Source organism: Legionella anisa (assembly GCF_001467525.1).
Taxonomy (GTDB): domain Bacteria; phylum Pseudomonadota; class Gammaproteobacteria; order Legionellales; family Legionellaceae; genus Legionella; species Legionella anisa.
Genome location: NZ_LNXS01000021.1, coordinates 1 through 104,990 on the forward strand (window position 1 = coordinate 1; position 104,990 = coordinate 104,990).

The following is a 104,990-nucleotide window of genomic DNA, read 5'->3' on the forward strand; positions in this document are numbered from 1 at the left end:
TCGAACTCAGAAGTGAAACGAACCCGCGCCAATGATAGTGTGAGGTTTCCTCATGTGAAAGTAGGTCATCGCCAGGGTTTTATTCTTAGAAAGCGGCTTAATGCCGCTTTTTTTTTTCTACACTAAAAACTATAAATGACGCACAGCATTCAGAGTGTTTTGTCTATGAGCATTATGAATTGTGATAAATTCTTTTCTGTTTTTTTAATTTAGTTTCCTGTAGTTACTGTATTTCTTATAAAGTCTAATGATTGATTTTTATCTAACTTTAGTTTAAGTTAATTTATTTAAGGATAGGTTGTAGTTTATGTTAGTCCAACGAATTTTGGATTTTATTCAAACTCTAGAAAAGGAAAGTCAACTCATTCCATGTGATGTAAAGTTACATGAATGTCTTTCTGATCGTTTTTCTAAACGAGCACCAAGCAGCGATTTAACCAGCACAGATTTTCACTACCTTCTTGTTTGCTATAAAACCCGTTGGGAAGCAATTGCAGATCGCGATGATGACTATACACGTAATCCCTCTGTTATTAATCAACACTGGATCGATTTGGCTAGAGAACTTGCTCCATTCGTGAAGGTTAATTATTTAAAAATTCTGATACCGTCTTTGATCAATGAAAAAGATTTAAATGATTTTTCATCACTTGATGAAACAGTAAATCTCTTTAATTTTTATCTTGGTTATGGCGGAAAAACTTTATATAGAAAATTGAGCTTTTGTAGGCACCTAGAAAGTTGGAAATTTGAATTATCGACCTACAGAGCAGATAGAAAATTAGGTGTTGTTACGGTAGATGAATTGGCTCGTCTAAAATTATGCAAACAAACTACACGAGAAGTAACTGTAGACTCTGAACGATTCAAAAATTTTTGGGATCTTATGCGTAAAAAGGTTTTTGTTAATTTAAGAAACCATGGCCGCATGCCTATAGCTTTTTTGCCCCACTTACTGGAATTAATTGAACAATACTATCATATGAAAGCAAGTAGGTTAGAGTTCACACAGTTTAAAAAAGAGATTAGTAATCTTTTCCGCCGCTTATATGATTATAATTTAGGTGATGTGAATTTCTTGTACGGCACGAAAATTAAGTATAAAGAAGATGAAGACTACTTGTTAGATTTATTTATCGCACTTCATGCTGCAAACAGTTATGATGAGATAAACAATGAAGTGCAAATGCTTGGCAAATGGCTGTTTGAATTCAATCCTGATTTGAAAGCCGCAAGTAAAGAATTACAACCTATTTATCAAACTTCGGCCAAAGAAAACGACAAGGAACAATTTATTAAAACAGATGCTTTTGTGAATTGTTGCAAGCTACTTGTATCTCTATTTACGACTCAATTTGAACTTTCTATTTTCTTTACCCGGCAAACTCACAGTTTATGGGATAAATCAAATAACGTGTTTCCAGAAGCATATGGAATTTTTACTGTTTTGCTACCACTTATTGCAGCGAATAAGCCTAAAGCTTTGGAAACAGCTTATGAGGAAATTATCCAAGATATTGTTATTCCTGCAAGTAGAGACAATGGTTGGTGTGCATGGTTTACTCGTGATCAAGCAACGGCTAAATGGTTGGAGCTTGTGAAAAATTGTAAGTTAAACGAACTTGGTGTTCATTGGTTTGAGCCAGAACTGTTATTTAACGCATTACAGCTTTTTGATACAAAAAATCCGTCAGTCCAAATTCGGATTAATCATTTATTAGATGACATAATTCAAACTTATGCTCAAAACCAGAATGATCTCATGAAGCAGTTTCGTGTAAATATCTTATTTACTGAATTCCTCAATGGATTAAACAAAGAGCACTCTAACAGGTTATTGCGTTTAATTAAATTGTGTGATTTAGAAAGGGCAAAGTCTCAGTTCCTCAATAATTGCAGCAAACATATCAATGCGCAAGCAGCTCAATTGGGTCAAAGTGCTGACAGTTCTTCGTTATGCTTTTTCACTCGTACCCGTAATAAGTCAGACAGAGTCGAATTATTCAAGTTGCCTGAAAAAGCAAAGGATGTTGAATCAATGATTGTTGGGTATAAAACCCAATTATCTGAGCTCGCTGTTGAACCCAGAAAAGCAGACAATATAAGCGCCTACTTATTGAAAATAGGCAAACCTATTTTAACCTTAACGCAAAAGGAAAAGGCTAGGAATAGTGGCAGACCTATCCTTGATTACATTTGTCAATATACTTAGTAATTCTACCGTCCTTAAAAACTGAGAATAGTGAGCAATTGATTAACTTGCAAGTTACAGTTTTGCTTTAGATCCAAAAAATAAATTTTATTTAGTATATTGTGCACAAAGCTTGACGAAATTTTCATATCTTTTTTCTGAAATCAAGCCGTCATTTTTGGCTTTAATAATGGCGCAATGCGGGGTGTCTTTATGACTGCAATTACGAAATTTGCACTGTGACAAATAGGGTCTAAACTCAGGGTAACCTCGTACAATTTCAGCAGTATCTATATGCCATAAGCTAAATTCTCTTACTCCAGGGGAGTCAATTAAAGCCCCGCCACTGGGTAAATGATAGTAGCGAGAATTGCTCGTAGTATGCCGACCTAATTCTGATATTTCGGAAATTTCATTGATCGAGATGTTTTGTTCGTGAGGGAGAATGCTCGAAATAAGCGATGATTTCCCTACTCCAGATTGACCTACAAAAACATTGATTTGATGATTTAATCTATGTTGGAGTTGCTCTAAGCCCTCAGAAGAATTTTTATTAGTCAGTAAAATAGGATAATTAAGATTTCCATAGTCCAGAAGTAATTGTTCTTTAAGAGATTCACAGGGTAGGTCGGTTTTATTTAATAAAATTACAGCATGCATGTGCAATGTTTCAGCCATAACCAAATAGCTATCAAGCAATGGCCAAGATATTTCTGGTTTTGCTGCGATGACAATAATGAGTTGCGTAATATTAGCAGCAACAGGTTTTATCTGCCCTGAACTGGTTGGTTTTGCCAAGACACTGCTTCGTGGATAGAGGCTGACTACTACACCTTGATTAACTCCCTCTACTTGCCAAATTACCCTATCCCCTGCTACCACTGTTTCTAGATTTGGCCTGATGGAACAATGTATCTGTTTCCCCTGATTGTCTTCGACTACAACGTGCTTGCCAAAGCGAGTAATGACTAAGCCATCAACCAGATCATCATGACTTTTTTTATTATCATGATAATTTTGTTGGATTTTTTCAATACGGGCAGATTGTTGTTTACTAATACGTCTTTTACTCATCGTTCTGATCTATATTATAATTATTAAAAATACCCTTAGCTCAGAGAAAGTCAGAGCTAAATAATCATACAGTATGAAGGTAAATTAAATTTAATGAAAGTCTACTTGGTTGGTGGTGCTGTTCGTGATCAATTATTAAATCTTCCAGTAAAGGAGCGCGACTGGGTTATTGTTGGTTCTAGTCCGGATGAATTACTAAAGAAAGGATTTAGAAAAGTTGGTCGTGACTTTCCTGTTTTTTTGCATCCTAAGACCAGTGAGGAATATGCTTTAGCACGCACAGAAAGAAAATCGGCGCCTGGATATTATGGTTTTTCCTGTGATTTCAATAAAACTGTAACTTTAGAAGAGGATTTAGTACGCCGAGATTTAACCATTAATGCAATGGCTCGAGATGAACAAGGACAACTCATTGATCCCTATAATGGATTAAAGGATTTAGAGGCTAAATTACTCCGCCATGTATCTCCAGCTTTTGTAGAAGATCCTGTACGTGTGTTGCGTGTTGCTCGTTTTGCTGCACGCTTTCATCATTTTGGTTTTAAATTAGCTGATGAAACACGTTCATTGATGTATACCATGGTTCAACGAGGTGAATTGGCTCATTTGGTGGCTGAACGTGTCTGGCTGGAATGGCAAAAAAGTCTGGGGGAAAGAAATCCAGAACAATTTATTGCTACCTTACGTTCCTGTGATGCATTGCGTGTCATTTTGCCTGAACTTGATGCACTGTTTGGTATTCCAAATCCTTATCGCTATCATCATGAGGTAGATACAGGGGTTCATACTTTGCTGGTTTTACACGCTGCAGTGACTTTAACTTCAGATCCGGTGATACGTTTTGCTGCATTAGTTCATGATTTAGGTAAGGCGTTATCGCCAATACACAATTGGCCAAGCCATCATGGTCATGAAGAACGTGGGGTTGCTATCATTGATGCTTTGTGTTCGCGTTTACGGATTCCTAATGATTATCGTACTCTCGCAACTATGACTTCACGATTTCATTTGCATATTCATCGCTTATTTGAGTTGCAAGCAAGTACTATTGTAAAACTTTTGGAACAATGCGATGCATTTCGTCGACCACAACTCTTCTATAATATGTTAATTGCTTGTGAATCTGACGCAAAAGGTTGTGGTCGAGATATTAATTACCGACAGAGTAAACTATGGAGTTACGTGCTCGCTGAGTGTGCTAAAGTAAGTAGCCAAACAATTATTGCTGAAGGTTATAAGGATGATGCAATTAAACATGCCTTGCATCAAAGACGAGTGGCTTGTGTAGAACTGATACTAAACTCCTGGAAGAAAAATGAAAAATAATCAAAATTTAATTTGGATAGATTTGGAAATGACAGGACTTGAGCCTGAAAAAGACAGGATCATTGAGCTTGCTACGGTGGTGACTGATCCTCATTTAAATATAATTGCGGAAGGCCCGGTTTTTGCTATTTCTCAACCTAAAATATTGCTGGACGGGATGGACTCCTGGAATACCAGACAACACGGACAATCGGGTTTAGTCAATCGGGTTTTGCAAAGTCACGTCAGCGAAGCAAAAGCAGAGCAATTAACCATCGAATTTCTAAAGCAATATTTGGATAAGGGAAAATCACCAATGTGCGGTAACAGTGTGTGCCAGGACAGGCGATTTTTGTATAAATACATGCCAGATCTCGCGGCGTTTTTTCATTACCGAAATTTGGATGTGAGTACATTAAAAGAGTTGGCCATACGCTGGAGACCTGAATTATTAAACGGGCTGGTTAAAGAATCAAAACACCTTGCATTAGACGATATTAAAGATTCCATTGCAGAATTAGTATATTATCGTCACCATTTTATAAATTTGCCGGATGTAACAAAATGACAGAAAGAGAGCGATTAGAACTACCTAACAGTGCAGATAAATTGTTATTGCATTCATGTTGTGCACCCTGTTCTGGCGAGGTTATGGAAGCGCTTATCAGTTCAGAAATTAATTTCACTATCTTTTTTTATAATCCGAACATTCATCCTGTTCAAGAATATGAGATTAGAAAAGATGAAAACATCAGTTTTGCACAAAAACACAATATCCCATTTATTGACGCGGATTATGACAAGGATAATTGGTTTACTCGAGCTAAAGGTTTGGAATGGGAGCCTGAGCGCGGTAAACGATGCACCATGTGCTTTGATATGCGTTTTGAACGCACGGCCTTATATGCTCACGAACATGGTTTTCCTGTGATCAGCAGTTCTTTGGGAATTTCACGCTGGAAAGATATGAATCAAATTAATGATTGTGGCATTCGAGCTGCGAGCAAATATCCCAATTTGGAATACTGGACCTATAATTGGCGAAAAAATGGGGGTTCAGAACGTATGTATGAAATTGCCAAGCGCGAAGGATTTTATAAACAAGAGTATTGCGGATGTGTGTATTCTTTACGTGATACAAATGCTTGGCGTAAACAAAAAGAGCGTAATCGAATAAAAATCGGTATTAATTATTATTCTGAAGATCAAAAAGATGAGGGCGCGTTATGAGTACGCACTCACATGGTGGTGGTTCCCATCATCATCACCACCATCACGGGACAAATGCAACAGCCGCTTACAATAAAGCGTTTATCATTTCCATAATCGCCAATGGTCTTTTTGTGGTCATACAAATTGTTTTCGCCTATTTAGCTAATTCGACCAGTTTATTGGCCGATGCGTTTCACAATTTAGGTGATGTGTTAGGTTTGGTTTTAGCCTGGATTGCTACAGTACTTATGAAACGCGCACCTACGATGAAAGCGACTTATGGTTTAAAAAAAATATCCATTCTCTCAGCGCTGGCAAATGGGATTTTGTTAGTCTTTACTTGTGGCATTATTGCCACCGATGCGGTTTATAAATTATTTTCACCATCAGAAGTCCAGGCTTTATCCGTAATGATCGTCGCAGGTATCGGTATAGTAGTTAATTCAACCACTGCATTATTGTTTGCCCATGGTTCTGATGACTTAAATATTAGAGGCGCCTATTTGCATTTATTTTATGATGCTTTAATTTCGGTTGGCGTAGTTTTGTCAGCGGCATTATTGTATTGGACAGGTTGGCTTTGGATAGATCCTGTAGTCGGTTTATTGATTGCATTAATTATGCTCAAGGGGACCTGGAGTTTATTTGCAGCGAGTTTCAGATTAATTATAGATGGAGTGCCAGATAATATTTCCTGGACGGCTGTGAGCGATTTTCTATTAAGCAAACCGGGTGTAAAAGGATTTCATGATTTACATATTTGGGCACTTAGTACCCAGGAAAATGCGATGTCAGTCCATTTACACATGCCCGATGAAGAGCTTTCTGATGCGTTAAGGGCTGAATGGGTTGAACAGTTGCGCCATGAATTTAATATTCAACATGTAACAATTCAAGTGGAAAAAACTAAGACAGATTGCAATGATGCATGTCACCATCCCAAATTTTTATAGATAAAAATTAGATTGTTTGAGTAAGAATTGGAAAAGCAAAGTATTGCCAATGATGCGGATCGCTTTTACTCACATGTATTTTTGTCAGTAATGAATCTCAGATTTCTTTTGTTATGAGTTCTAAGCCCCTCTTATAGCTTTTGCACGCAAGTGACTCTTCGCCAAGCTGTTCATGCAATTGTCCTTGAATTTCGTAGCCTAAAGCTGTCGGTTCGATCTCATTTGCTTTTTCAAGATAATATTTGGCTTTGCCCCAGAGCTGTTGTTTCATGCAAATTTGCCCTAAACATAAATAAAGTGCTGCTGAATGCGCATTTTTTTTGAGTAACCCTTCAGCAAAAGTCAATTGTTTCTCATTAGATGGTAATACGCTATAAAGCCCAATCAATTGGGGGCTAAGATCTTTACGCAGTGCGCGTTGCAGTAGATTATTTGCAGTACTATAGTCCGCTTTTTTTAATAAGAAACGTACATATTCTGCGATAATATTTGGCTCACTAGCTAAGGGTTTAGGGATAGAGTGAAAAAAGGCATCAACAACTTCGGGTTGATTTTGCTTCACCAGGTCAATAAGTCTTTGCAAATAAGCATTGTACTGTAATAACTCAAATTCTTGTTGATTAACAACCCGATGCTTTTTTAAATCAGGCAAAATAGTAATGAGTTGCGGCCAGTCTTTTACTTCTTGATACAGTTGCATAATGAGTTTTAAAACGTAAGGATGGCGTGGTGCTATATCCTGTAAATGTTTTAAGGTCGCCAGGGCTTGTTCCCATTGATGATTTGCTAGTTGCAATTCTGCCTGAGTTAATTCAACAGCAATTTTAGCTTCTGGCATAGAGTGCTGTGCTTCACGCAAATAATCATCACGTAATTGATTGTCTCCCATTTTTTGAGCTGCCCGGGCTGCGGTTAAATAATTTAGTAACGGTGTATCGGCATTAGGCAAGGCTTGAATCAAATGATTTTTTGCTTTTAGCCAATATCCCTCACTGTATTCAATTAATCCTTTTCGAGTAATTGCTTGTGCTTTTTGAGCAAGTCGTTTTGAATGCCATCGAGTTAATGAGCTTGGGGTATGCGAAATTTTCTGGCATAAGCGAAGAATAAGATACAAGACAATGAATAAAATAATAATACCAAAGACAGCTACCCAGACCGTAGTTTCAATGGTCCAATAGTTAATTGCAATTAATACATAGCCTGGATCTTTATTAAGTTGAACTCCTAAAACTACAGCGGCCAATAAAACCAAAAAAGCAAAGAGAAGACGCATCATTATTGATTTCCTCCTAGTTCGCTATCTATGGATTGATTTACTGAGGTTTTTTTAGTGTCAATCAATTCATTGAGCATAGGGAGTGCAGAACCCATACTGGGTCTTTTTCGAGTTATATTTGTTTGTTGCAATTCAGTAAGTTTCTTGATTAAAGCCGCTGTGTTTGGCGTATTTGCATTAAAATTCATTTTAAGACTATCAATTGCCTGTTTTAGAACCCGTTGATAAACAAAGGGCTCATTATTTAGAATTGCCCATTGTGCTTCTTGCAGATTAAGCCGGAGTTTTTCTTTAAGTATGGCTTCAAATGCGGGGGATATAAGTGGTTTAATCTCCTGATCATGGCGTCGGATTACAACAAGTTTTTCCAGTACATTCATACTGTTTTGCAGGCGATCGCGCCAAGTAGGTGAGTTATTCGCTGGCGTTGTTGTGTTTTCTGTTGAGGTGAGATGCTCATTTACCGGTAATGGAATACTCAAATCATTAATGCTGCTCTGTGCCGCATCCAATTGGCTAAGCAATCCAGCAATATCCACAGAGGGCAGAGCTTGGGTTTGAGCTATATCCTTAGCGATGGCCTGCCGTATATCCAAAATTTTAGGGTCGTTTAATTGTTTTAAAAGCTGATCTGCTTGTTTTAACAATGCTATTGTAGAGTCAACTCCATTGCTCCAATGTGCATTGATTTGCGCTAATTCAAGGTAGTAACGTGCTTTAAGAAGAAGCCAGTCCTGATTTTGATAGAACTTTTGGTTCATGGCATTTTGTAACTGTTTGCTTAAACTTTCGAATTCAGTTTGTAATTGTTTCTGTATTTCTTCAGCATTATTTGTTTTTGCATTGATCTGCGCTTGAGTTTGATCGTGTTTTTCCTCTAGTTGTTGTAGGTGTGTGGAAAAATTATTTTGCGTTTCACTTAATTGATCGTGCAATTGTTTGTTTAGAAAAAGGGTATATGCAGCAACGCCAAGCGCCACAAATGCAAGAATAAAGCTTAATACAAATATTAGATATTTATTTTTACAAACAGGGGAATTACTTTTTGATTTCGTCTTTTCATTAGGTGTTGTATTGACTGCCTTTTTTGCTTTTTGTATTTGTTCTTCTTTGCCGCTTGCCATAAGTTAATCCTTGTTTATGTAGTCAAACAATGTATTCATTATCCGATTAGGATTGCATACCCTAATATTTCTTATTTTCATTGAAGAGGCAACTTGAGCCAGGCGCTCACTAATTATTAGCCATTTTTTATTGCGAAGCCAATCATGGGCTTCTTTGTCAAACAGTTTAAAAAGGTGATGCAAAGACTGTTCGCTTGTTAACAGTATAATGTCGACTAAATCATCGCGCCATATCGATTGAATAAATTGACGGTTTATCTGAGGAATAACCCTTTGATATACTTTGAGAATAATCAGGTTAGCTCCTCTTTGTATCAATTGTTCCTCAATGAGAGGCCTGCCTCCTTCGCCCTTAAATAGTAGCACATTTTGTTTTTCGGGTTGTTGTAATGTTTTTAATGCCAATAAATGTTCACTGTCGGGCACATCAGGAATTGCACTCACGGGGATGCCAAATTTTTGCAGCGCTGCAGCACTACCTTGACCAATTGCAATGACTTGAATCGAAGATGGCCATTTAATATGTCGTTGGTTTAATTGAGTAAAACAATAATGAACAGCATTTGCACTAATGAATATGGCTTGATCTACTTTTTCTAAATTAGGTAATGAATTGATCCAATTGCTGTTTGCTGCTTCAATTTCTAAAGTTGGAAGTTCAATTGCTATGCCTCCCGCCTCACGAATACTTTGGCTCAACTGATGTGCTTGGTCTCGTGGGCGAGTATTTAAGATGCATAAGCCGTGAAGTGAACTGCTCATCGTGGAACTGATGCAAGAAGGTTTACTGCACCTTGTGCCAGCAATGATTGAGCGCAACGCTCGGCCAAACTGGTTGCCAGCTCTACTGGGCCGGTTTGCGTACTTGTGATGATTTGTGATCCATCAAGGCTTAAAATTTTTGCTTGTAAAGAAAGGTGTTTGTTCTTTATGGGAGCGCAAAAAACTGCTAAAGGGACATGACAATTACCGCCAAGTAGGGCATTAACCTTTCGCTCTGCGTGGACACAAATAGAAGATATGGGATCATTGAGTTCGCCAAGGAGCGTTTGGAGTTTGTGATCATCACTTCTACATTCGATTGCTAAGGCACCCTGACCGCATGCAGGAAGCATAATTTGTGCTGATAATTGTTCGGTGATGAGATTGGTAAACCCCATACGCTCAAGGCCTGCAGCAGCAAGAATAATTGCGTGATATTCCCCTGATTTGAGTTTTTCAAGTCGAGTATTGATATTGCCTCGTAAGGATTTAACACTTAAATCCGATCGGTACGCTAATAATTGCGATTGCCGTCTAAGACTAGAAGTTCCAACAATAGATTGAGCTGGCAATGTGTGCAAATCGTTGTGTTGGTAACTGACAAAAACATCGAAAGGATTATCTCGTTTACAGATTGCAATTAAATCGAGGCCTTCAGGAAATTCTGCGGGCATATCTTTTGAAGAATGGACAGCAAAATCTGCTCGTTTATCTAACAATGCTTCTTCTAATTCTTTTACGAATAAACCCTTGCCGCCAATAGCCTGAAGTTTATCCTTGAGGAATTTATCTCCAGAGGTACTCATGGGTAATAATTCGATCTGCAAATTCGGCCATTTATTTAATAACAAATCGCGAACATGATTGGCTTGCCATAAAGCGAGAGGGCTTTGACGCGTTGCTATGCGAAGTGTTCTTGAGTCCATAGGATACCGCACTTTGGAAAGAATGCAGTATCATACTATGTTCATTATAAGGATGCACGCATAGATAGGGCGATAAAAATATAAGTCCAGCCATTAACAATCATATCAATAGCAATGAACATCCCTATAACCCATAAGCCACTAATTGGCCATTGCATGATAATCAATAATCCAAGAATAATGGCAATAATTCCTGCAAATACGAGCCAACCACATCCCCTGGAGCCTTTTAAAGATACGGCGAGAATTATTCGTGTGATACCAATAACAATCAGAACTCCGGCAAGAAGCGCTGTAATTAAACTAGATGCTAAAAAGGGATCATACAATACAACTCCAGCACCAATCAGGTATAAAATTGCGATTATTGTTTGCCAGAATATACCTTTCCAGTCTCTATGTTTGAAAATATCAAGGAAATGAGATATTGACGAGATAAGTAACAAGGCAGCAAAAAAATACATGCTGATCAAGGTTAGGCCAATGACCATGCTCAAGCCGATACAACCTAGAAAAACAAGTACTATTCCCAATCCCAACAGCCATCCCCAATTTCGCTTTAAAGCGTCGGGAGTGTATATTTCATTTATGTTTGCCATACCATTTCCTTATTGTGATACATCCATAATGAATAACCCCAATTGAACTATAACCTAACGTTCAAAGAGTTGTCGAATGGAGCGTGTATAACGAGTATCTTTTTATCGCTCATCTTGGCAATACTTTGAAGAAAAATTATTTGCAGCTGTCATAAAGGGCATAAGGTTTTTGTTTATAATAAGCCCAGTAACGATCTCCATATGACCAATGCCAATATTCATTGCGATAATTAACGAAACCAACAGCTTCTAAGACATGACTCATGATTTTGCGATTTTGCTTTGCCTCCTCGGTAATAATTTCTGAGGCAGTTAGTGAGAGAGAACCATCTATGTCTTCCATCCAATCTTTAGGATGAATTCCCATTTCAATGGCCTCTCCTTGCTCATTGATTAAATATACATCAATTGCTGCGCCCGTTGAGTGCGGCGGGATATTGGGTGATCCATCTTGGTTAATTACTGGGGAAACCATTCGGGTTGTTTCAGTGAAGATCTGTTCGGGGGACCATTCAGGATATTTGTTCTTCACTTTCTCGTAACGTGTATCAAAAAGCGATTTTTGTAATGTAAGACTCCGATAACTTTCATACAAACAAAAACGCAATCCTTTAGGTAATAAGGATTGGGCTTGTTTTAATTTTTCATAAACCGTTTTTCGCATTTTTGTGTAATCAGTATTGTTGGGAATTTCCGGAGATGGACCATAGCTAATTTCTCCAAGATCCACTAAATCAATCATAGGTTCGTGATTATCAATCACCGGGATAGCGACTATTTTAGGATCTGCAATGAGCAAAGTAAGATCCAGCGCAATATAATCTGACATTTCAAGTCCTTCTAACATAACTTATTTTTTTGCCATGGATGCGAAGAAATCCGCTGCATTTTTTCTGATTTCCTCATCAGTGAGATCTTGAGTATGCGTGGCAATCATCCAAGAATAGCCAAAAGGATCTTGAATATGTCCGGCACGATCTCCCCAGAACATGTCCGATACAGGCATGGTTATTTGACCACCGGCAGCTACCGCTTGTTGGAAGACAGAGTCTACATCAGCAACATATATATAAAATCCGACTGGCGATTTGCCAAGGGTCTCAGCGCTTTTGGAACAGTTTTCTCCTTCCATTTCATCACCCATCATCATAATGGAGTTACCAATCTGAAGGTGGGCATGCATAATGCCTTTTCCATCCAAAGATGGGAAAACACTCAAAGCCTTGGCATTAAATGCTTTTTTATAAAACTCAATCGCTCTCGCGCAATCTTTAAAAGTAAAGGTTGGAGTTACAGTATGAAAGCCTTCAGGAATTGCTTGGACCATGTTTTTATCTCCATATGTTTGGGCTAGAAGAGTCATTATAGTTTGAAGATTGTCTTATGGGAACAAAGATAACCAGACCCTTAGTGATCATGCTGGAAAAAAAAGTCACTTCTAGGTATCATGTCAAATTATTATCATGCAGGGTAAACGCAGCTAATTGTTGAACATAGAGCAGCACTTTTTTGCCTATTTGTTGTTCTTTATGCGCGTCATCTAGTCGATTGAGTATCTATTAAATGCGCTCACCCTGTATTATCATGAGGTGTCTGGGCATGAGGTTGCAGTTTTTGATGTCATTGTTTTGTTTTTCATTTGCGCTGTATGCAAGTGATGAATTGCAGCAACGAGAAATTCAATTAAGAATTCAACCTGTAGGAAATGTTACTGTACAGGGTCAGGCTCAAATAGATAATAAAACAATGAGTACCGAGACAAAAACAGATCCTGGAGAAGAAACATACCAGCAGTATTGTATTGTGTGTCATCGAGATGGTCTCGCGGGGGCGCCAAAATTCAGAAATGAACAGGATTGGAAACCGCGTTTATCAGGGAGAGAATTAAATGATTTACTTGCTTCTTCAATTAAAGGTTTGAATGCTATGCCCTCAAAAGGAACATGTATTAAATGCAGTGATGATGATCTTAAAGCGGCTATATCCTATATGTTGCCAAAATCATGAAAAAACTTACTTATAGAAAAATTCAAACTTTTAATGCAACGTTGACTGTATTTGTATTGTTTGCTTCTTTTTATTTTCAATATATGGTTGGCCTCGCTCCATGTCCTTTATGCATCATGCAGCGCCTCTGCGTTTTTTTATTGTTGGCAGTTATGGGATTAAGCTTTCAAACTTTAAAGAGGGCACATATTATCAGTTTGCTGCAAGTCATCATTGCCTGCGCAGGGTTATATTTTTCTTTACGTCAATTATGGTTACAGTCTTTACCAGCAGGTGAAGCACCCGCGTGTATGCCAAGCCTGGATATTTTAATTCGTTATTTACCTTGGCAAGACGTAGCGAAAGCTTTATTTTGGGGAACTGGAGATTGTGCTGAAGTCAGTTGGCATATGTTAGGAATCTCGATGCCGGGATGGGTTGCTATATACTTTTTATTCATGGCACTTATGGGATGTTTTTTGTTTTGGAACACCCGCTCAAGTGTACTTGCACCATAATGATAATGTAATCGTTCATGGGTTGAGCTTATCGGTACACGAACAGACAAATATGGCTGTTCCTTCAATGGGGCTGAACATTTACATGATAGTTATAGTCGCTCCGTGCTTTATAACCTAGCTTCATTTCGCTTTGTTCATATCACAGGTATTTAAATTGTTGTTGAGGTATTGAATTGCAGATTTCGTCCAGCAATGCCTTCATGTTCTTGTGCTGTTTGGGATAAATTAGGTAGGGAGTGATTCTTTTCCGGATGAGCGAAACGAAGCATCTGATTTTTAAAATGAGCGATGCGAGCAGCTGATTCCGGTGATTGAGGTAATGTGACTTTTTGCACAAGTTCCAGTAATACATGACGCGGTTGATGACAGACAATTAACATATCACAACCTGCTTTAAGTGCTTCCTCTGTGCGGGTCATTAAATTGCCTATATCAGCACCCGTCATACTCAAGCAATCGCTTAAAACCAAACCTTTAAATTGCAATTCATGGCGTAAAATCTCTTGCAACCAAATTGTTGAAAAACCAGCAGGCTTATTTGCATCAATTGTTTTATACGTTACATGAGCAGGCATGACCGCGCTAAGCAGCCCTTTCTTGATCAGTTCGCTAAAAGGTTTTAAATCTTTAATTTTCAATTCATCCATCGAGGCGAGAGAAATGGGCATAGCAGTATGTGAATCAGCACAAACTGAACCATGGCCTGGAAAATGTTTGGCAACCGCAGGCATTCCTGCTGCATTCATGCCTTCAATAAAAGCACTTGCCAACGCAATAATGACATCGGGATTATGGTGAAAAGCACGATCCAAATGTGCAATGACAAGGCTTCTGTCGTGGAGATCAAGGACCGGAGCAAGACTTAAATCAATACCAAATGCGCATAGATCTTTGGCCATAATTTCGCCATATTGTCTCGCAAGGCGGATACCTACTTCCGGATTTAGATCATACACATCGCCATAGACGCGAGAAGCGGGTAGGGAGCGAAATCCTTGGCGCAAAAAACGTTGCACAAAACCACCTTCATGATCGGTTGCTATAAAAATACTGGGATTGATTTCGCGGATTTCATGAATTAGGTGTTCCAACTGCTGTGGATTTGTAAAGTTGCGTGTGAAAAGAATCACGGAGCCGACATTAGGATGTTTTACGATTTCCCGTTCAAGGTCTGAAAGTTCAGTATTTTCTATATCAATCATGAATAAATGAGAATTTGAACTGGGCATATACGTTTATCCTTTTTAGAATTTGGATGAATGAGACCATGCTTCCATCGGTTGTGCGGATGATATCATAGATTAGACTTCTTTCGAAACGTTACTGTAGCGACAAATTGCTTCGTCGATGCAGGTGGATTCTCATGTGAGATGAATCTTCGATACATTGCTGAAAAACCTCCAGGTCGATTGCGGCGTCTCGCGGGGAGCAGACATCAAGAGACTGCTTTCATGTGACGGGTATACTCCAATTTTTCTCCTCGCATTTTGCTACTGCAGCGAGTTGCGGTTGAGAAAGAAGTCTATTGAGTCATGATTAATCATGACTAATGCTGGTAATCTGAGTTTGACTTAGCTATCATCGGCATTTTTGAATTATTTTTAGCAGATGAAAACCTTTTCTTGTGACGTGTTGTATAAGCACTCAGCTACCCAGGCACGGGTGACACGTGTCACTACGGCTCATGGTGAATTTATTACCCCAGTTTTTATGCCGGTTGGCACACGTGCCGGTGTAAATAATATGACCCCTGTAGAGTTGCATGATGCACACAGTCAAATCATTTTAGGGGGTAATACCTACCATATGCTATGTGCTCCAGGTATGGACGTTATCGAGAAGGCAGGAGGCATGCATTCTTTTATGGGATGGCATAGACCTATGTTAACGGATAGTGGGGGCTTTCAGGTTTTCAGTTTATCCAAGAATAAAGAAATCTGTACTATTGATGAGGAAGGAGCGCATTTTAGATTACCAAACAGTGGGCGATTAATTCATATGACCCCGGAAATGTCTTTAGAAACCCAAAAGATCATTGGTGCAGATATTATCATGGCTTTTGATCAATGCACACCAGACAGTTGTACTAAAGATGAAGTAAATCATATCATGACGCGTACACATCGTTGGTTAAAACAATCCATGCAATACCATCAACAATACCCCAACTCACGATATGGTTATGAGCAAGCACTTTTCGGCATTATTCAAGGGGGTACTTTTAAAGATTTACGCCGTGAAAGCGCGGATTTTGTATCTTCCATGAATACTGAAGGTATTGCGATTGGTGGTGAAACCATAGGTTTTGATATGAAAACCACTGTTGAAGTGATTCGGTGGGTACGTGACTATCTGCCAGAAAATAAACCGCGGTATACTATGGGCGTTGGCATGTCACCCCAAGATCTTTTAGATGTAGTTGCCGAAGGAGTGGATATGTTCGATTGTGTTGCCCCCACACGTAACGCGCGACATGGGGCCTTATACTGTGGCCAGCTGATTCAGGACGGCAATTGGTTACGTTTTGTCAGTGAGTACGAAAATGAACGAATTCAAATAAAAAAATCATGTTTTGCTGATGATATGTCGCCAATTATGGCACAATGTTCTTGTTATACGTGTCTTAATTATTCACGTTCATATTTGCATCAGTTAGCAAAACAAAAAACAAATTTATTTACCGCGTTAGCAAGCATTCATAATGTTCATGTAATGCATGATGTTTGTGATAAAATGCGTGAGTTGATAATGAGTGACAGTTTGAACTAAAAGGCAGCTCATGTCATTTACGTCGCATAACGAATATTATCCTGTAAAAAGCAAAGTCTTTTTATATTAGGATTCATCAATTAATTTAAAAAAATGACAGGAGATACAATGGTTGTAATTAGCACATCTAAAGGTGATATTCATCTACAGTTAGATACAGAAAATACTCCGGCTACAGCAGAAAATTTTCTTAATTATGTGCGCAGTGGTTTCTATAATAATACAATTTTCCATCGTGTTATTGCCGGTTTTATGATTCAAGGCGGTGGGTTTGATTCAGAAATGAAACAAAAATCGACTCGCGAAACTATTAAGAACGAAGCAAAGAATGCGAAGCCAAATAAACGAGGTACTATTGCAATGGCACGAACTATGGATCCGCATTCTGCAACAGCACAATTTTTTATTAATGTTGCTGATAATGCATTTTTAAATTACAGCGGCGAGCACATGCAAGGGTACGGATATTGTGTATTTGGCGAAGTAGTTCAAGGAATGGATGTTGTAGATGCTATTGCCAAAGTAAAAACGGGGCAAAGTATGGGGCATGCTGATGTACCTGTCGAAGAAGTGAGTATTCTTGAAGTTAAAGAAATTGAAGCGTGATTCGTAGTTTGTAGCCTGGGTGCAGCGCAGCCCGGGTTCCGCTGCGCTGCACCCAGGCTACACTATACGGAACGTATCTTTTTCACCAAGAGTACAATCCCACCTTTCTAAATTTTCCTTTTGCGTTTTTTGATACTTTCCGAATAATCAAATATCGGTATTTCAATGTGGAAAAAAATGGCCAATAGACGTGCAGTAAAAATACTGATTAGGGTGATGATTACATTAATATTTTCTGAAATATGAAAATAGTCGAGCGCGATAAACAGTACTGCGCCAGCCAAAGCAATGACTGCATAGAGCTCTTTTCTTAATACCAATGGAATGTCGTTGCATAAAATATCTCGTAACATTCCCCCACAAATACCGGTGATCATCCCGCTAATGACGGCAATACTTGGTGATAAACCATGGTTTAGTGCTTTTTGAGTGCCAATGATCACAAAAGTTGATAGTCCCAGTGCATCCAGGATTAAAAATATTTTCATGATTCGAATCAATGAATGTGCAATAAATATGGTGAGGAATGCGAATAATGATGTGTAAAGTAAGTATTCAGGATGAATAACCCAGGTTAGAGGATAAGTATTAAATAGAGCATCCCGTACAGTACCGCCGCCTAATGCTGCAATGCAGGCAATCAGCATGACACCAAAAAAATCCATTTTTTTGCGACCGGCAGCTAATGCACCAGTGATCGCTTCAACACAAATACCGATGATGAAAAGACAATGGAGTAACATATAAACTCAGTGTGTTTTTAAAATGCAATAATACCACTATTAGGTCAATGGTGAAATATATTGTTAGGTGCTTATTTTTACGCGAAAGAGCTATCCACAGGAAGCTGGTATTATATTCCGTGCGAGTGACTAAAATGTTTTACTGTAGATAAAGCCAAATCAATGATTTTTTTAGACTGTTCTTCATCTGCATTAATTAGGCTGACATCATTGATTAATTCCATTAGAAAATTAGGTATCTCCTGTTCCATTAGCGCGCTGTTATAAAGGCATGATGCTCTGGTGAAAATATAGTGAAGCAAATTTTTATTGATTGATATTTTTTTTTGAGTGGTTTCCTGGTCATTACAGGAGTCGCCGAATAATAACCATCCTGGTGAAACATGAATTTTTACTGCGATTTCTCTTAATTTAACGGGATCGGGAATGGCTTCACCGCGGAGATACTTACGACAAATTTGTACTGAATAACCTGTAATTTCTGACAACGTATGGATGCAGACTCCTGAAGTAGAGCGTTGCGAATTAAATCCAGCCGCGATCATTGCATCACGCAAGCGGTTAGCGAACTGTTTTGCTAGGTTAACTTTTTCCATGATGATGCAAGCCAGGTTTTAAGGATATGAAGTATAACAAATCGATATGATTTATGCAAAAATAAGTAATTTTAGAAACTTATAGTTTCTAATGGAAATTTAATGTTGACATTAGAAACTAAAAAAGTATAATTTCACCGAAACCTAAAGGAAACGGGTTTCTACTTGCCTCAAATAAGGGCAGCACGTGATATAAGATGGAACACGTATCACATAGTACAGTCCAAATAAGAGAAAAAAGTGGCATAACTCATAGCGGTTACCTCGCAATATCATGGCTTGAATGGTTCCCCTCTATTCGAGCCTTTCTATCATCCGAGGCTGATATTTAATTCTTGGATGCCATGAAAAGTTATTGATGACTCGGTTCCTCGTCATATTTATATTTTAAATTATGTAAATTTTCTTTATTATTTCTGTAATTAGGTTTTAGAAAGACGGTTTAATTGCTGCATTTCCGTTTTTTATGCTCCGCAAAATGGATATTTTTTTCTATTGAGAGTGAAGTTGGGGGTGTTTAATTTTCGCTTTGGATAGCGTTCAAACGCAACAAGGGATTTGATTATGATGGACATTTTAATATTTAGGAATTTAATCAGGCATCGAAAGTGCTGGTTTACGCGATCGCTATCATGTGTCCTCACTGCTATTTTATTGGGTTTTTCTATATCACTCTACGCCGTGTCATTAGCTATCCCTCAAATTCCACTGGTTATAGCTAGCCCAACACATCCTCAGGTATTGATCCTGATAGGAAACTCTCAATCGATGGATGGTAACTTTAGCGGTGCGATTATGACGGGTTCGGGCTCACTGTCAAGCAGTCTAACGTCCCTTTACAATGCAAGTTCGCCTGTTAATTATGAAGTCCCAGCGGGTTTTACTCCACCAGTACAAGGCCCGGACGCAAATGGATTCGCGCCGTATACCGTTATTCAGAGTGGAATGAAAGTTGATAATAGTCCTAGTCGATTAAATATAGCCAAAGCATCTGTCCAAGCCATCCTTGAAAATTATATCCCTTCAACCGATTTTGCCTTGGGAACCTACAGTACCAGCAGCATCAGCGTTTATAGTACGTGGGTTTATTACATGTCGCCTGAAGGCAGTAATTTTGTTTTTACAAATACTCCAATCGACGGTAATCGATATGTTACTAATCCTTGCTATAACTATGGCTCAGCATCGTCTACCATTGCGAGCAATTGCACATCCCTTGCTACGCTTTATGGAACGAGTGTGTTGTCTTCAAGCCAGTATATGCAAATTGGGAACTCCAGTGACGATCCAGTAATTAATGATGTGCTTTATAGTTCAGGAGGTCTTCCTGGGGTATTTGTGAGTTATAACGGTCCAACACCGTCTAATCCGTATCCTCCTAATTATACCCTATCCAATTATAATCAAGGGAATATTAGAATGACCTATGCCAATACACGACCTTCTATTGGCAATTTTGTTACAGCGCCTACAAATGCTGGATTTGTACCTTTTTCACCGCAGGTTATGTATGTACAACGCGGTTTTGCATATTACAGTAATAATTCTTTTAATACGGGTAATATGCGGATAAACATGACTACTGCTGGAGTCAATCCAACTCCTACAAGTGTTACCAATGCACTGAACGCTTTTCTGCCCTCTTTAAAACCGGAAACTAACTCGACATCTACCACTGAAATAAAAGCATCTGCTACCCAATCCCCCCTTGGAGGGATGCTAACCAGGGCTGGCAGTTTTATGAAGACCGTTGGTACAACGAGTGGTAATTGCCCACAAAAAAAATACATTATTCTGATTTCAGATGGTTTGCCGACTCAGGATCTCCAGGGAAGATATTGGCCCCCGTTAGGGAGTGCCGCGGCAGTAGGATATGGCGTCACCGCAACATTCAATGCAGATGGAACGCTCAATAGTACCAATGATCAAGCTTTATCTGATGCGATTAATGAAGTAATTAAGCTAAAAAATGATAAGGTTACTACTTTTGTTATAGGTCTAGGGGCGGGCGTTGATCCTACTGTGAATCCACAAGCTGCCGCAACGCTAAAAGCCATTGCAGTAACCGGTGGCACGCTAGATTATTATCCTGCCACGAATCCAGAGCAACTGGTCAATAGTTTTAATGCAATTCTGGCAAATATTCAAAATGGATCGTTTGCAACTTCCGCATCGGCAGTCAGTTCAACGCGTATCGATACGGACACTGTAGAGTACCAAGCTAATTTTACCACCAGAGACACACCTTACGAAGATTGGACCGGAAATTTGTTAGCGATAAAACTTGATCCAGATACTGGTGCGCCAACAAGTACCGTCCTATGGTCAGCCCAATCCCTACTTGACTCTTTAGTGGCAGGATCTGGGTGGTCAGCAAACCGAAAAATAGCTACCTGGGATCCATTGGCCCAAGCCGGCGTTCCCTTTAGATGGGACAACATTAATACAACCCAACAAGCTCAGTTACAACCTATAGATGCATTAGGAGCACAGCGATTAGAGTACATACGAGGCAATACCGCATTGGAAAAAAGAAATGGGGGAACATTCCGTAATCGTTCGCATGTTCTAGGGGATATAGTGGACAGCCAAGTCATATACGTTGGCGCACCACAAGGTCCTTATTTAACAACCAGTTATATCGATTTTGCGAAAACAAACGCTAATCGACAACCCACACTCTATGTGGGGGCCAACGATGGGATGCTCCATGCGTTTAATGCAAGTACGGGTCAAGAGCTCTTCGCCTTCATTCCCAATGATGTATTTAATAATCTCTCTCAGCTTACCTCTACTCTCTATAATCAGAACCATTTATTCTATGTCAATGGCTCACCAGAAAGTGCCGATGTGCAATTCCCCGATGGTTCCTGGCACACGATACTCGTGGGTGGAGAAAATGCAGGTGGTCAAAGTATCTATGCGCTTGATATAACTACCCCCACAGGCCTAGGTACTGAAACGGCATTGGCGAGCGCTGTCCTGTGGGAATTTACGGATGCTGATTTAGGACTTACTTTCAGTATCCCCAAAGTGGGTCAAATAGCAAAAACAAGTCCGTCCTCCTTAAATTTTGCTGTCTTTTTTGGTAATGGATATAACAGCACAAATAATAAGTCGGTACTTTATGCGGTCAATCCTCAAACAGGGGCATTAATTCGAAAAATAGATCTGTGTGCTGCTGTGCCTTCAGCCTGTAATGTTAATTTACCCCAAGGGCTATCGACAGTTGCATTAGCTCAAAGAGATGGATTGCAAGGGGAGCCTATTACAGCAGTTTATGCAGGCGACTTACAAGGTAACCTATGGGCCGTTGATGTTTCATCTAATGATCCTGCCAATTGGAGTCCTCGACTCCTGTTTCAAGCAAGAGATTCCACCGGTGTCGCTCAGCCCATAACGACAGCACCTATAGCGACTCTAAATCCGAATTATCCACGCTATCAGGGGCCGTTTGTCCTCTTTGGTACAGGACAACTTCTAACAACGTCTGACTTGGCCAATGCCCAAAATCAAACAATTTATGGGATATGGGATAAACCGCTTTCTTCAGCAACGTTTACACGTACTAATCTGCAGCAGCAAACTTTAACATTGGTTAACGCAGCTACTTCTGGTTTAGCAACTGATCTTATTACCGCAACGGCTAACACCATAAACTGGACTAACAAAGTAGGGTGGTTTGCCGATTTACCTATTGCAGGCCAAAGAGTAATCACCAGTTCGGAACTGATTAGTGGAGCATTTATTTCGACACTCAATACACCACCCCTTGATTCATGCGGATTTGGATTCTCATCCATGCTTTTAGAGTTGAATTTCTTAAATGGAGGTGCTTTCCAATATGCCCGATTTGATCTAAATGGTGACAGTGCTTTTAATGATTCTGATAAATACAGTGGGGCATATGCTGTAGGTATTGGTCTATCAAATAGTTATGCGAATTCACCAACGATTTTAGGACCTGATAAAAATAACAATCTGGTGATTTTAATCACACAATCAGATAGAACACAAAAAACAATTATTGCACCTAATCTTGTGCGAAGAAAATCGGGTTGGTGGCAAATTAAATAGAGGATATGACTGGAATGTAACGAATCCGCGAGCAAAGTAAGCTTAACTGGGCTTTTTTCAGCCCAGCTACATGCTGACTTTCCAACAAGATTCAAACATACCGTGAGCAATCACCATTTTCTTGTTAGTCCGGGTCTCGTAGACAAGATGAAGGATTGTTGGTATGGATAAAAAATAAGCTTTGATTTTTTTTTAAATGTCGTTGAGTAGATTAACCAATAAGTTAATGGAGTTAGCTAGAATTATTTGTTCCTTTTCATCCAAAGAACGAAGATTTTCATTAAGCCGATTATGCAGAAGGTAGGGGGCGGCACGAACGAAATCTTTTCCTTTTTCAGTTATATCGATATAAATAATGCGACGGTCTTTACGGTCCCTTGTGCGAAGAACAAATTCTTTTTCTTCCAAGCGATCAATTACACCCACTAAGGTGCTCATGGATAAATACACCTTTTTAGATAAGCTAGAGATGGTCATGATTCCATTTTCATAAATTTCATACAAACATGCAATTTGCGGTACAGTTAAACCATAACATTTATTTAAACGTCTGGAATGAAAATCCATTTGCTGCATGATTTTACGCAAGGCAAGAATAATGTTTTTAGAACGTAGTTCGGATTGTGTTTGCAGATCAATTTTTTGATCCACTTGATCTTTTTCAATAGTGCTCATGGATGGTCTTATAAAAATTCAAGGTTGAAATTGAGAGCTTTAACCATTAGTATCTGAAATGATTTGTGTACGAATTATTTCATCAGATATGAATGTTTAAGGGTATATTTATTGTACATCACTATTAAATCTAACTATATAGAGCTCCTCAAAAATATCCAAAGGGGGGACTTTTCCATGCTATTTCCAATAATAAAAAGAAGGATTAACTATGCAAAGTCAACTCAACGAATCCTTATCAGCGCAAGACTCAGATACTACTCAGCCATTATTAGCGTCAGAAGATGAAATTCTTTTTAACAGTAATGGAGTATTGACTTTGGGTGTAGAAATAGAACTACAACTTATCGATGCTGAAACCTACAATTTATGTTCTCGAGCAGAAGATGTTTTAAATGCTGTGTCTCATCTTGAGAAGATCAAACCGGAATTCTATTTAAGTACTATCGAAATCAATACGTCCAAATGTAGTTTGGTGCAAGAAGTTGAAGAAGATCTTTATGCAACACTTTTTGAGCTTCAGCATGTTACGAAAAAATTAGGTATTTTACTCGCAACAACGGGCTCTCATCCCTTTTCAAAATATGCCGATTGGGTCATCTCACCAACAGCACGTTATCAAGATTTAATCGATCGCAATCAATGGCTTACACGTCGTATGAGTGTATATGGTCTGCATGTGCATCTCGGTATGTCGAGTGGGGAAGAATGCATACGGTTTAATAATTTTTTCATGTATTTTTTGCCTCATTTATTAGCGCTTTCCTCCAGTTCTCCTTTTTGGCAAGGAATTGACACAGGACTTGCTTCGTGTCGCCCTACTACCTATGAGGCTCTTCCTACAGCAGGTCAGCCTTATCATGTACGTTCATGGCAAGATTTTGAATACTTGTATAAGACGCTTAGATCATGCGGCTCAATAAAATCACTTAAAGATTTATGGTGGGATTTAAGACCAAGTCCGGGTTTTGGAACTTTGGAAATTCGTGTTTGTGATGGTGCCGCAACACTTGCAGAAACATTGGCGCTTGTTGCATTGATTCATGTTCTTGCTCATTGGTTTGCTGATAATGGAAGTTGGCTTGAAACAGTAGCCTATCCTCCTTATTGGCTTTCTCGGGAAAATAAATGGAGAGCCATTCGTTATGGTTTGGATGCTGAATTAGTAATGAATACAGATGGAAAAATCAAATTAATGCGCGACGACTTGCATGAGTGGTTTGAGAAATTAAAACCCTACATCGATCAACTTAATTATCAAACTTATTTTGCAACGCTTCAGGCTATTATGGATTCAGGAACAAGCTCTGAACGACAACGAAAAGTATTTGCCTCTAATAATTGCTTTAAAGAGGTGGTGAAACACAATGTAAGTGAGTTTTTACTGCAAGTACCGCTCTATAGGCGTGAAATGTCAATTTCTTAAAGACGAAATAATTAAAGAGAGCAAAGCAGTTGAGCTCGAATAAGCCGGCTGGATTTTTAAATTTTCTTTACCGTAGAGATGAATACTGTGTTCACAAATAAATTTAAAAATCCGGTAGCTTCAGCACCATGAACGTGCGCTATGCATTCAATAGACCTCTTTCCAAACTCTACTGAGGAGGTGAATTGCTTCGTCGATGCGGTGCTCGAATCCTCATGTACTGGCGTGTACACTCCGGTTCGGTGCTCCGCGTCTCCTCGCACTTCACTCCCCTCAGCGAGTTTGGAAAGAGGTCTAATTGCTTTTTCTAGGTTAAATGATTGCTTTGTAACATCACCTTATTATATACTTCATTCCAATGTATATGCAGGTCGTTTTATAGGCACGTAGCTCAGTGGTAGAGCACCACCTTGACATGGTGGTGGTCGGTGGTTCGATCCCACTCGTGCCTACCATGCAATAAATCGTATTTCCAGTGATACAAGCGTGAACGCTTACGATGCGTGCGATTGACTCCTCTTAATTAAGGTTCAAGCCCTGCCATGCAGGGTTTTTTTTTGAAAAGAAGTGCTTACGGATAAAATTATGCCAAACATTAAATTGCCTGATGGAAGTATAAAACATTTTGAAGCGCCTTTAACTGTTTATGATGTTGCCCACAGTATAAGTCCAGGATTGGCTAAAGCTGCCATAGCAGGTCGTGTCAATGATCACCTGGTTGATACTTCTTTTCTTATCGAAAATGATTGTGCATTAGTTATCCTTACTGAAAAACAAGAAGAAAGTCTTGAGGTTATTCGTCATTCCACAGCGCACTTACTCGCGCAAGCAGTTAAGAGTCTTTTTCCAACAGCACAAGTGACCATTGGTCCTGTAATTGAAGATGGCTTTTATTATGATTTCGCATTCCAAAGACCATTTACCCCCGAAGATCTCGAGTCAATCGAAGCAAAAATGGCGGAATTGGCCAAGGCAAATTATCCTGTAACGCGCAGAGAACTGCCACGCGATGAAGCAATCAAGTATTTCAAAAGTCTCGGTGAAGAATACAAAGCAAGGATTATTGCTGATATTCCTGCAGACGAAGTATTGTCTTTATATAAACAAGGAGATTTTGAAGATCTTTGTCGTGGTCCACATGTTCCTTCCACTGGATTTTTGAAGGCATTTAAACTGACTAAATTAGCTGGCGCATACTGGCGTGGCGATTCCAATAACGAAATGTTGCAACGTATCTATGGTACTGCTTGGGCTGATAAAAAATCTTTGACTGATTATTTATTTCGTCTTGAAGAAGCCGAAAAACGTGATCATCGCAAATTGGGCAAGAGTTTAGAGTTATTCCACTTTCAGGACATTGCTCCTGGAATGGTGTTTTGGCATCCTAAAGGTTGGACAATTTATCAAGAACTTGAACGTTATATGCGTAGTCGACTGACTGATTTTGGCTACCAAGAAATTAGAACACCACAATTAGTTGATCGGGTACTTTGGGAAAAATCCGGTCATTGGGCTAATTTTAGAGATGAGATGTTTGTCACCGAGACAGAGAATCGTCACTATGCAGTGAAGCCAATGAACTGCCCCTGTCATGTGCAAGTATTTAATCAAGGTTTAAAAAGCTATAGAGATTTACCATTAAGATTTTCCGAGTTTGGTAATTGCCATCGCTGCGAACCTTCAGGTGCATTACATGGCTTGATGCGTGTTCGTAATATGGTTCAAGATGATGCCCATATCTTCTGTACCGAAGATCAAATTCAATCAGAAGTGGCAATGATGCTTGAACTAGTCCAGTCTGTATATACCGATTTCGGTTTTAATGAGATTAAATATCGTTTGGCATTACGTCCTGAAAAGCGAGTTGGAAGTGATGATGTTTGGGATAAAGCCGAGGCTGCTTTAAAACAAGCAATGAAAGATAGAAATATAGAATGGGTTGATGCGCCAGGTGAGGGAGCTTTTTATGGACCTAAAATTGAATGTTCCTTAGCAGATTGTTTAGGTAGAATTTGGCAATGTGGAACCATTCAAGTAGATTTTTCGATGCCAGGTCGTTTGGATGCTGCGTATGTCGCAGAAGACGGTAGCAAACAGATTCCGGTCATGTTGCATCGTGCAATTTTAGGTTCTTTTGAGCGTTTTATGGGGATTTTAATAGAACACTATGCAGGAAAATTACCTTTATGGTTATCTCCAGTACAAGCAATCGTTCTGACAATTAGTGAAAAGCAGAATGATTATGCAAGTAAAGTAACCCAAATTTTACAAAAAAGAGGTATTCGCGCCAACTATGACTTGAGAAATGAGAAAATTGGCTTTAAAATTCGCGAACATACTTTACAAAAGATACCTTATCTTCTAGTGATAGGTGATAAAGAAGTTGAATCAAACCAAGTTGCTGTGCGCTCACGTGACGGAGCAGACTTGGGTGTGATGACAATAGATACAATTTGTGATACCTTAGCGCAAGAAATTGCTCGGAAAGGGTCATTTATTAATTAACAAGCAGGGGGGATTAAACCATTAGTGCACCAACTAAGCGTGAAAATGATCGCGCACGAATTAATGAACAGATCAATGTACCTGAGGTACGCTTAATTGATGTCGATGGTAATCAGGCAGGAATTGTCTCAACACGTGAAGCCCTGCGTGCAGCGGAAGAAGGTGGATTGGATCTGGTGGAAATATCCCCAACAGCCAAACCGCCCGTATGCCGTATTATGGATTATGGAAAGTTTCTCTTTGAGTTGAGTAAAAAACAGGCTGAGGCGAAGAAAAAGCAGAAGCAAATTCAAGTCAAAGAATTAAAATTCCGTCCTACGACGGAAGATGGAGATTATCAGGTCAAGCTACGCAACCTGATCCGTTTCCTCAATCATGGTGATAAAGTCAAAATTACGCTACGGTTCCGTGGTCGTGAAATGGCTCATCAAGAACTGGGTATGAAGATTCTTGAGCGTTTACAGCAGGATACTGCTGAATTTGCTGTTGTAGAACAACACGCAAAACGTGAAGGAAGACAATTACTGATGGTGTTATCACCCAAAAAAACTAAGTAGCTGAAATAAATGCGGAGTCTATTGTTATGCCGAAGTTAAAGTCACATCGCGGAGCATCTAAACGCTTCCGTAAGACAGCAAGTGGCGCGATTAAACGTCGCGGCGCTTATAGAAATCATATCCTCACCAAAAAGTCTACCAAAGCAAAACGACATTTGCGTGTAGAAGCTGGCACTTTGAAGCCATGCGATGCACGGTTGGCTGAACGTATGTTGCACGGTAGTTAAGGGGAGAATGAAGAATGCCAAGAGTTAAACGTGGTGTGACAGCGAAAGCGCGTCACAAGAAAGTTTTAGACCAAGCCAAAGGTTATTACGGTGCCCGTAGTCGAACCTACCGCATGGCAAAACAAGCAGTAATTAAAGCAGGTCAATATGCTTATCGTGATCGACGCCAGAAAAAACGTCAGTTTCGTGCGTTGTGGATTACGCGTATTAATGCACAAGCTCGTGAGTGCGGATTATCATACAGCCGTTTAATTGATGGATTGAAAAAAGCATCAATTGAACTGGATAGAAAAGTATTGGCTGATCTGGCTGTTCATGACAAAGTAGCTTTTGCTGCCATTGCTGAACAGGCTAAAGCTGCATTAGCAAAATAATCTTTATTAAGGTAGCTTGGGTGAGGTGTGGCGGAGCTCGGGAGCGAGTTCGCACAGTTCACCTAGGCTACAAGTCTAAGAACGCTAGATAAAGATGAAATTTATTTTAAGGAGGCTGAGGCCTCCTTTTTACTTGTGGGTATAATTATGCAGGATATCATCACCATACAAGAACAGGCTTCTGAAGCAATTAAGAATGCACAAGATGTATCTGGATTGGAATCAATCCGTGTTGATTTTTTGGGCAAGAAAGGCAAGCTAACAGAAATTTTAAAAAGCCTTGCACATCTATCCGCCGAAGAAAAACCTAAAGTAGGTCAATTAGTAAATCAGGCAAAACGTGAAATCAGTACATTGATTGAAATGAAAATGCTTGAACTTAAAGAAAAACAATTATTAGAAAAGCTCTCTGCAGAGCGTATCGATGTCTCCCTTCCAGGACGTAAGAAAGAAAGTGGTTCATTGCACCCTGTGACCCAAGTAAAACACCGAATTAATGAGTTTTTTAGTCGAATGGGCTTTGATATTGTCGATGGCCCGGAAATAGAAACTGAATTTTATAATTTCGAGGCATTGAATATCCCAGGGCATCATCCCGCACGTGCTATGCATGATACTTTTTATTTTGGTGACGGCCGATTATTGCGAACCCATACGTCACCAGTGCAAATTCGTACTATGGAGCAACGCAAACCACCTTTCCGCTTAATTGCCCCTGGACGAGTCTATCGTTGTGATTCAGATTTAACCCACACACCCATGTTCCATCAAGTTGAAGGTCTGTTGATTGATAAGCAGGCTACTTTAGCAAGCTTAAAAGGATTATTCGAAGATTTTTTTGCTTATTTTTTTGGTCGCAAATTAGCGTTGCGATTTAGACCATCCTATTTCCCTTTTACAGAACCTTCTGCAGAGGTAGATATTGAATGTACTCAATGCAGTGGTAAAGGATGTCGTTCCTGTAAGTTTACTGGATGGCTTGAGGTTTTAGGTTGTGGCATGGTGCATCCTAATGTACTTAAAGCGGTGAATATTTCTCCAGATGAGTATCAAGGTTGGGCATTTGGTATGGGCATGGATAGACTGGCAATGTTGTATTACGGAATAGATGATTTACGTATGATGTTTGAAAATGATCTTACTTTTTTAAGTCAATTTTAAGAAATGTGGCTGGTTGAGTGTATTCAGTATTGAAGTTCAGTAGAGGTGCGCTGTCTACAGAACAATAAACAGTTTAATAAGGTGGTAAGGACTATAAATGAAATTAAGTAAATTATGGTTACGTGAGTGGGTGAATTTCTCATTAACTGAACAAGAATTAGCGAATCAACTGACTATGGCCGGCCTTGAAGTGGATGCGGTGAGCCCCGTAGCAGGGGAGTTTACTCATGTAATCGTTGCTGAAGTTCTTAGTACCAAACCTCATCCTAACGCAGATAAATTAACCTTATGCGAAGTGAATGCAAACACCGATAAGCCGCTGCAAATTGTTTGTGGGGCTTCTAATGTAAGGCCTGGATTAAAGGTCGCTTTAGCAATGATTGGAGCGCGGTTGCCAGGTGGTTTTAATATTAAAGAGTCTAAATTACGTGGTGAGCTGTCCCAAGGAATGCTTTGTTCTGTTAGTGAGTTGGGAATGGCCGAGCAATCTGAAGGCATCATGGAATTAGAAAGTGATGCACCTGTGGGAATGGATTTACGCACGTATTTGACGCTTGATGATCATATTTTAGACATTGATTTAACCCCAAATCGAGCCGACTGTTTTAGTGTTTTAGGTGTTGCCCGTGAAGTAGCTGTTTTGAATAAACTGCCTTTAGTTGAAAAAAATAGTTCCGAGGTGACTCCTAGCATCGATGATGTATTGACCATTGAGTTGAAACATGCGGAGGCTTGCCCACGTTATTGCGGTCGAGTGATTCGTAATATAAATCCTAAGGCAAATACACCTTTGTGGATGAGTGAGCGCTTGCGTCGAAGTGGTATTCGAACAGTGCATCCTGTTGTGGATATTATGAATTATGTAATGCTCGAATTGGGACAACCTATGCATGCTTTTGATTTAGCAACAATCAAAGGTGACATTAAAGTGCGTTTTAGTAATAACCAAGAACAGTTAGAGTTGCTTGATGGTCAAGAATTAACTTTAAATGAAAAAGTATTGGTTATTGCCGACAAAGAAAAACCCTTGGCGATGGCTGGTATTATGGGGGGAGAAGCGAGCTCAGTACAGGCGCATACACAAGACGTATTTTTGGAAAGTGCATATTTTAATCCAATTGTCATTGCGGGGGTTGCAAGAAAGTTTGGCTTATTCAGCGATTCGTCACAACGCTTTGAGCGAGGAGTGGATCCATGCCTGCAGATAAAAGCACTAGAACGAGCTACGGCGTTAATTTTAGAAATTGCAGGTGGAAAACCTGGACCAGTTATTGAAGCTCAAGACAAAAAATATTTACCCGAAACAGTAAGTTTTTCTTTTGATACAGATAAAGTTAGAAAATTAACCGGACTTAATATTTCCTTGGAGGAAATGAAGAATTTATTGGAAGGACTTGGTATTGTTATTGGAAAAGAACAAAATAATTTCCTTGATGTTACTATTCCTTCTCATCGTTTTGATATTCAGCAGGATGTGGATTTAGTGGAAGAAATCATCCGTCTCTACGGTTATGATAATTTACATGCTCAACCTACTTATACATTTGTGCAGGCAGGAAAAGCGTGCGGGAATGAAGAAATAGCAACAAAGCTTTCGTGTTGGTTTAGCAATAGAGGGTATCACGAAACAATTAGCTACAGTTTTGTTGATCCAGAATTACAACATGAGCTTTATCCTCATAAAGAGTTTATGCAATTGTTAAACCCCATTTCTTCAGAATTATCGCAAATGCGTGCAGGGATGTGGCCAGGATTGATCGCCTCAATGATTTATAATGTTCATCGTCAGCAAAATGCAGTTAAATTCTTTGAAATTGGTGTAGTGTTTGATGTAAACAAGGGACAACTCATTGAACGTCCTTGTGTTGCGGGTTTGTTGATGGGAGAACAAGGAAGTGCTAATTGGAGTGAGCCTACCCGAGTTTTTGATTTTTTTGATCTGAAAGGTGATCTTCAATCTTTGTTTACCTCACTCAAATTAAAGCAGGTTGAATTCACAACAGCGGCACATGATGCGTTACATCCTGGACAATCAGCCCAGATAAAGATTAATGGAGTAGCTGCAGGATGGGTAGGTATGCTCCATCCACGTTTGGCAGACGCATTGGATTTGCAAGAAGATGTTTTGTTATTTGAAATAAATTTAGCGGCATTAATCGGACACGAAGCGCCACGCTATAAAACAATTTCAAAATACCCGCAAATACGTCGTGATTTATCGTTTTTAGTTGATGTTGATATCAGCGTGATGCAAATTGAATCCGTTGTTCGATCAATGATAAAAGAAAACTGGCTAAAATCTTTTGATGTATTTGATGTGTATACCGGTGAAGGGGTTCCACAAGGTAAGAAAAGCCTTGCAGTTGCCATGACTTTGCAAGATGAAAGTCGGACTTTGGTGGATGCTGAGATTAATTCTCTAATTAGTGCTATAATCAATACGTTAGAAAATAAATTTTCAATCATATTGAGGGAATAATCGTGAATGCACTGAGCAAAGCAATAATGGCAGAAACCTTGTGTGATGAATTAAAATTGTCTAAACCCGCATCAAAAGAAATGGTCGAAAATTTTTTTGAGGAATTGCGGCATGCTCTTGAGCATGGACATCATGTAAAATTATCTGGTTTTGGTAATTTTACATTAAGGGACAAGCCACAAAGGCCAGGTAGGAATCCAAAAACAGGAGAGGAAATTCCTGTAGTAGCCAGGAGAGTTGTAACGTTTAAACCTGGTTTGAAGTTAAAGACAAAAATTGAATCTATAGGAAAGTAACCATTGGCCTATTACAATAAACATGTTCTTATATGCACCAATCAAAAGGCTGCAGGCAAACAATGCTGCGCCAATTCCGGCGGTGAAATGTATTTTGATTATCTGAAGTCGCGACTTTTAGAACTGGAAATGCATGGTCCAGGTAAAGTTCGTGTGAGTAAATCAGGTTGTCTTGGACGTTGCAGTTCTGGTCCATGTATTGTGATTTATCCTGAAGGTGTTTGGTACTCCTATTCATCATTTGCAGATATTGATGAAATCATAGAAAGACATTTGGTTTCTGGCAGTGTTGCCGAGCAGTTACTCATTGATCAAGAATAATCAATAGGCTTTAGTGATCGTAGCCTGGGTGAAGCGCAGCGGAACCCGGGGTCAAGACATGAATGAACTCACTAAACCCGGGTTCCGCTGCGCTTCACCCAGGCTACGATCACGCAAAAATTATTATGATTTTTGTTTGAAATTTGATATATTTACGCGGATTTAATTAATTGTTTATAAATTTTTATCCTTTTTACTTGTAGGATGTTTCTGTTTTGGTTAAAATCGCCCGTCCATGATAGAAGATTACCAATTTAGGCGGTTCGGAGTTCGTTTAATGAAGACATTTAGTGCCAAAAGCCACGAAGTCAAACGTGACTGGTTAGTAGTTGATGCCAGCGATAAAGTTTTGGGACGCTTAGCAACTGAAATTGCCCGTCGTTTACGCGGCAAGCATAAAGCTGAGTATACCCCCCATGTTGATACAGGCGACTACATCATTGTTACAAATGCGGAAAAAGTTATTGTAACTGGTCGTAAGTTTACCAACAAGATGTACTATCGTCACACCGGATACCCTGGTGGAATAAAATCAGATAGTTTTGAAAAATTACAGGCCAGAAATCCTGTTAGAATTATCGAACTTGCTGTTAAAGGCATGTTACCAAAGAATCCTTTAGGTAGAGAGATGTATCGTAAGCTAAAAGTATATGTCGGCAACGAACATCCACATACTGCACAGCAACCCAAGCAACTTGATATTGAGGAATAAGTATTATGGCTGAAGTGAAGCAATACTACGGCACGGGTCGTAGAAAAAGTTCAACAGCTCGTGTGTTTTTACGTCCGGGTAAAGGCGAGATCAAGGTAAATGGCCGTACTTTACAGGAATATTTTTGCCGTGAAACTTCGTGTATGGTTGTTATGCAGCCATTAGAAACCGTTGATCTTGTTAATAAATTTGATGTTTATGTTACGGTTTCTGGTGGAGGAATTTCTGGCCAGGCTGGCGCTGTACGTTTGGGTATCGCAAGAGCATTAGTTGCTTATGATGAAAAAGGATTAGCAGAAGATGCTGAGCCTAATCCAAATTCTGTTCGTAGAAGACTTCGTGCACGTGGCTTACTGACTCGTGATTCACGTCGTGTTGAAAGAAAGAAAGTGGGCTTGCACAAAGCACGTCGTGCAACTCAATACTCAAAACGTTAATCGTTTATTGGTTAAGAAACCCCGCCGATGCGGGGTTTTTTTGTTTTACGTAGCCTGGGTGCAGCGAAGCGAAACCCGGGATTATGATCTAGATAAAACTAGATTTCCCGGGTTTCGCTTCGCTGCACCAGGCTACAAGTACTGCAAAAACATACATAAGCAGATAATATGGTGAATCAAATTACTGATCCTGATGAGGATAAAAACGATCCAGTAGATGAAGATCGTCGCCGGTTTTTGTTAACTACAACTTGTGTATTAGGTGGGATAGGTGCTTTATGTGCTTTAACTCCCTTTGTTGCTTCTTGGTTACCAAGTGCCAAAGCTCAAGCTGAAGGTGCACCAGTGCACGTTGATTTAAGCAAACTGGAGCCAGGAAATCTGGTAGTTGTTGAATGGCGTGGCAAACCCGTATGGATAATTAGACGAACCGAAGAAATGGTGCAACGCTTAACTACGTATTCCTCACGGTTACGCGATCCGAATTCGCTGACTCGACAGCAACCTTCCTATGCAAAAAATCAGCACCGATCGATTAATCCAGAATATTTAGTACTTATAGGGATTTGTACTCACCTAGGCTGTTCGCCAAAATACAAACCACATCTTGGCGATTTAGGACCTGATTGGCCCGGTGGGTTTTTCTGTCCTTGCCATGGTTCTACTTTTGATCTTTCTGGGAGGGTTTTTAAAGATGTCCCTGCACCGATTAATATGGAAGTACCTCCATATTATTTTATCGACAAGCAAACTATTGTGATTGGCGAGGATAAAGCATAAATTCCATGTTGCACAATATATAGCCTGGATGCAATTGATGATGGGTAACAGAAAAAGGCTCGATTAAATGAATAGACTCTTCAAATGGCTCGATGAGCGTTTTCCTTTGATGAGCACCTGGAAAAATTATTTCGGTGCCTATTACCTTCCAAAAAATTTAAATTTTCTTTATTTTTTTGGATCATTAGCTCTTGTGGTTTTAGTGAATCAATTCATTACAGGTTTGTGGTTGACCATGTTTTATACCCCAAGTGCTAAGCAGGCTTTTTCGTCCATTGAATACATAATGCGCGATGTTAATTTTGGTTGGTTATTTCGGTATATGCATTCAACAGGGGCCTCTGCATTTTTTATCGTTATTTATTTACATATGTTTCGTGGTCTACTGTATGGCTCGTACCAAAAGCCACGGGAGCTTGTTTGGCTTTTAGGAATGTTTCTCTACATTGTGCTATTAGCTGGCGCTTTTTGTGGTTATTTATTGCCTTGGGGGCAAATGTCTTATTGGGGAGCTGAGGTAATCACTTCATTGTTGAGTGCCATTCCTTATATTGGTGAGCATCTTGTTGTTTGGTTAAGAGGCGATTACACAGTAGGCAATGCCACCTTGCAGCGTTTTTTTGCATTGCATGTTATTGCCCTTCCATTTTTGCTCTTTTTTCTGGTTTTCTTGCATGTGGTTGCCTTACATAAGGTAGGCTCTAATAATCCGGATGGAATTGAAATCAAAAATAAGCTGGATGAAAAAGGAAAGCCTTTGGATGGGATTCCTTTTCATCCTTATTACATAGTTAAAGACTTAGTCATGGTGATTGCTTTTCTCACCCTGTTTTTTGCAGTTGTGTTTTTCGCTCCTGAAATGTGGGGGTACTTTTTAGAGCATAATAATTTTACCCCCGCGAACCCTTTGATTACTCCAGATCATATTGCTCCAATGTGGTATATGGCTCCATATTACGCCATATTGCGCGCAATCCCCGATAAATTATTGGGAGTAGTGTGCATGGGATTTGCCTTATTCGTTCTTTTCTTTTTACCTTGGCTTGATCGAAGCCCTGTTCGCTCAATGCGCTACAAAGGAAATTATTCACGAATTATGTTGTTTCTAGGGGTGGTATCTTTTGTGCTATTAGGTTATTTGGGAACCATTCCTGTAACTCCTGTGCGTTTGTTTTTGGCCCGTATCTGTACTATATTGTACTTTGCCTATTTTTTGTTGATGCCTTTTTATACTCGTTTTGAAAAAACGTACCCGTTACCCTCTCGCTTGGGAGGGCAATAATGCGTATGAAAAAAGTGGCTTTATACGTGTCGGTATGGTTTTTTAGCTTACTTCTAAATTCAGTTGTACTGGCACATTCAGCAGAAATTAATGTACAAGATAAGGCGAGCTTGCAAAGAGGCGCTAGATTATTTATGAATTATTGTTCTGGTTGCCACTCTTTGAACTATTTGCGTTATAATAATATGGCTAAAGGATTAGGCATAACGGGATTTGATGGTCGAATAAATGAAGATTTATTAAAAAATAATCTGATTTTTACGCAAGCAACAGTTAATGATCCAATTCGCATTGCTTTGCCGCCCGAAGATGCGAAACAGTGGTTTGGGATAGTACCTCCGGATTTATCTTTAGTGGCTCGAGAAAAAGGAACAGAATGGCTTTATAGTTATTTAAATGGTTTTTATCGAGATGATTCTAGGCCTTTTGGTACGAATAACCGTCTTGTCCCCGATGTGGCTATGCCCAATATTTTAGAAACGTTGAATCATGAACTATCCGGAGATCAGTTTCATAATGAGTTACACGATTTAGTTACTTTTCTTGCATATGTTGGTGAGCCAATGCAGTCAATAAGATACCGGATAGGATTTTATGTTGTTAGCTTTTTATTGGTTTTATTTCTTGTTGTTCTCGGGTTAAAAAGAGTTTATTGGCGAAAAAACGGCATAAAGTAACCCAAAAAGGTAAAAATGTGGTAAAGTGCAGGTTTTGTGTGTTTGTACTTACTTTTGTTATAGGTTGAATTAAATAGGAGTTGCTCATGGCAATTGTTGCGAAGCGCACTATAATGTCTTTATTTTCCGATACAGATGATGTTTACAGCCATCAGGTTCGGATTGTATTGGCTGAAAAAGGGGTAAATGTAGAAATTCTTACTGCCAAACAGGCAGAGCCCAGCGCTGATCTTTTATCAGTTAATCCATATGGGACAGTTCCTACTTTAATTGATAGAGAACTTGTGCTTTATGAACCACGTATTATTATGGAATATTTAGATGAGCGATTTCCTCATCCACCATTATTGCCTGTCTACCCTGTTGCGCGCGCTGAAACACGAAAAATGATGCACAGGATAGAACATGACTGGTATTATTTTATGAATCGCATTTTAAAAGATGATAATGCAGAACAGGCCAGGATCAATTTATTCGAAAGTTTAACAGCGCTTGATCCTGTATTTGCAGATAAATCTTATTTTTTAAGTGATGAGTTTTCTTTGTTAGATTGTGCTTTAGCACCTTTGTTGTGGCGTTTGCCTCGATTGGGAATTGACATTGCACCGGAGTTTAAAGGAATAATTGCTTACATGCAGCGCTTGTTCAAACGTGAATCGTTTCAAGCAAGTTTGACTGATGCTGAGCGACAACTAAGAGCGGCATAAATAATGACAATGACATCAAATAAACCTTATTTAATTCGCGCTGCCTATGATTGGATAGTAGATAACGAATTAACTCCTTATATCATGGTTAATGCAGCATATACGGGGGTACAGGTACCGAGAGAACATGTAAACCATGATCGCATCGTGTTAAATATTTCTCCTGCAGCAACTCGTGGTCTTTTATTGGAAAATGATCGAATTATCTTTACTGCGCGTTTTTCAGGGAAAACAGAACAGATTTTTGTTCCGCCAGGATCAGTATTAGAAATCTACGCTAAAGAAAATGGCAGAGGTATTGCTTTTGCTATCGAAGATGAAGAAGAGCCGCCTCCAGCATCTTCTGGTTCATCAGGTACTGAATCTGATGCTTCAACTGTTTCTAAAAGCAAACCTTCGTTAAAATTAGTCAAGTAAATGGAAGTAGCCTGGTGAAGGCGAAGACAAAACCTGGGAATTCTGAAACTCGGGTTTGATTCACTCCTAGACTACATATAAGAAACGTGTTCGAAATATAGCGTCATCCACCAAGTTCGAGACAAGGCGCAAGTAAACTGAGGTGAAGAAGTGTACCAAGTACACGATTGAACCGAACGAGCTTGCAACGATGTATCGAACTTTAGTGGTGGCCTATAGTAAATTTGGAGCACAAGGTGATCATACCAACAAACGCGCTTTATCGTTGTGAGCAAATTAGAGCTTGTGAGCAACAGGCTACTTCTATATATCAATTAGACGAAAATACACTGATGTCTCGGGCGGGAGCAGAGGCATTTTTTCTTATAACAAAACTCTATCCACATGTTCGTCATATTGCTGTGTATTGTGGCGCAGGAAATAATGCGGGTGATGGATATGTGGTGGCACGTTTGGCGCATGAACATGGATTATTAGTGACAATTTACCAGTGTAAGGCGGTAGCAGATCTTCCTATTGCAGCGCAACATGCGGCTTTAATGGCTATAAGTGCGGGAGTTGAGTGTCAAGCTGTAGATGAACCATTAGATAGTGAGGCAGAATTAGTTATTGATGCTCTTTTAGGGATTGGACTGAAAGGCCCCGTTCGAGGCGCTATTGTATCGGCGATTAATCAGATCAATATGAGCGGACTACCTGTCGTAGCTTTGGATATTCCATCAGGTCTTAACGCAGATACAGGCAAGGTAGAGAATTTTTGTGTTAAAGCCAATACCACTTTAACGTTTATTGCCCAGAAAGCGGGTATGTATACTGCAGATGGTCCTGATTATTGTGGGGATATACACTGTTGTTCTTTGCAACTTGATTCCTGTGTGACTCAATTGACTCCTGCTGCATGTCTTTTAAGTTCAGATACCTTGGCTTTGCCGCTTGCTGGACGCAAAAAAAATTCACATAAGGGAAATTATGGTCATGTTTTAGTCATTGGTGGAGGACCAGGAATGCCCGGCGCTATTGGCCTCGCCGCCAAAGCTGCAATGCGAACAGGCGCAGGTTCAGTAACTATTGCAACATGGCCTGAACACGCGAAGAGCGCCTTATCATTAATCCCTGAGGCTATGGTAAGCGCTGTGGAAACCTCTAACGATTTAATACCGCTTTTAGATCGAGCCACAGTATGTATTATTGGCCCTGGTCTAGGCGAAAGTGAATGGGCTATTAACCTATTTTTAATGGCAATTACCTCACAATTACCTATGGTTATTGATGCATCAGCCTTAAGATTGTTAGCTGAAAACTCACAGATGGATGATAATTGGATATTAACCCCACATCCTGGTGAAGCGGCTTGTTTGCTTTCTTGTACTACTGATTTGATTCAGAAAGATAGATATCAGGCGGCAGCAAACATTCAGAAGCAATACGGTGGGGTCGTTGTACTGAAGGGGGCTGGAACCGTAATTCAAACAGCTGAGAAAGATGCATTTGTTTGTTCTCGGGGCAACCCTGCTATGGCGAGTGCGGGTATGGGCGATGTGTTAAGCGGTATTATCGGAGGGCTTTGTGCTCAAGGATTTTCTTTATCCGAAGCGGCACAATGTGGTGTATGGGTGCATGCAGTTGCTGGAGATCGGATAGCAAAAAAAATGGGAGGAGCTGGTTTATTAGCCAGTGATTTATTTGATGTTTTACCTCATGTCTTGAATTACCCTGAATGATGATAAATAGCGAATCGAATAAGGTTATAACACTGAATTTACCCGATGAAACGGCAAGCGAGAGTTTTGCCGCTCACCTGGCCTCTTGCCTTTGTCCTTCCTTGATCATGACCTTTAGTGGTGATTTGGGTGCGGGTAAAACAACTATTATTCGCGCCATGTTGAAACATCTAGGCATTCAATCTGCAATCAAAAGTCCTACCTTTTCATTGGTAGAAAGTTATACATGCAATCATTTAACCATACACCATTTTGATCTCTACCGAATACACCATGAGGAAGAGTTGGAATATATGGGATTCAGGGATTATTTTACCCCGGAGAGTATCTGTTGTATTGAATGGGCAGAACATGCTGGAGGAACATTGCCTCATGTAGATATTCGTTTTAAGTTAGGTATTAAAGGGGCTGGACGTGAAATGCAAATTATGGCATTAAGTGCAGCGGGTAAAAGAATTTTAGCTTGCCTGGCAGGTGAAAGATGATATTTCGCACATGGTGTTTTGTTGTGATGTGTCTTTGCTCTATTGCAACATTTAGTGCTCAATTACATTCTGTTGTTTTAAAACAACAGGGGAACCAAACCTCACTTTTTCTAACAATTAATGGACCATTCACCCATAAATTATTTTTTTTGGATCACCCTGCGCGGGTAGTATTGGACTTAAAGGAAACACAACTCGCTGTGGATTTAAATCAATTGGGTTTAATTAACGGATTAGTAAAACAAGTTCGGAGTGGGCATTCGGAACCTAGAACCTTAAGATTGGTTTTTGAAGTGAATCAAAAAGTACAACTGCGATCATCTCCTTGGAAACCTAATGGCGCTTTTGGAGGTATACGCGTTGATTTAGTACATAGTGGCCGTCTTGTTGCACCAATTGCAGCCAGTATTCCTAAAACTGCTATAGTGCAGAAAACATACACTACACCGAAAATACAACAGGCTAAATCACCCGCAAAAATTGAACCCAAGCGACCACAGCCTATTTTAGCAAATCAGAACCCTATTAAAGTAAGTAGTAGCCCTTCTAAACTGCGCGATGTTATTGTTGTTTTGGATGCCGGCCATGGGGGCAAGGACCCTGGAGCTCGAGGTCCACGTAAGTCTCGAGAAAAAGATGTCGTCTTGGCAATTACCTTAAAACTAAAACAACTCATTGACAGACAGCCTGGTATGCGTGCCGTATTGACTCGTTCGGGAGATTATTACGTGGGTTTACGACAACGCCTGGATATTGCCAGAAAATATAATGGGGATGTTTTTGTTGCCATTCATGCGGATGCATTTAATAACCCTCATTCAAATGGTGCTTCGGTATTTGCTTTATCACAAAGAGGAGCAACAAGTGAAGCAGCACGTTGGCTTGCAGAAAAGGAAAACTATTCTGAATTAGGTGGGGTGAATTTAGGTGATTTAGATGATCAGAACGGTGTTGTACGCTCTGTGCTCATCGATTTATCACAAACAGCCACGATTAATTCAGGTTTGCAAATGGGGGGGCGAGTTTTAAATCAGCTCGGTAATTTTACTAATTTACATAATAACAAAGTGGAGCAAGCCGGGTTTGTCGTTTTGAAGTCTGCTGATATTCCTTCGATTTTGGTGGAAACAGGATTTATTTCAAATCCTATAGAGGAACGAAATCTAACGAACCCTGCTTATCAAGCTCGATTGAGCCAAGCAATTTTTCAAGGCATTAAAGGATACTTCTGGGAAAATCCCCCGCACGGATCGCGCATTGAAGCAATGACAACCAGTAATATCCATTTGGTTCGCGCTGGAGAAACGTTACCTGCGATTGCTGCACGTTATCATGTCTCCGTTGCGGCCTTACAAGCCATGAATCATTTGCGCGGCATTACTCGACTTAAGCCGGGGCAAAAATTGGTGATTCCTCAGGCATGGGCATAAGAATTCAGCAATTACCACCGCTTATAGCAAATCAAATTGCTGCGGGGGAAGTAATCGAACGGCCTGCATCGGTAGTGAAAGAACTACTGGAAAATTCTTTTGATGCAGGTGCAGATGCGATTACTATAGAAATAGGCTATGGGGGCCTAAATCAAATCAAGATCAGTGATAATGGAATGGGCATCGTAGCAGAAGATTTGCCCTTGGCAATTGCTGCACATGCGACCAGCAAAATCACTACACTTAACGACTTATATGCAATTGATAGTATGGGCTTTCGTGGTGAAGCATTAGCCAGTATTGCTTCTGTAGCCAAAGTCACGATTAGCTCTAAGCCTGAACAACAAGAAACGGCAATGATGCTGCGAGTACAAGGTACAGAAAGAGCGTTATCCCCTTGTGCTCGCACTGTAGGAACGACAGTAGATGTTGTTGATTTATTTTTTAATGCACCGGTACGAAAACGATTTTTAAAAAGCGAAAAACTAGAATTTCAAGCAATCGAAACAGTAGTGAAACGTTTTGCTTTAAGTGCTCCCGGGATTGCACTAACCCTAAAACATAATGGGAAACAGGTTTTATCTCTTCCTGCTGCAACCAATGAACAAACTCGTTTAACACGTATGACCCGTATATTGGGTAGTGCTTTTGTTAAAGAATCAATTTCTCTTGATGTAGAGCATGGTGCAATGAAACTTTATGGATGGATAAGTAGTCCCAATTTTCAGCGTAGCCAGAATGATCGATTGTGGGTTTATATTAATCAGCGCATGGTAAAAGATAGGCTCATTCACCAGGCGCTAAAGCAGGCTTATGATGGTTTATTATATCCTGGTCGCTTTCCTGCCTGTGTTTTATACTTGACGATTAACCCTGCAGAGGTCGATGTGAACGTACATCCTACCAAGCATGAGGTGCGCTTTCAGCAGCCTCGTTTGATTTTTGATTTTTTTGTGTCACAATTGACTGCTGCATTGAAGTCAAAAAATGAGTTCAATGAAGAGATAACATATACATCATTCGAACAGGCGAGTCCTGCTCAAGCAATTTATGAGTCCTACCCTAAATTGGCTGCATCAAGCAAAAGTGTTTATAGTTTAGAGACTGAATTATCCTGGATCATTTTAAATAGCCGATACATTTTGGCGTTCATCCATCAACAACCTTATGTTGTTGATGTGGTGAGTCTGCATCAATATAGATTGCAGGAGCAAATGCATCAATTGGTTTTGCCTTTGGCAAGTAGACCTTTATTGGTAGCGATGCGTTATTCCTTTCCCGAAAAATTGCGCGGTAGTTCTCTGGATCAGTGCCTCAAACAATTAGGAATGAGTCTCGAATGGTTAGGAGAAAATGAAGCAGTCATTCGTAGTATACCACTGTGTATGCCCCACTTAGATTTGCGGTTATTCTTGGACTCTGTCGCTGCCTGTGATGTAGTGAATCAGAATACTTTGCTTGAATTAATGAATCGAGCGCAAATATTTGATCCCAGACTTTTAAATCTTGAGGAAAAAATGGAATTAAATGAGCTGTTACTTCGCCTATATAAAGAAGGAAATAAAAGCTTGGGGTTATTTAAAGGATTAACAATTGAAGATTGTAGAAACTTATTGACCTTTGAATAACCCCTAAATTTCTCGAAATATTTTTTATAAAAGCAAGAATAATACCCTAAGTTCTGAGGCCATTCCAAAATAGCTTAAAGAGCATACGAAGCTACTTTAATAGAAAAATTGATACAGTTTATTCTTCATACATCCTAGTTCCCTGTATAATCGCTAAAAATAATTCATTTGATTGAGTTAAATGGGTAAATTAGTTTTTTGTATCATGGGACCAACTGCCTCAGGAAAAACGGCTTTAGCTTGTGAATTAGTAGCACGATATCCTTTTGAAATTATTAGCGTTGATTCTGCAATGATTTATCGTGATATGAATATAGGAACTGCCAAGCCGACCCCTCATGAGCTGCACGTAGCGCCACATCACTTAATTGATATCAAGGATCCGATTGAGTCCTACTCCGCTGCTCAATTTTGTACCGACTCTTTATCTTTGAGTGATGCGATCATCAAAAAAGGCAAAATCCCTTTGCTTGTGGGGGGAACGATGATGTATTTTAACGCGTTACAAAAAGGCTTATCTGCTTTGCCTGAAGCGAATCCGGCGATACGTCAGCAATTGGAAGAGGAGGCCGCATTATTGGGTTGGCCCGTTCTTCATCAAAAATTGGTACAGATTGATCCCGAATCTGCTGCACGAATTCATGCTCATGATGCACAACGAATTCAACGTGCATTAGAAGTATATTATGCGACTGGCAAAACCCTGTCTGTGTTTCTTGATCAACATAAGGAAAAGCCAGATTATCATTTTGTGAATTTTATTCTCTTTCCCGAACAACGAGCGTGGTTGCATGAACGCATTGCACAACGTTTTGATCATATGTTAGCCGAAGGTTTTCTTGACGAAGTAAAACAATTGCAACAAAAATGGCATTTAACCATAAACTTGCCTTCCATGCGCTGTGTGGGGTATAGGCAAGCTCTTGAATATCTTCAAGGTGATTATGATTATTCTCTAATGCGTGACAAAGGGATTGCGGCTACCCGGCAATTGGCGAAACGTCAATTAACTTGGCTCAGGCATTGGGGAGAGGCTTTTTATTATGATCCACAAAATAGCGCTTTTCGCGATGAGATTATAGCGAAAATTGAGGAAATATTAGATAATCCTATTAAATAAGATTTAAAGGAACATCATGTCAAAAGCCAAAAAAAAAGAACCAGCGAGTACAAAAAAAAATTATGTGGTACACCCTAATGAATTACCTCTGAGCTGTCCAACAAAAGATATGGTGTTATGGAATGCTCATCCTAAGGTTTATTTACCGATTGAAAAAACCGGAGTAGAAGTGTGTCCTTATTGTGGTTCACGCTTTGTTTTACAGAATGATTAAATCCATTTGTATTGTACGCTTATCTGCATTAGGTGATGTTCTAATGGCTGTTCCGCTCATTAGAACCTTACAAGCCAATCTACCGCAAGCCAAATTGACTTGGATTATTTCCAGGCCTGCTTTTGATTTGGTAGAAGGCATGGATGGAGTAGAGTTCATTTTAATTGATAAACCGCACGGTCTTATGGACTACTGGCGCTTTAAAAAGCAAATGAAAGGACGTGTCTTTGATGTGTTATTGGCGCCGCAAGCAAGTCTCAGAACGAATTTTCTTTATCCCCTGATCAAAGCAAAAAGAAAAATAGGGTACGATGAGCATCGAGCAAATGATGCACATGGCTTATTTGTCAATGAGCGAATTACTCCAGGCTTAGAGCATACCTTGGATGGTTTTTTGAAGTTTGCTCAGGCTTTAGGTATAAAGGAGCGTGTTATTCGCTGGGATTTACCCATTTCTTCCGCAGATTATGAATGGGCAGAGCAACAGCTACCCAAGCAAGGTCCCATTTTGGTAGTGAATCCCGCGGCAAGTAAACCTGAGCGTAGTTGGCCCGTTGCCCGTTATATTGACGTCTTGCAAAAAGCACAAAAACAATGGAAGGTACAGGTAATCATTACGGGGGGGCCGATTGATTTTGATAAACAGTTGGCAGAACAGATTACGCAAGCGATTCCTGCTGCAATTAATCTCGTCGGTAAAACCAAACCCAAACAATTATTGGCACTTATCAGCAAAGCAACAGTAGTTCTTTGCCCTGATACGGGTCCTTCACATATGTCTACGGCGGTAAACACCCCAGTTGTTGCCTTACATGCGGTGACTAACCCGCTTATTTCTGGCCCTTATCTTTTTCAACATTTGGTTGTAAATCATTATCCTGAAGCCGCAGAAAAAATTCTTGGCAGCAAGTGTATTGAAGAGGTTTGGGGACAGCATGTGCATGGTGAAGAACCTATGCAATTAATTTCTGTCGATGAGGTAATGGAGAAGCTATCCATTATTTTAGAGGGTACAACTCAATAAATTCATAGAGTTATAATATGTGTAGCCTGGCTGGGCGAGTCGGTTGGGTCGTTCGCCCCAACAAATTCACAATATCTCAGTTTAAATTGTTGGGTCAAAAATGACCCAACCTACTATATCATTATGGGATAAATGATATTAATGACACGATTTGGGTTGTCCCGTCTTATCACAGATAGGCGTATGGTTTTCAATACAAAATTGATGGGTCGTTATCTTGCAAGGGGGTCTAGGTTCACTCTGAAATATCGTTGCAAGACATTCCCCTTGATTTTTAAAGATTAAGCCTGGGTCACAATGTGTTGTTTGTGATAAAGGGGTGCACGTCAATTTATCGAAATCCAAGCAATAGGGACTACTGGCTTCCCAGTCATTATAGGGAATGCACGCGCAGTATTGATAAATATCTGGATAGCAACCATCTTCGTCGGGACCGCAGAGAAAATAACGATCACTGCAATAACTGGGGGTAATCATCATGAAATACAGCAGCATGAAAAGCTTGATTTTTTCCATTGTTATTATTCCTTTCTAGTTAGACTCTATTTTTCCATGTAGAAATGTGGTTTATCAAACCGCACAGCATTGTAGACTATTGGTGCTTCGAAAAACAAATTGACTTTTGTAGCCTGGGTGCAGCGAAGCGAAACCCGGGAAGTGTGGCCAAAATAAACCCAGGCTACATTACTGCACTAACTCTGCTTTGTTAATGAGAGTTTGAACAATTCGTCCCATCCAAAATCGGTTCATTTTCCGGTCGTGGCTTTTCCTTACTTTTATATGTTCTGTCGAGGAAGAAATCAATCGTTTTTTCCTTGGCTGCTGTATCAATTGGCTCAAGTTTACCAAGATCTAGGGAAGTGCTGCTTGGGCGGTGTTCACTTGCATCTTGGGTACATGGTCCAGATAATAAAGAAGTGGATAGAATACCAAGGAACACTCCAATCAGGCTAAGCGCCGATAAAGTACATGCGCTACTAAATCCTATAGCCGTTCCAGCTGTAAAGGCTATAAGCGGTAAGGCTAATCCTCCTGTTGCAATGGTTGCTACCAAAACGCTGCTGATGAGCAGGGTGCTTGCTGTCAATAATAAGCCAATTGAAAGATTGGAGCTTAATAGTTTTTTAGGCCATGCAATCTCTTTATCTAAAGCGGAGTCAATATTAAGTTGAGTTCGATAAGAATTAAATAAAACAAAAAGTGTTGTCGATAGCATAATAGCCATCGGGATTAATGGAGAAACAGCAACCCCCGCTATAGAAAAACTAATGATAAAAGCAAGAAAAGCAAGGGTACTATAAATAAGTATTCCTTTGTTTTGAGTTATATTTTGCTGCAAGGAGCGATTTAATTTATTGTGCACAAATAGATAGTCTAATGAACCATTTAAAGTAATATCAGTAAAAAATGATGACTTGTCATTAGAGTCCATTGCACAGCTAACGCCTCCTTTTTCAGAGACAATCCGACAACAAGGGGCATCATTTAGGCCATCCCCTACAAACCACACTCCTTTAGGATTGGCTCCTTTTTCTTCCATTTTTTCTTTTAAAAAAGTCTCTTTATCTTTTGGCGTTTGCCCTGCATGAATATCTTCTTCGTTAAAAATAGGGACCATTTGGTTATTAATAAAAATAGGACCCATATGTTTATTAAAGCCTTTGGCTGATGAAAGGTTATCTCCGGTTAACATGATAATCTTTTTCCCCTCTCTTCTTAACCGGGTGAGTGCCTCGATGACCCCTTTTCTTACTTCATGTTTCACATAGATAACCCCTTTATAGATTCCATCTTCTGCAACACAGACTGCTGAAAAGCCTTGCTCGATTTTTGTTTTTTTAGGTTCAGGGAGAGTAATACCACGATCCCTTAAGTAGTCAACGCTTCCAATCTGGATTATTCGTTCTTGCACTCGCGCTGAGAGTCCTCGATTTTTAGGGTCCATCGTGCACTCGTTTATTTCATCAAAACGAGGTTCATTATTATTAATAGCAACCTTATAGTATTTTTGAATTGCCTTAGCGAGAGGGTGCCCTCTACCATAAGCTTTTTCCAGTAAATAGATTCTTTGCCATAATGACGAATTGATAGGAATGTCAGAAGATTCAACAATGGAATTTCCTGTCGTTAATGTTCCTGTTTTATCAAAAACTACAGTATGGATTTCGTCCGATTGCGGTGCAATTAAACTGTCATCACGTAATTGGATGCCTTTATTATTACGATGATGGATGCTGATGAGCTGTGGTAATTGATGAGCAATAGCAATAGTGCAAGGACATACAGAAAACAAAATGCCAATGATGTTTTGCATTACTAAAGGAATAGTCGCTATTCCTAATCCAATAGGGGTAAAAATAGCTGCCAAAAAACCAAGGATAACAAGTGCTGTGTACAGATAAGCAAATTTGGGGATTTCTTCTTTGGGAGTCGCTGATTCTTTAGCTCGATTTGAGCGAAAGAGAAGAGTATTAACTGTGCTGTTGTATGAGTTTTTCTCAGCATAAACAGTAACTTTTTTTCCAAGATTAATAGCACCCGAAGGAATATGCTGCCATAATTGTTTTGTTTGGTGCGGTTCACCCGTCAAAAGAGATGCATCAATTACTGTGTTGCCTTGAATTAAAATACAATCCACTGGAAAGCACTCGCCGGCGTTCACTTCAATGAGCATTCCTTCTCTTAAAAGATTTCTTTTTTCTTCACTTATTTCTTTGCTATTTAATAATTCTTGGATGAATAATAGGTGTTCTTCTTTATTCAGTTGTGAATCAATTTCTGAAGAGTTTTGTTTCTGCGATGAAAGTAATTGGTTAATTTTTTTTGATAAGAGTTCTAGTTCAGGTTGAGTTAGTTCATAACAGCGGTACGTTTCTGACATTTGAGGAAATAATGTTTTAATTCCTTTCAATTGAATTTTCTTGGATTTTTCAATAACAAGACGCTTAACCTCATCCATTCCATTGATGCAAGCAATCAACATGGTTGGCATCATAAAGTTCATAAAAATCATAGAAAAATTACTTGCTAAAGGCATGCTAATGGCATGAAAAAGAGTATGAGCCATAGATAAAAACCAGCCTAGGCTAATGGTCGTTGCCATATTTGTAAAATTTTTGGCGCGGAAGTTACGAAAAAAAGCAAATAAATACTCTCGAGCGGTAAATGCAGTTGAAAAAAAAGTAAGCGCGGTTAAGCCAATGGTTAAAATTATTGATGGAGGAAATGTAAGTGTTAAAGCAAGTACAGCTCCCATGCACATTAGGTTAACAAATATGTTAATCCAATTTTTTTTGTCGTTGGGTTTATTCTCTTTCTCTTTTTGATCGTCGACGATCTCAAAAATAATTTCTTCTTTAATTTTGGCAAAGAGAATGGAATTAAAGTTTTTTATAGGAATAAAATTATTTTTTTCAGTTTCAATAGAAATAGTGAATTGATGAATGCCTAAACCACTGGGCTCAGCATCTACGATAAGTCGTGCATCTGCAGGAAGAATCTCTTTCTTTTTACAATCATCGATACACGCATGCAGGAGGCCTTGTATTGTATTACCACAACCATTAAAGCACATGATGCCAGAGACTAAGAACGATTTTTGAAAGATAATAGTTTTTGACATAGGAAAATGAGCGCATTAAATGCGTCAATTTAAATTACTTTGATCCAAATGTCATCAACTATTTAACTGATTATTTAACGAAATTACCCAACTCACAACCTTACTTAATACTCTTTATCCGTTATCAATAAGATATACTAAACTAAGACCTTTTTATGCGTGAAATCATATACACCATTTTATAAAATGTGTTAGGAATTTTTTATAAAAATTTTAGTTTAAGTGCAATCCATCACTGAAAATGTTCATGATAGAGTGATGCTTTTTAAACTGAGTTTTTGAAACGGGGTGAAAAGAGATTTCTTTCACCCCGTACTTTTTAGAGTTATTGCTGCTGCGTTTGTGCTCCGGGGCTTAGGGATTCATTAGAGGGAGCGCCTGTACGAACACTTTGTAACAGCAAGATGCTATTCGTCATGAGAAGACGTTCATGAACTTGACGATCTAAATAAAGTTGGTAATTGATCTCAGCCAATAATATAGCGATTTCCTTTTCTACTGTAGCAGGTGGTGCATTATTAAGGCTGTTAATCCATGGGGTATTCCCAGGCTGGCCAGTACCACCTGTGCCGGTTGAAGCAGCGGCAGTAGCACTTGCATCGCCAGAACTTGTAGTATTATACAATCTCCAGGTTGCCATATTAAACTCGGTTAAGGCTTGACTTGTTGGGCCACTACCACCCGCAGTCTGTCCGGTTCCTGGATTAGGATTAGTCTGAGGCATTCTTCTTGACATGATAAAATAAAGGTTACTGAGTCCTACAGAGTTTTGCGCTGCATAGGTACGTAAGCTCGCAAGATATTTAGCAAGGGTTTGCTGCGCTTGCATTTGTTTCGTTGTAAGGGTGCTCTGGTTTGTGGATGTACTAAGGGTCTGTTTATACCAATAGTCATAATCACTCCATTGAGGTAATCTAATAGGAATTACACTACCACTAACATAGCGAATAAAATTCGCAGCAAGTTGCTCTTGATTTTGTGCGGGTAGGCCATTTTTTGCTATATCGCCTTTTTGCTGACCTGTTCCAAGGTCTTGAGTTGAATACATCAAGGGGGCAGTTAATGCATTACTATTCAGATGATTTAAAAATTGTTGAAGGTACGCTGGGTCAAAAAAAGTAATCGCGTTGGGAATTTCCCCTACAATGTTCAGGGGTACCAAGGTATTATAAATCAATTTGCAGTCATTAACAAACTCTGGGGTGCTGCTCGTAGGATTCATACAGTACGTATAATCAGGGGTCGCCAAAATATTTAATACCGCTTGACTTACTGGATCCTGTTGAAAAGTTTGTTGGTCTATCAACGGATTCACAGTCACTCCGGTAGATCCTGCAGATGGGCCTGAGGCAAAACCTGGAAAAGCAAGATTCGCGAGAGGATTAATAATTGAAGCACTGGGATTATATTGAGATGTATTTGCACTATCAGTAGGTAGGAACTGAGCAAAAGGATTACCTGTAGTAGTTTCCCCTCCGCCTTGTTGACCCTGACCTGAAAAAGTATTCACGGGAATCGAGCCTAATAAGGTATAAAACTGATAAGCTTGTGATAATTGAGAGGTTGTTAAATTAATGAGCTTGTAGGTTACTGTAAAATCCTTATTATCTTCTGTAGGAGCTTTCTGTACTTGAAAACCCAAATATTGACCAAAATTTTCAAAGTACCTTAATAGTTTTTTCGTATTTTCTGATTGCTGGTTTTGATAATATTGAGATTGATCAGTTGATGATGATGTTGATGATGTTGATGTTGTTGTATCCTGAGCTGTAGCAGAAAACGCAGTAAAATAAAGCACATTCAGCAACATAAGTTTAGACGCTAATTTCATTTATTCTTCCCCTTCAAGTGCACGTAAAACAAGTTTTAGACGATACTGACAAAAAACTCGTGACAACAATCTTAAACGTTCAAATACAATGTTTCTTTTAAGAAAAACTCCAGCAGGATCATGGCTTCCAGTGCTTGTTTCCTCGGCATGGATTAAAACACGTGAAGCACTGCCCGGGTGAACTGTATCGATTGCTTGCAGCAACCGAAGTCCCCGACCTGATTTAATGTTTCCTACAATGCGAATAAATTTTTCTTCTTCAGCTAACAGGCTCATGTCTATTTTTTCTATGTCATCAAGTTCTTTGCCTAATTGCTCCATGGCTGCCTCAAACTCAGGATTTCCATCCAGAGTCCAATCCTCTACGCTTTCCATAAAAGTAATCACTCTATATATCATAGGATCAATATATTCAAACCAGTACTGGGCGGACGCTTCATGACTTAAATCAGGCATATTTTACTCTTTCTTTACTGTATTTCAGCGGATGGACGAAATCATTACTTACTACTATAGTATATTATGTAAGATAAAAGAAAGAAGTAAAAAATATGAAAAAGCAGTCGCGAATAGTTAGATTAGTTTCGAGAATTATTAATGTACGTAGGTGGTTTGATTGGGAACGGATGAAAGCATTTACTATGTATTTAGGAAATGGCTTTAAACGTTTGTTTGTACCACAGAAAAAAGTTGAAGGCGAATCATTCAACGAAGCAGTCCAATTATTAAATCTTAGCGACGAAAGTATACTTATAAAACAGAAATCTTTATTTCGATTGAGTATTATTATGGTGTTAGCTGCTCTTTTGATTTTGGGATATGCCGGATATCAGCTTTTTTTTGGTTCAATAAAAGCGTTTCTTGTGAGCCTTATTGTCACTTTGATTGCGCTCGTTTTAGCCTTCCGTTACCACTTTTGGTACTATCAAATTAAAAATCGTAAACTGGGGTGTACCTTTAATGAATGGTATAGGCAGGGGTTGTTGGGAGAAAAGAAATGAATAAGTTGTTAGTAACGCTACTTCTCCTTGTATGTCCTGGTTTGGTTTTAGCAGATAGTGCCAGTTCTTTGAGTTTTGCTCCTCCTGCAAGTGATTATTCAGTAGTATTTCTTGGCAATTTATTCGGGGTTGTAGATGGTGTTTTAAGTGGTACCGGCAGCCAAATCATGGGCAGCATGTTTGCTGTATTTAATGCTGCAGTTTTAGCGCTGGGGGGTATAATTATTATGTATACCCTTTTGGTATCGACTATGAATACTGCCCACGAAGGGCAAATGCTTGGACAAAAGTGGTCCTCTATTTGGATTCCAATTCGCTCTACAGTAGGTTTGGCTTTATTGATTCCCAAGGCTTCTGGCTATTGTTTGATGCAAATTTTTGTCATGTGGGTTGTTGTTCAAGGTGTTGGGGCAGCAGATAAGGTATGGAATGCCGCGTTAAGTTATTTGAACCGCGGCGGGGTTATTATTCAATCACAAGCGATAAATCCAGCCGCAGCACTTATGACTTCTGGTGATAGTTCGGGGATTGGTAGTATTACAACAGGCGCGATAAATATACTTTCCGGTCAAGTATGTATGCTGGGCTTACAGACACAATTGACAAATCTACGGCAAAGTCTTCTTGACGCGCAGCAAAAACAATCGGGAGATTGTTATAATGCCGCCAAAGCGGGTGATAATAGCTCTGCAATCGCTAAGTTCTGCCAAACTACGGTCCCTGATTTTCTGAGTTCGGTAAACGCGGTTTCTGCTCAGAGTAAGAACCCGACGGCCAGTTCGTGGACCGTTGAAATGCCTAATTTTGATGATGCAGCGTCACCTTATTATTTTTTGAACGGAATATGCGGTTCCATTACTTGGAATAACGTTGACACTATTAATAAGAAATTTGGTTCTTTAACTGAAGATACAAAGAGTCCGGCACTCGATGAGAACGGCAAGCAGATACTCGATGAGAACGGTAAGCCTAAAGTCAATTATTTTACTGCGGGAAAAAATGTAAAACTTGGTAACAATACGTTAACTCCTGCTGAGGCAGCTGCAACGCAGATGTCTCGAGCGATCGCAGTCCAGCAAATGTATATGGATTTGTCTACAGTCGCTCGAGTTATAGTGGGTAATGATCCACAAATGTCAACAACGAGTAATCCCAATACTACTAATTTTTCTCCAGTAGCGACGCAGCAATTTGGTGTGCCCTATAAACAAGATGGAACGATTTGTAATACTTTTACTAAAAGTATGGCTACTGATGATGCGGATAATAAGAGTGGGAATTTATGTATTACTTGGGGACCTGTGCCGGGATCTGTAGTTGGGGGTACGTTGTTTAATGGTAATGAGTTAACTAATGCGATTAATGATTACAATGGTATTATGATGCCCACAGTTAATCTATCGCGTCTAGTCAACCAAGCTGGAAGTATGGAGAAATCTACTGACTTTATCAATAAAGCCGAGGCTCAGGGATGGATTATGGCTGGTGCTTACTTCTTTAACTTGGTAGCGATTCAGGGATCATCCGGTACAATTGATAATGCAGGCCAAGTGGATCCGGACTCTGGATTGAATAAAAGTAAATTTAGTGTTGAGGCAATAACGAGTCCATTTGTTCCTAGCAGTGATGGTAAAACGATTACCTGTGATAAAGGAAGTATGGCCGATAAAAATAAAGACTTTACTCAATTATGTAAATGGTTTGGTCAAGATAATACCCAAGTACTGCAAGTACAGAATTTAATTACAACAAATACTAAGGGTATACCAAAGAAGGCGGATACGCTGACGGTACAAAGTGGCGCAGGTTCATCTACAGTGTGGGGCTTTCTTAACAACTCACTTATGATTTCAACCCCTGGTCAACCAGGCGTTAAGCCACTGACTTTTGCTAACACAATTAATTTTAGTGTGAATACATCGTTATACCGATTGGAACGACAAAACTTCTCTTGCGGCGAAGTCAAACCTTTCTTCTCTATTTGTCTTGGACAAATACTTGGAAACATATTTTATAATATTATCCTAGTAACCATATATAACCTGTTTCTTGATATTTTTGGTCAGATTATCAATAGTGTGGTCATGGCATTCCTGATGATTCCATTGCAAGGAATGGCGACAATCTTTCAACAGGGTCTGCAAATTATCGCGCAGCCTGGGGTAAACCCAGTAGTTGCTTTGGCAAATATGGGTAATGAGTACATCAATTTTGCGGGTAACTTATGGATGCTCTTGTTGAATATGGCAGTATCCAGCGCATTAATCCCTGTATTTGGTATCTTTATTTTCGCCATGATGTCTTTGGCAATGCCGCTTGTGATCGCATGGGTAGGCGTCATGGTGAGCGTAGGGTTTACCACAGCCTATTACATTCCCATCTTGCCCTATATGATTTTCACCTTTGGTGCACTGGGTTGGTTAATTTCGGTAATCGAAGCAATGGTGGCGGCCCCTATTGTGGCATTGGGTGTAACTCATCCGGAAGGGCATGAGGCTTTTGGTAAAGGTGAAGCTGCGATCATGATCTTAGTGAACGTATTCCTTAGACCTTCCATGATGATTATTGGCTATATTGCTGCCATAGCATTATCCTATGTGGGGGTATGGGTTTTAAATGCTGGATATGATCAGGCTATAGCGTTTATCCAGCAGGAAAATACAAATGCCGCTCAACTCGCGGGTGGCGTCTGGTCCTACGGAGGTTCGGATTCAGCTTCTGGTTCGGGCGGATATACGGATTGGGCTGGAATTTATGCATTCTTCTTCTCCATATTGACCTATACCACTTTGTATTTAGTAATCATACAAAAAGCATTTACATTGATTTCTTATTTGCCAGACAAAGTCTTACGATGGATAGGTGGTACTCCTGAAAGCATAGGTCAAGAAACGTCACAATGGGGTGAGGAAGTAAAAGGTAAAACTCAAGAAGCAGGTAAGGAAACTCAAGGCGCGCAAGGGCAAATTGATAAGACTCTTGGCGGATATGGTGCGAAAGGTGTTGGCATGATTAAAGGGGCTCTGGGTAAAGCTGGTGGCGGTGGTGATGTTAGTATGCAAGGTAATGCTACGCCAAGCAATGATAAAGACCCTGAAGGTGGCAACAAGTCTCCTCCCAAAAAAAAGGGTGACTTAGGTGGTGGTTCTAAGCCGCCTCCTGAAGTAATGAAGTAATAAGTGATGGAGCATCAATGAGACATGTTGATGCTCTTTCTTTGTACATGAAAATGATCCTAATTTGTAGTATAATTGTATTTAAAATAAACACTTAGCCGGTTTACATTATGCCTGAATTATCTGCTCCTAGTAGCACTATAACAAGCCAAGCAGAAGATGCTGAAAATAAACTTAAAGCAGCTTCGCAAAAAGCAAAAATGGATGAGGAACAATTTATACAACAGTTGTTTCTTTTCTTGCAAAAGATGTTCGATCCAAAGTTAAAGCAGGAAATTGATCCTAAAGAGTTACCTGATCTTCTTGAAAAGGGTGGCTATCAAGACCTGCCAACTGCTTTAAACAGCGCAAAAAATGCTCGTGGGCAGACACCATTGGTGCAGGCGCTGCAAGATCAAGATTTCTCAATGGCAAGGATCTTACTTGATTCTGGAGCAGAGTATGATTCCCTGGCAAGAGAAGAATATGATATTGCGATACGGAGCGAACGGGGTCGAGAGTCAGGTGATCTGATTACTCCTCCTAAGGACTATATTCAGTCACAACCAGAGAAATTGCATACAGTTAAAGAGTTTGGTCTCATCCTGGGTCTAGAGATAACCAGTGTAGATGGTACTCCTTCACAACGTGGGCATGTAGGACCTACATATCAATTGATGACTGATGCAGTTAAGAATTACGGCCAGGGTCGCACGGAGGATCCAGCGAAAGGTGATTTCAAGCAAATTTCAGAGGCTTTTGCTTTTGCAAATAAAGAGGCTAAATATCAATACAGTACTCCTGAAGGAAGTCCTGAAGCTGGAAAGGCACTGAGTCAACGAATACAAGCAGGAGAAGTAACCAGCGTCCCTATTAATTGTACAGGGCACGCGATGGGTTTATCGTTTGTACCAGTCAAAGGAAACCCTGATAAAACATATTTAGTATTTACTAATCGAGGGGAGGGAGCTAAGCCAGGAGAGGAAGGAACTCGAATTTATGAGGTGGACAAGAAGGATATTACCCCGGATTTTATAAACAATGTAATGAGCGGTCATGACAAGGGACACTCACATGCGGAAGTTATGAAACAAATTCATCAGGTTACTAAAGAGAAAGCTCCAGTAAGTGTCATCGATCAAAAACCACAAAAATATGATAATTGTACTGTAGCAAATACGCGCGCGAATATTCACGGAGTCCTGCTCTGCCAAGAAGCAAATCGCAAGGGTGGCTTTGAAAATGTTGATCCAAAAACAAAAAAAGAAGTAGAAGATCGCTACAAAGATTTTACTAAGGATATGAAAAGTCAAAAAGTCCAACAATTGGAAAAAGCTTTAGAGAAAAACCCAGAAGATCCAGACCTAAAAGCTCTAGCTAAAGCTTATAAAGATAAAGTTACGTCGAAATCTATGGTTGCCGAAAAATCTGAAAAATTTGAAAAATTTGAAAAAACTGAAGAATCGATTACTATGCGTTCACCTCAATAGTGGATCCCATCTTGTCCTTTCGTGTAAGTTAAGGGGATTTTTTTATCCTAAGTTCTACATGAAAGGCATTTATATTTTTTATGTAGAACTCACGTGAATAAAACAGCTGATATTCTCAATGGTTCAGTTAGACTTGTAGCTTGCAGTTGAGAGATCAGAAATTCCACGGATAAACTCTGACATTTCAATTGGCTCTTGACCTATCTTTAATGAACTACGCACAAAATTTGCTGCCTCTAACACATGCTCAAGGCTGTATTTTTTTAGTTGAATTGAATGTAAATAAGCAACAAAAAACTCTGTTTTTAAATTACCAGTACCTTTACCCATGCCAGCAAGAGATGCATCAATAAAGCGAACCCCCAAGTCCATTGCCGTCAAAGCATTAGCTTGTGCTAGGCCAAGGTTATCATGGGCATGAAATCCAAATGGGAACGGATAATTATTAACGTATTTCTCATAAATTTCCTTGATGCGTGTAGGGAGTAAACTGCCATTTGAATCAGCGAAATAAATGATATCGGGTTCATACTCGCTTATCGTTTTGATTGAATCATCAAGTTCATTTTCTTTGTAGTAAGAGATATTCATAAAATTAACCGAAACATCCATGTTTGCATTTTTTATCATTTTTATTTTAGGCAAGGCAGATGCAAGTTCGTTTTTAGCAATGCAGAGTCTTAATAAATCAACACCACATTCTTTTAATTCAATGAGATCGTTCTGAGTAAGATTATTTGGAAAAACCATAACTACCATTTTTGCTTTTTGAATCAAAGAGCGACAAAGAAGTAGATAATCTTTTGCACACCATCCGGCTCTTCCGACTTGGCTGGGCACTAAAGTTCCATTGCGATAGCCAATTTCAATGTATTCAATGCCTGAGTTATCTAGAGGTACAAGAATTTTTTCTAATTGAGTGTCTTCGAAATTAAAATTAGTTCGATGGCCTCCATCTCTCAACGAGGCATCTAACAGCATTATGGAGTCGTTCATATAATTCCCAAGAGGTAACAAAAATCATACTTTCTTTTAAAATTATAGCTAAAATAACGCGTAACCGATAAAGAGTAATGAATACGTATGAAAAGTGGATGTAATTTCCCAAAAGAAAGGCAGATAAAAAACTTTTTGAGTTTATTGCTGGTATTCTTTAGCTCCAGCAATAATTAATTTGTATACTCGCTCGCTGATAATACCCTGCTCAAATTTTGCTTTTGCGTCCCAAGTCATAAGCTGGCCCTTTTGTCGTACCAATTTACGTGTAGCAGAGGTTACATCGTTAGGATCACTTTCAAGTAAAATATCCCGGACTTCTTCGTCAAAAACTAAATACTCTCTCAACGCCACCCTTTTGTCGTCTACAGTAGGTACAAGTTTTTGCCAAATACACAGCCTGATTGTCTCTAAAATATCAATCGTTCTTCCTAAGCGCTCTTCACCAGAGAAGGAAGTTACAAGACGGCGCATGGTTTCAGCAACACCTGAAGTATGCAAGGTTGTATACACTGGGTGTCCAGTAAGTGCTGCTTCCAATGCGGCACTAATGGTTTCTGCATCCCTACACTCACCTACCATGATTAAACGTGGTTTACGACGTAAAGCATTTCTCACTCCATCAGCAAAGCTCGGTAAGTGGCGAGGAATTTCTGATTGACTAACTACTGCGGATATTGTTTCAATTTCATCATAAACAAATTCAATCGGAGATTCATAGGTCAATACTTTGCGGTTTGAATCCTCTGTTTCGATTAAGTCGCGAATAATCGAAGCCAACAAAGTTGATTTACCTGAACCTGTTGCCCCCGTAATAAAGACAACTCCTTCTTGAGGTGCAATTGCTTCAAGCACATTATCAGGTAGATTCATGGTTTCAAGTCTAGGAGGGGTTGTAGGAATAGTTCTGAGCGTAATCTGAATTGCATCATGACCCTCTACAAGACATGCTGTCCCATTGACCCGATAGCGATATCTAACCCCGCGATTAGGGCGGAATTCATAGTGAGTATCAATGTCTTTACCAGAAAGAAGCTGGGTTGTCGCGTTGGGTCCGTATATCGCATTAATTAAATCACCGAGTTCTGTATTAGATAAACGACGGTTGGTAATCCGTAACAGTTTTCCGTAGACCTCTGCATAAATAGGTTCGCCTGTTTGGATGGTGATGTCAGAAGCATTTAAACGTTCAGTATGCTCCAACATTTTATCCATGAAGAGCGGAGTAAAGCGCGTTGGCTCATCGGGCATTAAATGTATATGGGTATTATTGTTCATACTTCCTATTGACGAATTCTATTGTTATCGTTAACTGGAGCAATCGTAGGCTGCCAGGATTTATCTGTTATTATAATTTTAGAACGATTTGCCAATTTTTCCATATGTTTGAATTGTTCTAGCGCATTTTCATCCTTGGATACTGCTGCCCGCCATTGTTCACTATTCACATTCAGACCGGGTAATGCAGTAATTCTTAATACTCTATCATCAATATGAATTTCTGAGGCATCACCGGTTACACCTAAGTCTGTATGAGAGACATAAGGAGGAGAAATCATATTCATGGCTAATAATTTTCGATAAAGAATCATTCCACCAAAATCTTCTTTAATGCGGGCTATGTTTTCCTCAAGAATGGTATTCGCTTGATCAATACCATTTTTCCAGCCTTTGGCTACATAAATGCACCATATTTTTTTCTCTGTCTTGGTCTTAGGTAACAAGGTATAGTGAGGATATTCCGGTTTTACATAATCCAGCCATAAGTATTGCCGCCAAGTCGGAGGAGTTGTTACAAAATGGGCCTGTTTTGCAACTTTATAGGTGCGATCGGAAATACGAATGGTTTGTGCATCAGCAAGATTAAGCGTATTTCTTCCTTCTAACAGTACAGGAGGTAAGATATTATGTTCCAAAATCAGGGAATTAAAGTCATAAATGGCATCGAGTCTGCGTGATTGTCTTATAAGATGCTCATCAATAATTTTGGCCCGATTCGCCAAGCCTGCTTGAGCACCAAGACTTAAAGCGGTTTCTTTCAAGGCCATTTGACGAATTTTCCCTCTTTGTCTTTTATTTCTGTCCTTGACATTCACATTGGCCATAGCCTGCAGTCCTGCTAATGAAGTCGTATCACCCAAATATTTGGGGTGACATGCAAGCAGTAAAGCAGACAATACAACAACTATTAAGCTACGAATAAATTTTGGCATAGCGTAATTCTACAACCTGACTGTTAGGGTAAACGTGAATATAGGCTTTTTTAGCAGCTTGGTAATCAATATCACGCAGGATTTCAGCTAAACTTTCATCTTTAATGTTAAGACTAATTAGAACAGGAATTGAAGGCGCTTTTCCTAAAACACGAAGTCTGAAGTGAGCTGATTTGGCAATACGAGCAGTTAATTCTTCAATAGGACCAGACCAATCCACACTTGCCCTGGCTTGTAAGTTATACGAGTTAGGGATTGTGAGTGCGTTATCTAAAGGTGGAGGTAGAATTACTTTTTCAACACGTGCCATTTCATGCATGGAATCACTTACAGATACTGCTGCTTCTGCTAATTTAATCGTAGCATCATCACTAGGATTGTTTACTGGTGGTTTTTTAAAGAGTACTCCTCCATGTTTGCAACCCACAAGCAGGACTGAGGCAATAAATAGCATGAGAAGCTTGTTGTTCATTCAATGTTCTTTAATCTCTGAGAATATTCGTTTGATTGAAACAGGAGCTAGGCTGCTTGTCAAGCCTATGGAAGAGGAATTATATGAATTTAAACAGAAATGGTTTTTTGTAGCGTTCATGTTTTAATTAAAGCGTATCCTGGGTGCGGCGAAGCGAACCCCGGGAAATCGGAGGCTTTAGCAAACCCGGGTTCCGCTTCGCTGCACCCAGGCTACATAAGAAAAATTAATTTAATTTTTCAAATAATGAATAGACCACTTGTCCTGCTTGTTTCTGTTTTATTTGTCGCCAATTTTTTTCATCCAATTGCATGGTATTTGGTGATTCTAAATAAACAAGACCTCCAGGTTTGAGAATATTGCTTTGTGTGATATTCGAAATACATTGAAGGAGATAATTTTGCGCAAAAGGAGGATCAAGAAAAATAATATCAAACTCTTCCTGTTTGTGCTGAAGATACTGTACTGCGTCTGTTTGTAGGAGTTTAAGTTTTGGGCTGTTAAATGAAGCGATTATTTTTTGTAAATGAGCATAGGCTTTAGGTGATTGCTCAAGAAAAACAACCCGTGCAGCTCCTCTGGAAAATGCTTCCAGACCTAAAGCGCCGCTGCCTGCAAAAGCATCCAGGCAGCGTGCTTCTCTGATATCATGCATGAGCCAGTTGAATAAAGTCTCACGCACACGATCTGGAGTGGGGCGTAAACCCTCTACATCTGGAAAATGCAATTTTTTTCCGCGGTATAAACCTCCTATAATGCGAATGCTCTGTTTCACGATTTACCTACAGTGACCAGTAATAATTTATCGGGATTAACTTGTTGTTTGAATGCTTGTTTTATTTGTTCACTGCTTACTGCATTGATGCGTGCAAGGTAGGTGTCAAGAAAATCTTCAGGTAGATGATAAAAAGTCATTCGCAATAAGATATTTGCAATACTGCGATTACCTGATAAAGAAAGTGGGAAACTTCCTGTAAGGTATTGTTTCGCGGCATTCATCTCTTCATCGGTCGGGCCTTTATCAATGTAGGCTCGTAACACATTTTGAATAATATCTAATGCTTCCTTTGTTTGTTTATTTTTTGTTGATAAGCTGATGAGAAAAGGTCCTTTTCCTGACATAGGAATAAGCTGACTGTCTATACCATAAGTCAAACCTTGTTTTTCTCTGACTTCTATAGCGAGTCGAGAGACTAAAGCCCCTCCTCCTAAAATATAATTCCCTACAATCAATGGAAAGTAATTTGGGTCATGGTGATCAATACCGAGCTGGCCGAGCCGTATCATAGTTTGGGAGGATGGAAATGGAATATTTATCGTTGCTGCTTGAGTTAATTGAGTGGCTTGGGGAATACGGGGGGCGGGCTGTCCCTCTGGAAGTTCTTGAGTGAGTTGATCGGCAAGCTGATGCGCGGTCTCACTATTAATCGCACCTACCATAACTAAGATTGCGTTTTTGGCAACATAATAGCGTTTATTAAATTCAATCACCTGGCTCATATTAATTGACTCGACGGTCTCGCTTGTTCCATTAACAGGATGAGCATAGGGATGTTGTTTGTATAAGGCTTGAAAAAAATGGAGATTGGCGACGTCTTCGGGCGATTCCTGCCGTTGTTCAATGGCCATCATCTGTTGTTTTTTCTCTCTTGAAAACTCATGATCAAGAAAGTCTGGATGGTTAATAATTTGTGCAAAGGTATAACTTGCGTTGGCCAATGCTTTTTTGGCGACTAGAGTTCTGAGATTAAATATAACCATATCTCGGTTGATCTCAGTTTTATATTGAGCACCAACATCCGCAAGTGATTCGGCTATTGCTGTTGCGTCTCGTCCCGCATTTCCTTGGTTCATCAAGCGGCTGGTCAAAGCACTTAGACCATATTGCTCCCCATCGTATGCTGATCCTGCGGCAAAAGCCAAGCTGACATCGAGCATGGGCACTTCCATAGCGGGATAAAAAATGACCTGCACGCCATTTTTGGTGAGCCACTTTTCTGTTTTGAATGTACTTGCTGTCGATGTATGCGACAGTCCAATCAGTAATGTTAGAATACATGCGCTAAAAATTCTCATGGTGCAGCCCTTTGTGGTTGAGGTTCTAATATTGCAGTCGTCATATTATTTTCCTGAAAATAACGTTGGGCAGTTTGCTGAATTTGTTGTGGCGTAATTGCATTAATTGCTTGAGTATATTCATCCGCTTTTTGCCAACCTAGTCCGATTGTTTCTAACAAACCTAATTCCGAGGCTTGTCCGAAAATTGAATCTTTCTCAAAAGTTTTCTGAGCAATGATTTGATGTTTCACTCGTTGCAATTCTTGATCAGTAACCTGATTTTTCTTCAAATTATCGATTTCGTTGATGAGTCCATTCTGTAAAGCACTTATTGTATGGTTTTGGCTCGGAGATCCATAAACGATAAATTGGGTTTGAAATCTTGTATAAGGGTTATAATAGCTATTTGCATCTGTAGCAATATGTTTGCCACGAATCAGATTTTTAGAAAAACGAGCGCTTTCACCTGCGTCTAAGATTCCAGCGATTATTTCCAAGGCATAAGGCTCATAGTCTTTTTTAGCAGTGTTTACACTAGGGACGGTATAACCCACCATTAATAAAGGTAATTTTGCTGCGGCTTGAATATGCACAATCTTTTGACCTAATGCTGGCGGCTCTTTTTGTATTCGTCTTACAGGAGTAGGGTGTTTTGGCAAAGCACCGAAATAATGTTCTGCCAAAGTACGAACCTGCTCTGGGTTAACATCTCCCACAACAACCAAGGTCGCATTATTAGGTGCATAATATTTCTTATACCATTTTCTTAGGTCTTCAACGGACATGTGTTTCAGATCACTCATCCAACCAATTACAGGATGATGATAAGGCGCACTTAGATGCGCTGTTGCCAGAAAACGTTCAAAGGCAAGCGCCTGTGGATTATCTTCAGTTCGAAGACGTCGTTCTTCCTGGATTACTTTAATTTCTTTGGCAAATTCATTGGCATCAAGAAGCAAATGATTCATGCGATCCGCTTCCAGTTCAAAACTGGTAGCAAGTTTTGACGCAGCTGTTTTTTCAAAAAAAGCGGTGTAATCATTATTAGTAAATGCATTAGCTTGCCCGCCAATTGCCGCTATGGTTTTGGAAAAGGCACCTAAAGGGAATTTTTCGGTACCTTTAAACATCATATGTTCCATCGCATGGGATACACCAGTAATCCCGCCTGGCTCATCAGCGGATCCCACGTTATACCAAATCATGGATACAGCAATAGGCGCCCGGTGATCTTCTTTAACCAATATTTTTAATCCATTATTCAACGTAAACTCTTGCACTTGGCTAAAGGTCTGGCAAGATAGTACCATGAGTAAAGTAAAGAGTATTTTGCGCACAACTTAACCTCAAAGTAAAAAAGATGATAGAATTTCATATTTTTCAGGATTTGTACACTATATGATTAAATGGTTTAAACGAAGTCATGATTCCACCTCCGTAGAGGACAATCATTCACAAAGTACTCCTGACTCGTTGCCTCAAGCTCCTGTAGAAGAAATCAAACAGGAACAAGAGCCTGCAAAAGAAGGTATTTTTGCACGTTTCAGGAAAGGACTAAGCAAAACCCGTCACCAGCTCGGTGATGGAATTGGCCGATTATTATTAGGTAAAAAAGAAATCAGCCAGGATTTGTTGGATGAATTGGAAACGCTCTTAGTCAGTGCTGATTTGGGAATGGAGACAACACAAATTGTACTGAACCAGTTGACTGAAAGCATGGCTCGGAAACAGTTATCCGATGGTAACGCGGTTTATGAGGCGCTGAAATCTCATTTGCAAACGATTTTAAGCCAGAATAATCAACCTTTAACTTTAGAAACCGCAGATCATTCTCCTTTTGTGATCTTAATGGTTGGGGTGAATGGGGCAGGTAAAACAACTACTATTGGGAAATTGGCAAAACAATTTCAACAACAAGGCAAGAAAGTCATGCTGGCTGCAGGAGATACTTTTAGAGCAGCGGCAGTGGAGCAATTGCATGTTTGGGGTGAACGAAATGATATCCCAGTAATTGCCCAACATACTGGGGCTGATAGTGCTTCGGTGATTTTTGATGCGCTGCAAGCAGCAAAAGCACGCAAAATGGACGTCTTAATCGCTGATACTGCGGGTCGGTTGCATACACAAGGCAATTTGATGGACGAATTGAAGAAAGTAAAGCGTGTGTTGCAGAAACTTTGTCCCGATGCGCCTCATGAGACAATGTTGATATTGGATGCAAGCATAGGGCAAAATGCTTTGGTTCAAGCACGACAATTTCATGAAGCGATTGGTTTAACTGGAATTACCATGACCAAATTGGATGGTACGGCTAAGGGTGGAATTTTGTTTGCTATTGCTAATGAATTAGAAATGCCCTTTCGTTATATAGGGATTGGTGAAGGGATAGAGGATTTACGACCCTTTGATGCTGCGCAATTTGTTGGTGCACTATTCAATGATCACATTTGACCAAGTGACTAAACGTTATCCGGGTGGTTTTGAAGCGTTAAGCCAAGTCAATTTTTCCTTGCAAAAAGGGGAGATGGTTTTTCTTACTGGGCACTCAGGCGCAGGAAAAAGTACCTTACTTAAATTGATCGCTCTTTTAGAGTGGCCTACTTCGGGCCAATTGATCGTAAATGGTTTGCGTCTGAATCAGTTAAAAAAACGTGATGTGGCTGCCCACCGCAGCCAACTGGGTATTACTTTTCAATCCCCTTATTTACTTAATGATCGAACAGTATTTGATAATGTAGCTCTCCCCTTGCAAATTCAGGGTATGGCTTATGCCATGATTGCCAAAAGAGTGCATGCAGCCTTGGATATGGTGGGTCTATTAACCAAGGAAAAAATGCTCCCAGTCTATTTATCAGGTGGAGAACAACAACGAGTGGGAATTGCGCGTGCTGTAGTACATAAGCCTGCATTATTATTGGCTGATGAACCTACAGGAAATCTTGATCCCAAACTTTCCGTAGAAATCATGGCTATTTTTGAGCAGTTTAATCAAGTAGGGGTAAGTATATTAATTGCCACGCATGATTTGGCATTGATTGCAGGAATGAAACATCGTATTGTCATGCTTAAAGGAGGACGAATGTGTTAAAACGAGCACAAGCAATCCTTGCTTATCATGTACAAGCAGCAATACAAAGTTTAAATTTGTTATGCCGCAGACCTTTAGCAACCATGATGACTTCTATAGTGATCGCTATTGCCTTGGCCTTGCCTGCTCTTTTCTGGGTATTTTCCGATAACATCGCTAAATTAACTGCAAGCTGGCAGAAGGGTGGGCATATTTCTCTTTATTTAAAGCCCGGCTTATCAGAAGTGGAACAACAGCATGTATTACAAAAAGTGCGTGGAACGGATGGCGTAGCTCAAGTTTCTTTAAAATCTTCCAGCGATGGTTTATCGGAATTAACCAAGCAAGAGGGGATGCAGGATATTATGCGTTATCTTCCTGAAAATCCTTTGCCTGCAGTAGTGGATGTTGTACCTGCCTTGATCATTGACTCCCCTGCAAAATTGGATTTATTGGCACGGAAATTACAGACCATAGCTCAAGTGGAAAATGCAAAGGTTGATATGGAATGGATAAGCCGTTTGCATGCGCTTTTAGGATTTGCTGCCAAGTTTGCAGATGCATTACTTGCCTTATTAGCCATGGCTGTAATTATGATCATTGGCACTACACTACGCCTGGCACTTCATAGTCGACAAGAAGAAATTCAGGTGTTAAAGTTAATCGGAGCAAAAGATCCTTTTATCCTCAGACCTTTTTTATATTCGGGTGTTTGGTATGGTGCCTTAGGGGCTGTATTTGCGGTCTTTATGGTGAATATTTTTATCTTCAGTTTGGAAGCTGCTGTGAATCAGTTGGCGGTTGCTTATCAAATGCACTATCCGTTAAAAAGTTTATCAATACGACAGATCTTGCTACTTGTACTATTTGCAGTTATACTAGGATGGATGGGGGCACGTTTATCGGTAAAACGTCAATTGGCTTCCATTGAGCCTCAATTATAGCCCCTCTTATTTTTTTTACCTTATTTACAGAGAAGTTTTAGAGGAAAGAAGCATGAGTCAATATTTGCAACTTGCCGAAATGAATTTACCTGTGGGAAGCCTTGATGCTTACATTCACAGGGTTAATCAAATTCCTATGTTGTCTTTAGAGGAAGAAATTGCCTATGCCGAGCGTTTTCATGCTGAAGGAGATCTTGAGGCTGCGCGATGCCTGGTTCTTGCTCATTTGCGTTATGTTGTCCGTGTAGCTCGTGGTTATTTGGGATATGGCTTGCCTTTGAATGATTTAATTCAGGAAGGTAATATTGGTTTGATGAAGGCGGTAAAACGTTTCGACCCTAAGATGGGCGTACGTCTTGTTTCCTTTGCAGTGCATTGGATAAAAGCAGAAATTCATGAATTTGTTTTACGTAACTGGCGTATTGTTAAAATTGCAACAACCAAAGCACAACGTAAGTTATTTTTTAACCTTCGCCAAATGAAAAATCGTTTGGGTTGGATGAGTCATGAAGAGGTAACTGCTGTAGCAAATGATTTGGGTGTAAGTCGTGAAGATGTGTTAGTAATGGAACAACGCTTGAATGCAATGGATTCTCCTTATGATGCACCACACGCCTCGGATAATGATGATTTTTATACGGCACCCGAAGATTATTTATTTAATGTCAATGATGATCCTTCTGTTTTATTGGAAAAGGAAAGTGCCGGAGATCGTGGACGCGAGAAGCTGATGTTTGCTTTAGAGCAGCTCGACGAGCGCAGCCAGGATATTTTACAACAACGTTGGTTGGCTGAAGAAAAGTTAACGCTGCATGATTTGGCTAAAAAATACGGGGTATCCGCGGAGCGGGTTCGACAGCTTGAAAAAAATGCCATGAAAAAGCTGCGACAATATATGGAAAGCGAGTAAATTTCTTAATGGGTAGCCTGGGTGTAGCGAAGCGAAACCCGGGTTTTCCTCTTGTCATAGATTCCCGGGTTACGCTTCGCTACGTTTCTGCGATTCATTCCAAAAAATTACAAACCAGCTGATCTACGCGGTCATCCATTAAGACACTCACATGATTTGCATCGGGAAGTAGACAAAGTCTGGAATCCGGGTATTTTTTACAGAATTCAATCGATTCTTTAGTACTAATCGTTTTATCTAACTCGCCGTGAATGCATAAAAAAGGAATGCTGGGTGATTGAGAAAGGAAATGGTTTAAACGGATTAAATTAATGTCAAAGCGCGCTTGTTGCTTCATGACCTGACGCAGCTGCAGATAACCATGGCCACTTAGTTTAAATTTTTTTGCAATCCGGTTAATGGGGCTCCGCATGTGTGTTGGCGATGCAATTAAAATCGCACGCTCTGGTTTATGATTTAATTGCCATTCAGGAAGTTGACCCGCAATATTCAGGGTATTGAGCAGCATGGAGCCGCCAAATGAATGCCCAATGACCGCATAGAAAGGTCCATGTTGATTGATTGTATTTTTCAAAATGGCGACTGCATCAGTCCAGGGTAATTGCAAGCCTTTTGCTTCTCCATGTGCAGGGAAATCAAGGGCATATACTTCATATCCCTGTTGATGAAGTGCTTGAATAATATGAGCCATATATGCTGCACGTGATATCCATCCATGGGTGATCAGTACCTTTTTTCCTTTCGCATTTTTTTGTGGCGCAAAACGGTGTAATACATGATGTCGTGGAAATTCCTGATGAATTACCTCAGTACGTCTTCCTTCAATAAACTCACAAGCCAGTTTGGCAAAATGTCTGTATTCTTTTTCCAAAGGAAAAAAGATAGGAGTAATAAAAGCCTGATAACACAATTGTGCATGTAAAACATCTCTTACATGGATTAATGATGAAGTTATCATGATTATATCCCCTTTAGAGTTTACTCTAAGTGTAGACTAAAAAAGAACATTCTATCGTTTTTTTGTTTTTCCAAATAATTGCTCAATGGGCATACCTAAAAAGATTGTTTTATGCATCAATTGTTCATTGGTTGGGTGTAATGGCAAGGGAAAAACCGACTTTACGAATAAGAAGAAAAAATAGAAACAACCTCATGTAATTCATAACTTTATCTCTTGGACTCAATTGAATAAACTAGGCTCCTAAAAAGTTAATTTTAGTTTTATTTCAAGGAGCTTGAGATGCATACTTCAAATTGTATTTATCATGATAATGAACAAGAACTTCATGGCTTTGTTGCATACGATAAATCTCGTGTTGAGCCGCGTCCTGCAGTATTGGTGGTGCATGATTGGTCCGGTCGCAATGAATTTGCGTGTAATAAAGCAAAATTACTTGCCGAAATGGGTTATGTAGGTTTCGCAGTAGATATGTACGGCGATGGCCAGCTTGGTTCTACTACTGAGGAAAAACAAGCATTAATGAACCCTTTGATTTCTGATCAAGCCTTATTACGCGGTCGTGTTCAAGCGGGGTTGACTGCGGTATGCTCCATGTCTGAAGTAGACAATAAGCGGGTTGCAATTATTGGATTTTGTTTTGGTGGTTTATGTGCTCTTGAGTTGGCACGTTCTGGAGCAGATCTTAAAGGGGTAGTGAGTTTTCATGGTTTGCTGCATAAACCTGGCAATTTAAAATCTGCACCAATAAAAGCCAAAATTTTAGCTTTGCATGGCTATGATGACCCCATGGTTCAACCGGATATGGTGCATGCATTTTGCAACGAGATGACTGAAGCAAACGTCGATTGGCAAATGCATATGTACGGACATGTACAGCATGCGTTTACTAATCCGCTGGCACATGATATGCAATTGGGAACCATTTATAACGCAGTAGCTGCCCATCGTTCATGGGAAGCCATGATTAGTTTTTTTCAAGAAATTTTGAGGAAGTAGTTTTTAAAAGTAATGATAAATATGGAAAATGTAGGCTCATTAGCCTACATTAATGTGCATAAAGGAATATGAGGACCAGAAATAAAAATAGACTCGATTGTAACAGAATAAAGAATTATAATTGCTGGAAAATATTCCTGCTGCCCGTTTTTTCATAAGCCTTTTACTATTGTTGTTAAATATAATATCATTGGCTTCACAAAGTTCTTACTCGCCTCTTTTTGTTAAAAATAAGCAATAAAAAAACCAATTAAAATTGTGGAAAAATGGCAATTAGTAGGAGTCAATTCAAATTTGAGTTTTTCACCCGAATATAACACTATGAAATTGCATCACTTTTTTGAACGATCCGTAGATAATTACTCAAGCAACATTGCTTTGATTTGCGATAACGCATTTATTTCCTACCAGGAATTAGAAAATCGTGCGAATCAATTAGCTCATTATCTCTATGAGAATAAAATATCCAAGGGTAGCATTGTAGGTATTCTACTCGAGCGTTCTATAGAGTGTTATGTTGCGATACTCGCTACTTTAAAAACAGGTGCAGCTTATGTACCTATTGAAGTAGATTATCCAGACGAACGCATTAACTATATTTTTTCTGATCTATCTTTTGATGCTGTTTTAACTTCCTCAATGCAATTGGGCCAAAAAAATCTGACATGGCCAACTTTTTATGCGGTTGATACGCTTGCCAAAAAAATTTCCAACTACCCTACATATAGATTAACTTCCCAAGGTGATTTAAGCGCTGATGATTCGTGTTATATCATTTACACTTCGGGTTCAACAGGAAAGCCCAAAGGCGTGGAAATTACGCAACGCAGTATTTGCCATTACATTGAAGTTGCGAGCACACTTTATGATATAAAGAGCAATGATAAGGTATATCAAGGTTTTTCATTGGCATTCGATGCTTCTTTAGAAGAGTTTTGGATGGCCTTTGCCAATGGTGCTGCCCTTGTTGCGTGTACTGCAAAAGAGGTGCGATCCGGTTTAGGTCTGATTTCCTTTTTGCAACAACACCGGGTTAGTGTTTTTTCAACTGTCCCTACTTTATTATCTTCTTTAGAAGGACAATTACCTGATTTGCGCCTATTAATCTTGGGAGGAGAGACTTGTCCATCCAGTTTGGTTAAGCGCTGGAGTCGCTCGGGTCTGCGCATTATTAATACTTATGGCCCTACTGAAGCAACAATTATCGCGACTTATGCAGAATGTCATCCTGATCAAGAAATTACTATTGGTAAACCCTTGCCTGGTTATGAAGTACTCGTTGTGGATGAACAATTGCAGGAGGTGGCTGAGGGGCAGGAAGGTGAACTTTGTATTGCTGGGGTTGCCTTGGCTCGAGGTTATGTTAATCGACCTGAGATTACAGCAGAAAAATTCGTTTTAAATCCTGTAAATAAAAATCAACGTTTGTATCGAACAGGTGATTTAGTTTCAAGAGCTCCTAACGGTAATCTGCGTTTTGCAGGACGCGTGGATGACCAAGTCAAATTGCGTGGATTTCGCATTGAACTTAATGAAATTGAAACTGTTATCATGCAATATGCTGGAATTAAACAGGCAGTGGTTTCTTTGCAAACACTTGAGCAACCTATTTTAGTTGCTTATTTGATTCTAGATACACAGAACGCATACGATGCAAATGAATTTAAAGCTTTTTTAAGATCACGCTTACCTGATTATATGCTCCCCTCTTTAATCGAAATCGTGGAAACTTTCCCAGTTTTAACTAGTGGTAAGGTGAATCGCAAAGAGCTTCCTAAACCCCTGCAACACAAAGCAGAGAAGCTTTATAAGGCGCCTAAATCTGAGTTAGCTAAGGAAATTGCGTTTGTTTGGGAAAAAGTATTTGATTGTAAGAATATTTCCGTAGATGCAGACTTTTTCTATGATTTAGGTGGACACTCATTACATGCGGCAAAAGTGATTTCTAATTTGCGCAAAGTATCTGCTTTAAAAAACATCTCAATTTTGGATTTATATAAAAATCCAACGATTGCTCAGCTGGAGCAGAAGTTTCGTGATCCTAATCTCAATGCACACGTTGATGAAAATCAGCCAGCCCCCAAAAAGTATCGTGTGCCACAATGGAAATACTATTTATGTGGTATTGGTCAGTTTTTTGGGTGCTTATTGCAATATGCGGTGGGTACTTTACAACTGCTCGCTGTTATTTTGTGCTACAGCTGGGTTAGTTCCGAGTATTCTATTATTTCCAGCGAATCACAGCTTGCGTTTTTAGCATTATTTTTATCTATGCCAATCATTTCGTTATTGATAACCATCGGTTTGAAATGGCTCTTGCTGGGACGAGTGAAACCAGGGAAATACCCTCTTTGGGGATGGTTCTATTATCGCTGGTGGTTAATACAAAGACTGCAAAAGAATTTGTTTTTGGCTAAATTTTTAGTTGGTTCGCCATTGGCGAGTATTTATTATCGCTTATTAGGAGCCAAAATAGGTAAAAATTGTTATTTGGGTTCCATGCAGATTTCCGCCCATGACTCATTAACTATAGGAGATAATACTTCTATTGGTGCCGATTGTAGGCTTAATGGCTATATCGTTGAAGATGGGTGGTTAAAAATAGGAACCATCAGTATCGGCAATAATTGTTATGTAGGTTCGCGGGCTGTAGTTGGGATAAATACCCAGATTGAAGACAATGCGCTTCTGGATGAAATGTCCATGCTGCCTGATCACAGTTTAATTCCTCAAGGAGCCTATTTTTCGGGTTCTCCTGCAGTTCCTGGTACGATTCCTGTTGACCATATTACCCGGAAAAAAGTTACCGCTGACGAATCGAGTATGCTGGAAAATATTCTTTTTGGTATTTTGCATTACTTAGGCATCGTTTTTGTCATGGGGATATACTACTTATGTTTAATTCCCTCAATCTCTTTGATTAGCTATTACTATGATCAAAGCCATTATTTTACGACGATGTTTTTTGCCGTACCTTTAGGGGCAACTCTCTTTTTAGGCTTATATTATTCATGCATTGTACTTTGTAAAAAAATTATTATGAATAAGATCAAACCTGGCAATTATCCTTTAAAGAGCTTGTACTATTTCCGCCATTGGATCATGGTGAAATTGTTGGATGGGGATGAAATCTCAGTGATGGCGGATACTTTGTATATGCCAGCTTTTTTACGATTATTAGGGGCAAAACTAGGTAAAGGGGTAGAAATGGGAGAAACACCTCATATTATTCCTGACTTGGTGACTATTGAAGAAGGTGGTTTTACTGCCAGTTCAGTCGCTTTAGCCTGGCCTCATGTATATAAGGGGTTTATTTCCTTTGCTCCGGTGACGATAGGACGTAGGGCTTTTGTAGGGAATGTAAGTTTATTGTCTGCAGGTAAATCCATTGGCGAAGGTGCTTTATTAGGATGTTTATCGGTGACTCCGCCAGGTGACAAAGCAATGGAGTCTTATTCTGCTTGGTTAGGTTCTCCGGCTGTTTTTCTACCAAAACGAGAATTATTTGTCGGTTTTTCTGATAAAGACACATTTTATCCATCCAAAAAACTCTACCGCATGCGTTTATTCATTGAGTTTATGCGAATTATTTTACCATCAACATTTTCATTGATTGGCTTATTCAACATGCTGTATGTATTGGATTATATGTTGAACAAATATTCGTGGTTTGTGACAGCACTGGTTCTTCCTCCAACAGAGATGTTTATTACGGTTTGTCTTGTTGGAATATTGGTCGCTCTAAAATGGGGAATTTTAGGTAAATTAAAACCTTTAACTAAACCTATTTGGGACTCCTTTATTTGGAAAAATGATGTGATCGAATACTCATATAACTACTATACGAACCCACACTGGACCAACAAAGTTTTAGGAACTCCTTTTGCGCTTTGGGTACATCGTTGCCTGGGAACTAAAGCAGGGAGGAGGGTTTTCACAGATAGTGCGGAGTTTTCTGAGTTTGACTTAATTAGCATTGGTGATGATGTTTGCATTAATGCTGAGACAATAATCCAAACCCATCTCTATGAAGATAGAATATTTAAAGTATCTCATGTGACTATTGGTTCTGGTTGTAATGTTGGTGTAGGTTCAATTGTTCTTTACAACACATTAATGGAAAAAAATTCTTCTTTAGGTAGCCTTTCTTTACTCATGAAAGGAGAATGTTTACCCGAAAATACCCATTGGGCTGGTATTCCTGCACAATCTACAGCTCTTGGCATGCCATATCAGTACGTTGTTTTACAGCCCTCTACGCCAGAAGAGATTCCGGACGAAGCAGTTCTAGAATTATTGTAGCCTGGGGGCAGCGCAGCGGAACCCGGGTTTCGCTGCGCTGCCCCCAGGCTACATACAAAATTTAGAAATTACCTTAATAAATAATTATCAATTAAGCGGATGTCGTCAATACGTACCGCAGCAAAACGACGGCACTGGTGTTCTTCAACGTATTCCACCACAATCCCTTTTTCTGTTAATTTTTTTATGATTTGATCACATGTGAGTGCCTTTTGCTGGAATATCGCGGCAAATTCTTCAGCCAAAGCTTTTTGTTCTTTGTTGAGTCGGTTATTGCGTGAACTGTAAGCCAAACCACTTGATTCACGAATTGTGGGACACGCTTTGATTTCAATATCCATAAAAAATGCTTTAGCCATTCCTTGTATTAATAAATATTGTTGATAATCTTTTTCACCGAAATAAGCTCGATGAGGCTTAACTATATTCAATAGTTTCATGACGACAGTTAATACACCATTAAAGTGTCCTGGCCGATGAGTCCCTTCCATGAGTTGACAAAGCTGGTGTTCCTGCACCTGATAATTGTATCCATCAGCATAGATTGATTTTTCATCGGGAAGAATACAAAAATCAACCCCGGAATCTTCCATAATTTTGAGATCTGCCTCTAATGTTCTAGGGTAATGATTAAAGTCTTCCGCCTGATTAAATTGCGTAGGATTTACAAATAAACTGGAAACAGTATGGTCATTTTCTTTTTGACTGGCTAAAAACAAAGACGCATGCCCAGCATGTAAATTACCCATTGTTGGTGCAAAGCCCAGAGTTAATTCAGTAGATAACGATTTACGAAAGTCTAACCATTCGTCGAGATTGTGAAAAATTTGCATGGGTTACTCCTAAGCGAGCAGAATAATTCTCATTACACTGAGAATTATTCTGCCGACTCAAATGAATGTTCCGTTGCTGGAAAACTAACCTGTTGAACCTGTTGAACATAGGTATTTAATGCATTCAACAGAATTTCTTTGCCTTGGAGGTATCTTTTGACAAATTTGGGATTAAAATCAGTTTGTAAACCCAACATGTCATGCCAAACAAGTACTTGTCCATCGGTATGAGAACCCGCTCCAATACCAATAGTAGGTATACTCAATGACTTAGTGATTGTTAATGCCAGTTGTTTAGGGATGCATTCGAGCACTAGAGCAAAACAGCCTGCTGCTTCTAACTGATAAGCTTGTCGGATAAGCTTTTCTGCTTGTTCCTGGTTTTTTCCCTGTATTTTATAGCCTCCTAATTGATGAATGGATTGAGGGGTTAAACCGATATGACCTATAACTGGAACACCTGCATTGACTAGATAAGAAATAGTCTGGCATGTATCTGCATCGGCTCCTTCAATTTTTACAGCATGAGCTCCTGCCTGGAGTAAGCGTTTTACATTTTCTACAGATTGAGTCAGTGAGTTTTTATGACTTAAAAAGGGAAGATCGCTGATTAAAAATTGCTGTTTTAAGCCACGCGCTACAGCTTGGGTATGCAGTATCATCATCTCCATAGTCGCCATAATGGTTGTATCATGGCCATGCACTGCCATAGCTACAGAATCACCGACCAGAACACAATCAATATTTGATTCAGCTACAATGCAAGCAGATGGATAATCATAGCAGGTAACCATGGAAATTTTTTGTTGTTCTTCTTTTTTACGTTTGAAATCATGAATTTTCATGCTGCGTTACTCCTTAATAAAGTGAAGTAAGCATGATGATGAAAAGCGAGACACACTATAGGTACCTGTCGCATGGATCAAGTCCTCCAAAAAAATTAAAATAAAAGTCGCTGCCAACTCGGGTCAGCGCATTAGGTACAGCTATTAGCTAGCGCACAATGGCTATCATATTGCAAATTCAGGTAGTTGAGAAGTAGTCTATAAGTGATACACTTATGGGGTAACGCGCTGACCTATTATATTATTCTGGTTTGTAGTAAGCTCTATCGCCGGCAAAGATACAATTAGGGAGGGGCATCTATTGATCCATTTTTGTTTTTGAAAATCGTTTCAAGAACCTCACATGGAAGTCTAAGACTTAAGCCAGACCCTTTCAAAATCGATACTCTGCCTGTTTTATTTTCAGATAAGGCCAATGTGCAATGATATCGATGACAATCACTGGATTAGCACGAGCCTATCTTCATAGCTAAAATGAGAAATTTATAATGGAACAATTAAATAGGAAATTCTTTGCTAATTCTGATCCTACAGAAATAAAAGCGTTAACTGGTCTTCGGGGATATGCAGCACTTTGGGTTTTTTTCTTACATGTAACTTGGGGGGGACAAGGCGATACTTATGCAATGAAACTAGCTAGTTATGGAGCCTCGGGTGTTACAGTATTTTTTGTGCTTTCTGGTTTTATCCTTTCCTATGTGTATTCTACTAAATTTGCAAAAAAAACAATTGGATACCGTAGTTTTATGTTTGCTCGATTCGCTCGAGTATATCCATTACATTTAGTGACACTTATACTGTATGGTGCTTTTGTATGGGTTGGAATTGATCTTCAGCCGAGTAATACATGGAAAACCTTTATATTAAACCTAACGCTGCTCCAAGCCTGGGGATTCACAGAATTTCTTTCGTGGAATCAACCTTCATGGTCAGTAAGTACTGAGTTTTTCAGTTATCTGCTTTTTCCTCTATTCATCCGTAGACTGACTAAAGCCCCTCTATGGTTATTGTTAATTATCCTGGCAGTTATTTACTCTCAGTTAAGGTATCCTTTTTATGATGCGATTATAAACTGGGGAGTGGCACATCAATTTCTAAATCCAGGCCGTCAACTTGCATTTTCTCATGGAATTTCTCTAGTACTATTTTTCTGGGCTTTCCTGTGGGGATGTATCGTGTATTTTCTGGTGGAAAAGATCAAAAAATGGACGAGCAATCGTGTCGTTTATGATATTTTGACTCTAGTTGGTGTATCTCTTATTCTGAATTTTTACTGTGCTACATTATGGGAAACAGTAGTTCCTGCCACATTGATTATCATGGGCCTTTCCAATAACTCAGGACTGTCCAAACTGCTTTTTGGGAATAAGCTGGCATTTTTCATGGGCAAAATTTCTTATGCGCTTTACTTATCTGCACTTATGGTCCAAGTAATTTTACATCCCTTCCACTTACCCCTTGTACTTGATTTAGCGGCAGCTATTGTCGTCGCTACGCTGCTTCATTATTTCATCGAGCAACCCGCTCGCGAGCTATTAAGGAAGAAAATGAATTATTCGTTGAATCGTGAGAAAAGCGCTACCAGTGCTCTTGCACTGCAAAACTAGATGGGATAATGCATCACTTACATACTAGAAGCGTCAAGCTTCTAGTTCATTCTATTTTCTTAAGCAGAAGTTATTTCGGTATTGATTCTTTTTGCTCTTTTATGCATTTTGTTCATCTATAATTCTGAGTTATCATTCAAGCTTGGCATGACCCCACTGTTGTGGAACGCTCAGAGTCGTGTGCAAATGTATTTTATGACAATAGGTTTTTTATGCAAATCACTGAAAAATTAGCTATCCCAGGGGAACATCCTTTATTTTTGCAAGGAGCAATTGGGAAACTGGAAGCGGTTTTAACTGCTCCAGAACAAAATCATTCTGCCTTTGTAGCCTTTTTGGGTCACCCACACTCATTACAAGGAGGCACGATGAGCAATAAAGTCGTTACTACATTAGCACGCGCCTTTAAAGAATTAGGTATTCCTTCATTACGTTTTAATTTTCGTGGGGTAGGCCAATCGGAAGGAGCTTATGACTCAGGGATTGGTGAAAGCGAAGACATGCTGATTTTGGCTCGTGAATGGCAAAAAGAGCAACCTGAGAAGAAACTCATTTTTGCTGGTTTTTCTTTTGGTTCTTACGTAGCTTATCGTGCAGCAGCCCAGTCGGATTCACAATTCTTAATTACGATAGCTCCTCCAGTGCATCATTATGATTATCGTGAACTTAATCCTGCCCCTTATCCCTGGCTTATGATACAAGGTGATGAAGATGAGGTGGTTCCCGCTGCTTTGGTTTTTGATTTTGCTTCCCAGAGCACCCCTGAAATACCGGTAATTCGTTTTGCCAATACCGGCCATTTTTTTCATGGAAAACTAATAGAACTGAAAACAAAACTCATGGAATTTATTCGCTCCCAGGTTGTTTTATGATGAATGTGATGACTCAATATGAAGCTGCAGTTCATCGCGGTGAAATTGATGATGATCCGTTACAACGTGACATATTGATCCGTTTGCAACACCTTACTAATCGTGTCAAAAAAACGAATTCATCCTGGCTTTATCCATTCATTAAATCCGAGGTCAAAGGCGTATATCTTTATGGTCCTGTTGGCGTGGGAAAAACCTATTTAATTGATTTATTTTATGATTGTCTTGAGGAAAAAAAGAAGGCACGCTTCCATTTCCATCATTTCATGCAACAAGTTGATACTCGGTTAAGACGATTGCAAGGACAAAAAAATCCGCTTCGTAAAATTGCTAAAGAATTGGCAAAAACGATACGAGTACTTTGTTTTGATGAGTTTATGGTGCATGACGTTGCTTATGCCATGATTTTAGCCGAATTATTGCAAGCTTTGACGGCGCATGGCGTTATTTTGGTAATTTCTTCGAATATGCCCCCCGATGATTTGTACCGAGATGGAGTTCATCGAAAACGATTTTTACCTGCAATTGCAGCAATTAAAGCTCATTGTGACGTGCTGTATTTAAATGAGCAAAGAGATTATCGCGTTGGACGAACCCCTTTATTGGATGCTTATTTATTCCCTTTAAATGAGCATACCGATCAAACTATGGAAAAACAATTCACACTTTTAGCAGCTGAATTTAAGGAAAATGGAGTTATTACGATACAAAATCGTGAAATTCCTTATCTTAAGCTTGCTGAAAAGGCAATTTGGTTTTCTTTTGATATTCTGTGTAATTTACCCCGGAGCCAATTGGATTACTTAGAGCTTGCTGATAAATTTGATACTATTTTTCTAAGTAACATACCTGTACTCACAGTAAATCATACCTTACAAGCCATTATGTTCATTCATTTTATTGATGTAATGTACGATCGCGGAATTAATATTATTATTTCCGCGGAAGTTGCGGTTGATGCGTTGTATACAGAGGGTGAAATGAAGGAAACTTTTAAGCGTACCTTAAGTCGTTTATTGGAAATGCAATCAGTGGATTATTTAGCACGCCACCCCAAAAGAGCGCTTCAGGAGTTCCTTGCAGATAATTCTTAGTTGAAGGGAAAAGAACTATTTAGCAACTATATTTCTTGATTTTGCACCCAGATTACGAGTGAATCAGAATAAAATAAATGTATATTTTTTTTCTTATTTGAGAATGATTCTCGATTTCATTTATGCTAAAATTAGGTTATTTCACGAGCTGCTGTTAGGACATGATAAAAATTACAGAGTTAGTACAAGGTGATAGAGTACGGTTAACCAGTTTTGGCACAACCGATATGCAGTACAGGCGTAGACTTTTATCTTTAGGTGTGACTTGTGGTACAGAGCTCTTAGTTGTCCGAATTGCCCCTTTAGGATGCCCTATACAAATTGAAGTCAGAGGAACTGCTTTAACGTTGCGCAAGGAAGAGGCGAGTCAATTGATTTTGGAGCGTATATGACTCATGTGTTGTTAGTAGGTAACCCTAATTGCGGTAAAACTACATTATTTAATGCATTGACTGGCGACAATCAACGTATAGGAAATTGGCCGGGTGTTACGGTTGAAAAGAAAACGGGGGAATTCTTTGTAGATCAGCAACGATTTGAAGTGACTGATTTGCCAGGAGTTTATTCTCTAGTAGCTAATGCGGATGGTACGAGTCAGGATGAACAAATCGCTGCTCAGTCTGTTGTCACTATGGAGGCAGATTGTATCATCAATGTAATCGATGCTTGTCATCTCGAACGGCATTTATATTTGACCACCCAAATCCTGGAATTAGGCAAACCGGTACTCCTCGCACTCAATATGATGGATATTGCCCAGCAACGGGGTATATCCATAGATGCAAATGCTTTGTCACAACAATTAGGTTGCCCTGTTATTCCGATCCAGGCCCATAAAAAGGTAGGTATTCCGCAGTTGATGCTAGAGCTGACGCGAATGCCTCAGACGATTACGCCTTGGACATTACCTGTCTCTGAATCCATACAACAGACATTAATGACCCTGGAAAATACATTAATTCATGAAGGTTATAGCCAATCGCGTGCTTATTATTATGCACGCAGACTAGCTGAGGGAGATGGATTGTTATTCGGCAAGGAGATTACTAAAGATTTGACTTTATTGAACGAAGCGGAACCCAGTCTCGATATATTATTGGCCGATGCTCGATATCAGAAAATACATAATCTGGTTATGGATGTACAGAAAAAACACAGTGATGCGAGTGAACATTTTACTGCAAAACTTGATAAGATTATATTGCATCGTTTTTTTGCCCTCCCTATATTCTTTGCCATGATGTATTTGATGTTTTTATTTGCAATTAATGTAGGTGGTGCGTTTCAAGATTTTTTTGACATCAGTACTGATACACTATTCGTACAAGGCACTGCCTGGTTATTACAACAGACTCATGCTCCCAATTGGTTGATTGCTTTATTAGCAAATGGTGTGGGTAAAGGAATTAATACTACGTTAACGTTTATCCCCGTTATTGCCGCGATGTTCTTTTTCTTATCTTTGCTGGAAACATCTGGATATATGGCAAGAGCAGCTTTTGTTGTTGATAAAGCAATGCGGGTAATGGGTTTACCTGGCAAGTCTTTTGTGCCGATGATTGTTGGTTTTGGTTGCAACGTTCCAGCGATTATGGCAGCGCGTACTTTAGATTCAGAGCGCGATCGTTTATTAACAGTAATGATGAGTCCTTTTATGTCATGTAGCGCACGTCTTGCCATTTACGCTGTATTTGTCGCTGCATTTTTCCCTTCTGGTGGACAAAACGTCGTGTTTTCTTTGTATCTTATAGGGATTTTGATGGCTGTATTAACAGGATTTATCTTACGTAAATCCATGTTAAAAGGAAATGCCTCCCCATTGATTTTGGAACTTCCCGCTTATCATAAGCCCGCACTCAAGCGATTATTTAAAGAAACTTTTATACGACTGCGCTTTTTTATAGTACGGGCAGGTAAATTAATTGTGCCAATTTGTGTTATTTTAGGCGGCTTAAATGCCATTACTTTAAGCGGTGGTGTTAATTCGGGTGAAGCCAGTACCCAATCATTATTGTCTTTAATGGCGCAATGGATTACTCCTCTATTCGCACCTATGGGGATTCATCAAGATAATTGGCCTGCGACAGTAGGGTTATTAACAGGCATGTTAGCCAAAGAGGTAGTGGTTGGTTCGTTAAACTCACTGTATGCACAGATAGGTCATGTGGGTGAAATTGCCACTGCACACTTTGATTTTTTAGCAGGCATCAAAGCGGCCTTGTGGTCTATTCCACAAAATTTAGCTCAGCTAGGTTCTGCTTTGCTAAATCCTGTATTGGCTAGTGCAGCAGATAACCCAGTATCTCAGTCAGTATACGGAATAATGGCCCAGCGGTTTGATGGAAAAATAGGGGCATATGCTTATTTGTTGTTTGTTCTACTTTATATTCCTTGTGTCTCTACCATGGCGGTAATTCGACAAGAAGCAAACAGAAAATACATGTGGATTTCTGTAGTTTGGTCCTTTGTTGTTGCCTATACCGCAGCGGTTTTATTTTATCAAGTGGCTAAATGGATTCAGAGTTCGGAACAAAATATTTTCGGAATTATCGTATTTTTATTCATTTTATTTTTTGCTATAGGGTTGCGCCAATACACTAAACGCAGCATAAGGAGGAATCATGTTGTTGCAAATACGTAATTACATTTGCCGTGAAGGTGTAGTAAGCACGCAACAATTGACTCGAGAGTTTCGCTTGGATCTCCCTGCATTACAACCTATGCTTGATTTATGGATAGGTAAGGGTGTAATACGTAAGTGTCAGGAAAAAGCGAATTGTCAAAGCACATGCTTTAAGTGTCGTTCTAACTCCCCTGAATATTATCAATATCTTTTGTAATTTACTGCGCACTCGAGTTACATTTTTTTACGGGTTTTTTACTTAAGTTATTTTATCTTTCGTGCTCATTCATCAAATTTGGGCTAATATAATAATCATATAGTTTTGATAAATGCGGTATACAAATGGCTGATGAATCAGATATTCCTATTGAAGAAAACTTCGAACTTGTTGATGATAACGAGAACAGCATTGATTTTCGCAAGTTGCAGATGGAAGAGGATTTAAATGATCCTATAACCTTAGTAGAACGAGTTTATCAAATCTGGTGGCATTGGGCTGATTTTGAACTCTATATTGTATCTCCGACCATAGATATTATTTCCCCGCCAATAATTCTCAAACCGGAGCTTATTTCGGGAACAAGCGAGTATGAATTTGTATATCCTATTCTTGATTCAGGATCAAAATTGTCTACTTCTAAAAGCGAAGAGATGCTCTCTGCGGGTATGTCAATGTATAAGCTCTATATGACCATAGAAAAAATGATTTATATATTGGTTGAGCGTTTAAAAGAAGGAGGCATTGATAAAGAAACGGAAGTACAAGTGGCTTTTGGTGGACATTTGCTCCCCCAAAGAAAAGCTTTTGAATCAATTATCAATTTACCTTATAACGTCGTAGTAACTAACTTTGATCCAGGTGCATGGGGTGAGCGTTATTTACAAATTGTCAAACAAAATGCGGATAAATATGGGTATCCTTCTGAAGCCCCACGTGATACCTATAAACATCCGCATAAAGGCCCTAGCTCAGCTCCTAAAAGATAGGAATTTCTTATCTTAAATTCTCTTGGGAGCATTGGAAAGGGCGGTATTGGAATTAGAACTCTGCTTTAAGCAAAGGCATATCTTCTTCCTTAGGGGAATGCTCCTTAATGTAATCAAAGCAACCTTTTAACTCCCTATTACTTCCCATAATTGTTTTTAAATCCATCAGCGCATCAAGTACCGCACTGTTTCTGGCATCATCCCTTTCTTCTTTTGCTGCAGCACGGTTTACCTGTGAAAGGATGCTTTTTACAGATCTTAGTTGACTGCTAAATAAACCACTTCCATTAGGAGTGTGCTTGATAAAGTCTTGGAGTATTGCCTGTGTAAGGGTTAAGGGATCTGTTATTGCGTTGCTTTGACGAATTTTTTCACAAGAAAGATAACTAACTATTTCTGTGTTTTTTGCATTTTTTGCAATCTGTGATGCATTTTCAACAAAATATATGTTCGGTTTATTTTGCTCATCTAAATTACAAAGCAACCGGACACCCTCCATATTTCCTTTTCTTGCTGCAACGTATAGCAAATCGCCAGCTGTTCGTTGGTCGGGTTGTTGAAAATGGCAAAACTCCTTAATTACATCCCATTGATTGCCCGCGTCTGCAATTTTTAACGCATAACCCATTGCCTGTTGGGAGGGTTTAATTCCTGGTTGAGTCAAATAATCCCGAACCATTTCCCATCCAGATTTTCTGGCTAAGTTCATGAAGTGCTTGTCGGTCCGTATCTGTGGCACTTTTGCTAATTGCCTAAATGCGTTCTCCGCGAGTTTTTCATCGGGTTTAGTCGCAGGAGGTTGTAAACTTGCTATGGCTATAGCTGCTTCCCATATTTTAGAAGATAAATTTTGCTGACCGCGTTCTTCATATTTACTCGCTTTTGATACTAATAACTCCAAGAGCGAATTGATTATATTTTGACTTGGTTGGCGTGCTGGAGGAGCTAAACTTGCAAGAGCGATAACTGATTTCCATTCATTGGTTTCAACTGCTGCTGTTGTTGCTCGATCTAATGCCCAGTCTACCACTTCTTGACTTGGCTGACAGGCTGGAGGAGCTAAGCGTGCAAGAGCGATAACAGATTCCCAGTTATTGGTTTTATCTGCTGCTACTACTGCTCGCTGTAATATTATGTCTATAGTCCTTTGATTTGGTTGACGTGCTGGAGGAGTTAAGTTTGCAAGAGTCATAACAACGTTCCAATCATTGGTTCTAGCTGCTGTTGTTGCTGCGTGTTCTAATGCGGTGTCTATCGCTCCTTGACTTGGTTGACGTGCTGGGGCAACGAGGCTTGCAAGAGCGATAACAAATTTCCAATCATTGGTTTTAGCTGCATTTGATGTTGCTCGTTCTAATGCTTTGTCTACAGTTCTTTGACTTGGTTGATGCCCCGCGCGCGTTATACTACATAACATCACAACAATCTGCCATCGCTTAAGAGCCTCTTCCTTTGAGCTATGCGATGCTGAATGTATTGCCGCGTTGATTGCTGCGTCAATCGCTGTGGGTTGAATTTGACTCATCGCTAAGGCTGATTTTAAATATTGACTACTATTCACAGTTTGAAACAGCCCTCTGGAAGCTAGGTCTATGAGTCTTGATTCTTTCTCAGTAAAATTTGGCATGGACAGATTACCTATAAAATAAAAAAGCGTGCTAACCATACCACAAATTGAAATAAAAATATATTTTTTGTGATTTTTTTGATCAATAACGTTTGTGGCAAACGTACAAAATATATTTTTTGAAATTGCATTAATAAATGGTATCTAGGCCAATTGAATTTATATTTCATATGCTTAAATTGTCAACATGTGTTAAAAAATAAAATAGTTACATTAGAGCGAGCTAAAGTTTACTTTTGCTTGAATTCCATAGCGTCTTAATCTTGCGCGATAAAAACAGAGTGCTATACTTCGCATTTGTGCTTTATTTAATTAACTTTTCTAATTAAGGAAGAAACTCACAGTGAACAAAAAAAGACCCGTTAATCTGGATTTGGGTAGTTTAAAATTTCCCCCTATGGCTATAGCATCTATTTTACATAGGATTTCAGGGGTGGTTTTATTTTTACTGTTACCCGTAATGTTGTATGTTTTTGGGCAATCAATGCAATCGGAAGAGGCCTTTATACAGGTAAAAGACTTATTGTCTCATCCCGTTTATAAAATGGTGGTATGGGCATTTGGGGCTGCGATGATCTATCATTTACTTGCAGGGATTAGGCATCTTGTGATGGATATGGGGTTTGGTGAGCATCTTGATGCCGGTCGGCGTTCTGCTGTTTTGGTCATTATTCTTGCCACTATTTTGTCAATTTTTCTAGGATTCTGGATATGGTAAATAATGTCACCAGCTTAACAGGTAATGGGTTAAAGGATTGGTTGATTCAACGAGTTACAGCAGTTTATTTTGCTGTTTATTCTTTTTTTATCATGGGTTTTTTGTTATTGCATCCAGAATTGGGCTTCGCACAATGGCATGCTTTTTTTTCTAATACCCTGGTTCGGATTGCATCACTTATTGCATTACTTGCACTTTCATTGCATGCATGGATAGGTATTTGGACTGTGACTACAGATTATATGAAATGTACTGCCTTGCGTTTATCAGTACAAATGTTAGTTGTTTTATGGCTCCTTAGTCAATTTATCTGGGGCTTAATGATCCTTTGGGGGCAGTAGCATGGCGATTGCACGTAACACATTTGATGCAGTAATTATTGGAGCAGGTGGAGCTGGAATGCGTGCTGCACTGCAGATGGCAAATTCTGGATTAAAAGTCGCACTCTTATCCAAAGTATTCCCAACTCGCTCACATACAGTATCTGCCCAAGGGGGTATTACTTGTGCGTTGGGAAATGCTCATGAAGATGATTGGCGCTGGCATATGTATGATACAGTAAAGGGTGCTGATTATATTGGTGATCAGGATTCAATCGAGTACCTCTGTAAAACAGGTCCAGAAGCTGTATATGAACTAGAACACATGGGGTTGCCTTTTTCACGTATGGATAATGGTAAAATCTACCAACGTCAGTTTGGTGGCCAATCCAAAAATTTTGGTGGAGAACAGGCAGCGCGCACTTGTGCTGCAGCAGACAGAACAGGGCATGCTTTACTGCATACGCTGTATCAACAAAATTTAAAAGCAAAAACACATGTATTCAGTGAATGGTATGCTCTTGATCTTGTTAAAAATTCTCAGGGTCGCATATCCGGTGTTACTGCAATGTGTATTGAGACTGGTGAGGTAGTATTTTTCCAGTCAAGAGTTTGTATTTTGGCTACTGGTGGAGCCGGTCGTATTTACCAATCTACAACCAACGCATTTATTAATACTGGTGATGGTTTCGGTATGGCGCTAAGAGCCGGCATTCCTTTGCAAGATATGGAAATGTGGCAGTTTCATCCTACTGGCATTGCTGGAGCTGGCGTATTAGTCACCGAAGGATGTCGAGGTGAAGGTGGTTATTTGATTAATAAAGACGGTGAACGTTTTATGGAACGTTATGCACCTCGAGTTAAAGATTTAGCTTCTCGAGACGTAGTTGCTCGTTCTATGGCACTCGAAATACGTGCGGGTAAGGGTTTTGACCCTAAAGGGATTGATCACGTTAAACTAAAACTGGATCATTTAGGGGCCGATCTTATTATGTCCCGGTTGCCAGGAATTCGTGAATTATCTATGAAATTCGCAGGAGTTGACCCAATAGTTGAACCGATTCCTGTAGTTCCTACTTGCCACTACAGCATGGGAGGAATACCAACGAACATGTATGGCCAAGCCCTTACTAAAACCAATGGTAAGGAACACATCATAGAAGGATTGTATGCAGTAGGTGAGTGTGCTTGTGTTTCTGTGCATGGCGCAAACCGTTTAGGTGGTAATTCCTTACTCGACTTAGTTGTTTTCGGTCGCGCTGCAGGATTGCATGTTGAAGAGTTATGGCAATCGAATCAATTACCTGAGATGGCTTACATCAGTGATGATGATATTGCTCCATCGTTACAGCGATTTAATCGATGGAATGATTCAACAGCGGGCGAAAGTCCTGCTGTAATTCAGGATGAAATGCAACGTGTAATGCAAGAAGATTTTGGTGTATTCCGTACTGGAGAAGTAATGGCTTCTGGCTTAAAGCGTCTTCAGGCTTTGCGTGAGCGTTTGGCACATGCCAAATTGGAAGACAAAAGCAAGATATTTAATACAGAACGGGTAAGTGCTTTAGAGCTGGATAATTTAATGGCAACTGCATATGCTACAGCGCAGTCTGCGATTGTTCGCACGGAAAGTCGTGGCGCTCATAGTCGTGAAGATTATCCAAAGCGTGATGATGAGAACTGGATTAAACATACGCTCTATTTTGAGGAAGGTGAGAAGATTGATTTTCGACCGGTCAATGCATCACCTAAACATGTCGAGCCTTTAGCGCCGAAAGAACGCGTTTACTAAAGAGGATAGATTACATGGCAGATAGTAGAAAATTGACCCTATCAATATATCGCTATAATCCTGAGGTGGATGCTAAGCCTTATATGAAAGATTATGAATTGGAGATCCCTGCTAAAAGTGATCCCATGTTGCTCACATTACTTGAACGTTTGAAAGCGGAGCAGGATCCTTCTATAACTTATAGACGCTCGTGCCGCGAAGGGGTATGTGGGTCGGATGGTATGAATATTAACGGGACTAATGCTTTAGCCTGTATTACTCATATATCTCAGTTGAAGACAGATAAAATAGTTGTTCGTCCTTTACCCGGATTTCCCGTAATCCGTGACTTAGCTGTGGATATGACTCAATTTTATCAACAATATGAGCGTATAGAGCCTTATTTACAAAATGATGAGGTAGCGCCTGCTCAAGAACGGTTGCAATCTCCTGAAGAGCGCTCGTTACTTGATGGGTTATATGAATGTATTTTATGTGCATGTTGCACCAGTTCATGCCCCTCATATTGGTGGAACCCAGAAAAATATGTTGGTCCTGCTGGATTATTACAGGCAAGACGATTTTTAGCAGACAGTCGTGATACTGCAACCGCACATCGTTTGGATAAATTACAAGATCCTTTCAGTGTGTTTCGTTGTCGAAGCATTATGAATTGTACCAGTGTCTGCCCGAAAGGACTCAATCCAATGAAGGCGATTGCAGATATTCGCTTACAAATGTTGACGCAAGAAACCTAACAGTACTTTTCTTGTTTAAAAGGTATCTGGAAAGCCATTAAATAGGACATGTAATTCTCAATAAAAATGAATTATCTTGTCCTGTGATGAGCTCGAAACCAGTATAAGGATGATCCCCGCTCTTGCGGGGATAGCTGTTTTATCCACGTGGATGAGTGGAATGCCAATTTTAATGGTGGTAGAAATCAATACCCCTTTGGAGAGAGAGAAAATGAGCAGTTCCGATCTGCAAAAAGAATGGGCTTCTTCCTATTTATCTGGCGGAAGTATGGCGTATGTTGATAGTCTTTACGAAGATTATCTTGCTGATCCTAGTTCGGTTTCATCCGATTGGCGCGCAGTATTCAGTGCTTTGCCTAAGGTTAATAGTGCCGAGAAGGAATTCTCGCATCGAGATATCCGTGATTATTTTTTGCAGAATGCAGATAAAAAAGCAGTACCTGTAGTTCAAGCTTCAGATAGCCAACAATTCCGAATTGCAGATTTAATCAATGCATATCGTGCATTGGGACATCATGCTGCTAAACTCGATCCCCTGGAAATGACAGAACGCAGTCCAGTTCCGGCATTGGAATTGGAATATCATCATTTATCTGATGTAGATAGAAATCGAAAGTTTTTTGCAGGTACCACGTTTAATGGTCCAGAAATGACTCTGGATGAGATATACCAAGCACTGCGTGAAACATATTGCGGCAGTATTGGTATTGAGTACATGCATATTTCTAATACCGAAGAAATAGAATGGCTGCAAGAACGAATGGAGTCTGTACGCGGTCGTCCCAATTTGGATAAAGAAAAAAAGCTGCAAATTTTAAAAGACTTAATTGCTGCAGATGGTTTAGAGCGTTATTTAGGTACTCGCTACGTGGGACAAAAACGATTCTCTCTTGAGGGGGGGGACTCTCTTATTCCTATGATGAAAGAAATCATTGAATGTGCTGGAAGGGATCATGTTAAAGAAGTAGTTATTGGTATGGCACATCGAGGCCGTCTCAACGTGTTGGTAAATGTTTTAGGTAAAGAGCCTAACCAGCTTTTCCAGGAATTTGAAGGAAAAATAAAATACGAACGTACCGGTGATGTGAAGTATCATTTAGGTTTTTCTTCAGATATAAAAACAAATTCAGGCTCAGTAGTGCATCTGGCTTTAGCGTTTAATCCGTCACACTTGGAAATTATTGGCCCTGTAGTAGAGGGATCTGTTCGCTCTCGGTTAGGTCGTCGTGATGATCTGAAGAAGAAGGAGAAAGTTGTCCCTGTTGTCATTCATGGGGATGCTGCGTTTGCCGGCCAAGGCGTCGTGATGGAAACATTTAATTTTTCTCAGGCCCGTGGTTATTGCACAGGCGGTACGGTTCACATTGTTATTAACAACCAAATAGGTTTTACCACCAGTAATCCCTTGGATGCGCGTTCTACTTTATATTGTACTGATGTTGCCAAAATGGTTCAGGCACCTGTTATTCATGTGAATGGTGATGACGCTGAAGCAGTCGTATTTGCGACTAAGCTTGCATTTGATTTTAGAATGAAATTTAAACGGGATGTTGTAATTGATCTCGTGTGTTACCGCCGACATGGACATAATGAAGCAGATGAGCCGGCAGTAACTCAACCTTCTATGTATCGAAAAATTAAATCAATGCGTCCCTTACGCGAAATTTATGCCGATCACTTGATTCAAGAAGGTTTGTTGACGAGTAAAGATTCTGAAAAATTAGTGGATGCTTATCGTGATACCTTGGATAAAGGAAAGGCGGTAGTGGATTTGGTTCACGGTGATTATGAAGGTAAATATGCAGTTGATTGGACTCCTTATGTGAATGCAAAATGGACAGATAAAGTAGATACTACGATCACCAAGGAGAACTTACAAAAATTAACCAAGCAATTGAATGCCTTACCTAAAGGTTTTACATTACACCCCGTCGTTCAACGGTTATTAAAAGAACGCGATAAAATGACCGCAGGTGAGTTACCGATGAACTGGGGATATGCTGAAACTATGGCATACGCCAGTTTAGTTCAAGAAGGTTATGGCGTGCGTTTATCAGGTCAGGACTCTGGAAGAGGAACTTTTGCTCACAGGCATGCAGCATTACATGATGCTGAAACTGGCGAAACGTTTATTCCACTCGAACAAATAAAGAATGAGTTGGATCGGCCTTTTTCTGTAATCGATTCGGTACTTTCTGAAGAAGCAGTATTGGCTTTTGAATATGGATTTGCTGCTTCTGCCCCAAATTTCTTAGTATTATGGGAAGCTCAGTTTGGTGATTTTGCCAATGGCGCCCAAGTAGTTATTGATCAATTCATCAGTTCTGGTGAGCAAAAATGGGGCCGTTTATGTGGTTTAGTCATGTTATTACCCCATGGATATGAAGGGCAGGGACCGGAGCATTCATCAGCTCGTTTGGAACGTTACATGCAGCTTTGTGCTCAGCATAATATGCAAGTTTGTACCCCAACTACTCCAGCACAGATATTCCATTTATTAAGAAGACAAGTTATTCGTAATTTCCGGAAACCTTTAATCGTCATGACGCCTAAGAGTCTTTTACGTCATAAATTAGCAGTTTCTCCTTTAGAGGATTTATTTAAAGGTAAATTCCATAACGTTATTCCAGAAATTGACACGCTTGATGCGAAAAAAGTTACAAAAGTAGTATTGTGTTGTGGAAAGGTTTATTATGATTTACTGCAAATGCGTCGTGATAAAGAGTTAAACCATATTGCTTTAGTGCGAATCGAGCAATTATACCCGTTTCCTAAAAAAGCACTTACAACAGAGCTAAATAAATATACTCAAGCTAAGCAAATTATTTGGTGCCAGGAAGAGCCACAAAATCAGGGAGTCTGGTTTTCTTCTCAACATAATATAAAAGATTGTTTACGTCCTGAGCAATCCTTGCATTATGCCGGAAGAGAATTTGCTGCCGCACCTGCTGTCGGAAGTCCAGCACTGCATGCACAACAACAGCAAGCTTTGGTAGCACAAGCTTTATTGGACTGAGTTTGAGTTTATCGTAGTCTGGCGTTTCTCCAGACTACAATGTGTTAACAAATTTAATAAAATAAGAAGGTATAATCATGTCTATTGAAGTCAAAGTACCTGTTTTGCCTGAATCAGTTGCTGATGCAACTGTAGCTGCATGGCACAAAAAAGTAGGTGATAAAGTTACTCGTGATGAAAATTTACTGGATCTAGAAACTGACAAAGTCGTATTAGAAGTGCCTGCTCCTGCTGATGGAATATTGGCTGAAATTAAGTTTCAAGAAGGTGATACAGTACAGTCTGGCCAGTTACTAGCAAAAATAAAAGAAGGCTCTGACTCTGAAGCTAAAGAAGAAAAGAAGGAAGAAAAGAAAACTGAAACGTCTAAGGAACGTGACGAAGCTGAAAGTGATAAAGTAAGCGCCAAGGAAGACAAATCAACCAGTCCTGTGGTTCGTCGCATGCTGGCAGAACATGATCTTCAGCCCGGGCAAATTCAAGGCAGTGGCAAGGATGGGCGTATTACTAAAGATGACGTTCTCTCTTACATAGAATCTAATAGAGAAAAAACCTCTAAATCTGGAGAGAGTAAAAAAGAAGAGACACATAAGACACCCATGGGCTTACGCGAAGAGCGCCGCGTTCCGATGACTCGTTTAAGGGCTAAAATTGCAGAGCGTTTATTGGCAGCCCAGCATAACGCGGCGATGTTGACCACATTTAACGAAGTCAATTTGAAAGCAGTGATGGACATGCGTGCTCAATATAAAGACAGTTTTGAGAAAAAGCACGGAGTCAAGCTTGGATTTATGTCCTTTTTTACTAAGGCAGTTGTTGAGTCATTAAAGCGTTTTCCAGCAGTAAATGCGTCCATAGATGGCCAAGATGTGGTTTATCATGGCTTTTATGATATTGGTATTGCTGTATCTACAGAGAGAGGACTGGTAGTCCCCGTGATTCGGGATGCCGATCAAATGAGTATGGCAGACATTGAGCTGGCAATTAATGATTCTGCAAAAAAAGCTAGAGACGGTAAATTAGCTATGGAAGACATGCAAGGAGGTACCTTTACCATTACCAATGGTGGGGTATTTGGTTCGTTATTGGCTACCCCAATTATTAACCCTCCGCAAACAGGTATCCTGGGAATGCATAAAATTGAAGACAGACCTGTGGTGGAAAAAGGACAAATAGTGATTCGTCCTATGATGTATGTCGCTTTATCTTATGATCATCGATTGATTGATGGTAAAGATTCAGTACAGTTTTTGGTGAGTGTTAAAGAGTTATTGGAAGATCCTGCTCGCCTTTTACTTAATGTTTAATGAAATGTAACAGCGAGATCCGCATTTGACTCATAAATGTATTCATAGTAAATCCTGAGTTTTGCTCTCACTCAGGATGCTATGCACAAATTGACACTTATGATCATTGACGGATTTTGCTTCTTTTAGAAAGGTAATTGCAATGAATTTACATGAATACCAGGCCAAACAATTATTTGCGAGCTACAATTTACCCGTTCCAAATGGTGAAGTAGCTTATAATGTTGAAGATGCAATCCAAGTGGCTTCACAGTTATCTACTGCGCGTTGGGTTGTTAAAGCCCAAGTTCACGCGGGTGGTCGCGGGAAAGCCGGTGGTGTGAAATTAGTCTCGAATAAAGATGAGTTGGCTGCAGCGGTTAAATCCTTATTAGGGACTCGTTTAGTAACATACCAAACAGATGCTTATGGTCAGCCAGTGAATTGCGTGCTCATTGAGGAAACATGTGATATTGGCCGAGAATTATATCTTGGAGCAGTTGTTGATCGTGCTACCCGTCGTGTTGTATTCATGGCTTCTACTGAGGGTGGCGTCGAAATAGAAAAAGTGGCTGAAGAGACACCTGAAAAAATTTTCAAGGTCATTGTCGATCCACTTGTCGGTGTTATGCCGTTCCAATGTCGTGACGTAGGGTTTAAATTGGGATTAAAGGAAGAGCAAATTAAACACTTTACCCATTTGATGATGGGCTTGGGCAAGATGTTTGTTGATTGTGATTTAAGTTTATTAGAAATCAACCCATTAGTTGTAACAAAGCAAGGGCAATTAATTTGTTTGGATGGAAAAATTAATATTGATGGCAATGCCATGTATCGTCAACCTAAATTAAAAAATATGCGCGATACTACCCAAGAAGATGAGCGCGAAAATCGTGCCAGTGATTGGGAATTAAATTATATTCCACTCGATGGAACTATTGGTTGTATGGTGAATGGTGCTGGTCTAGCTATGGCGACTATGGATGTGATAAAGCTTCATGGTGGTGAGCCGGCTAATTTCCTTGATGTGGGTGGTGGCGCTACTAAAGAACGAGTGAGTGAAGCATTGAAAATTATTGTCTCTGATGAAAAAGTCAAAGGCATTTTAGTCAATATTTTTGGTGGTATTGTGCGCTGTGATCTCATAGCCGATGGTATTCTCGCTGCAGTGAAAGAAGTCGATGTGAAGATTCCTGTAGTAGTGCGTCTTGAAGGTAATAATGCACAACTAGGTGCTGATATTTTAAATAAAAGTGATTTGAATGTGATTGCTGCAACCAGTTTAACTGATGCTGCGAAGAAGATTGTGGCAGCTGTCGCCTAATTACTAAATTTCGAGGTTAACAATGAGTGTATTAGTTAATAAACATACTAAAGTACTGTGTCAGGGTTTTACTGGAAAGCAAGGAACTTATCATTCAGAACAAGCAATTGCTTATGGCACACGTATGGTGGGTGGTGTGACCCCAGGCAAAGGCGGACAAAAGCATTTAGGCTTGCCAGTATTTAATACAATGCGTGAAGCGGTTGAAGAAACCAAAGCGGAAGCCAGCGTGATTTATGTTCCAGCACCATTTTGTAAGGATTCTATTTTAGAAGCTGCAGATGCAGGCATTCAATTAATTGTTTGCATTACGGAAGGCGTTCCTGTATTAGATATGTTGCAAGTAAAAGTCTATTTGGAAAACAATACCCAAGCCCGTTTAATTGGACCTAATTGTCCTGGAATAATTACCCCAGGCGAATGCAAGATTGGGATTATGCCCGGATCAATTCATTTACCTGGTAAAGTAGGTATTGTTTCACGCTCTGGTACTCTAACTTATGAAGCGGTGAAACAAACCACAGATAAAGGCTTTGGTCAAAGTACCTGTATTGGTATTGGAGGAGATCCAATTCCTGGAACCAGTTTTATTGATGCTTTGGCTTTATTTGAACAAGATGCTAAAACACAAGCTATTATCATGGTAGGTGAAATTGGAGGATCTGCAGAAGAAGAGGCCGCTGAATACATTAAATCTCACGTAAGCAAACCTGTAGTTTCCTATATTGCGGGTGTTACTGCACCTGCAGGAAAACGTATGGGACATGCCGGTGCGATTATTTCCGGTGGTAAAGGAACAGCAGCTGAAAAATACGCAGCTTTAGAAGCTGCTGGAGTAAGAACAGTACGCTCCCCAGCTGATTTGGGTGATGCAATTGCTGAAGTAACCGGCTGGTAACTCTTACGCTGATAATTGAGATGTAATCCTGGGTTGAGGCCCAGGATGAGCGAATCACGATCTATATAACCCTGGGTTATGCTGTGCTGAACCCAATTTCTTTTTTATGGCATTTCATGACAAATTTTCGAAGCATTGCTGATATAAGACGAGAGTATGGTGATCTGAATTTAAGTGAACAATCACTTCCAGAGGATCCAATTGTCCAATTTAAGCTTTGGTTTGAGGATGTTTTAAAAAATGAAAAAAATGATCCTACCGCTATGGTTCTTGCAACTGTAGACGAGAGAGGTCACCCAGATACTCGAGTAGTTTTGTTAAAAGGTTTGGATAGGGGACAATTTATTTTCTATACCAATTATCAAAGTACAAAAGCAAAGCAAATTCAAAATAACCATTATGCGGCCCTTAATTTTTATTGGCCACAAATGGCAAGACAGGTACGTATCCGTGGTCAAGTCGAACAGATTAATAAGGAGCAATCCGATCTTTATTTTTCAACAAGACCGGTTAAAAGCCAATTCAGTGCTATTGTCTCGCCGCAAAGTCAGGAAATTGGGGGAAGAGAATCATTAGAACACGCTTTAAATGATTTAATTCAAAAATACGGACAAGAGCCTGTATTACGACCTAGCTATTGGGGTGGCTATCTGGTTATTCCTGAGGAAATTGAGTTTTGGCAAGGCCGTGATAACCGCTTGCATGATAGAATTCACTATTATCTAAAAGATGGGCAATGGAAGTATCATCGTTTGGCTCCTTAGTAATAATGTTATAGCCTTCCACACTAAACTTTATACTGCATTGCACGCTCACTCACTCGGCTTCAGTCATGTATTAATATATACACTCGTTCGCCTTATTCACTTGCGTCGCTTTGTCTAAAGCTAGTGGGTAAGACTATATACGACCGGCAAAATTTGCCGGCAAAAAGTTAAATTCTGCCACAATTTTATATTTTATCCCTCTTTTTGTTCTTACTCTATTTCTTCTGTTTTTTTAAAAGACAAAAAAACTTGGCCCGAAAATTGCTTTAATAAATAATACAGAGAGTAATCGAAATGATTTTGAATTTATTTTTTTCAGGGTAAAGAAAAATTTGTCAAGAATTAGTAAATGTTTTTATTTGGTAAATAAGCGTTAACAGAAAGTCGTAAAATTGTTTTAAATGTAGAAATGATTAACAGTATTGATACTGTATAAATAAATAGAGGGTATAATCATGAACGACATAACAGCCTTACTACCACATATTAAATTACGTTTTAACATTGAACATCCAAGCTACGAAGACAGTTATGCATTGGGCTATGAATGCGCACTTGCAGACGTAGCTGAAGTGGATAATCCATTTCGTAAAGGAACCCAACAAGCAGAGCACTGGTTAGAAGGCTGGTGGGATGCAATTGGGGGTGAAGAACCTTTATTTGAATTGAATGCCCATGAAGAAGCCGAGCTATCTGCCGAAGAACGTGCCGCGAATGATCAAGAGTATTGCCATAAGCACGGCTTTTTATCTCTGGTAATTGAAATTAGTGGCGCAATAGCAGCTTCAGCATTAGTGGGATATCAATTATTTGAATTGGTAGCATAAATTTTTGTATGCAAAACTCTTCAAGATTTTTTTATTTCACCATGTTGTATTGTACTGCTTAACCTCTCATTTTTTCCTCCTCCCAATTGGGAGAGGGGGATTTAATGATGTAGTACTAATTCTTAAAAAGTTTTAATACCATGGAGCGCATTCGTGCCGTTTCTGAAGGATTAAATTCTTTATAAATTTCACTGCCTATGTTAAGACATACGGTCACATTTTCACCAAGCCCCTTGAGCAAATCTACACCTGATAATTTAAGAAGTTTAATTTTGTGAGCTATATCGCCACCCCATGCTTCAAGATAGTGTATTTCGGTGAACACCGGAAGGAAGACATGCTCTTGATCTTGTAAAAACAATACCTTAGGCTGCTCATCTTCGGAATTTTGTTCTACTGGAATGATAAAGTTGGCTTTAATAAACTCAAGATAAGCCTTATTGGCTTCTTTGGTAGCTCCATTCGTATCAAGAGCTTCTTTTATTGCAAGATTAAGAGCATTCATTTTAAGCCTTAGTTTTGATTTTAATCAAGTCGTACTCGTTGTAATAAAATTTAGTATAAGATAATACAAATTCAACGATAACATAGAAAAAACGATACAACACAGCAAATTATAACCATTTTCTGTACCTATGAAAATGAAATCAAACTATGTGTTGAAATAAATGACAACCCTAGTATAATGTTGCATTGGTTTTGCAGATTTATTGCTCACTTTTTAGATAAATATTTTAGGGTTTGTTTTTATTTCATATTGTTGAGGTATTATTAGGTGAAATGTTTAACAATCTCTATCCTGGGTTGTTTTTTTGATGTGTAATGGCCAGGTAACCATTCAATTGAACAGAGCCGATTAGGGTTTTTATTAACGCAGAGAGTTTATGAATAAAGTACATGAGTCTAGAGTAGAAATTTATAATCGTAAAAATTATTTAGGATTTGCTTGGTTAGTATGGGGATTAGCTGCCGCATTCTATTTTTCTGATTATATGGCTCGTGTTGCACCCGGAGTAATGCATCGATACTTACAAATTGATTTTGGGATTAATGAAGCGGGTTTTGGTATTTTAACTGCCTCATTCTATGTTCCATATATCCTGATGCAAATTCCTGTAGGGCTGACTGTAGACCGTTTAAGTATACGTTGGCTGCTCACGGTTATGTCGCTCGTAACGGCTTTTGGTTGTTGTGTTTTTGGCCTTGCCGATAGTTTACTTATGGCCTCAATAGGAAGGATGCTCATAGGTTTTAGTGCAGCTTTTGCGTTTATTTGCTCTCTGAGATTAGCTACATCCTGGTTCCCACCGACAATGCTCGGTTTACTCGCTGGTTTAACCCAAGCCTTAGGAATGTTAGGTGCCGCTGCAGGAGAAGCTCCTGTTTCATTTTTAGTCACTAATGTGGGATGGCGCCACAGCATGTTGATTATTGCTTTTCTCTTTATTGCACTCGCTGCTTTGTTGTATCAATTTATACAAGATAAACCAGGAGAACATCGTAGTGAGGTACGATCTATTAATCAGATCAGTATTCTTCAGAGTTTAAAAATTATCTTATCGTGCAGACAAACTTGGCTTAATGCGTTTTATGCTGGATTTTTATTTGGGCCAACAGCTGTTATTGGTGAGGCAATTGGACCTGCATACCTGCAATATGGTAGAGGATTAGGTGCACATGCCGCTGCTTTTGCTACCGGATTAATTTTTATTGGCTGGGGTATTAGTGGTCCCTTATCAGGTTGGATTTCAGATAGAATGGGACGACGTAAACCTTTAATGATTCTTTCAGCATGCTTTGGTATACTTTTTACATCCCTATTTGTGTATAGTCCTAATTTAAGTCAAAACTCGGCTTATTTACTGTTCTTTCTTTTCGGTTTAACGAATACTGGTGTTGCGATTGCCTATGCTGTTTCAACGGAGATACATGATAGAAATGTAGTAGGAACCTCAATTGCGTTTACCAATATGATATCGATTTTCGTGGGCGCTTCATTACAACCTTTAGTTGGACGATTGGTTGATATGGTATCTGGTGCGCGTGCTTATAACGTTGAATCTTTATTGCTCTCTGATTTCCAAGCGGGTTTAAAACTATTACCTCTTTGTTCTATAATCGCACTGGTATTAGCTTTTACTGTTAAAGAAACCTATTGCAAGCCAGTGAACCACTCCTAAGCGCTTGGCTTTTCTTACTGATATAAAAAAATAGTTACACCTGTTTTTTTACAAGCGCGTATCGCACTCTGATGTTATTTACTGCTATACTTTCAGCTGCAGTTTTGCTGCATGCGAATTAATAACATGGAGAAGAGAATGAAAAAATTAACAGGATTAATAATTATCCTGGCCGTTCTAATTCTAGGCGGATATTATGGCATGGGCTTTCTTACTGAAAGAACGATCAGAAAGAATATAGAAGTAATTGACCAATCTAATGGACTCTATGCTGAAATCGAGCGATACAATAGAGGATTATTTGACTCCGAAGCCCAGATTAAATGGCAGTTGCATATTCCAGAGCGCATCGTAAAAGATAATAATGGACAACTTCAAACTCTTCCTGCCCAAGACTATAACATGGTGATGCCACTAACAATCCATCATGGCCCTATTATTTATGCTAATAATAAATTGCGTTTTGGATTGGGCTATGCTGAGGCAGTTTTTCCATTCCCAGAACAATATAACCAGCAATTTGATACTCAATTTACCAAGGAATCAATTAAACCAAAGTTGGATTTAAGCATTTTCGTTAATTATCTGAACGAAAGCACTGTAGATTTTAAAGTTCCCAATTTTAAATTAATTGCCAAAGATGGTTCTGGTAATCTTGAATGGTTAGGTATGGATTCAAGCACAACGATGTCATCTGGAATGGGTAAAGTTGCCGGTAAAGTTGTCTTGGATGGCCTAAATGCGACTAAAGACGATACTAAAATTACTTTAAGCAAAGTATCGAGTGATTATGATTTGCATGAAACACCCGCTGGATTGTATCTGGGTGATGCAAACTTCTTCCTACCTTCTTTTGATATCTATGTTAAAGATGAAAAGCTGTTTTCAATTAATGATCTCACAATCAGATCAGATAGTGATATTGAGCAACATCTTTTTAATACCAACTTTAATCTGGCTTTAAAATCAGTATTAGCAAATGGTCAGAATTATGGCCCAGGAGAATTACAAGTTGCTTTAAGAAATATTGATGCAGATGTATTGGCTAAAATCAATGAGCAAACAACAGCAATGCAAAATGGCAACGAGATGCAACGCCAACAAGCAATGCTGGCCCTTCTTCCTGAAGTGCCCAAATTATTTAACAAGGGTGCAGAATTTGAAATCTCCAAACTGAGCTTCACAATTCCACAAGGACAGATTGAAGGAAATATGTTTGTAACAATGCCTAAAGGTGAAAATGCCAATCCATTTGAAATGATGCAAAAGATCCAAGGCAAAGCGAAGCTGCAGGTACCCGCAGAGGCAGTAAAAGCAATTATGAAACAATCAGTGCTTCAACAAATTGCTAAAAAACCTGATCTACAACAAACCCTAACGCAGCAATTGCAAGCGAGTCAAGCTGCAGGGCAGCCAAATCAACCAGCTGCTCCAACTCCAACTCCTGAGCAATTAGCAGAAATGCAAACAAATAAACAAATAAATGCATTACAGCAAAATGGTTTAATTATAGCTCAAGGTAAAGACTTTGTAATTGAGGTAAGTTTGGATCAAGGTAAATTTACAATTAATGGTAAACCTTATGATCCTTCAATGATGAAATTTTAAGATGGAATTGGAGTAATTTTGTAAGGAGTAGATAGTAAAAATCAACCTACTCCTTATAAGAGCTTTTTGTGCTGATATTGAACATTATATATTGATTATTAATGCAGTTTTTTCTGTTCTACCCTTGTTTCAACGGGCTTGTTTCGGTAATATACTGTTTTTAAAAGGAGGAGCTAATAATAATGACAACAATCAGTAATGAAGTAGTGGATAACACCGCTTCTCTGGCCGAAAGCGTAACTCTTTCAGTGCAAAAATATTTTTCAGAGCTTAAGGGAACTGATCCTGTTGACTTATACCAGTTTGTACTTGAAGAGATTGAAACACCATTGTTTCGTGCAGTGATGGAGCATTGCAAGTACAATCAGTCACGAGCTGCAATTATGCTGGGAATTAGTCGTGGAACTTTGAGGACTAAATTACGTCGATATTTCGATGATAAATATGTTGGTACTCGAGACTAACAGAAATTAAATAAAAAAGAGGAGCTGATAAGCTCCTTTTTTTTAACTTAAATTTTTTAATAGTTCATGATGCTCTATGACCGGAAAGCCATATTTAGCCCATCTTGAACGAAAAAATACGCTGATAAATGCGCTCATCATATACTGATGTATGCTGCGCTTTCTCATCGTATTTTTCGTTCAACCTGAGCTCAAATCAGACTTTCCACTAAGATTCAAATACGTGCTTTCAGCAAGGCTCAGATACCATTTTAATTGGATCTTGGTTAACATCCAGAACGGGGAGTAGGTTGGGTCGTTCGACCCAACAAAAATCTCATTCACACAAGTTTTTAGTTTATTCAGCAAACATCGAGCTGACAGATTCTTCTATGTTAACCCGTTTGATGGCTTGTGCCAGCATATCAGATAGACTTACAACACGAATTTTCTCACATTTACGTGCTTCAGCCGATAAAGGAATCGTATCTGTTACTACAATTTCGTCAAGACCCGAATTTTTAATATTATTGACTGCAGGGCCAGATAAAACAGGGTGGGTTATATAAGCTCTAACACTGTGAGCACCGTTTTTCTTAAGCTCATGGGCCGCAGAACAAAGAGTTCCAGCGGTATCAACAATATCATCAACAATAATGCAATTTTTATTCTTGGGCTCACCGATAATATGCATTACTTCAGATTTATTAGGACCGCTCCGGCGTTTATCTATAATACATAATTCTGCGTGGTCAAGAAGTTTTGCAACGGCTCTAGCTCTAACAACACCACCAACATCAGGAGAAACTACCATTATATTTTTTAAATTTTGCTTTGTTATATCTTCGAGAAGTATCGGTGTTGCATAAACGTTATCCACTGGCATATAGAAAAAGCCCTGGATCTGATCAGCATGCAGGTCTACAGTAAGAACTCTACAGATACCTACAGATGCCATCATATCAGCAACAACTTTTGCTGTAATAGGAACTCGCGCTGAGCGGACTCGGCGGTCCTGGCGGGCATAACCAAAATAAGGAACTACGGCAGTGATGCGAGAAGCAGAAGATCTTCTTAGCGCATCAGCCATTGTCAGGAGTTCCATCAGGTTATCATTTGATGGAGCACAAGTTGACTGGATTATAAAAACGTCCCTACCACGAACATTCTCTAGAATCTCAATCATTGTCTCCCCATCGCTAAAGGTACCAACGGTTGCTTGGCCAATAGGTATTTTCAAATGAGAAGAAATTTGTTGAGCTAATTCCGGATTTGCGTTTCCGGCAAAAATCATCATTGTGGACATGTGTAAAAAGCCTTTAGATCTAGGTTAATCATTTAAACTTAAACACATAGCAGAAGACAGCCAAAAAGATATTATTATTATTTGAGCATTACCAGAACGCATCCTTCCAGGTTATCTTCTGCTGTCTGTTTACTTGAATCAACAAGAATGTGGCAGGGGTGCTAGGATTCGAACCTAGGTATGCAGGGATCAAAACCCTGTGCCTTACCGCTTGGCGACACCCCTAAATTTGCAGATTCTTACAATCATCCATTATTAAAAATTGCGTTCATCCCTGCAAATGTGTTGCGTATTTTGCAGGGGTTTTAGGAACATGTCAACTTTGAAAGCAATAATTTTTTTTATTTTTAAGCAAGAAGAGTAGTTGACATTATTATTAGGTGTCATATTAGCATTGAAATAGGGTTAGTAGAAACGAAATTCAGAAAAGTTTCTGAATTTCGTTTTACCAGAATCCAAGTGAGCAAGCGGTCTTAAACAGTCCAATTTTGAATAGCTACTTTAACCATGACGCCATTTCCTTCGAGACGAATCATACTTGGCAGATCAACTCCTCTGACGGAAGTGTATTTAGTGAAATTAATTGTATAGCCACTTTGCTTCAATTGTACTAGGTGATTGTATTCATCGCGCTTCTCAGCTTGAACAGGGCCTGGAGCAGGTAGTCCTCTTACCCAATAGTAAAGATTATTTACAGGAAGTCTGATTCCAGTTTGCTCTGCTAAGAGTTGATCGGGATTATGAGACGTGATTCGTTTAGGCCCATCTTGGAACGTAATGGTGTTGCCTTTTTTGTCAATGAGAACGGTACCAGCTCCTAAAGGACCCATTAGGCGGATTTGATAGGCGCCAGGACCGCTTTGTTTCCAGTTCATGGCTGCTGACCATCCTTTATTTTTATTTTTTGCAGCCATGGAGCCACGAATTTCCCAGGAGGAAACAGTAGCTATTTTTGCTTTGCGTTGTTCTACGGACATCACTTTATTTTCTGCTCCGGACATCGCGCTGTTTTGTCCTACGGGGATGTTTTTGTTTTCAGGCACTTCCCCGGAAGGTCGAGGCGGGGCACAGGCTGTTAAGAAGCAAAAAGAAATTATTACTAATCGTTTCATATTATTCATTTATCACCTCAAGTCCGTTTTTGTAGTTTTTCAATTAACAATACGCTAGACTGTTCGCATATGCAATCAGTCTTAATCAATATGAAATTAAAAGCAATTTATCCTGGTACTTTTGACCCTGTAACTAACGGACATGTTGATATTATCACGCGTGCGGCTAAGATTTTTCCAGATATCCTCGTTGCAGTGGCGAGCAATAAAGCAAAACGTCCATTTTTACCGCTGGAAACGAGAATTCAGCTTGTAGAAGAGGCGGTTGCAGATATACCAGGAGTTCGTGTACTCGGATTTGATAACCTTTTAATTGATTTTGTATTGGAACAAAAGGTCGGAATTATTTTACGTGGTTTGCGCGCTGTTTCTGATTTTGAATATGAATTTCAACTGGCTGGAATGAATAGGAAATTATCCAAGCAAATAGAAACAATCTTCTTAACTCCATCAGAAAATTTTATGTACATTTCGTCTACTCTGGTGCGTGAAATTGCACTTTTAAATGGGGATATCTCTCAGTTTGTGCCTTCTTGTGTCGTAAAGGAACTCCAAAAGAGACAGGGTGAACAACATGGTACGTCAAAAATTATTTAAAGCCTTTTGCCTGATAACACTATTTTATGTCCCTACATATACTTTTGCTGACCAAAATAACATTTTTCCTCCCGGTTATGCTGTAGCAAGTGCAAATCCATTGGCAACTAATGCCGGACTTGAAATTCTAGCCAGTGGTGGAAATGCTTTTGACGCAGCAGTTGCCATGTCTGCAGTATTAGCTGTAGTTGAGCCCTATCATTCAGGACTAGGTGGCGGTGGATTTTGGTTGTTGCATCAAGAAAATAAGCATAAAAACATCTTTATTGATGGAAGGGAAATAGCTCCCTTGGCGGCAAAAAAAGACATGTATTTGGCACCTGACGGCAGTGTAATACCCGGGTTATCCTTAAACGGAGGTTTAGCCGCAGCAATTCCTGGAGAGCCTGCAGCGTTGGTATACATTGCTAAAAATTATGGGCGACTACCTTTGGCAAAAACATTGGGTCCTGCAATCAAGTTAGCACAAGAAGGTTTTTTGGTTGATAAGCAATTAAGTTCTTTTTTAAAGAGTGCAGAGCGATTAGAGCAAATCAAGAAATATCCTTCTACAGCCAAAATTTTCCTAAATAATGGATCGCCTTATCTCATCGGGGAGCGTTTAATTCAAACTGATTTAGCAAATACTTTGAAGCAAATTGCTGAAAAGGGAGAGCAAGGGTTCTATGCTGGAGAGGTGGCGGAGCGTTTAGTTAAGGGAGTTAACGCTGCAGGAGGGATATGGACACTTGAGGATTTAGCTAAATATCGAATCAAGATTAGAGAGCCATTGATTGGCGCATATCATAATATGTTAATTATTACTGCGCCTCCGCCTTCAGCTGGGGGTATCGCCTTATTGACCATGTTGAATATATTGTCTCACTATCCTTTATCTTCATTTTCAAAAGTGCAATCGATACATTATCTTGTAGAATCCATGCGTCTTGCGTATTGGCAGCGTGAACAATTTTTGGGGGACCCTGATTTTATTACTATTCCCGTTGAAAAGTTAATTTCTGCAGAAAATGGAAAACAGCTCAGTACATTAATACACCCCCATAAAGCGATTGCTAGTACTGTTTTGCAAGGGCAGGTGAAAAATCCTCAGGTGAAACAAAACAATTCTACGAATACAACTCACATCTCTATTATTGATGCTGAGGGTAATCGTGTTTCTGCGACCCTGACTATAAATTACATTTTTGGCTCCAGTGTTGTAGCCGAAGGAACCGGTGTTTTATTAAATGATGAGATGGATGACTTTTCCAGTAAAGTGGGTGAAGAAAATGTTTTTGGTATTGTTGGGGCAGATAAAAATGAGATCGCACCCGGGAAAAGACCATTATCCAGTATGACGCCTACTTTTCTTGAATTACCAGGGCGTGTCGCCATTTTGGGAACTCCCGGAGGCAGTCGTATCCCTACTATGGTATTAATTGCATCATTAGTGTTTCATGATTCCTACGGTGCAATTAGTATGGTTTCGGCGATGCGCTTTCATCATCAGTATTTACCGGATACGTTACAGTTTGAGCCGGATACTTTTTCTATACCAATTCAAGAGGAATTAAAAGCTATGGGGCATCACCTAATGCAATTAGGGCAGTATTATGGTGATATGCAAGCAATTACCTGGGATAAACAAACAAATATTTTAACTGCTGCTTCTGATCCGAGATTTATAGGATTGGCAGCGTCTATAGTGAATACGCCAAGTGGATACGGTGTAAAATTCTAGCCCTAGACTGGAGCGCCATATTTGGCTCATCTTGAACGAAAAAATACGCTGATAAATGCTCACATACCGATGTATTCTGCGCTTTCTCATCGTATTTTTCGTTCAACCTGAGCTCAAATCTGACGCTCCATCAAGAACGTTCTAGCAAGTAACAATTCTCTTGAAAATTTATTTCAAGACAGTAGCTACATTTTGGGTGCCAGAATTAAGTTAAGGATTTTTGTCATCCCCGCGCAACAATGCCCCCCGCGCAGGCGGGGATCCATTTTTATATTGGCAATGTGCTTCATCATGGATGGATTCCTGCCTTCGCACACTACTGTCCGGTAAAAGCAAAAGGAATAGTTGCACGCCTTGATAAAACGCCAAGGATGGCATCCTAAATCCCTATTTAGATCAAAGATGTACTGTGAAAGATAGCGTTTTTCAAGAACCATTAAAATCTAATTTTTTTG

94 protein-coding genes and 2 tRNA genes are annotated in these 104,990 nt (G+C 39.5%); 65 read left to right on the forward strand and 31 right to left on the reverse strand.

Features of this window, described 5'->3' with window-relative positions; all coding sequences use genetic code 11:
* Nucleotides 1-307 precede the first annotated feature (307 nt).
* Nucleotides 308-2,212, forward strand: a complete 1,905-nt coding sequence (locus Lani_RS06605; protein WP_019234637.1) for a hypothetical protein — start codon at nucleotides 308-310, stop codon at nucleotides 2,210-2,212.
* Nucleotides 2,213-2,299: 87 nt separating this feature from the next.
* On the opposite strand, the gene rsgA is transcribed toward Lani_RS06605, so the two are convergent.
* On the reverse strand, nucleotides 2,300-3,265 hold the full coding sequence (rsgA, locus tag Lani_RS06610; RefSeq protein ID WP_019234636.1) for a small ribosomal subunit biogenesis GTPase RsgA: 966 nt from the start codon (nucleotides 3,263-3,265) through the stop codon (nucleotides 2,300-2,302).
* A gap of 93 nt (nucleotides 3,266-3,358) precedes the next feature.
* On the opposite strand from rsgA, the gene Lani_RS06615 reads away from it, so the two are divergent.
* Genes Lani_RS06615 through Lani_RS06630 form a run of 4 tightly spaced genes read left to right on the forward strand, consistent with a single transcriptional unit; the run spans nucleotide 3,359 to nucleotide 6,735 of the window.
* Nucleotides 3,359-4,591 carry a multifunctional CCA addition/repair protein gene (locus Lani_RS06615; RefSeq protein WP_019234635.1) on the forward strand — a complete coding sequence of 411 codons (1,233 nt, stop codon included), beginning with the start codon at nucleotides 3,359-3,361 and terminating at the stop codon, nucleotides 4,589-4,591.
* The gene (gene orn / locus Lani_RS06620; protein WP_019234634.1) at nucleotides 4,581-5,138 is read left to right on the forward strand and encodes an oligoribonuclease; all 558 of its coding nucleotides are present in this window, start codon (nucleotides 4,581-4,583) and stop codon (nucleotides 5,136-5,138) included. Before Lani_RS06615 ends, orn begins: the two co-directional genes overlap by 11 nt.
* Nucleotides 5,135-5,800, forward strand: coding sequence for an epoxyqueuosine reductase QueH (locus tag Lani_RS06625; protein WP_019234633.1), 666 nt, complete (start codon nucleotides 5,135-5,137; stop codon nucleotides 5,798-5,800). The genes orn and Lani_RS06625 overlap by 4 nt, the downstream gene beginning before the upstream one ends.
* Complete coding sequence (locus Lani_RS06630; protein ID WP_019234632.1) at nucleotides 5,797-6,735, forward strand: cation diffusion facilitator family transporter; 939 nt, start codon at nucleotides 5,797-5,799, stop codon at nucleotides 6,733-6,735. The genes Lani_RS06625 and Lani_RS06630 overlap by 4 nt, the downstream gene beginning before the upstream one ends.
* Before the next feature lie 97 nt (nucleotides 6,736-6,832).
* Here Lani_RS06630 and Lani_RS06635 read toward each other — a convergent pair whose 3' ends face one another.
* From Lani_RS06635 to Lani_RS06665, 7 genes are all read right to left on the reverse strand, one after another.
* Nucleotides 6,833-8,014: a heme biosynthesis HemY N-terminal domain-containing protein gene (locus Lani_RS06635; protein ID WP_019234631.1), complete on the reverse strand. Its 1,182-nt coding sequence runs from the start codon at nucleotides 8,012-8,014 to the stop codon at nucleotides 6,833-6,835.
* A complete protein-coding gene (locus Lani_RS06640) occupies nucleotides 8,014-9,138 on the reverse strand; it encodes a uroporphyrinogen-III C-methyltransferase (RefSeq protein ID WP_019234630.1) in 1,125 nt (374 codons plus the stop codon). The genes Lani_RS06635 and Lani_RS06640 overlap by 1 nt, the downstream gene beginning before the upstream one ends.
* A 3-nt stretch (nucleotides 9,139-9,141) precedes the next feature.
* A complete protein-coding gene (locus Lani_RS06645) occupies nucleotides 9,142-9,900 on the reverse strand; it encodes a uroporphyrinogen-III synthase (protein ID WP_019234629.1) in 759 nt (252 codons plus the stop codon).
* The gene (hemC, locus tag Lani_RS06650; protein WP_019234628.1) at nucleotides 9,897-10,826 is read right to left on the reverse strand and encodes a hydroxymethylbilane synthase; all 930 of its coding nucleotides are present in this window, start codon (nucleotides 10,824-10,826) and stop codon (nucleotides 9,897-9,899) included. The genes Lani_RS06645 and hemC overlap by 4 nt, the downstream gene beginning before the upstream one ends.
* Before the next feature lie 44 nt (nucleotides 10,827-10,870).
* Nucleotides 10,871-11,425: an HdeD family acid-resistance protein gene (locus Lani_RS06655; RefSeq protein WP_019234627.1), complete on the reverse strand. Its 555-nt coding sequence runs from the start codon at nucleotides 11,423-11,425 to the stop codon at nucleotides 10,871-10,873.
* A 136-nt stretch (nucleotides 11,426-11,561) separates the two neighbouring features.
* Nucleotides 11,562-12,254, reverse strand: a complete 693-nt coding sequence (locus Lani_RS06660; RefSeq protein ID WP_019234626.1) for a M15 family metallopeptidase — start codon at nucleotides 12,252-12,254, stop codon at nucleotides 11,562-11,564.
* Nucleotides 12,255-12,275: 21 nt separating this feature from the next.
* Nucleotides 12,276-12,752, reverse strand: coding sequence for a VOC family protein (locus Lani_RS06665; protein WP_019234625.1), 477 nt, complete (start codon nucleotides 12,750-12,752; stop codon nucleotides 12,276-12,278).
* A gap of 272 nt (nucleotides 12,753-13,024) precedes the next feature.
* Between Lani_RS06665 and Lani_RS06670 the strand changes: the two genes are divergently transcribed.
* Together Lani_RS06670 and Lani_RS06675 are read left to right on the forward strand one after the other, a co-directional pair.
* Nucleotides 13,025-13,432, forward strand: a complete 408-nt coding sequence (locus Lani_RS06670; RefSeq protein ID WP_019234624.1) for a c-type cytochrome — start codon at nucleotides 13,025-13,027, stop codon at nucleotides 13,430-13,432.
* A complete protein-coding gene (locus Lani_RS06675) occupies nucleotides 13,429-13,929 on the forward strand; it encodes a disulfide bond formation protein B (protein WP_019234623.1) in 501 nt (166 codons plus the stop codon). The genes Lani_RS06670 and Lani_RS06675 overlap by 4 nt, the downstream gene beginning before the upstream one ends.
* Before the next feature lie 152 nt (nucleotides 13,930-14,081).
* On the opposite strand, the gene nagZ is transcribed toward Lani_RS06675, so the two are convergent.
* Nucleotides 14,082-15,161 carry a beta-N-acetylhexosaminidase gene (nagZ, locus tag Lani_RS06680; protein WP_019234622.1) on the reverse strand — a complete coding sequence of 360 codons (1,080 nt, stop codon included), beginning with the start codon at nucleotides 15,159-15,161 and terminating at the stop codon, nucleotides 14,082-14,084.
* Nucleotides 15,162-15,540: 379 nt separating this feature from the next.
* Here nagZ and tgt point away from each other — a divergent pair, with 379 nt between their 5' ends.
* Both tgt and Lani_RS06690 read left to right on the forward strand, forming a co-directional pair.
* The gene (tgt, locus tag Lani_RS06685; protein WP_058388465.1) at nucleotides 15,541-16,701 is read left to right on the forward strand and encodes a tRNA guanosine(34) transglycosylase Tgt; all 1,161 of its coding nucleotides are present in this window, start codon (nucleotides 15,541-15,543) and stop codon (nucleotides 16,699-16,701) included.
* Nucleotides 16,702-16,809: 108 nt separating this feature from the next.
* Nucleotides 16,810-17,307: a peptidylprolyl isomerase gene (locus Lani_RS06690; protein ID WP_019234620.1), complete on the forward strand. Its 498-nt coding sequence runs from the start codon at nucleotides 16,810-16,812 to the stop codon at nucleotides 17,305-17,307.
* A gap of 107 nt (nucleotides 17,308-17,414) precedes the next feature.
* On the opposite strand, the gene Lani_RS06695 is transcribed toward Lani_RS06690, so the two are convergent.
* Together Lani_RS06695 and Lani_RS06700 are read right to left on the reverse strand one after the other, a co-directional pair.
* Nucleotides 17,415-18,050, reverse strand: a complete 636-nt coding sequence (locus Lani_RS06695) for a trimeric intracellular cation channel family protein (RefSeq protein ID WP_019234619.1) — start codon at nucleotides 18,048-18,050, stop codon at nucleotides 17,415-17,417.
* A 110-nt stretch (nucleotides 18,051-18,160) separates the two neighbouring features.
* Nucleotides 18,161-18,646 carry a helix-turn-helix domain-containing protein gene (locus tag Lani_RS06700; protein WP_019234618.1) on the reverse strand — a complete coding sequence of 162 codons (486 nt, stop codon included), beginning with the start codon at nucleotides 18,644-18,646 and terminating at the stop codon, nucleotides 18,161-18,163.
* A gap of 567 nt (nucleotides 18,647-19,213) precedes the next feature.
* Here Lani_RS06700 and Lani_RS06705 point away from each other — a divergent pair.
* On the forward strand, nucleotides 19,214-22,723 hold the full coding sequence (locus Lani_RS06705; RefSeq protein WP_058388490.1) for a pilus assembly protein: 3,510 nt from the start codon (nucleotides 19,214-19,216) through the stop codon (nucleotides 22,721-22,723).
* Between the two features lie 192 nt (nucleotides 22,724-22,915).
* Here the strand turns inward: Lani_RS06705 and Lani_RS06710 are convergent, their stop codons facing one another.
* On the reverse strand, nucleotides 22,916-23,398 hold the full coding sequence (locus Lani_RS06710) for a MarR family winged helix-turn-helix transcriptional regulator (protein WP_019234616.1): 483 nt from the start codon (nucleotides 23,396-23,398) through the stop codon (nucleotides 22,916-22,918).
* 211 nt (nucleotides 23,399-23,609) lie between these two features.
* On the opposite strand from Lani_RS06710, the gene Lani_RS06715 reads away from it, so the two are divergent.
* The 24 genes from Lani_RS06715 (at nucleotide 23,610) to Lani_RS06830 (ending at nucleotide 45,378) form a co-directional block, all read left to right on the forward strand.
* Complete coding sequence (locus Lani_RS06715) at nucleotides 23,610-24,824, forward strand: carboxylate-amine ligase (RefSeq protein ID WP_058388466.1); 1,215 nt, start codon at nucleotides 23,610-23,612, stop codon at nucleotides 24,822-24,824.
* A 380-nt stretch (nucleotides 24,825-25,204) separates the two neighbouring features.
* A tRNA-Val gene (locus tag Lani_RS06720) sits at nucleotides 25,205-25,279 on the forward strand.
* Between the two features lie 130 nt (nucleotides 25,280-25,409).
* A complete protein-coding gene (thrS, locus tag Lani_RS06725) occupies nucleotides 25,410-27,329 on the forward strand; it encodes a threonine--tRNA ligase (RefSeq protein WP_019234614.1) in 1,920 nt (639 codons plus the stop codon).
* A 20-nt stretch (nucleotides 27,330-27,349) separates the two neighbouring features.
* A complete protein-coding gene (gene infC, locus Lani_RS06730; RefSeq protein WP_040523000.1) occupies nucleotides 27,350-27,886 on the forward strand; it encodes a translation initiation factor IF-3 in 537 nt (178 codons plus the stop codon).
* Between the two features lie 26 nt (nucleotides 27,887-27,912).
* On the forward strand, nucleotides 27,913-28,113 hold the full coding sequence (gene rpmI / locus Lani_RS06735; protein WP_019234612.1) for a 50S ribosomal protein L35: 201 nt from the start codon (nucleotides 27,913-27,915) through the stop codon (nucleotides 28,111-28,113).
* Nucleotides 28,114-28,127: 14 nt separating this feature from the next.
* Nucleotides 28,128-28,487, forward strand: a complete 360-nt coding sequence (gene rplT, locus Lani_RS06740; RefSeq protein ID WP_019234611.1) for a 50S ribosomal protein L20 — start codon at nucleotides 28,128-28,130, stop codon at nucleotides 28,485-28,487.
* A 147-nt stretch (nucleotides 28,488-28,634) separates the two neighbouring features.
* Nucleotides 28,635-29,648: a phenylalanine--tRNA ligase subunit alpha gene (pheS, locus tag Lani_RS06745; protein WP_058388467.1), complete on the forward strand. Its 1,014-nt coding sequence runs from the start codon at nucleotides 28,635-28,637 to the stop codon at nucleotides 29,646-29,648.
* A 97-nt stretch (nucleotides 29,649-29,745) separates the two neighbouring features.
* The gene (gene pheT, locus Lani_RS06750; protein WP_058388468.1) at nucleotides 29,746-32,127 is read left to right on the forward strand and encodes a phenylalanine--tRNA ligase subunit beta; all 2,382 of its coding nucleotides are present in this window, start codon (nucleotides 29,746-29,748) and stop codon (nucleotides 32,125-32,127) included.
* A 2-nt stretch (nucleotides 32,128-32,129) separates the two neighbouring features.
* Complete coding sequence (locus Lani_RS06755) at nucleotides 32,130-32,423, forward strand: integration host factor subunit alpha (RefSeq protein ID WP_019234608.1); 294 nt, start codon at nucleotides 32,130-32,132, stop codon at nucleotides 32,421-32,423.
* Nucleotides 32,424-32,426: 3 nt separating this feature from the next.
* Nucleotides 32,427-32,744: a (2Fe-2S) ferredoxin domain-containing protein gene (locus Lani_RS06760; RefSeq protein ID WP_019234607.1), complete on the forward strand. Its 318-nt coding sequence runs from the start codon at nucleotides 32,427-32,429 to the stop codon at nucleotides 32,742-32,744.
* A 277-nt stretch (nucleotides 32,745-33,021) separates the two neighbouring features.
* On the forward strand, nucleotides 33,022-33,456 hold the full coding sequence (gene rplM / locus Lani_RS06765; protein WP_019234606.1) for a 50S ribosomal protein L13: 435 nt from the start codon (nucleotides 33,022-33,024) through the stop codon (nucleotides 33,454-33,456).
* 5 nt (nucleotides 33,457-33,461) lie between these two features.
* Nucleotides 33,462-33,893, forward strand: a complete 432-nt coding sequence (gene rpsI / locus Lani_RS06770) for a 30S ribosomal protein S9 (RefSeq protein ID WP_019234605.1) — start codon at nucleotides 33,462-33,464, stop codon at nucleotides 33,891-33,893.
* Between the two features lie 168 nt (nucleotides 33,894-34,061).
* The gene (gene petA, locus Lani_RS06775; protein ID WP_019234604.1) at nucleotides 34,062-34,673 is read left to right on the forward strand and encodes a ubiquinol-cytochrome c reductase iron-sulfur subunit; all 612 of its coding nucleotides are present in this window, start codon (nucleotides 34,062-34,064) and stop codon (nucleotides 34,671-34,673) included.
* Nucleotides 34,674-34,740: 67 nt separating this feature from the next.
* Nucleotides 34,741-35,955, forward strand: coding sequence for a cytochrome b (locus tag Lani_RS06780; protein WP_019234603.1), 1,215 nt, complete (start codon nucleotides 34,741-34,743; stop codon nucleotides 35,953-35,955).
* Nucleotides 35,955-36,632 (forward strand): cytochrome c1, encoded by a 678-nt coding sequence (locus Lani_RS06785; protein WP_019234602.1) that lies wholly within the window; start codon nucleotides 35,955-35,957, stop codon nucleotides 36,630-36,632. Before Lani_RS06780 ends, Lani_RS06785 begins: the two co-directional genes overlap by 1 nt.
* Nucleotides 36,633-36,718: 86 nt before the next feature.
* On the forward strand, nucleotides 36,719-37,339 hold the full coding sequence (gene sspA, locus Lani_RS06790; RefSeq protein WP_019234601.1) for a stringent starvation protein SspA: 621 nt from the start codon (nucleotides 36,719-36,721) through the stop codon (nucleotides 37,337-37,339).
* A 3-nt stretch (nucleotides 37,340-37,342) separates the two neighbouring features.
* Nucleotides 37,343-37,756, forward strand: a complete 414-nt coding sequence (locus Lani_RS06795; RefSeq protein WP_019234600.1) for a ClpXP protease specificity-enhancing factor — start codon at nucleotides 37,343-37,345, stop codon at nucleotides 37,754-37,756.
* 236 nt (nucleotides 37,757-37,992) lie between these two features.
* A complete protein-coding gene (locus Lani_RS06800; protein ID WP_396426817.1) occupies nucleotides 37,993-39,477 on the forward strand; it encodes an NAD(P)H-hydrate dehydratase in 1,485 nt (494 codons plus the stop codon).
* Entirely contained in the window at nucleotides 39,474-39,962 is a 489-nt protein-coding gene (tsaE, locus tag Lani_RS06805) for a tRNA (adenosine(37)-N6)-threonylcarbamoyltransferase complex ATPase subunit type 1 TsaE (protein ID WP_019234598.1), read from the forward strand. The genes Lani_RS06800 and tsaE overlap by 4 nt, the downstream gene beginning before the upstream one ends.
* Nucleotides 39,959-41,392 (forward strand): N-acetylmuramoyl-L-alanine amidase family protein, encoded by a 1,434-nt coding sequence (locus Lani_RS06810; RefSeq protein ID WP_058388469.1) that lies wholly within the window; start codon nucleotides 39,959-39,961, stop codon nucleotides 41,390-41,392. Before tsaE ends, Lani_RS06810 begins: the two co-directional genes overlap by 4 nt.
* Nucleotides 41,383-43,020 (forward strand): DNA mismatch repair endonuclease MutL, encoded by a 1,638-nt coding sequence (mutL, locus tag Lani_RS06815; RefSeq protein ID WP_058388470.1) that lies wholly within the window; start codon nucleotides 41,383-41,385, stop codon nucleotides 43,018-43,020. The genes Lani_RS06810 and mutL overlap by 10 nt, the downstream gene beginning before the upstream one ends.
* A 181-nt stretch (nucleotides 43,021-43,201) precedes the next feature.
* On the forward strand, nucleotides 43,202-44,140 hold the full coding sequence (gene miaA / locus Lani_RS06820; RefSeq protein WP_019234595.1) for a tRNA (adenosine(37)-N6)-dimethylallyltransferase MiaA: 939 nt from the start codon (nucleotides 43,202-43,204) through the stop codon (nucleotides 44,138-44,140).
* A gap of 16 nt (nucleotides 44,141-44,156) precedes the next feature.
* On the forward strand, nucleotides 44,157-44,354 hold the full coding sequence (locus Lani_RS06825) for a zinc-finger domain-containing protein (RefSeq protein ID WP_058388471.1): 198 nt from the start codon (nucleotides 44,157-44,159) through the stop codon (nucleotides 44,352-44,354).
* Nucleotides 44,347-45,378: a glycosyltransferase family 9 protein gene (locus Lani_RS06830; protein ID WP_058388472.1), complete on the forward strand. Its 1,032-nt coding sequence runs from the start codon at nucleotides 44,347-44,349 to the stop codon at nucleotides 45,376-45,378. Before Lani_RS06825 ends, Lani_RS06830 begins: the two co-directional genes overlap by 8 nt.
* A gap of 138 nt (nucleotides 45,379-45,516) precedes the next feature.
* Here Lani_RS06830 and Lani_RS06835 read toward each other — a convergent pair whose 3' ends face one another.
* The 4 genes from Lani_RS06835 to icmW form a co-directional block, all read right to left on the reverse strand.
* A complete protein-coding gene (locus tag Lani_RS06835) occupies nucleotides 45,517-45,894 on the reverse strand; it encodes a hypothetical protein (protein ID WP_058388473.1) in 378 nt (125 codons plus the stop codon).
* 190 nt (nucleotides 45,895-46,084) lie between these two features.
* On the reverse strand, nucleotides 46,085-49,000 hold the full coding sequence (locus tag Lani_RS06840) for an HAD-IC family P-type ATPase (protein WP_058388474.1): 2,916 nt from the start codon (nucleotides 48,998-49,000) through the stop codon (nucleotides 46,085-46,087).
* 325 nt (nucleotides 49,001-49,325) lie between these two features.
* Nucleotides 49,326-50,831, reverse strand: a complete 1,506-nt coding sequence (gene icmX / locus Lani_RS06845; protein WP_019234591.1) for a type IVB secretion system protein IcmX — start codon at nucleotides 50,829-50,831, stop codon at nucleotides 49,326-49,328.
* Nucleotides 50,832-51,287, reverse strand: a complete 456-nt coding sequence (gene icmW / locus Lani_RS06850) for a type IVB secretion system protein IcmW (protein ID WP_019234590.1) — start codon at nucleotides 51,285-51,287, stop codon at nucleotides 50,832-50,834.
* 95 nt (nucleotides 51,288-51,382) lie between these two features.
* On the opposite strand from icmW, the gene icmV reads away from it, so the two are divergent.
* The 3 genes from icmV (at nucleotide 51,383) to ankD (ending at nucleotide 56,477) form a co-directional block, all read left to right on the forward strand.
* On the forward strand, nucleotides 51,383-51,832 hold the full coding sequence (icmV, locus tag Lani_RS06855) for a type IVB secretion system protein IcmV (protein WP_040522995.1): 450 nt from the start codon (nucleotides 51,383-51,385) through the stop codon (nucleotides 51,830-51,832).
* The gene (gene dotA / locus Lani_RS06860) at nucleotides 51,829-55,008 is read left to right on the forward strand and encodes a type IVB secretion system protein DotA (RefSeq protein ID WP_058388475.1); all 3,180 of its coding nucleotides are present in this window, start codon (nucleotides 51,829-51,831) and stop codon (nucleotides 55,006-55,008) included. Before icmV ends, dotA begins: the two co-directional genes overlap by 4 nt.
* Nucleotides 55,009-55,118: 110 nt before the next feature.
* Nucleotides 55,119-56,477: a Dot/Icm T4SS effector AnkD/LegA15 gene (gene ankD, locus Lani_RS06865; protein WP_058388476.1), complete on the forward strand. Its 1,359-nt coding sequence runs from the start codon at nucleotides 55,119-55,121 to the stop codon at nucleotides 56,475-56,477.
* Between the two features lie 123 nt (nucleotides 56,478-56,600).
* On the opposite strand, the gene Lani_RS06870 is transcribed toward ankD, so the two are convergent.
* The 7 genes from Lani_RS06870 to Lani_RS06900 form a co-directional block, all read right to left on the reverse strand.
* Nucleotides 56,601-57,473 carry a beta/alpha barrel domain-containing protein gene (locus Lani_RS06870; RefSeq protein ID WP_040522993.1) on the reverse strand — a complete coding sequence of 291 codons (873 nt, stop codon included), beginning with the start codon at nucleotides 57,471-57,473 and terminating at the stop codon, nucleotides 56,601-56,603.
* A gap of 141 nt (nucleotides 57,474-57,614) precedes the next feature.
* A complete protein-coding gene (gene dotB / locus Lani_RS06875) occupies nucleotides 57,615-58,724 on the reverse strand; it encodes a Dot/Icm type IV secretion system ATPase DotB (protein WP_019234586.1) in 1,110 nt (369 codons plus the stop codon).
* Nucleotides 58,725-58,756: 32 nt separating this feature from the next.
* Nucleotides 58,757-59,686 (reverse strand): type IV secretion system DotC family protein, encoded by a 930-nt coding sequence (locus Lani_RS06880; RefSeq protein WP_019234585.1) that lies wholly within the window; start codon nucleotides 59,684-59,686, stop codon nucleotides 58,757-58,759.
* Complete coding sequence (gene dotD / locus Lani_RS06885) at nucleotides 59,667-60,158, reverse strand: type IVB secretion system lipoprotein DotD (RefSeq protein WP_019234584.1); 492 nt, start codon at nucleotides 60,156-60,158, stop codon at nucleotides 59,667-59,669. Before dotD ends, Lani_RS06880 begins: the two co-directional genes overlap by 20 nt.
* A 226-nt stretch (nucleotides 60,159-60,384) precedes the next feature.
* Nucleotides 60,385-60,933 carry a 16S rRNA (guanine(966)-N(2))-methyltransferase RsmD gene (gene rsmD / locus Lani_RS06890; protein ID WP_019234583.1) on the reverse strand — a complete coding sequence of 183 codons (549 nt, stop codon included), beginning with the start codon at nucleotides 60,931-60,933 and terminating at the stop codon, nucleotides 60,385-60,387.
* Complete coding sequence (locus Lani_RS06895; protein ID WP_019234582.1) at nucleotides 60,930-62,234, reverse strand: M16 family metallopeptidase; 1,305 nt, start codon at nucleotides 62,232-62,234, stop codon at nucleotides 60,930-60,932. Before Lani_RS06895 ends, rsmD begins: the two co-directional genes overlap by 4 nt.
* The gene (locus Lani_RS06900) at nucleotides 62,231-63,526 is read right to left on the reverse strand and encodes a M16 family metallopeptidase (protein ID WP_241030123.1); all 1,296 of its coding nucleotides are present in this window, start codon (nucleotides 63,524-63,526) and stop codon (nucleotides 62,231-62,233) included. Before Lani_RS06900 ends, Lani_RS06895 begins: the two co-directional genes overlap by 4 nt.
* An 88-nt stretch (nucleotides 63,527-63,614) precedes the next feature.
* Here Lani_RS06900 and ftsY point away from each other — a divergent pair, with 88 nt between their 5' ends.
* The 4 genes from ftsY to rpoH are packed head-to-tail and all read left to right on the forward strand — an operon-like array spanning nucleotide 63,615 to nucleotide 67,137.
* Complete coding sequence (gene ftsY / locus Lani_RS06905; RefSeq protein ID WP_019234580.1) at nucleotides 63,615-64,667, forward strand: signal recognition particle-docking protein FtsY; 1,053 nt, start codon at nucleotides 63,615-63,617, stop codon at nucleotides 64,665-64,667.
* Nucleotides 64,654-65,304, forward strand: a complete 651-nt coding sequence (gene ftsE / locus Lani_RS06910) for a cell division ATP-binding protein FtsE (RefSeq protein ID WP_058388477.1) — start codon at nucleotides 64,654-64,656, stop codon at nucleotides 65,302-65,304. The genes ftsY and ftsE overlap by 14 nt, the downstream gene beginning before the upstream one ends.
* A complete protein-coding gene (gene ftsX / locus Lani_RS06915) occupies nucleotides 65,298-66,227 on the forward strand; it encodes a permease-like cell division protein FtsX (protein WP_019234578.1) in 930 nt (309 codons plus the stop codon). Before ftsE ends, ftsX begins: the two co-directional genes overlap by 7 nt.
* Nucleotides 66,228-66,279: 52 nt before the next feature.
* Nucleotides 66,280-67,137: an RNA polymerase sigma factor RpoH gene (gene rpoH, locus Lani_RS06920; RefSeq protein WP_019234577.1), complete on the forward strand. Its 858-nt coding sequence runs from the start codon at nucleotides 66,280-66,282 to the stop codon at nucleotides 67,135-67,137.
* Nucleotides 67,138-67,231: 94 nt separating this feature from the next.
* On the opposite strand, the gene Lani_RS06925 is transcribed toward rpoH, so the two are convergent.
* Nucleotides 67,232-68,095, reverse strand: a complete 864-nt coding sequence (locus Lani_RS06925; RefSeq protein ID WP_058388478.1) for an alpha/beta hydrolase — start codon at nucleotides 68,093-68,095, stop codon at nucleotides 67,232-67,234.
* A 282-nt stretch (nucleotides 68,096-68,377) separates the two neighbouring features.
* Here Lani_RS06925 and Lani_RS06930 point away from each other — a divergent pair, with 282 nt between their 5' ends.
* A complete protein-coding gene (locus tag Lani_RS06930) occupies nucleotides 68,378-69,094 on the forward strand; it encodes a dienelactone hydrolase family protein (protein ID WP_058388479.1) in 717 nt (238 codons plus the stop codon).
* Nucleotides 69,095-69,415: 321 nt separating this feature from the next.
* Complete coding sequence (locus Lani_RS06935; RefSeq protein WP_058388480.1) at nucleotides 69,416-73,396, forward strand: Pls/PosA family non-ribosomal peptide synthetase; 3,981 nt, start codon at nucleotides 69,416-69,418, stop codon at nucleotides 73,394-73,396.
* Between the two features lie 68 nt (nucleotides 73,397-73,464).
* Here Lani_RS06935 and panC read toward each other — a convergent pair whose 3' ends face one another.
* Together panC and panB are read right to left on the reverse strand one after the other, a co-directional pair.
* Nucleotides 73,465-74,229 (reverse strand): pantoate--beta-alanine ligase, encoded by a 765-nt coding sequence (gene panC, locus Lani_RS06940; protein WP_019234573.1) that lies wholly within the window; start codon nucleotides 74,227-74,229, stop codon nucleotides 73,465-73,467.
* A 44-nt stretch (nucleotides 74,230-74,273) separates the two neighbouring features.
* Nucleotides 74,274-75,074, reverse strand: a complete 801-nt coding sequence (panB, locus tag Lani_RS06945) for a 3-methyl-2-oxobutanoate hydroxymethyltransferase (protein WP_019234572.1) — start codon at nucleotides 75,072-75,074, stop codon at nucleotides 74,274-74,276.
* A gap of 488 nt (nucleotides 75,075-75,562) precedes the next feature.
* On the opposite strand from panB, the gene Lani_RS06950 reads away from it, so the two are divergent.
* The 7 genes from Lani_RS06950 to Lani_RS06980 all read left to right on the forward strand — a co-directional run bounded on the left by Lani_RS06950 (nucleotide 75,563) and on the right by Lani_RS06980 (nucleotide 82,257).
* Nucleotides 75,563-76,681, forward strand: a complete 1,119-nt coding sequence (locus tag Lani_RS06950) for an acyltransferase family protein (protein WP_058388481.1) — start codon at nucleotides 75,563-75,565, stop codon at nucleotides 76,679-76,681.
* Between the two features lie 212 nt (nucleotides 76,682-76,893).
* Entirely contained in the window at nucleotides 76,894-77,553 is a 660-nt protein-coding gene (locus Lani_RS06955) for an alpha/beta hydrolase (protein ID WP_019234570.1), read from the forward strand.
* Nucleotides 77,553-78,647: a cell division protein ZapE gene (gene zapE / locus Lani_RS06960; protein ID WP_019234569.1), complete on the forward strand. Its 1,095-nt coding sequence runs from the start codon at nucleotides 77,553-77,555 to the stop codon at nucleotides 78,645-78,647. Before Lani_RS06955 ends, zapE begins: the two co-directional genes overlap by 1 nt.
* Before the next feature lie 161 nt (nucleotides 78,648-78,808).
* Entirely contained in the window at nucleotides 78,809-79,039 is a 231-nt protein-coding gene (locus tag Lani_RS06965; protein ID WP_019234568.1) for a FeoA family protein, read from the forward strand.
* Nucleotides 79,036-81,288 carry a Fe(2+) transporter permease subunit FeoB gene (feoB, locus tag Lani_RS06970; protein ID WP_019234567.1) on the forward strand — a complete coding sequence of 751 codons (2,253 nt, stop codon included), beginning with the start codon at nucleotides 79,036-79,038 and terminating at the stop codon, nucleotides 81,286-81,288. Before Lani_RS06965 ends, feoB begins: the two co-directional genes overlap by 4 nt.
* Nucleotides 81,269-81,487 (forward strand): FeoC-like transcriptional regulator, encoded by a 219-nt coding sequence (locus tag Lani_RS06975; protein WP_019234566.1) that lies wholly within the window; start codon nucleotides 81,269-81,271, stop codon nucleotides 81,485-81,487. The genes feoB and Lani_RS06975 overlap by 20 nt, the downstream gene beginning before the upstream one ends.
* A gap of 125 nt (nucleotides 81,488-81,612) precedes the next feature.
* Nucleotides 81,613-82,257, forward strand: a complete 645-nt coding sequence (locus Lani_RS06980; RefSeq protein WP_019234565.1) for a hypothetical protein — start codon at nucleotides 81,613-81,615, stop codon at nucleotides 82,255-82,257.
* 52 nt (nucleotides 82,258-82,309) lie between these two features.
* Here the strand turns inward: Lani_RS06980 and Lani_RS06985 are convergent, their stop codons facing one another.
* Nucleotides 82,310-83,884, reverse strand: coding sequence for a hypothetical protein (locus Lani_RS06985; RefSeq protein WP_058388482.1), 1,575 nt, complete (start codon nucleotides 83,882-83,884; stop codon nucleotides 82,310-82,312).
* Nucleotides 83,885-84,227: 343 nt separating this feature from the next.
* On the opposite strand from Lani_RS06985, the gene sdhC reads away from it, so the two are divergent.
* The 10 genes from sdhC (at nucleotide 84,228) to Lani_RS07035 (ending at nucleotide 95,569) form a co-directional block, all read left to right on the forward strand.
* Entirely contained in the window at nucleotides 84,228-84,602 is a 375-nt protein-coding gene (sdhC, locus tag Lani_RS06990) for a succinate dehydrogenase, cytochrome b556 subunit (RefSeq protein WP_058388483.1), read from the forward strand.
* Complete coding sequence (sdhD, locus tag Lani_RS06995) at nucleotides 84,596-84,943, forward strand: succinate dehydrogenase, hydrophobic membrane anchor protein (RefSeq protein ID WP_019234561.1); 348 nt, start codon at nucleotides 84,596-84,598, stop codon at nucleotides 84,941-84,943. Before sdhC ends, sdhD begins: the two co-directional genes overlap by 7 nt.
* A gap of 1 nt (nucleotide 84,944) precedes the next feature.
* The gene (gene sdhA, locus Lani_RS07000) at nucleotides 84,945-86,714 is read left to right on the forward strand and encodes a succinate dehydrogenase flavoprotein subunit (protein WP_019234560.1); all 1,770 of its coding nucleotides are present in this window, start codon (nucleotides 84,945-84,947) and stop codon (nucleotides 86,712-86,714) included.
* Between the two features lie 14 nt (nucleotides 86,715-86,728).
* Nucleotides 86,729-87,451, forward strand: a complete 723-nt coding sequence (locus Lani_RS07005; RefSeq protein ID WP_019234559.1) for a succinate dehydrogenase iron-sulfur subunit — start codon at nucleotides 86,729-86,731, stop codon at nucleotides 87,449-87,451.
* A gap of 211 nt (nucleotides 87,452-87,662) precedes the next feature.
* Nucleotides 87,663-90,467 carry a 2-oxoglutarate dehydrogenase E1 component gene (locus tag Lani_RS07010; protein ID WP_058388492.1) on the forward strand — a complete coding sequence of 935 codons (2,805 nt, stop codon included), beginning with the start codon at nucleotides 87,663-87,665 and terminating at the stop codon, nucleotides 90,465-90,467.
* A 77-nt stretch (nucleotides 90,468-90,544) separates the two neighbouring features.
* Nucleotides 90,545-91,774, forward strand: a complete 1,230-nt coding sequence (odhB, locus tag Lani_RS07015; RefSeq protein ID WP_019234558.1) for a 2-oxoglutarate dehydrogenase complex dihydrolipoyllysine-residue succinyltransferase — start codon at nucleotides 90,545-90,547, stop codon at nucleotides 91,772-91,774.
* Between the two features lie 142 nt (nucleotides 91,775-91,916).
* Nucleotides 91,917-93,077, forward strand: coding sequence for an ADP-forming succinate--CoA ligase subunit beta (sucC, locus tag Lani_RS07020; protein WP_058388484.1), 1,161 nt, complete (start codon nucleotides 91,917-91,919; stop codon nucleotides 93,075-93,077).
* Between the two features lie 22 nt (nucleotides 93,078-93,099).
* A complete protein-coding gene (gene sucD, locus Lani_RS07025; RefSeq protein WP_019234556.1) occupies nucleotides 93,100-93,975 on the forward strand; it encodes a succinate--CoA ligase subunit alpha in 876 nt (291 codons plus the stop codon).
* A gap of 116 nt (nucleotides 93,976-94,091) precedes the next feature.
* Nucleotides 94,092-94,739, forward strand: coding sequence for a pyridoxamine 5'-phosphate oxidase (gene pdxH, locus Lani_RS07030; RefSeq protein WP_058388485.1), 648 nt, complete (start codon nucleotides 94,092-94,094; stop codon nucleotides 94,737-94,739).
* Between the two features lie 458 nt (nucleotides 94,740-95,197).
* On the forward strand, nucleotides 95,198-95,569 hold the full coding sequence (locus Lani_RS07035) for a hypothetical protein (protein ID WP_019234554.1): 372 nt from the start codon (nucleotides 95,198-95,200) through the stop codon (nucleotides 95,567-95,569).
* Nucleotides 95,570-95,684: 115 nt separating this feature from the next.
* Here the strand turns inward: Lani_RS07035 and Lani_RS07040 are convergent, their stop codons facing one another.
* On the reverse strand, nucleotides 95,685-96,074 hold the full coding sequence (locus tag Lani_RS07040) for an SseB family protein (RefSeq protein ID WP_019234553.1): 390 nt from the start codon (nucleotides 96,072-96,074) through the stop codon (nucleotides 95,685-95,687).
* A gap of 379 nt (nucleotides 96,075-96,453) precedes the next feature.
* On the opposite strand from Lani_RS07040, the gene Lani_RS07045 reads away from it, so the two are divergent.
* From Lani_RS07045 to Lani_RS07055, 3 genes are all read left to right on the forward strand, one after another.
* Nucleotides 96,454-97,749: an MFS transporter gene (locus Lani_RS07045; RefSeq protein ID WP_019234552.1), complete on the forward strand. Its 1,296-nt coding sequence runs from the start codon at nucleotides 96,454-96,456 to the stop codon at nucleotides 97,747-97,749.
* A gap of 138 nt (nucleotides 97,750-97,887) precedes the next feature.
* A complete protein-coding gene (locus Lani_RS07050; protein ID WP_058388486.1) occupies nucleotides 97,888-99,357 on the forward strand; it encodes a YdgA family protein in 1,470 nt (489 codons plus the stop codon).
* Between the two features lie 182 nt (nucleotides 99,358-99,539).
* The gene (locus tag Lani_RS07055) at nucleotides 99,540-99,821 is read left to right on the forward strand and encodes a helix-turn-helix domain-containing protein (protein ID WP_003633193.1); all 282 of its coding nucleotides are present in this window, start codon (nucleotides 99,540-99,542) and stop codon (nucleotides 99,819-99,821) included.
* A gap of 337 nt (nucleotides 99,822-100,158) precedes the next feature.
* On the opposite strand, the gene Lani_RS07060 is transcribed toward Lani_RS07055, so the two are convergent.
* The 3 genes from Lani_RS07060 to lolB all read right to left on the reverse strand — a co-directional run bounded on the left by Lani_RS07060 (nucleotide 100,159) and on the right by lolB (nucleotide 102,227).
* Nucleotides 100,159-101,106, reverse strand: a complete 948-nt coding sequence (locus Lani_RS07060) for a ribose-phosphate pyrophosphokinase (RefSeq protein ID WP_019234550.1) — start codon at nucleotides 101,104-101,106, stop codon at nucleotides 100,159-100,161.
* A gap of 150 nt (nucleotides 101,107-101,256) precedes the next feature.
* Nucleotides 101,257-101,331, reverse strand: a tRNA-Gln gene (locus Lani_RS07065).
* Nucleotides 101,332-101,579: 248 nt separating this feature from the next.
* Nucleotides 101,580-102,227 carry a lipoprotein insertase outer membrane protein LolB gene (lolB, locus tag Lani_RS07070; RefSeq protein ID WP_019234549.1) on the reverse strand — a complete coding sequence of 216 codons (648 nt, stop codon included), beginning with the start codon at nucleotides 102,225-102,227 and terminating at the stop codon, nucleotides 101,580-101,582.
* 60 nt (nucleotides 102,228-102,287) lie between these two features.
* Between lolB and coaD the strand changes: the two genes are divergently transcribed.
* Both coaD and ggt read left to right on the forward strand, forming a co-directional pair.
* Entirely contained in the window at nucleotides 102,288-102,815 is a 528-nt protein-coding gene (coaD, locus tag Lani_RS07075) for a pantetheine-phosphate adenylyltransferase (RefSeq protein ID WP_019234548.1), read from the forward strand.
* On the forward strand, nucleotides 102,793-104,535 hold the full coding sequence (ggt, locus tag Lani_RS07080) for a gamma-glutamyltransferase (RefSeq protein ID WP_019234547.1): 1,743 nt from the start codon (nucleotides 102,793-102,795) through the stop codon (nucleotides 104,533-104,535). The genes coaD and ggt overlap by 23 nt, the downstream gene beginning before the upstream one ends.
* The last annotated feature ends 455 nt before the right edge of the window (nucleotides 104,536-104,990 follow it).

Excerpts from the sequence above, each read along its gene's own strand:
- Lani_RS06605 (WP_019234637.1), top strand. The coding sequence starts at position 308 with ATGTTAGTCCAACGAATTTTGGATTTTATTCAAACTCTAGAAAAGGAA.
- rsgA (WP_019234636.1), bottom strand. The coding sequence starts at position 3,265 with ATGAGTAAAAGACGTATTAGTAAACAACAATCTGCCCGTATTGAAAAA.
- Lani_RS06615 (WP_019234635.1), top strand. The coding sequence starts at position 3,359 with ATGAAAGTCTACTTGGTTGGTGGTGCTGTTCGTGATCAATTATTAAAT.
- orn (WP_019234634.1), top strand. The coding sequence starts at position 4,581 with ATGAAAAATAATCAAAATTTAATTTGGATAGATTTGGAAATGACAGGA.
- Lani_RS06625 (WP_019234633.1), top strand. The coding sequence starts at position 5,135 with ATGACAGAAAGAGAGCGATTAGAACTACCTAACAGTGCAGATAAATTG.
- Lani_RS06630 (WP_019234632.1), top strand. The coding sequence starts at position 5,797 with ATGAGTACGCACTCACATGGTGGTGGTTCCCATCATCATCACCACCAT.
- Lani_RS06635 (WP_019234631.1), bottom strand. The coding sequence starts at position 8,014 with ATGATGCGTCTTCTCTTTGCTTTTTTGGTTTTATTGGCCGCTGTAGTT.
- Lani_RS06640 (WP_019234630.1), bottom strand. The coding sequence starts at position 9,138 with ATGGCAAGCGGCAAAGAAGAACAAATACAAAAAGCAAAAAAGGCAGTC.
- Lani_RS06645 (WP_019234629.1), bottom strand. The coding sequence starts at position 9,900 with ATGAGCAGTTCACTTCACGGCTTATGCATCTTAAATACTCGCCCACGA.
- hemC (WP_019234628.1), bottom strand. The coding sequence starts at position 10,826 with ATGGACTCAAGAACACTTCGCATAGCAACGCGTCAAAGCCCTCTCGCT.
- Lani_RS06655 (WP_019234627.1), bottom strand. The coding sequence starts at position 11,425 with ATGGCAAACATAAATGAAATATACACTCCCGACGCTTTAAAGCGAAAT.
- Lani_RS06660 (WP_019234626.1), bottom strand. The coding sequence starts at position 12,254 with ATGTCAGATTATATTGCGCTGGATCTTACTTTGCTCATTGCAGATCCT.
- Lani_RS06665 (WP_019234625.1), bottom strand. The coding sequence starts at position 12,752 with ATGGTCCAAGCAATTCCTGAAGGCTTTCATACTGTAACTCCAACCTTT.
- Lani_RS06670 (WP_019234624.1), top strand. The coding sequence starts at position 13,025 with ATGAGGTTGCAGTTTTTGATGTCATTGTTTTGTTTTTCATTTGCGCTG.
- Lani_RS06675 (WP_019234623.1), top strand. The coding sequence starts at position 13,429 with ATGAAAAAACTTACTTATAGAAAAATTCAAACTTTTAATGCAACGTTG.
- nagZ (WP_019234622.1), bottom strand. The coding sequence starts at position 15,161 with ATGCCCAGTTCAAATTCTCATTTATTCATGATTGATATAGAAAATACT.
- tgt (WP_058388465.1), top strand. The coding sequence starts at position 15,541 with ATGAAAACCTTTTCTTGTGACGTGTTGTATAAGCACTCAGCTACCCAG.
- Lani_RS06690 (WP_019234620.1), top strand. The coding sequence starts at position 16,810 with ATGGTTGTAATTAGCACATCTAAAGGTGATATTCATCTACAGTTAGAT.
- Lani_RS06695 (WP_019234619.1), bottom strand. The coding sequence starts at position 18,050 with ATGTTACTCCATTGTCTTTTCATCATCGGTATTTGTGTTGAAGCGATC.
- Lani_RS06700 (WP_019234618.1), bottom strand. The coding sequence starts at position 18,646 with ATGGAAAAAGTTAACCTAGCAAAACAGTTCGCTAACCGCTTGCGTGAT.
- Lani_RS06705 (WP_058388490.1), top strand. The coding sequence starts at position 19,214 with ATGGACATTTTAATATTTAGGAATTTAATCAGGCATCGAAAGTGCTGG.
- Lani_RS06710 (WP_019234616.1), bottom strand. The coding sequence starts at position 23,398 with ATGAGCACTATTGAAAAAGATCAAGTGGATCAAAAAATTGATCTGCAA.
- Lani_RS06715 (WP_058388466.1), top strand. The coding sequence starts at position 23,610 with ATGCAAAGTCAACTCAACGAATCCTTATCAGCGCAAGACTCAGATACT.
- thrS (WP_019234614.1), top strand. The coding sequence starts at position 25,410 with ATGCCAAACATTAAATTGCCTGATGGAAGTATAAAACATTTTGAAGCG.
- rpmI (WP_019234612.1), top strand. The coding sequence starts at position 27,913 with ATGCCGAAGTTAAAGTCACATCGCGGAGCATCTAAACGCTTCCGTAAG.
- rplT (WP_019234611.1), top strand. The coding sequence starts at position 28,128 with ATGCCAAGAGTTAAACGTGGTGTGACAGCGAAAGCGCGTCACAAGAAA.
- pheS (WP_058388467.1), top strand. The coding sequence starts at position 28,635 with ATGCAGGATATCATCACCATACAAGAACAGGCTTCTGAAGCAATTAAG.
- pheT (WP_058388468.1), top strand. The coding sequence starts at position 29,746 with ATGAAATTAAGTAAATTATGGTTACGTGAGTGGGTGAATTTCTCATTA.
- rplM (WP_019234606.1), top strand. The coding sequence starts at position 33,022 with ATGAAGACATTTAGTGCCAAAAGCCACGAAGTCAAACGTGACTGGTTA.
- rpsI (WP_019234605.1), top strand. The coding sequence starts at position 33,462 with ATGGCTGAAGTGAAGCAATACTACGGCACGGGTCGTAGAAAAAGTTCA.
- petA (WP_019234604.1), top strand. The coding sequence starts at position 34,062 with ATGGTGAATCAAATTACTGATCCTGATGAGGATAAAAACGATCCAGTA.
- Lani_RS06780 (WP_019234603.1), top strand. The coding sequence starts at position 34,741 with ATGAATAGACTCTTCAAATGGCTCGATGAGCGTTTTCCTTTGATGAGC.
- Lani_RS06785 (WP_019234602.1), top strand. The coding sequence starts at position 35,955 with ATGCGTATGAAAAAAGTGGCTTTATACGTGTCGGTATGGTTTTTTAGC.
- sspA (WP_019234601.1), top strand. The coding sequence starts at position 36,719 with ATGGCAATTGTTGCGAAGCGCACTATAATGTCTTTATTTTCCGATACA.
- Lani_RS06795 (WP_019234600.1), top strand. The coding sequence starts at position 37,343 with ATGACAATGACATCAAATAAACCTTATTTAATTCGCGCTGCCTATGAT.
- tsaE (WP_019234598.1), top strand. The coding sequence starts at position 39,474 with ATGATGATAAATAGCGAATCGAATAAGGTTATAACACTGAATTTACCC.
- Lani_RS06810 (WP_058388469.1), top strand. The coding sequence starts at position 39,959 with ATGATATTTCGCACATGGTGTTTTGTTGTGATGTGTCTTTGCTCTATT.
- mutL (WP_058388470.1), top strand. The coding sequence starts at position 41,383 with ATGGGCATAAGAATTCAGCAATTACCACCGCTTATAGCAAATCAAATT.
- miaA (WP_019234595.1), top strand. The coding sequence starts at position 43,202 with ATGGGTAAATTAGTTTTTTGTATCATGGGACCAACTGCCTCAGGAAAA.
- Lani_RS06825 (WP_058388471.1), top strand. The coding sequence starts at position 44,157 with ATGTCAAAAGCCAAAAAAAAAGAACCAGCGAGTACAAAAAAAAATTAT.
- Lani_RS06830 (WP_058388472.1), top strand. The coding sequence starts at position 44,347 with ATGATTAAATCCATTTGTATTGTACGCTTATCTGCATTAGGTGATGTT.
- Lani_RS06835 (WP_058388473.1), bottom strand. The coding sequence starts at position 45,894 with ATGGAAAAAATCAAGCTTTTCATGCTGCTGTATTTCATGATGATTACC.
- Lani_RS06840 (WP_058388474.1), bottom strand. The coding sequence starts at position 49,000 with ATGTCAAAAACTATTATCTTTCAAAAATCGTTCTTAGTCTCTGGCATC.
- icmX (WP_019234591.1), bottom strand. The coding sequence starts at position 50,831 with ATGAAATTAGCGTCTAAACTTATGTTGCTGAATGTGCTTTATTTTACT.
- icmW (WP_019234590.1), bottom strand. The coding sequence starts at position 51,287 with ATGCCTGATTTAAGTCATGAAGCGTCCGCCCAGTACTGGTTTGAATAT.
- icmV (WP_040522995.1), top strand. The coding sequence starts at position 51,383 with ATGAAAAAGCAGTCGCGAATAGTTAGATTAGTTTCGAGAATTATTAAT.
- dotA (WP_058388475.1), top strand. The coding sequence starts at position 51,829 with ATGAATAAGTTGTTAGTAACGCTACTTCTCCTTGTATGTCCTGGTTTG.
- ankD (WP_058388476.1), top strand. The coding sequence starts at position 55,119 with ATGCCTGAATTATCTGCTCCTAGTAGCACTATAACAAGCCAAGCAGAA.
- Lani_RS06870 (WP_040522993.1), bottom strand. The coding sequence starts at position 57,473 with ATGAACGACTCCATAATGCTGTTAGATGCCTCGTTGAGAGATGGAGGC.
- dotB (WP_019234586.1), bottom strand. The coding sequence starts at position 58,724 with ATGCCCGATGAGCCAACGCGCTTTACTCCGCTCTTCATGGATAAAATG.
- Lani_RS06880 (WP_019234585.1), bottom strand. The coding sequence starts at position 59,686 with ATGCCAAAATTTATTCGTAGCTTAATAGTTGTTGTATTGTCTGCTTTA.
- dotD (WP_019234584.1), bottom strand. The coding sequence starts at position 60,158 with ATGAACAACAAGCTTCTCATGCTATTTATTGCCTCAGTCCTGCTTGTG.
- Lani_RS06895 (WP_019234582.1), bottom strand. The coding sequence starts at position 62,234 with ATGAGAATTTTTAGCGCATGTATTCTAACATTACTGATTGGACTGTCG.
- Lani_RS06900 (WP_241030123.1), bottom strand. The coding sequence starts at position 63,526 with ATGGTACTATCTTGCCAGACCTTTAGCCAAGTGCAAGAGTTTACGTTG.
- ftsY (WP_019234580.1), top strand. The coding sequence starts at position 63,615 with ATGATTAAATGGTTTAAACGAAGTCATGATTCCACCTCCGTAGAGGAC.
- ftsE (WP_058388477.1), top strand. The coding sequence starts at position 64,654 with ATGATCACATTTGACCAAGTGACTAAACGTTATCCGGGTGGTTTTGAA.
- rpoH (WP_019234577.1), top strand. The coding sequence starts at position 66,280 with ATGAGTCAATATTTGCAACTTGCCGAAATGAATTTACCTGTGGGAAGC.
- Lani_RS06925 (WP_058388478.1), bottom strand. The coding sequence starts at position 68,095 with ATGATAACTTCATCATTAATCCATGTAAGAGATGTTTTACATGCACAA.
- Lani_RS06930 (WP_058388479.1), top strand. The coding sequence starts at position 68,378 with ATGCATACTTCAAATTGTATTTATCATGATAATGAACAAGAACTTCAT.
- Lani_RS06935 (WP_058388480.1), top strand. The coding sequence starts at position 69,416 with ATGAAATTGCATCACTTTTTTGAACGATCCGTAGATAATTACTCAAGC.
- panC (WP_019234573.1), bottom strand. The coding sequence starts at position 74,229 with ATGCAAATTTTTCACAATCTCGACGAATGGTTAGACTTTCGTAAATCG.
- panB (WP_019234572.1), bottom strand. The coding sequence starts at position 75,074 with ATGAAAATTCATGATTTCAAACGTAAAAAAGAAGAACAACAAAAAATT.
- Lani_RS06950 (WP_058388481.1), top strand. The coding sequence starts at position 75,563 with ATGGAACAATTAAATAGGAAATTCTTTGCTAATTCTGATCCTACAGAA.
- Lani_RS06955 (WP_019234570.1), top strand. The coding sequence starts at position 76,894 with ATGCAAATCACTGAAAAATTAGCTATCCCAGGGGAACATCCTTTATTT.
- zapE (WP_019234569.1), top strand. The coding sequence starts at position 77,553 with ATGAATGTGATGACTCAATATGAAGCTGCAGTTCATCGCGGTGAAATT.
- Lani_RS06965 (WP_019234568.1), top strand. The coding sequence starts at position 78,809 with ATGATAAAAATTACAGAGTTAGTACAAGGTGATAGAGTACGGTTAACC.
- feoB (WP_019234567.1), top strand. The coding sequence starts at position 79,036 with ATGACTCATGTGTTGTTAGTAGGTAACCCTAATTGCGGTAAAACTACA.
- Lani_RS06975 (WP_019234566.1), top strand. The coding sequence starts at position 81,269 with ATGTTGTTGCAAATACGTAATTACATTTGCCGTGAAGGTGTAGTAAGC.
- Lani_RS06980 (WP_019234565.1), top strand. The coding sequence starts at position 81,613 with ATGGCTGATGAATCAGATATTCCTATTGAAGAAAACTTCGAACTTGTT.
- Lani_RS06985 (WP_058388482.1), bottom strand. The coding sequence starts at position 83,884 with ATGCCAAATTTTACTGAGAAAGAATCAAGACTCATAGACCTAGCTTCC.
- sdhD (WP_019234561.1), top strand. The coding sequence starts at position 84,596 with ATGGTAAATAATGTCACCAGCTTAACAGGTAATGGGTTAAAGGATTGG.
- sdhA (WP_019234560.1), top strand. The coding sequence starts at position 84,945 with ATGGCGATTGCACGTAACACATTTGATGCAGTAATTATTGGAGCAGGT.
- Lani_RS07005 (WP_019234559.1), top strand. The coding sequence starts at position 86,729 with ATGGCAGATAGTAGAAAATTGACCCTATCAATATATCGCTATAATCCT.
- Lani_RS07010 (WP_058388492.1), top strand. The coding sequence starts at position 87,663 with ATGAGCAGTTCCGATCTGCAAAAAGAATGGGCTTCTTCCTATTTATCT.
- odhB (WP_019234558.1), top strand. The coding sequence starts at position 90,545 with ATGTCTATTGAAGTCAAAGTACCTGTTTTGCCTGAATCAGTTGCTGAT.
- sucC (WP_058388484.1), top strand. The coding sequence starts at position 91,917 with ATGAATTTACATGAATACCAGGCCAAACAATTATTTGCGAGCTACAAT.
- sucD (WP_019234556.1), top strand. The coding sequence starts at position 93,100 with ATGAGTGTATTAGTTAATAAACATACTAAAGTACTGTGTCAGGGTTTT.
- pdxH (WP_058388485.1), top strand. The coding sequence starts at position 94,092 with ATGACAAATTTTCGAAGCATTGCTGATATAAGACGAGAGTATGGTGAT.
- Lani_RS07035 (WP_019234554.1), top strand. The coding sequence starts at position 95,198 with ATGAACGACATAACAGCCTTACTACCACATATTAAATTACGTTTTAAC.
- Lani_RS07040 (WP_019234553.1), bottom strand. The coding sequence starts at position 96,074 with ATGAATGCTCTTAATCTTGCAATAAAAGAAGCTCTTGATACGAATGGA.
- Lani_RS07045 (WP_019234552.1), top strand. The coding sequence starts at position 96,454 with ATGAATAAAGTACATGAGTCTAGAGTAGAAATTTATAATCGTAAAAAT.
- Lani_RS07050 (WP_058388486.1), top strand. The coding sequence starts at position 97,888 with ATGAAAAAATTAACAGGATTAATAATTATCCTGGCCGTTCTAATTCTA.
- Lani_RS07055 (WP_003633193.1), top strand. The coding sequence starts at position 99,540 with ATGACAACAATCAGTAATGAAGTAGTGGATAACACCGCTTCTCTGGCC.
- Lani_RS07060 (WP_019234550.1), bottom strand. The coding sequence starts at position 101,106 with ATGTCCACAATGATGATTTTTGCCGGAAACGCAAATCCGGAATTAGCT.
- lolB (WP_019234549.1), bottom strand. The coding sequence starts at position 102,227 with ATGAATAATATGAAACGATTAGTAATAATTTCTTTTTGCTTCTTAACA.
- coaD (WP_019234548.1), top strand. The coding sequence starts at position 102,288 with ATGCAATCAGTCTTAATCAATATGAAATTAAAAGCAATTTATCCTGGT.
- ggt (WP_019234547.1), top strand. The coding sequence starts at position 102,793 with ATGGTACGTCAAAAATTATTTAAAGCCTTTTGCCTGATAACACTATTT.